Origin of the sequence: Arthrobacter sp. UNCCL28 (genome assembly GCF_900102805.1) — a bacterium.
GTDB lineage: Bacteria > Actinomycetota > Actinomycetes > Actinomycetales > Micrococcaceae > Arthrobacter > Arthrobacter nicotinovorans_A.
The window spans coordinates 334,361-447,670 of sequence record NZ_FMWE01000001.1 but is presented as its reverse complement, the minus strand read 5'-3'; the positions used below and the strand labels follow the sequence as shown (position 1 = coordinate 447,670).

The 113,310-nt window shown below is 63.4% G+C and carries 106 protein-coding genes and 4 tRNA genes (2 of these 110 only partly in view); 48 read left to right on the top strand and 62 right to left on the bottom strand.

Features of this window, described 5'->3' with window-relative positions:
* The 9 genes from rplL to BLQ01_RS01960 form a co-directional block, all read right to left on the bottom strand.
* Positions 1 to 190, bottom strand: the 5' portion of a protein-coding gene (gene rplL, locus BLQ01_RS02000) for a 50S ribosomal protein L7/L12 (protein WP_011775604.1). 188 nt of this gene lie to the left of the window's left edge; the window shows 190 of its 378 coding nt (coding positions 1-190); it begins with the start codon at positions 188 to 190; its stop codon lies beyond the left edge, outside the window.
* A gap of 76 nt (positions 191 to 266) precedes the next feature.
* Positions 267 to 869: a 50S ribosomal protein L10 gene (gene rplJ / locus BLQ01_RS01995; RefSeq protein ID WP_026539800.1), complete on the bottom strand. Its 603-nt coding sequence runs from the start codon at positions 867 to 869 to the stop codon at positions 267 to 269.
* 301 nt (positions 870 to 1,170) lie between these two features.
* Positions 1,171 to 2,340 carry a GNAT family N-acetyltransferase gene (locus BLQ01_RS01990; RefSeq protein ID WP_091549910.1) on the bottom strand — a complete coding sequence of 390 codons (1,170 nt, stop codon included), beginning with the start codon at positions 2,338 to 2,340 and terminating at the stop codon, positions 1,171 to 1,173.
* Complete coding sequence (locus tag BLQ01_RS01985) at positions 2,319 to 3,425, bottom strand: GNAT family N-acetyltransferase (RefSeq protein ID WP_091549908.1); 1,107 nt, start codon at positions 3,423 to 3,425, stop codon at positions 2,319 to 2,321. The genes BLQ01_RS01990 and BLQ01_RS01985 overlap by 22 nt, the downstream gene beginning before the upstream one ends.
* A gap of 121 nt (positions 3,426 to 3,546) precedes the next feature.
* Positions 3,547 to 4,254 (bottom strand): 50S ribosomal protein L1, encoded by a 708-nt coding sequence (rplA, locus tag BLQ01_RS01980; protein ID WP_026539797.1) that lies wholly within the window; start codon positions 4,252 to 4,254, stop codon positions 3,547 to 3,549.
* A gap of 132 nt (positions 4,255 to 4,386) precedes the next feature.
* A complete protein-coding gene (gene rplK / locus BLQ01_RS01975; protein ID WP_011775609.1) occupies positions 4,387 to 4,818 on the bottom strand; it encodes a 50S ribosomal protein L11 in 432 nt (143 codons plus the stop codon).
* 130 nt (positions 4,819 to 4,948) lie between these two features.
* Positions 4,949 to 5,803: a transcription termination/antitermination protein NusG gene (gene nusG / locus BLQ01_RS01970; protein WP_026539796.1), complete on the bottom strand. Its 855-nt coding sequence runs from the start codon at positions 5,801 to 5,803 to the stop codon at positions 4,949 to 4,951.
* Positions 5,804 to 5,917: 114 nt separating this feature from the next.
* The gene (gene secE, locus BLQ01_RS01965; protein WP_024817604.1) at positions 5,918 to 6,199 is read right to left on the bottom strand and encodes a preprotein translocase subunit SecE; all 282 of its coding nucleotides are present in this window, start codon (positions 6,197 to 6,199) and stop codon (positions 5,918 to 5,920) included.
* A gap of 80 nt (positions 6,200 to 6,279) precedes the next feature.
* A tRNA-Trp gene (locus BLQ01_RS01960) sits at positions 6,280 to 6,352 on the bottom strand.
* 252 nt (positions 6,353 to 6,604) lie between these two features.
* Between BLQ01_RS01960 and BLQ01_RS01955 the strand changes: the two genes are divergently transcribed.
* A complete protein-coding gene (locus tag BLQ01_RS01955) occupies positions 6,605 to 7,834 on the top strand; it encodes a pyridoxal phosphate-dependent aminotransferase (protein ID WP_026539795.1) in 1,230 nt (409 codons plus the stop codon).
* Between the two features lie 303 nt (positions 7,835 to 8,137).
* Here the strand turns inward: BLQ01_RS01955 and BLQ01_RS01950 are convergent, their stop codons facing one another.
* Both BLQ01_RS01950 and BLQ01_RS01945 read right to left on the bottom strand, forming a co-directional pair.
* Positions 8,138 to 8,812 carry a LuxR C-terminal-related transcriptional regulator gene (locus BLQ01_RS01950; protein ID WP_026539794.1) on the bottom strand — a complete coding sequence of 225 codons (675 nt, stop codon included), beginning with the start codon at positions 8,810 to 8,812 and terminating at the stop codon, positions 8,138 to 8,140.
* Positions 8,809 to 10,569, bottom strand: coding sequence for an ATP-binding protein (locus tag BLQ01_RS01945; RefSeq protein WP_091549906.1), 1,761 nt, complete (start codon positions 10,567 to 10,569; stop codon positions 8,809 to 8,811). Before BLQ01_RS01945 ends, BLQ01_RS01950 begins: the two co-directional genes overlap by 4 nt.
* Positions 10,570 to 10,694: 125 nt before the next feature.
* On the opposite strand from BLQ01_RS01945, the gene BLQ01_RS01940 reads away from it, so the two are divergent.
* The 5 genes from BLQ01_RS01940 (at position 10,695) to BLQ01_RS01920 (ending at position 14,952) form a co-directional block, all read left to right on the top strand.
* Complete coding sequence (locus BLQ01_RS01940) at positions 10,695 to 12,284, top strand: PspC domain-containing protein (RefSeq protein ID WP_175493319.1); 1,590 nt, start codon at positions 10,695 to 10,697, stop codon at positions 12,282 to 12,284.
* 154 nt (positions 12,285 to 12,438) lie between these two features.
* Positions 12,439 to 12,672, top strand: a complete 234-nt coding sequence (locus BLQ01_RS22580; protein ID WP_254779214.1) for a hypothetical protein — start codon at positions 12,439 to 12,441, stop codon at positions 12,670 to 12,672.
* Between the two features lie 45 nt (positions 12,673 to 12,717).
* Positions 12,718 to 12,966, top strand: coding sequence for a PspC domain-containing protein (locus tag BLQ01_RS01930; RefSeq protein WP_026539791.1), 249 nt, complete (start codon positions 12,718 to 12,720; stop codon positions 12,964 to 12,966).
* Between the two features lie 193 nt (positions 12,967 to 13,159).
* On the top strand, positions 13,160 to 14,185 hold the full coding sequence (locus tag BLQ01_RS01925; RefSeq protein ID WP_026539790.1) for a 6-phosphofructokinase: 1,026 nt from the start codon (positions 13,160 to 13,162) through the stop codon (positions 14,183 to 14,185).
* A 17-nt stretch (positions 14,186 to 14,202) separates the two neighbouring features.
* The gene (locus tag BLQ01_RS01920; protein ID WP_026539789.1) at positions 14,203 to 14,952 is read left to right on the top strand and encodes a GNAT family N-acetyltransferase; all 750 of its coding nucleotides are present in this window, start codon (positions 14,203 to 14,205) and stop codon (positions 14,950 to 14,952) included.
* A 71-nt stretch (positions 14,953 to 15,023) separates the two neighbouring features.
* Here the strand turns inward: BLQ01_RS01920 and BLQ01_RS01915 are convergent, their stop codons facing one another.
* The 7 genes from BLQ01_RS01915 to BLQ01_RS01885 form a co-directional block, all read right to left on the bottom strand.
* Positions 15,024 to 16,544, bottom strand: a complete 1,521-nt coding sequence (locus tag BLQ01_RS01915; RefSeq protein ID WP_091549903.1) for a DHA2 family efflux MFS transporter permease subunit — start codon at positions 16,542 to 16,544, stop codon at positions 15,024 to 15,026.
* Positions 16,528 to 17,157, bottom strand: a complete 630-nt coding sequence (locus BLQ01_RS01910; RefSeq protein WP_026546307.1) for a PadR family transcriptional regulator — start codon at positions 17,155 to 17,157, stop codon at positions 16,528 to 16,530. Before BLQ01_RS01910 ends, BLQ01_RS01915 begins: the two co-directional genes overlap by 17 nt.
* Before the next feature lie 122 nt (positions 17,158 to 17,279).
* Complete coding sequence (locus BLQ01_RS01905; RefSeq protein WP_091549902.1) at positions 17,280 to 17,705, bottom strand: ankyrin repeat domain-containing protein; 426 nt, start codon at positions 17,703 to 17,705, stop codon at positions 17,280 to 17,282.
* Positions 17,702 to 18,787, bottom strand: coding sequence for a CAF17-like 4Fe-4S cluster assembly/insertion protein YgfZ (locus BLQ01_RS01900; RefSeq protein ID WP_026546308.1), 1,086 nt, complete (start codon positions 18,785 to 18,787; stop codon positions 17,702 to 17,704). Before BLQ01_RS01900 ends, BLQ01_RS01905 begins: the two co-directional genes overlap by 4 nt.
* A 55-nt stretch (positions 18,788 to 18,842) precedes the next feature.
* On the bottom strand, positions 18,843 to 19,565 hold the full coding sequence (locus BLQ01_RS01895) for a flavodoxin family protein (RefSeq protein WP_026539785.1): 723 nt from the start codon (positions 19,563 to 19,565) through the stop codon (positions 18,843 to 18,845).
* Between the two features lie 63 nt (positions 19,566 to 19,628).
* Complete coding sequence (locus BLQ01_RS01890; protein ID WP_026539784.1) at positions 19,629 to 20,228, bottom strand: nitrobindin family protein; 600 nt, start codon at positions 20,226 to 20,228, stop codon at positions 19,629 to 19,631.
* Between the two features lie 166 nt (positions 20,229 to 20,394).
* Positions 20,395 to 21,129: a permease gene (locus tag BLQ01_RS01885; RefSeq protein WP_091549900.1), complete on the bottom strand. Its 735-nt coding sequence runs from the start codon at positions 21,127 to 21,129 to the stop codon at positions 20,395 to 20,397.
* 260 nt (positions 21,130 to 21,389) lie between these two features.
* Between BLQ01_RS01885 and BLQ01_RS01880 the strand changes: the two genes are divergently transcribed.
* The 10 genes from BLQ01_RS01880 (at position 21,390) to asd (ending at position 31,699) form a co-directional block, all read left to right on the top strand.
* On the top strand, positions 21,390 to 22,088 hold the full coding sequence (locus tag BLQ01_RS01880) for a winged helix-turn-helix transcriptional regulator (protein WP_026539782.1): 699 nt from the start codon (positions 21,390 to 21,392) through the stop codon (positions 22,086 to 22,088).
* Between the two features lie 258 nt (positions 22,089 to 22,346).
* Positions 22,347 to 23,318, top strand: coding sequence for a mycothiol synthase (gene mshD, locus BLQ01_RS01875; protein ID WP_091549898.1), 972 nt, complete (start codon positions 22,347 to 22,349; stop codon positions 23,316 to 23,318).
* A gap of 103 nt (positions 23,319 to 23,421) precedes the next feature.
* Positions 23,422 to 25,671 carry an RNA degradosome polyphosphate kinase gene (locus BLQ01_RS01870; protein ID WP_026539780.1) on the top strand — a complete coding sequence of 750 codons (2,250 nt, stop codon included), beginning with the start codon at positions 23,422 to 23,424 and terminating at the stop codon, positions 25,669 to 25,671.
* A 9-nt stretch (positions 25,672 to 25,680) separates the two neighbouring features.
* Entirely contained in the window at positions 25,681 to 26,649 is a 969-nt protein-coding gene (locus tag BLQ01_RS01865; protein ID WP_026539779.1) for an NUDIX hydrolase, read from the top strand.
* 68 nt (positions 26,650 to 26,717) lie between these two features.
* Positions 26,718 to 28,397 (top strand): hypothetical protein, encoded by a 1,680-nt coding sequence (locus tag BLQ01_RS01860; RefSeq protein ID WP_091549897.1) that lies wholly within the window; start codon positions 26,718 to 26,720, stop codon positions 28,395 to 28,397.
* Positions 28,394 to 28,786 carry a GntR family transcriptional regulator gene (locus BLQ01_RS01855; protein ID WP_026546313.1) on the top strand — a complete coding sequence of 131 codons (393 nt, stop codon included), beginning with the start codon at positions 28,394 to 28,396 and terminating at the stop codon, positions 28,784 to 28,786. Before BLQ01_RS01860 ends, BLQ01_RS01855 begins: the two co-directional genes overlap by 4 nt.
* Entirely contained in the window at positions 28,783 to 29,586 is an 804-nt protein-coding gene (locus tag BLQ01_RS01850; protein WP_091549895.1) for a thymidylate synthase, read from the top strand. Before BLQ01_RS01855 ends, BLQ01_RS01850 begins: the two co-directional genes overlap by 4 nt.
* Positions 29,583 to 30,200, top strand: a complete 618-nt coding sequence (locus tag BLQ01_RS01845) for a dihydrofolate reductase (RefSeq protein WP_026539776.1) — start codon at positions 29,583 to 29,585, stop codon at positions 30,198 to 30,200. The genes BLQ01_RS01850 and BLQ01_RS01845 overlap by 4 nt, the downstream gene beginning before the upstream one ends.
* 2 nt (positions 30,201 to 30,202) lie before the next feature.
* Positions 30,203 to 30,427, top strand: a complete 225-nt coding sequence (locus BLQ01_RS01840; protein ID WP_026539775.1) for an NF038396 family protein — start codon at positions 30,203 to 30,205, stop codon at positions 30,425 to 30,427.
* A 117-nt stretch (positions 30,428 to 30,544) separates the two neighbouring features.
* Entirely contained in the window at positions 30,545 to 31,699 is a 1,155-nt protein-coding gene (asd, locus tag BLQ01_RS01835; protein ID WP_026539774.1) for an aspartate-semialdehyde dehydrogenase, read from the top strand.
* A 100-nt stretch (positions 31,700 to 31,799) separates the two neighbouring features.
* On the opposite strand, the gene BLQ01_RS01830 is transcribed toward asd, so the two are convergent.
* Positions 31,800 to 32,930, bottom strand: a complete 1,131-nt coding sequence (locus BLQ01_RS01830; RefSeq protein WP_091549894.1) for a winged helix DNA-binding domain-containing protein — start codon at positions 32,928 to 32,930, stop codon at positions 31,800 to 31,802.
* An 85-nt stretch (positions 32,931 to 33,015) separates the two neighbouring features.
* On the opposite strand from BLQ01_RS01830, the gene BLQ01_RS01825 reads away from it, so the two are divergent.
* On the top strand, positions 33,016 to 33,495 hold the full coding sequence (locus BLQ01_RS01825) for a hypothetical protein (protein ID WP_026539772.1): 480 nt from the start codon (positions 33,016 to 33,018) through the stop codon (positions 33,493 to 33,495).
* 220 nt (positions 33,496 to 33,715) lie between these two features.
* Here the strand turns inward: BLQ01_RS01825 and BLQ01_RS01820 are convergent, their stop codons facing one another.
* The 7 genes from BLQ01_RS01820 to BLQ01_RS01790 form a co-directional block, all read right to left on the bottom strand.
* Positions 33,716 to 34,783, bottom strand: coding sequence for a UDP-N-acetylmuramate dehydrogenase (locus BLQ01_RS01820; RefSeq protein ID WP_026546318.1), 1,068 nt, complete (start codon positions 34,781 to 34,783; stop codon positions 33,716 to 33,718).
* A gap of 9 nt (positions 34,784 to 34,792) precedes the next feature.
* Entirely contained in the window at positions 34,793 to 36,163 is a 1,371-nt protein-coding gene (locus tag BLQ01_RS01815) for an MFS transporter (protein WP_091549892.1), read from the bottom strand.
* Positions 36,160 to 36,597, bottom strand: a complete 438-nt coding sequence (locus BLQ01_RS01810; protein WP_026539769.1) for a MaoC family dehydratase — start codon at positions 36,595 to 36,597, stop codon at positions 36,160 to 36,162. Before BLQ01_RS01810 ends, BLQ01_RS01815 begins: the two co-directional genes overlap by 4 nt.
* 2 nt (positions 36,598 to 36,599) lie before the next feature.
* On the bottom strand, positions 36,600 to 37,049 hold the full coding sequence (locus tag BLQ01_RS01805; protein WP_026539768.1) for an FAS1-like dehydratase domain-containing protein: 450 nt from the start codon (positions 37,047 to 37,049) through the stop codon (positions 36,600 to 36,602).
* A 74-nt stretch (positions 37,050 to 37,123) separates the two neighbouring features.
* The gene (locus BLQ01_RS01800; RefSeq protein ID WP_091549890.1) at positions 37,124 to 37,348 is read right to left on the bottom strand and encodes a DUF3188 domain-containing protein; all 225 of its coding nucleotides are present in this window, start codon (positions 37,346 to 37,348) and stop codon (positions 37,124 to 37,126) included.
* A 136-nt stretch (positions 37,349 to 37,484) separates the two neighbouring features.
* A complete protein-coding gene (locus BLQ01_RS01795) occupies positions 37,485 to 38,141 on the bottom strand; it encodes a DUF2797 domain-containing protein (protein ID WP_254779148.1) in 657 nt (218 codons plus the stop codon).
* A 257-nt stretch (positions 38,142 to 38,398) separates the two neighbouring features.
* Positions 38,399 to 39,262 carry an HpcH/HpaI aldolase/citrate lyase family protein gene (locus tag BLQ01_RS01790; protein ID WP_026546322.1) on the bottom strand — a complete coding sequence of 288 codons (864 nt, stop codon included), beginning with the start codon at positions 39,260 to 39,262 and terminating at the stop codon, positions 38,399 to 38,401.
* Between the two features lie 370 nt (positions 39,263 to 39,632).
* On the opposite strand from BLQ01_RS01790, the gene BLQ01_RS01785 reads away from it, so the two are divergent.
* The 4 genes from BLQ01_RS01785 (at position 39,633) to BLQ01_RS01770 (ending at position 43,479) form a co-directional block, all read left to right on the top strand.
* A complete protein-coding gene (locus BLQ01_RS01785; protein WP_091549887.1) occupies positions 39,633 to 40,658 on the top strand; it encodes an ABC transporter substrate-binding protein in 1,026 nt (341 codons plus the stop codon).
* A gap of 2 nt (positions 40,659 to 40,660) precedes the next feature.
* Positions 40,661 to 41,548, top strand: coding sequence for an ABC transporter ATP-binding protein (locus BLQ01_RS01780; RefSeq protein WP_091549886.1), 888 nt, complete (start codon positions 40,661 to 40,663; stop codon positions 41,546 to 41,548).
* A complete protein-coding gene (locus BLQ01_RS01775) occupies positions 41,548 to 42,459 on the top strand; it encodes an ABC transporter permease (protein WP_091549884.1) in 912 nt (303 codons plus the stop codon). The genes BLQ01_RS01780 and BLQ01_RS01775 overlap by 1 nt, the downstream gene beginning before the upstream one ends.
* An 87-nt stretch (positions 42,460 to 42,546) precedes the next feature.
* Positions 42,547 to 43,479, top strand: coding sequence for a TauD/TfdA dioxygenase family protein (locus tag BLQ01_RS01770; protein ID WP_091549881.1), 933 nt, complete (start codon positions 42,547 to 42,549; stop codon positions 43,477 to 43,479).
* Between the two features lie 96 nt (positions 43,480 to 43,575).
* Here BLQ01_RS01770 and BLQ01_RS01765 read toward each other — a convergent pair whose 3' ends face one another.
* The 5 genes from BLQ01_RS01765 to BLQ01_RS01745 form a co-directional block, all read right to left on the bottom strand.
* Positions 43,576 to 44,535, bottom strand: a complete 960-nt coding sequence (locus tag BLQ01_RS01765) for an aldo/keto reductase (protein WP_091549880.1) — start codon at positions 44,533 to 44,535, stop codon at positions 43,576 to 43,578.
* A 23-nt stretch (positions 44,536 to 44,558) separates the two neighbouring features.
* Positions 44,559 to 46,313, bottom strand: a complete 1,755-nt coding sequence (locus BLQ01_RS01760; protein ID WP_091549878.1) for a glycoside hydrolase family 13 protein — start codon at positions 46,311 to 46,313, stop codon at positions 44,559 to 44,561.
* Between the two features lie 76 nt (positions 46,314 to 46,389).
* Entirely contained in the window at positions 46,390 to 47,265 is an 876-nt protein-coding gene (locus tag BLQ01_RS01755; RefSeq protein ID WP_091549877.1) for a carbohydrate ABC transporter permease, read from the bottom strand.
* Entirely contained in the window at positions 47,265 to 48,239 is a 975-nt protein-coding gene (locus BLQ01_RS01750; protein ID WP_254779145.1) for a carbohydrate ABC transporter permease, read from the bottom strand. The genes BLQ01_RS01755 and BLQ01_RS01750 overlap by 1 nt, the downstream gene beginning before the upstream one ends.
* A gap of 23 nt (positions 48,240 to 48,262) precedes the next feature.
* Positions 48,263 to 49,540, bottom strand: a complete 1,278-nt coding sequence (locus BLQ01_RS01745) for an ABC transporter substrate-binding protein (protein ID WP_254779142.1) — start codon at positions 49,538 to 49,540, stop codon at positions 48,263 to 48,265.
* 272 nt (positions 49,541 to 49,812) lie between these two features.
* Here BLQ01_RS01745 and BLQ01_RS01740 point away from each other — a divergent pair, with 272 nt between their 5' ends.
* Positions 49,813 to 51,045: an ROK family protein gene (locus tag BLQ01_RS01740; protein WP_091549873.1), complete on the top strand. Its 1,233-nt coding sequence runs from the start codon at positions 49,813 to 49,815 to the stop codon at positions 51,043 to 51,045.
* A 52-nt stretch (positions 51,046 to 51,097) separates the two neighbouring features.
* On the opposite strand, the gene BLQ01_RS01735 is transcribed toward BLQ01_RS01740, so the two are convergent.
* From BLQ01_RS01735 to BLQ01_RS01695, 9 genes are all read right to left on the bottom strand, one after another.
* Positions 51,098 to 52,669 (bottom strand): Na+/H+ antiporter, encoded by a 1,572-nt coding sequence (locus BLQ01_RS01735; RefSeq protein WP_026539754.1) that lies wholly within the window; start codon positions 52,667 to 52,669, stop codon positions 51,098 to 51,100.
* Positions 52,670 to 52,785: 116 nt separating this feature from the next.
* A complete protein-coding gene (locus BLQ01_RS01730) occupies positions 52,786 to 53,442 on the bottom strand; it encodes an SDR family oxidoreductase (protein ID WP_091549871.1) in 657 nt (218 codons plus the stop codon).
* A gap of 65 nt (positions 53,443 to 53,507) precedes the next feature.
* Positions 53,508 to 53,581 (bottom strand) — tRNA-Met (locus BLQ01_RS01725).
* 62 nt (positions 53,582 to 53,643) lie between these two features.
* Positions 53,644 to 53,715: transfer RNA gene (locus BLQ01_RS01720), tRNA-Thr, on the bottom strand.
* Positions 53,716 to 53,877: 162 nt separating this feature from the next.
* Positions 53,878 to 54,396 carry a LysM peptidoglycan-binding domain-containing protein gene (locus BLQ01_RS01715; RefSeq protein WP_026539752.1) on the bottom strand — a complete coding sequence of 173 codons (519 nt, stop codon included), beginning with the start codon at positions 54,394 to 54,396 and terminating at the stop codon, positions 53,878 to 53,880.
* Positions 54,397 to 54,625: 229 nt separating this feature from the next.
* The gene (locus BLQ01_RS01710) at positions 54,626 to 56,845 is read right to left on the bottom strand and encodes a DEAD/DEAH box helicase (protein ID WP_026546331.1); all 2,220 of its coding nucleotides are present in this window, start codon (positions 56,843 to 56,845) and stop codon (positions 54,626 to 54,628) included.
* Positions 56,846 to 57,236: 391 nt separating this feature from the next.
* Positions 57,237 to 57,890 (bottom strand): MOSC domain-containing protein, encoded by a 654-nt coding sequence (locus BLQ01_RS01705; protein ID WP_091549868.1) that lies wholly within the window; start codon positions 57,888 to 57,890, stop codon positions 57,237 to 57,239.
* A gap of 46 nt (positions 57,891 to 57,936) precedes the next feature.
* Complete coding sequence (locus BLQ01_RS01700; protein ID WP_026546333.1) at positions 57,937 to 58,611, bottom strand: response regulator; 675 nt, start codon at positions 58,609 to 58,611, stop codon at positions 57,937 to 57,939.
* Positions 58,608 to 60,122, bottom strand: a complete 1,515-nt coding sequence (locus BLQ01_RS01695) for a sensor histidine kinase (protein WP_091549867.1) — start codon at positions 60,120 to 60,122, stop codon at positions 58,608 to 58,610. The genes BLQ01_RS01700 and BLQ01_RS01695 overlap by 4 nt, the downstream gene beginning before the upstream one ends.
* Positions 60,123 to 60,274: 152 nt before the next feature.
* Here BLQ01_RS01695 and BLQ01_RS01690 point away from each other — a divergent pair, with 152 nt between their 5' ends.
* From BLQ01_RS01690 to BLQ01_RS01680, 3 genes are read left to right on the top strand one after another with little or no spacing between them, the layout of a single operon-like run.
* Entirely contained in the window at positions 60,275 to 61,039 is a 765-nt protein-coding gene (locus BLQ01_RS01690; RefSeq protein ID WP_091549865.1) for a Tat pathway signal protein, read from the top strand.
* Positions 61,040 to 61,041: 2 nt separating this feature from the next.
* Positions 61,042 to 62,247, top strand: coding sequence for a glutathionylspermidine synthase family protein (locus tag BLQ01_RS01685; RefSeq protein WP_026539746.1), 1,206 nt, complete (start codon positions 61,042 to 61,044; stop codon positions 62,245 to 62,247).
* Positions 62,244 to 63,770 carry an APC family permease gene (locus BLQ01_RS01680; RefSeq protein WP_026539745.1) on the top strand — a complete coding sequence of 509 codons (1,527 nt, stop codon included), beginning with the start codon at positions 62,244 to 62,246 and terminating at the stop codon, positions 63,768 to 63,770. Before BLQ01_RS01685 ends, BLQ01_RS01680 begins: the two co-directional genes overlap by 4 nt.
* Before the next feature lie 241 nt (positions 63,771 to 64,011).
* Here the strand turns inward: BLQ01_RS01680 and BLQ01_RS01675 are convergent, their stop codons facing one another.
* A complete protein-coding gene (locus BLQ01_RS01675; protein WP_091549863.1) occupies positions 64,012 to 65,391 on the bottom strand; it encodes a glycosyltransferase 87 family protein in 1,380 nt (459 codons plus the stop codon).
* A gap of 132 nt (positions 65,392 to 65,523) precedes the next feature.
* Here BLQ01_RS01675 and BLQ01_RS01670 point away from each other — a divergent pair, with 132 nt between their 5' ends.
* Positions 65,524 to 66,699, top strand: a complete 1,176-nt coding sequence (locus BLQ01_RS01670; protein WP_091549861.1) for an acyl-CoA dehydrogenase family protein — start codon at positions 65,524 to 65,526, stop codon at positions 66,697 to 66,699.
* A gap of 30 nt (positions 66,700 to 66,729) precedes the next feature.
* On the opposite strand, the gene BLQ01_RS01665 is transcribed toward BLQ01_RS01670, so the two are convergent.
* A complete protein-coding gene (locus tag BLQ01_RS01665; RefSeq protein WP_091549860.1) occupies positions 66,730 to 67,341 on the bottom strand; it encodes a TetR/AcrR family transcriptional regulator in 612 nt (203 codons plus the stop codon).
* 149 nt (positions 67,342 to 67,490) lie between these two features.
* Between BLQ01_RS01665 and BLQ01_RS01660 the strand changes: the two genes are divergently transcribed.
* From BLQ01_RS01660 to BLQ01_RS01645, 4 genes are read left to right on the top strand one after another with little or no spacing between them, the layout of a single operon-like run.
* Positions 67,491 to 68,825, top strand: a complete 1,335-nt coding sequence (locus BLQ01_RS01660; protein WP_091549858.1) for an ABC transporter substrate-binding protein — start codon at positions 67,491 to 67,493, stop codon at positions 68,823 to 68,825.
* A complete protein-coding gene (locus BLQ01_RS01655; protein ID WP_091549856.1) occupies positions 68,822 to 69,790 on the top strand; it encodes a carbohydrate ABC transporter permease in 969 nt (322 codons plus the stop codon). Before BLQ01_RS01660 ends, BLQ01_RS01655 begins: the two co-directional genes overlap by 4 nt.
* Positions 69,787 to 70,701, top strand: a complete 915-nt coding sequence (locus BLQ01_RS01650; protein ID WP_026539736.1) for a carbohydrate ABC transporter permease — start codon at positions 69,787 to 69,789, stop codon at positions 70,699 to 70,701. Before BLQ01_RS01655 ends, BLQ01_RS01650 begins: the two co-directional genes overlap by 4 nt.
* Positions 70,701 to 73,787 carry a glycoside hydrolase family 2 TIM barrel-domain containing protein gene (locus tag BLQ01_RS01645; protein WP_175493318.1) on the top strand — a complete coding sequence of 1,029 codons (3,087 nt, stop codon included), beginning with the start codon at positions 70,701 to 70,703 and terminating at the stop codon, positions 73,785 to 73,787. Before BLQ01_RS01650 ends, BLQ01_RS01645 begins: the two co-directional genes overlap by 1 nt.
* A 133-nt stretch (positions 73,788 to 73,920) precedes the next feature.
* Here the strand turns inward: BLQ01_RS01645 and BLQ01_RS01640 are convergent, their stop codons facing one another.
* Both BLQ01_RS01640 and BLQ01_RS01635 read right to left on the bottom strand, forming a co-directional pair.
* Positions 73,921 to 75,348 carry an MFS transporter gene (locus BLQ01_RS01640; RefSeq protein ID WP_091549854.1) on the bottom strand — a complete coding sequence of 476 codons (1,428 nt, stop codon included), beginning with the start codon at positions 75,346 to 75,348 and terminating at the stop codon, positions 73,921 to 73,923.
* Positions 75,345 to 75,878: a winged helix-turn-helix transcriptional regulator gene (locus BLQ01_RS01635; RefSeq protein WP_091549853.1), complete on the bottom strand. Its 534-nt coding sequence runs from the start codon at positions 75,876 to 75,878 to the stop codon at positions 75,345 to 75,347. Before BLQ01_RS01635 ends, BLQ01_RS01640 begins: the two co-directional genes overlap by 4 nt.
* 185 nt (positions 75,879 to 76,063) lie before the next feature.
* On the opposite strand from BLQ01_RS01635, the gene BLQ01_RS01630 reads away from it, so the two are divergent.
* Positions 76,064 to 78,181: a phosphocholine-specific phospholipase C gene (locus BLQ01_RS01630; RefSeq protein WP_254779139.1), complete on the top strand. Its 2,118-nt coding sequence runs from the start codon at positions 76,064 to 76,066 to the stop codon at positions 78,179 to 78,181.
* A gap of 88 nt (positions 78,182 to 78,269) precedes the next feature.
* On the opposite strand, the gene BLQ01_RS01625 is transcribed toward BLQ01_RS01630, so the two are convergent.
* From BLQ01_RS01625 to BLQ01_RS01610, 4 genes are all read right to left on the bottom strand, one after another.
* The gene (locus BLQ01_RS01625) at positions 78,270 to 79,532 is read right to left on the bottom strand and encodes a glycosyltransferase 87 family protein (RefSeq protein WP_091549849.1); all 1,263 of its coding nucleotides are present in this window, start codon (positions 79,530 to 79,532) and stop codon (positions 78,270 to 78,272) included.
* Positions 79,533 to 79,536: 4 nt separating this feature from the next.
* Positions 79,537 to 80,706 (bottom strand): cystathionine gamma-synthase, encoded by a 1,170-nt coding sequence (locus BLQ01_RS01620; RefSeq protein WP_091549848.1) that lies wholly within the window; start codon positions 80,704 to 80,706, stop codon positions 79,537 to 79,539.
* Positions 80,707 to 80,781: 75 nt separating this feature from the next.
* Positions 80,782 to 82,167, bottom strand: coding sequence for a cystathionine beta-synthase (locus tag BLQ01_RS01615; protein WP_026539729.1), 1,386 nt, complete (start codon positions 82,165 to 82,167; stop codon positions 80,782 to 80,784).
* A 51-nt stretch (positions 82,168 to 82,218) separates the two neighbouring features.
* Positions 82,219 to 82,611 carry a VOC family protein gene (locus BLQ01_RS01610; protein WP_091549846.1) on the bottom strand — a complete coding sequence of 131 codons (393 nt, stop codon included), beginning with the start codon at positions 82,609 to 82,611 and terminating at the stop codon, positions 82,219 to 82,221.
* Positions 82,612 to 82,752: 141 nt separating this feature from the next.
* Here BLQ01_RS01610 and BLQ01_RS01605 point away from each other — a divergent pair, with 141 nt between their 5' ends.
* Positions 82,753 to 83,724, top strand: coding sequence for a DNA-3-methyladenine glycosylase family protein (locus BLQ01_RS01605; protein ID WP_091549844.1), 972 nt, complete (start codon positions 82,753 to 82,755; stop codon positions 83,722 to 83,724).
* Positions 83,725 to 83,733: 9 nt separating this feature from the next.
* On the opposite strand, the gene BLQ01_RS01600 is transcribed toward BLQ01_RS01605, so the two are convergent.
* On the bottom strand, positions 83,734 to 85,410 hold the full coding sequence (locus tag BLQ01_RS01600; protein WP_026539726.1) for an AMP-binding protein: 1,677 nt from the start codon (positions 85,408 to 85,410) through the stop codon (positions 83,734 to 83,736).
* Between the two features lie 83 nt (positions 85,411 to 85,493).
* On the opposite strand from BLQ01_RS01600, the gene BLQ01_RS01595 reads away from it, so the two are divergent.
* Entirely contained in the window at positions 85,494 to 85,772 is a 279-nt protein-coding gene (locus BLQ01_RS01595) for a putative quinol monooxygenase (protein WP_026539725.1), read from the top strand.
* A 104-nt stretch (positions 85,773 to 85,876) separates the two neighbouring features.
* On the opposite strand, the gene BLQ01_RS01590 is transcribed toward BLQ01_RS01595, so the two are convergent.
* Both BLQ01_RS01590 and BLQ01_RS01585 read right to left on the bottom strand, forming a co-directional pair.
* Positions 85,877 to 86,254 (bottom strand): thioredoxin family protein, encoded by a 378-nt coding sequence (locus tag BLQ01_RS01590; RefSeq protein WP_026539724.1) that lies wholly within the window; start codon positions 86,252 to 86,254, stop codon positions 85,877 to 85,879.
* 82 nt (positions 86,255 to 86,336) lie between these two features.
* A complete protein-coding gene (locus BLQ01_RS01585) occupies positions 86,337 to 88,175 on the bottom strand; it encodes an SGNH/GDSL hydrolase family protein (RefSeq protein ID WP_175493317.1) in 1,839 nt (612 codons plus the stop codon).
* Between the two features lie 135 nt (positions 88,176 to 88,310).
* Here BLQ01_RS01585 and BLQ01_RS01580 point away from each other — a divergent pair, with 135 nt between their 5' ends.
* Genes BLQ01_RS01580 through BLQ01_RS01570 form a run of 3 tightly spaced genes read left to right on the top strand, consistent with a single transcriptional unit; the run spans position 88,311 to position 90,854 of the window.
* On the top strand, positions 88,311 to 88,988 hold the full coding sequence (locus BLQ01_RS01580; protein WP_091549841.1) for a TetR/AcrR family transcriptional regulator: 678 nt from the start codon (positions 88,311 to 88,313) through the stop codon (positions 88,986 to 88,988).
* On the top strand, positions 88,985 to 90,061 hold the full coding sequence (locus tag BLQ01_RS01575) for an ABC transporter ATP-binding protein (RefSeq protein WP_254779136.1): 1,077 nt from the start codon (positions 88,985 to 88,987) through the stop codon (positions 90,059 to 90,061). Before BLQ01_RS01580 ends, BLQ01_RS01575 begins: the two co-directional genes overlap by 4 nt.
* Positions 90,054 to 90,854, top strand: a complete 801-nt coding sequence (locus tag BLQ01_RS01570) for an ABC transporter permease subunit (protein WP_026546350.1) — start codon at positions 90,054 to 90,056, stop codon at positions 90,852 to 90,854. The genes BLQ01_RS01575 and BLQ01_RS01570 overlap by 8 nt, the downstream gene beginning before the upstream one ends.
* Here BLQ01_RS01570 and BLQ01_RS01565 read toward each other — a convergent pair.
* Complete coding sequence (locus BLQ01_RS01565; RefSeq protein ID WP_091549839.1) at positions 90,851 to 91,396, bottom strand: acyl-CoA thioesterase; 546 nt, start codon at positions 91,394 to 91,396, stop codon at positions 90,851 to 90,853. The two genes, BLQ01_RS01570 and BLQ01_RS01565, sit on opposite strands and share 4 nt — an antisense overlap.
* 176 nt (positions 91,397 to 91,572) lie before the next feature.
* Here BLQ01_RS01565 and BLQ01_RS01560 point away from each other — a divergent pair, with 176 nt between their 5' ends.
* Both BLQ01_RS01560 and BLQ01_RS01555 read left to right on the top strand, forming a co-directional pair.
* Positions 91,573 to 91,794 carry a hypothetical protein gene (locus tag BLQ01_RS01560; RefSeq protein ID WP_091549838.1) on the top strand — a complete coding sequence of 74 codons (222 nt, stop codon included), beginning with the start codon at positions 91,573 to 91,575 and terminating at the stop codon, positions 91,792 to 91,794.
* A 136-nt stretch (positions 91,795 to 91,930) separates the two neighbouring features.
* Positions 91,931 to 92,704: a potassium channel family protein gene (locus BLQ01_RS01555; RefSeq protein WP_091549836.1), complete on the top strand. Its 774-nt coding sequence runs from the start codon at positions 91,931 to 91,933 to the stop codon at positions 92,702 to 92,704.
* A gap of 232 nt (positions 92,705 to 92,936) precedes the next feature.
* Here BLQ01_RS01555 and BLQ01_RS01550 read toward each other — a convergent pair.
* Together BLQ01_RS01550 and BLQ01_RS01545 are read right to left on the bottom strand one after the other, a co-directional pair.
* Positions 92,937 to 93,018 (bottom strand) — tRNA-Tyr (locus BLQ01_RS01550).
* Between the two features lie 128 nt (positions 93,019 to 93,146).
* Positions 93,147 to 93,413 carry a hypothetical protein gene (locus BLQ01_RS01545; RefSeq protein ID WP_026539718.1) on the bottom strand — a complete coding sequence of 89 codons (267 nt, stop codon included), beginning with the start codon at positions 93,411 to 93,413 and terminating at the stop codon, positions 93,147 to 93,149.
* Positions 93,414 to 93,595: 182 nt separating this feature from the next.
* Between BLQ01_RS01545 and BLQ01_RS01540 the strand changes: the two genes are divergently transcribed.
* The 4 genes from BLQ01_RS01540 to efeB all read left to right on the top strand — a co-directional run bounded on the left by BLQ01_RS01540 (position 93,596) and on the right by efeB (position 97,850).
* Positions 93,596 to 94,087 (top strand): YajQ family cyclic di-GMP-binding protein, encoded by a 492-nt coding sequence (locus tag BLQ01_RS01540; RefSeq protein ID WP_017200185.1) that lies wholly within the window; start codon positions 93,596 to 93,598, stop codon positions 94,085 to 94,087.
* Between the two features lie 196 nt (positions 94,088 to 94,283).
* Complete coding sequence (gene efeU / locus BLQ01_RS01535) at positions 94,284 to 95,138, top strand: iron uptake transporter permease EfeU (protein ID WP_026546354.1); 855 nt, start codon at positions 94,284 to 94,286, stop codon at positions 95,136 to 95,138.
* Positions 95,139 to 95,250: 112 nt separating this feature from the next.
* Positions 95,251 to 96,423 (top strand): iron uptake system protein EfeO, encoded by a 1,173-nt coding sequence (gene efeO, locus BLQ01_RS01530; RefSeq protein ID WP_091549835.1) that lies wholly within the window; start codon positions 95,251 to 95,253, stop codon positions 96,421 to 96,423.
* Entirely contained in the window at positions 96,420 to 97,850 is a 1,431-nt protein-coding gene (gene efeB / locus BLQ01_RS01525) for an iron uptake transporter deferrochelatase/peroxidase subunit (protein ID WP_091549833.1), read from the top strand. The genes efeO and efeB overlap by 4 nt, the downstream gene beginning before the upstream one ends.
* Before the next feature lie 5 nt (positions 97,851 to 97,855).
* On the opposite strand, the gene htpX is transcribed toward efeB, so the two are convergent.
* Entirely contained in the window at positions 97,856 to 98,725 is an 870-nt protein-coding gene (gene htpX / locus BLQ01_RS01520) for a zinc metalloprotease HtpX (RefSeq protein ID WP_026539714.1), read from the bottom strand.
* 120 nt (positions 98,726 to 98,845) lie between these two features.
* Positions 98,846 to 100,117 (bottom strand): MFS transporter, encoded by a 1,272-nt coding sequence (locus BLQ01_RS01515; RefSeq protein ID WP_091549832.1) that lies wholly within the window; start codon positions 100,115 to 100,117, stop codon positions 98,846 to 98,848.
* Positions 100,118 to 100,209: 92 nt separating this feature from the next.
* Between BLQ01_RS01515 and BLQ01_RS01510 the strand changes: the two genes are divergently transcribed.
* The 4 genes from BLQ01_RS01510 (at position 100,210) to BLQ01_RS01495 (ending at position 103,782) form a co-directional block, all read left to right on the top strand.
* On the top strand, positions 100,210 to 101,013 hold the full coding sequence (locus tag BLQ01_RS01510) for a hypothetical protein (RefSeq protein ID WP_091549830.1): 804 nt from the start codon (positions 100,210 to 100,212) through the stop codon (positions 101,011 to 101,013).
* Between the two features lie 30 nt (positions 101,014 to 101,043).
* Complete coding sequence (locus tag BLQ01_RS01505; protein WP_026539711.1) at positions 101,044 to 101,520, top strand: Fur family transcriptional regulator; 477 nt, start codon at positions 101,044 to 101,046, stop codon at positions 101,518 to 101,520.
* Positions 101,521 to 101,534: 14 nt separating this feature from the next.
* Entirely contained in the window at positions 101,535 to 103,016 is a 1,482-nt protein-coding gene (locus tag BLQ01_RS01500; protein WP_026539710.1) for a catalase, read from the top strand.
* Positions 103,017 to 103,146: 130 nt separating this feature from the next.
* Positions 103,147 to 103,782, top strand: a complete 636-nt coding sequence (locus BLQ01_RS01495; protein WP_026539709.1) for a DUF2461 domain-containing protein — start codon at positions 103,147 to 103,149, stop codon at positions 103,780 to 103,782.
* A gap of 85 nt (positions 103,783 to 103,867) precedes the next feature.
* Here BLQ01_RS01495 and BLQ01_RS01490 read toward each other — a convergent pair whose 3' ends face one another.
* The 6 genes from BLQ01_RS01490 to BLQ01_RS01465 all read right to left on the bottom strand — a co-directional run bounded on the left by BLQ01_RS01490 (position 103,868) and on the right by BLQ01_RS01465 (position 111,675).
* Positions 103,868 to 105,421: an amino acid permease gene (locus tag BLQ01_RS01490; RefSeq protein ID WP_026546360.1), complete on the bottom strand. Its 1,554-nt coding sequence runs from the start codon at positions 105,419 to 105,421 to the stop codon at positions 103,868 to 103,870.
* A gap of 158 nt (positions 105,422 to 105,579) precedes the next feature.
* Positions 105,580 to 105,996: a DUF779 domain-containing protein gene (locus tag BLQ01_RS01485; protein WP_026539707.1), complete on the bottom strand. Its 417-nt coding sequence runs from the start codon at positions 105,994 to 105,996 to the stop codon at positions 105,580 to 105,582.
* The gene (adhP, locus tag BLQ01_RS01480) at positions 105,996 to 107,018 is read right to left on the bottom strand and encodes an alcohol dehydrogenase AdhP (RefSeq protein WP_026546362.1); all 1,023 of its coding nucleotides are present in this window, start codon (positions 107,016 to 107,018) and stop codon (positions 105,996 to 105,998) included. The genes BLQ01_RS01485 and adhP overlap by 1 nt, the downstream gene beginning before the upstream one ends.
* Positions 107,019 to 107,113: 95 nt before the next feature.
* Positions 107,114 to 108,637, bottom strand: coding sequence for an acetaldehyde dehydrogenase ExaC (locus tag BLQ01_RS01475; RefSeq protein WP_091549829.1), 1,524 nt, complete (start codon positions 108,635 to 108,637; stop codon positions 107,114 to 107,116).
* A gap of 96 nt (positions 108,638 to 108,733) precedes the next feature.
* Positions 108,734 to 110,077 carry a GAF domain-containing protein gene (locus tag BLQ01_RS01470; RefSeq protein WP_026546364.1) on the bottom strand — a complete coding sequence of 448 codons (1,344 nt, stop codon included), beginning with the start codon at positions 110,075 to 110,077 and terminating at the stop codon, positions 108,734 to 108,736.
* A gap of 149 nt (positions 110,078 to 110,226) precedes the next feature.
* Positions 110,227 to 111,675, bottom strand: coding sequence for an FAD-dependent oxidoreductase (locus BLQ01_RS01465; protein WP_026546365.1), 1,449 nt, complete (start codon positions 111,673 to 111,675; stop codon positions 110,227 to 110,229).
* Between the two features lie 118 nt (positions 111,676 to 111,793).
* Here BLQ01_RS01465 and rarD point away from each other — a divergent pair, with 118 nt between their 5' ends.
* Positions 111,794 to 112,864, top strand: coding sequence for an EamA family transporter RarD (gene rarD, locus BLQ01_RS01460; RefSeq protein WP_091549827.1), 1,071 nt, complete (start codon positions 111,794 to 111,796; stop codon positions 112,862 to 112,864).
* A 307-nt stretch (positions 112,865 to 113,171) separates the two neighbouring features.
* Positions 113,172 to 113,310: the start of a polysaccharide lyase 8 family protein gene (locus BLQ01_RS01455; protein WP_254779133.1), read on the top strand. Its footprint extends 2,273 nt past the window's final position; 139 of the gene's 2,412 nt are visible here — the first part of the coding sequence; its start codon is at positions 113,172 to 113,174; the stop codon falls past the right edge of the window.

Below are 113,310 nucleotides of genomic sequence, written 5' to 3'. Positions count from 1 at the left end.
CGAGAACGACGTCGAATTCGGTCTTCTCTTCAGCAGCTTCAGCAGCTCCGCCAGCGGCGGGGCCGGCAACTGCAACAGCAGCAGCCGTAACTTCGAAGGTCTCTTCGAAGAGCTTGACGAACTCGGAGAGCTCGATGATGGTCAGTTCCTTGAAAGCTTCAATGAGCTCTTCGTTGCTGAGCTTCGCCATGGTGGCGTCCTTCCATTAGTTGGTACAGGCGCGGACCAGGCCGCTCCGTGCACCGGAGTTTGATTGGGGGGAGAACTTAGTTCTCTTCGGTTGCAGCTTCAGCGGCTTCGGCCGGAGCCGCAACCTCTTCAGCAGCAGCCTCAACAGCAGCCTCTTCAGCCGGAGCTTCTTCAGCGGCCGGTGCAGATGCGCCGCCCTCTTCTTCAAGCTTGAGGCGCAGGGCGTCGATGATGCGTGCAGCAGCGGATGCGGGAGCCTTGAGGACACCAGCAACGCGGGCAAGCTGCAGTTCGCGGGACTCGAGGGCTGCCAGTGCGGCAACTCCTGCTGCGTCCAATGCCTTGCCTTCGAAGACGCCGGTCTTGATAACCAGCTGCTTGTTGGCCTTGGCAAAGTCCGTCAGGCTCTTGGCAGCAGCAACAGCGTCACCCTTGATGAAGGCGATTGCAGTAGGGCCGGCGAGCTGATCGTTGAATGCATCAACACCAGCTTCCTTGGCTGCAATTGCACTCAGGGTGTTCTTGACGACCGAGAACTTGGTGTCCTGGCCGAGCGCAACACGCAGTTCCTTGAGCTGTGCAACAGTGAGCCCGCGGTATTCGGTCAGGACAGCCGCGTTCGATTCCTTGAAATCGTTGGTGATCTCCGCAACAGCGGAAACCTTGCTAGGCGTTGTCATAACCCTCCTTCCGGGGAATAAAGCCGGTCTTCCGGGTCCCCGCTCACGAGAGCTAAAACTAAAAACGCCCCGCGCAGATGCACGGGGCTTGGCTCAACACAGACTGAATCCGTGGAGACTTGCTTCGTTCACCTGCGCCGGCCGCCCTATGTTCAGGGTCCTTCGTCAAGGAATTCACTGTGATCCCTCGGGCGCAACTGCAGAATTGAGCTGTGCTCGAAAGAGTGGATTCCCATCAACCGACGGTCTTTGGTACTTCAAGGTTACGGGAGAGTGTTCCCCAAACCAAATCGGGGGCGGACTAGTCCGACGACGTCGTGTCCTTGCCCCGTCCGGGAAGTTCCTTTTGCCAGAGTCCGGTGACGCCCGCCGTCGTAAATCCCAACTGCTTGTTCACCGTAAGGAGGTAACGGTTCTCCGGTGCGTTCCAGGTGTAGATCACCCGGGCGTCCGGGAACTGCTCGCTGAGCCTCTCCATGTTGGCCACTTTGATCAGCAGGCCCAGCTTGTTGCCCCGGTGTTCCTGGAGGACCAAGGTGTCGTCCTGGAACACCACGTCCTGGCGATGGGCCAGCACGCTGATGGTTGTCAGGCCAACCAGCCTTCCGGTCTCGACATGTTCGACGGCGGTGACCACCGTGCGCCGGCCCTGCGCCAGGGCTGCGTCTTCAGTTTCGCGAAGGACGGCGGGGTCGAACACCATGCCGCTTGCCTCCACTTCAGGAGCTTCTTCGTCCCCCTCGTCGCGAACCACCTCACCGGCCGCATTCTCCAACTCGGCGACGGCCTCAAGCCACGGTTCCGGGCAGCGGTCCGTCCAGTGGTGCAGCGCATAACGGCCACCGTTGGCTTCCTCGGCCTCCAACTGCAAGTCAGCAACCAGTTTGGAGTCCAGCGGCAGTATGCAGGAGCTGAACTGCTCAATGTGCTGCAGCGTATAGCCGGCACGTTTGGCGAAATCCACTTCCCGGCTGCTGACCGGCACAAAGCCTGCACCGCTTCCAGGGATCAACTGGTCTTCGGGAACCTCAGTCAGGGATGTTGCAGGATGGTTGGTGTCCACCAGGATCATGGTCCTGCCCTCCGCCCGGGCCAACTCCTCCGCAGCCTCGAGCAATTGGCGCCCGACGCCCTGGCTTTGATGCTCAGGCAGGATGTCAAGGGTGAACTCGGCCAGGTCCATGTTGTCCGTCAGGGGCAAGGCGATGTCCACGGTGCCCACAATCGTTCCGTTTACCTTGGCCACCAGGATGATCTGGCGCTCATAAGGATCGGAGAACTCCAGGAGTTTCTCCAGCGGGGTATAGGCGAGATCGTCACTCCCCCAGGTCTCCATCCGTACCCGCCGGCCCACTTCCACGGCGTCCAGGAAATCAGCGGCATCAGGGCTGTCCAGGGTGTCAGGCACCCACAGCTGCTCGACATGAACGGTCTTTGCCTCGTCTACAGTCATCCCAACCGTTTCTGCCATTCGCCTTCCAAGCCGGAGGGCTTGAATCCCAGGGCGATATTAATGGCCAGCATATGCCGGTTTTCATTGGCGTTCCATGTCATCACCGACGTGGCGTCCGGCCAAAGCTGCATTGCACGGCGAAGGTTGGCGATCTTGACGAGCATCCCCAAGCGGTGCCCACGGTGTCCAGGGGCAACCAACGTGTCTTCCTGAAAGACCACCGCCGGCATCGCAACACGGTGCGTGAGGACGGAATAGGCAGCCAATTCACCCGTGGCATCATGGCGCGCAACCGCAACCACCCAATCAAGTCCGCTGGCACTCCACGTGGACTCCTCCTGGCGGACCCGTACCGCATCCCACTCTTCGCCTTCCCAGCCCAACCCGGCGATGGGCACTTCCGTACTCATCAGGCTCTTGAGGCGTGCGAAGACCTTCACCAGATCCTCGGGGCATCGGTCCTGCCAGGTAACGACGCTATAGCCCGCAGCTCTTGGCATCGCTTCAGCTTCCAGCGCGCCCAGGACTGTTTCCGCTACGGGAAGGCCCATCGTGCTGTTCGTTTCGACTTGCTCCAGCGCATATCCGTGATGAAGGGCAAAACGCGTGGAGGGGTTGTCCGATGGGACACCACCCGTTCCGGATTTCGCCTCCACCAACTCTGCGCCCGCCAGCACCGGCCCGATCGGTTCCCCGCAATAGCCGTCAAAAGAGATGCGGTCGTGGTCCTTCGCCAACTGTTCGAGGACATTGAGTATCCCGGACCCAAACCCGTGCCGCCGGAAAGGTGCGGCGACAAGGACGTCCACGCCCGCCGTCGTCGTGTTCTCGCTCAGTGGCAGCGTCAGCGTGCCGCTGCCCACCACAGCATCACCGAGAAACGCCAGAAACACCTGCCGTTCCTCGTATTCACTCCCGCGCCAGAAGACGGCTGCCTCCGTGAGGGTGGCACAGCGGTCAGCGTTGCCCCAGAGCTCCATGTGATGCTCCACGTTCAGTCGATGGAACGCCTGGAATTCCGGAGATTCTTCGCCGGGTTTGTTGGGCACGCGGATGCGTTCGACGGACAGCCCGCTATTTTCGGAAGAGTTCGACGACGACACGCACCACAGCCTACGGCCCACCTTGGGCTGCGAACAGGGCGGGCGGCAACATCCGGGCAAGAAAAAGGACCGCCCGGCTAAGCCGGACGGTCCTTTTTCTCAGAGCCAATGCTCCCGAAGCTTACGCGTCGGTGAGGACCTTGGTGACGTTCGGGTCAACGGTGATGCCCGGACCGAACGTGGTGGCAACGGTAGCCTTCTGGATGTAGCGGCCCTTGGAAGCGGACGGCTTCAAACGAAGAACCTCTTCCAGTGCTGCTGCGTAGTTCTCGGCCAGCTTGTTGGCGTCGAAAGATACCTTGCCGATGATGAAGTGCAGGTTCGAGTGCTTGTCGACGCGGAAGTCGATCTTGCCACCCTTGATGTCGTTGACAGCCTTGGTGACATCCGGGGTAACCGTGCCGGTCTTCGGGTTCGGCATGAGGTTACGCGGGCCGAGGACCTTACCGAGGCGGCCAACCTTGCCCATGAGGTCAGGGGTTGCCACTGCGGCATCGAAGTCGGTCCAGCCGGCTGCGATCTTTTCGATCAGGTCATCGGAACCAACGAAGTCGGCGCCGGCAGCGATTGCTGCTTCAGCCTTGTCACCGGTTGCGAAAACGAGGACGCGGGCGGTCTTACCGGTGCCGTGCGGCAGGTTGACGGTGCCACGGACCATCTGGTCGGCCTTACGCGGGTCAACGCCCAGGCGGAAAGCGACCTCAACGGTTGCGTCGAACTTGGAAGGGTTGGTGTCCTTCGCGAGGTTGATGGCTTCGATCGGGGCGTAGACCTTGTCTGCCTCGATCTTGGCTACGGCTGCCTCATATGCTTTGCTGCGCTTTGCCATGCTGCTGTTTCTCCTTGTGCAGTTGTGGTCTGCGGACCGCGCTGGGCCCTGCCACAGTCGTGGATCCGGCAAGGATCCTGCGACATTTCAAATGTTTCAGATGCCGGTTGCCCGGCGGGTAAGAAGCTGGAATCAGCCTTCTACGGTGATGCCCATGGAGCGGGCGGTGCCGGCGATGATCAGGGCAGCAGCCTTGATGTCGTTGGCGTTGAGGTCTTCCATCTTGGTGGAAGCAATTTCCTCGACCTGTGCCTGGGTCAGCTTGGCAACCTTGACGGTGTGCGGGGTAGCTGAACCCTTGGCGACGCCTGCAGCCTTCTTGATGAGCTCTGCAGCCGGCGGGGTCTTGGTGATGAAGGTGAAGGAACGGTCTTCGTAGACCGTGATTTCCACCGGGATAACGTTTCCGCGCTGGGATTCCGTTGCAGCGTTGTACGCCTTGCAGAATTCCATGATGTTGACACCGTGCTGGCCAAGCGCAGGACCGATCGGCGGGGCCGGGTTAGCGGCACCTGCCTGGATCTGCAGCTTGATGAGGCCGGTGACCTTCTTCTTGGGAGCCAATGTAGGGTCCTTCTCTCAATAGCTTCCTGGGGCACAGGAGCGCGTCCCAGGTTTTTGGCCGCCATGGCGAGGCGGCCGGCCGCTCCCGAACTGCTAAGCAGGCAGTACCGGAGCGAAATTTTGGAATCAGCTAGATCTTGGTGACCTGGTTGAATGCGAGCGTCACCGGGGTTTCACGCTCGAAGATCGAGACCAGGACCACCAGGGTCTGGGACTCGGGCTTGATCTCGGAGATCGTCGCCGGAAGGGTCTCGAACGGGCCCTCCTTGACGATGACCGACTCGCCGACCTCGAAGTCGACGGCCACGGGAGCCTGGTTCTGCTTGTTGACCGGCTTGCCCTGCTCTGCCTGCTCTTCTTCGAAGACCGGGGCGAGCATGGAGAAGACCTCGTCAAGGCGCAGCGGAACGGGGTTGTGGGCGTTGCCCACGAAGCCGGTAACACCAGGGGTGTGGCGAACGGCGCCCCAGGAGGCGTCCGTCAGGTCCATGCGGACCAGGACGTAACCGGGGATGCGAACGCGGTTGATCACCTTGCGCTGCGCATTCTTGATCTCGACAACCTCTTCCATGGGGACCTGGATTTCGAAGATGTAATCTTCCATGTCCAGGGTCTGGATGCGGGTCTCGAGGTTGGCCTTTACGCGGTTCTCGTAACCTGCGTAGGAGTGGATGACGTACCAGTCACCTTCCTGGCGGCGCAGCTTGGCCTTGAATTCTTCAGCCGGGTCAGCGGGCGCTGCAGCAGCAGCGGCTGCGAGGTCGTCGCCGTCGGACTCTTCCGAAGCGTCGTCATCATCTGCGACATCGCCGGACGCATCATCGGACTCGTCGTCCACGTCGGCTTCGAAGTCCTCTTCGGAATCGTCGGCGTCGGCAGATTCGGGCGCAGCAGAATCAACCTCGGACTCTTCCACAGCCTCAGCTGCGGCGTCGTCGGCTGCTTCCAGCTCAGTCTCGTTTACCTCGAGCTCCTGCTCAGACACTTGGTCTCCTGCTTCCTCATTGCCTAACATGCCTATTTAAATGGCTCAATTCCGCAAACCCCGCGCAATTCCTGAATAACCAAGGAATTCCACACAGTTTGCGGACAGATCCGCTTAGCGGTCCGTAGCGCCTGACCCACCAAAGACCCAGCTGACTCCCGTGCCGAAGGCCAGGTCCAGAAGGGTGACGATGAGCATCATGATGGCCACGAACACCAGCACCACGAGCGTGTAATTGATCAGTTCCTTGCGGGTGGGGGCAACGACCTTCTTCAGTTCGCCAATGACCTGGCGGACGAAGAGAGCAATACGGGCGAAGAAGCCGCGATCGGCTTTCTTGGCGGGACGGCCCTTAGAGCTGCTGGCAGCTGTTTCGGTCACCTGATCCTCACTCACCTTGCAAAGTCGTTGACCCGACTCTGATCAGAGCCATGGTTGCTGCGCGTGCCCCGGCGTTTCCGCCGGGACAGCTTGCGCAGGGCAGACAGGACTCGAACCTGCAACCTGCGGTTTTGGAGACCGCTGCGCTACCAATTGCGCCACTACCCTATGGATCGAATCCATGTTTCAGGCCGCACTTCAGCCTGTGGTGCTTTTCAACACCGGTGAACCAGTCTACGCAAGAATTTCGCGATAGTCGAACCGGCTCAATTCCGGTCCTCCCAGCCCCAAAAACCTGTGACCAGCATTATCAGTCACAAAGTCCGGCAGGCACCCGGGAGGTCCGCAGAACAGCATAAGGTAGTTTACGTCGAATCCCATCATCCAGCCCACGAGCTGCCTGCGAAGAACGGTACATAGATGTCTGCCGGAACAACTACCGCCCGCATTTCACAGCGAATCTCCGCCATCGCCGAGTCCGCCACCCTTGCCGTTGACGCCAAGGCAAAGGCACTGAAGGCCGCGGGCCGTCCCGTGATCGGCTTCGGTGCCGGGGAACCCGATTTCCCCACCCCGGATTACATCGTCCAGGCCGCCATTGAAGCTGCCGGCCAGCCGAAGTACCACCGCTACTCCCCCGCCGGCGGCCTCCCCGAGCTGAAGAAAGCCATCGCGGAGAAGACCCTGCGGGACTCCGGCTACAAGGTTGACCCTTCCCAGGTGCTGGTGACCAACGGTGGCAAGCAAGCCGTCTACAACACCTTCGCCACCTTGGTGGATCCGGGAGACGAGGTCATCATTCCCACCCCGTTCTGGACCACCTACCCCGAAGCCATCCGCCTGGCCGGCGGTGTGCCCGTTGAGGTTTTCGCCGGACCGGAACAGGGATACCTGGTGACCGTCGAACAGCTTGAAGCTGCTGTAACCGACCGCACCAAGATCCTGCTGTTCGTTTCCCCGTCCAACCCCACCGGCGCCGTGTACAGCCCGGAGCAGGTTGCGGAGATCGGTAAATGGGCCGCTTCCAAGGGTCTTTGGGTTGTCACGGACGAGATCTACGAGCACTTGACCTACGACGGCGTTGAGTTCACCTCCATCGCCACCGCAGCCCCGGAACTGGGCGACAAAGTCGTGATCCTCAACGGTGTGGCCAAGACCTATGCCATGACCGGTTGGCGCGTGGGCTGGATGATTGGCCCGGCTGATGTCATCAAGGCAGCCACCAACCTGCAGTCGCACGCCACCTCCAACGTCTCGAACATCATGCAGGTCGCCGCCGCCGCTGCCCTCACGGGGCCGCTGACCGCCGTCGATGAAATGAAGGTTGCGTTCGACCGCCGCCGCAAAGCGATCGTTGCCGGCCTGAACGCCATTGAAGGCGTTGAATGCCCGACGCCGACCGGCGCCTTCTACGTCTACGCGGACGTCCGCGGACTCTTGGGTAAGGAATTCGAGACCTCCAACGGTCCCGTCCGGCCGCAGACCTCGGCTGAACTTGCCACGCTCATCCTTGACGAAGTCGAAGTTGCCATTGTTCCGGGCGAAGCCTTCGGGCCCTCGGGCTATGTCCGGCTGTCCTACGCCCTCGGCGATGAGGACCTCGCCGAAGGTGTCCGTCGTATTCAGGAATTCCTGGGCAAGGCCAAGTAGGCAGTAGGCCAGTAGCCAACGCAAACGCTCTTCCACCGTGAATGGTGGAAGAGCGTTTGCTTTTAAGGCGGGGGACGTGAGCGAGGGTCCCGGGAAACCACGGGGGACGTGAGAGAGGATCCCCGAAAACCCCGGGGGACATGAGAGAGGATCCCCGGAAACCCCGAGGGGAAGTGAGCGAGGGTCCCGAGAAACCCCAGGGGACGTGAGCGAGGATCCCCAAAAACCCCGGGAGACGTGAGTGAGCGTTGGCGTTGGAGTACACCGCGGGGGATGTGAACGAGCGTTGGAGGAGGCGTCCGGTTAGAGGAGGCGGCGTTCGGCGGCCCACTTGGTGAGCTCGTGCCGGCTTGAGAGCTGGAGCTTCCTCAGGACGGCCGACACGTGCGTCTCAACGGTCTTGATGGAAATAAACAGTTCCTTGGCCACTTCCTTGTAGCTGTAGCCGCGGGCGATGAGCCGCATGACTTCGAGTTCGCGTGCCGAGAGTTTATCCAGTTCGTCGTCCGCGATATCTGCCGGAGCGGTGCCGAACGCGTCCAGCACGAAGCCTGCCAGGCGGGGTGAGAACACGGCGTCACCGTCGGCCACACGGATGACGGCGTCGGATATCTCCTTGCCGGAAATGGTCTTGGTGACGTAGCCGCGGGCGCCTGCACGGATCACGGAGACTACGTCCTCCGCGGCATCGGAGACACTGAGCGCCAGGAAGCTGGTGTTTCCCAGCAAAGCAGCCGATCCCGCAATGACCTCGCGTCCACCACCGCCCAGTCCGCCGGGAAGGTGGACGTCCAGGAGGACCACCTCGGGACGGGTTGCAGCAATCACCTCAATGGCCTGCTCCACCGTTCCGGCCTCTCCCACGACGTCCATGCGGGCATCGAGATCGGCTTTCAGCCCCGACCGGAAAATGGTGTGGTCATCCACGATCACCACCCGTACGCTGCGTCCTGGACCACTCTGGGGGTTGGTGCTCATGCTTTCGCTTCTCCATTCCGGGCTTCACTGTTCCGGGTTTCACTGTTCCGGGTTTCACTGTTCCGCTGGTCGCCCGCCTCGCCATTGGCGGATGGAAGGGCCAGGCGGACCTCGGTGCCGTCGCTGCTGCTGTTGATGGTGGCGGTGCCGCCGTGCCGCTTCATCCGGCCAATGATGGATTCCTTGACACCCAGCCGGTCGTCCGGAACAGCATCGAGGTCGAAGCCGGGGCCGCGGTCCTTGACGAAGATCTCCGTAGTGCCCGCCGTGCTCTCCACATACACCGATACTGTCCCACCACCGTGCCGCGCCGCGTTGAGCATCGCTTCGCGGGCTGCCTGGACCATGGCCTCGTGCCGTTCGGTCATGGTGGTGTCACCTACCGCCACGACCTCCACCGCGTGGCCTTGGGAGTCTTCGACTTCCGCTGCAACGGCTTTGATGCGGTCGGCCAGAAGGCCGGATTCCTTGGCGGGATCACTGAACAGCCAGGACCGGAGTTCACGTTCCTGCGCCCTGGCAAGCCGCACCACATCCTGTTCGGATCCTGCCCTGCGCTGAATCAGGGCCAGTGTCTGCAGCACGGAATCGTGCAGGTGGGCTGCGATCTCGGCGCGCTCTGTCTCACGGATGCGGCCGGCCCGTTCTGTTTCCAGGTCCTTCCAAAACTTCAGTCCCCAAGGAAGCAGCACCAAGGCCACGCCGCCGAGGACTGCTACCGACGCAAGCAATGCAAGCCACGTCTGCTCCCACGAGCCCGAGCCCGACACCATGACCAGGACACCGGCCACCACCAGCGCCAAGCCGGCCGCCAGCCGGACCCAGCCGCCGGCCTGATCGGCCTTCGTCTTGTCCACCAGGCCGGCCCGGCGGGTTTCATCCAGCTGCATCCATGCGATGGCCGCGCCGCCCAGGATAGCTGCTGCTGGTATCAGGGTCCCCAATGGAACCTCGACGCCGAACTGGCGTGCGATCAGGATGGCGGCCACCAGGAGCAGGGCTGCGCCCAACAGGATTTCCTTGCCGTACGGGACGCGCCGCGTGGAAAACCATGACGACCAAGTGCCCTCGCCGCTTCTGCCGGCCCAGTCCCAGGCGGCCGAAGGACTGCCGAATCCTGCGCGCTCATCAGCCGAAACCGGGCCACCCCCCGGAACGGAACCGACGCCGGATCCCAGGCCGCCGGATACCGAACCACTGGAGCCCAGGCCGCCGGGTACCGAATTGCCGGCTTCTTCAGTGAATGGCCCGTGGCCCGTGGCGGAACCACCCAAGCCAGGATTCCCGGCGCCCACCTGTGGAAACGGCCCACGGACCGGAACAGGCCCGCCGACAGGACCACCGACAGGAACAGGGCCACCGACAGGACCGGAGACCGGAGGTGCTCCGGACGCCGACGGTGAGTGTCCGGCGTCGTACGCGTTCGAAGGCTGGGTGCTTACCGCGCCCGGCGGGAACGCAACTGCCTTACCAGCTGCATTCAGGGTTCCACCGGCGGGCGGCAGGCTCACGGCAGGAGCAATGGGCGACGCCGGGCGGCGGGCATTGCGCTTGGCGTTCTCGTCCGCGGTAGGAACCATGGTCCACAGCCACGCATAAAAGGCCACGCCTGCGCCGCCGGCGAAACACGCCAGGATCATGCCAAGCCGCACAAACTTGACCGGCCAGCCCAAATGATCGGCGAGGCCACTGCAGACGCCGGCAATCATGCGGTCGCTGCTGCGGACCAGCACGGGGCGTTGTACAGCGGTTCTCATGTACCAATCCAAACACGGATCAGGGTGACCCGGACCGGAAACCAGCGTTGTTCGGGGGCCACTCAGGGATCATTCAGGGTATCCCCCAGTAGAGGGAAGGACGGGCCGGACGGCAGGATCGAAGTATGAACGCGAACAGCATGAATCCAGAGGAACCCGGAACACCAGGCACCCCCGGCTCACAGCATGAGCCCGCCGCCGGCACTTCCGCGGGCACAGGTCCCGCAACCGGCAGCTACCCGCCGGCCGGCGCCGCCCCGGCAACGTCCCAGGAGAACTTCTTCGACTGGATCCGCAACCAGGGCATCCGCCGCGGACCGGACCGTTGGATTGGCGGCGTCGCAAGCGGTGTTGCCCACCGTTTCGGCATCGACCCCCTGATTGTCAGGGGCATCTTCATCGTTTTGGCGGTCTTCGCCGGCGTGGGCGTGCTGCTTTACGGCATCGCCTGGGCGCTGCTGCCTGAACCTGACGGGCGCATCCATGTCCAGGAAGCCGCCGCGGGCCGCTGGTCCGGGGGCATGACAGGCGCGTTGATCACTACGATCATCGGGCTTCCAAGCCTGGGCCGCGGATTCTGGGGCTGGGGATGGGATGGACTGCCCGGTCTCTTCTGGACGCTGTTCTGGATGGGCGGCATCTTTTACCTCATCTACTTCCTGGTCCAACGCAACAAGACGGCCAAGGGCAGCCCGACACCACCGATGAGCCAGCAGCAATACCCTGCGGCACCTGGCAGCACCGCCTACGGAAGCACCGCCTACGGAAGCACCGCCGGATCACAGGCCGCCTATGGGCCGGCGGGCACCTACGGTTCCTCTACGGCCTATGGAGCCCCGGCCGCAGCCAACACCGGCGTCCCTGTCTACGGCCCCGGCCAACCCGGGACCAAACACCACGGACATGGTGCCGGCGCCGTGCCGTCGACGGGCCTGTACACTCCGGCCGGCCCCGGCCCCTACACCCCCTCAGCTGCATACGCCCCGGCAGGGCCGCGCAGCCAGCCCAATGCCTCCGGCCCCCGCCCGCCGCAAGGCCCCAGCGGCCCGCAGGATTGGCAGCCCAAGCCTGCCGCCCCCAAGCGCAAGGGCCCCGGGGCTGCGATCGTGGCAGTTTCCGCCGGTGCTGCGTTGCTGGCAGGCGGTACGTTGAAAGCCCTCGACGCCGGCAACGTCATTGACTTGGGCAACTCCGCCAACGCCGTGGTGTGGGCCACCGGCGCCGCAGTCCTCGGCCTGGGCATCCTGGTTGCAGGGCTCCGGGGCAGGACTTCGGGTTTCCTTGGATTCCTCGCAGTCGTTGCCCTGATCATCGGCGGAATCTTCAACGTGGTACCCCGGGACGGGGACCGCTTCACCTTCCACGACGTGAACTGGGCGCCCACCAGTCTGGACCAGGCCCGGCTGGGCATCAATGTCACCGGCGCCCAAGGGGTGTTGGACCTGAGCAATATCACCTTGAATCCCCCGCTTGTCACTGAAGTCCAGATCCCCGTGGACGCAACGGCCAGCAACGTCACAGTGATCATTCCCGACGACGTTCCCGTTGAAGTCAGGGCAGACATGACGTTCGGCAACCTCAACGAACGCGGCTCGGACCGCGGCGGCCGGTTCCAGGACGAGCGGACGCTCTACAACACAGGAAAGCCCGGCGCCAACCTCGTGGTGGAAATCGACGGCACGTTCAGCAACGTGACCATCCAGGAAGGAAACTGACATGAGCACCAACGAATCCGGCAAAGGCGACGACACCCAGCCCACAGCACCCCTGCCGAGGGAGACGACCCCCACGGAGTCCCTGCCGAAGGAAACCCGTCCCACACCGGCCTTGCCCAAACCGCGACTCCAGGAAATCCCGCTCACGCCACCGTTGGAGCGAAGCTTCCAGGTGGAGCCTGCAGAGGACGACGAGCCCCGGCAGGCCCGGATCGGCACCGTGGTGTGGGGGCTGATCGTGATAGCGCTCGCTGCCCTGATCGTCATCTCAACGCTTGGCTGGGTGACACTGAACGGCACGTACGTGCTGATCGGCCTGATGATCGGTGCAGGAGCGGCCCTGGTGGTCGGAGGACTCCTCTCGGCCCGCAAGGGTTCAAAAAAGTGACCACTACGAAGTGACAAAGCAACCACAACAGGGAAGTCTGTAGCCATGGACAAGTTCTTCAGCATCGTCAGGGGCTTCGGCCTGAAGCGTGGACCGCAGCGCTGGCTGGGCGGCATCTGCGGAGGAATCGCTGCCAAACTCAGGGTGGACGTGGCATATGTGCGGGTAGCATTCCTGCTTTTCTGCCTGCTGCCCGGCCCTGCCTTCGTGGTCTACATCCTGGGCTGGCTGCTCCTGCCGGACCAGAACAACAAGATCGCCCTGGAATCGTTCATCAGCCAACGTTCCCGGTAGCTGCCGGTCACAAAGCCTGTGAAGCGCCCCGTCTCCCGGCGGGGCGCTTCCTTCGTTTTCGGCGATGTTTCCAATACCGCACCGGCGGGTTCAAAAGTAACCGTTTGTGTCCCACCCCACATGCCCGTCTACAATCATGGGGAGCTCAGCGTGGCGCTCTGCACGTATTCCTCCAAGCCATGAGTGAGCAAACATGAAAATTGGCATTCTTACCAGCGGTGGCGACTGCCCCGGCCTCAACGCAGTAATCCGGGGTGCAGTCCTGAAGGGCATCGCCATCCACGGCCAGGAATTTGTGGGTTTCCGGGACGGCTGGCGCGGTGTTGTGGAAGGTGATGTCATTGACATCCCCCGCACCATGGTCCGCGGCATTGCCAAGCAGGGCGGCACCATTCTGGGCACGTCCCGCACCAACCCGTTCGAAAACGGCGGCGGACCGGACGTCATCAAAGCCCACATGGAACGCCTGGGCATCGACGCCATCATCGCCATCGGCGGCGAGGGCACCCTGGCAGCGGCGAAACGCCTGACCGACGCCGGCCTGAAGATTGTCGGCGTCCCCAAGACCGTGGACAACGACCTCGATGCCACCGACTACACCTTCGGCTTCGACACCGCAGTTCAGATCGCCACCGAGGCCATCGATCGCCTCCGCACCACGGGCGAATCGCACCACCGTTGCATGATCGCCGAAGTCATGGGACGCCACGTTGGCTGGATCGCCCTCCACTCGGGCATGGCTTCCGGTGCGCACGCCATCCTGATCCCGGAGCAGAAGGTCAGCATCGAGGAAATCACCGAATGGGTCCAGGAAGCCCACGACCGTGGCCGTGCGCCCCTGGTGGTGGTTGCCGAGGGCTTCGTACCCGAGCACATGGAGTCCCCGCACTCCGAACGCGGCCTGGACACCTTTGGGCGGCCGCGGCTTGGTGGCATCGCTGACCAGCTGGCCCCCGAGATCGAGGCCCGCACCGGCATTGAAACCCGGGCAACGATCCTCGGCCACATCCAGCGCGGCGGTGTCCCCACCGCCTACGACCGTGTGCTGGCAACCCGCCTCGGCATGGCAGCGATTGACTCCGTAGTGGACGGACGCTGGGGCACCATGGTGGCCCTCAAGGGCACGGACATTTCCCACGTGGGCTTCGAGGAAGCCCTGGGCAAGCTCAAGACCGTGCCCCAGCACCGCTACGACGAAGCGTCAGTGCTTTTCGGCTAGTCGGCTAGGCTGAATCCATGACTCTTGAGCCCACGTCCGCTGCCATCATCCAGCTGGCGTGGGCTCGCCATTTGGGGCTCGACGACGACGCTTTCGCCACCGCCGCGGACAGGCTTGCCGCCTCATCGACGGACGCAGGCGACCCCGCACAGCGGATCACCCGCGTGGACGAATCCGCCAGTGCCGTGGTGTTCCTCAGGCTCTTCGGGGTTTCAGCACTGGTGGGGCCGCAATGGGCCCTGGACGCCGCCGTCGGACTTCCCGATACCGAACTGGCACAACACGTCACGCTGCTGACCCTGACGCGGTCGCACGGAGGGCACGGGTTGGGATCGACTGCCCTGTTCTTCGCCGACGATTTGCCGTTGCAGCAACCCTCCGAGGACCTCACCGTCTCCCAGGGAAACCCGGAAGCGATCAGCCTCGAGTCGCTGTGTCCTCCGGATGACGTCAATGAAGTGGGACTCCAGGGCCTGGAACACCGGTTCACCATCATGCACCCCGACGAGGCTCCCCCCACCCCCGTGGCTTGCGGGGCCTACACCGAATGGGAAGGCATCCTGGCCAACATGGGTGTGTTGGTGGCACCCCCTTGGCGTCGGCGGGGCCTGGGAACACTGGCTGCATCCATCGCTGCCCACGAAGCGCTCGCCGCAGGGCTGACCCTGCAATGGAAGGCAGATGTCAGCAACACCGGAGCACTCGCTATGGCCCGCAGCCTTGGCTTTGCCACTGGCGGGCTCCACGCGAGCGTCCTTCTCGGCTGACTCCCACCAGGTTCCAAGACAACTGACGCCCCTAAGGAGGCTCCTTAGGGGCGTCAGGTATACCAAAACCCCTAAGAGTTCAGGTCAGCCTTGGCGGTTGTGGCCGCTGGTTCGGACTCGCCGCCCCAGCCCTGCACGGTCTTCGGTTTGCCAAAGAACAGTGCAACCACGGCGCCGAGCAGCACCGCACAGGCGGGCAGCAGGATGGACTGGCTCATCGCCGTCGAGAATCCTGCATGAAGGGCTTCCGGCAATGCCCCACCCATGGACGCCTCGCCCACCGGTGCGCCGGCAGGCGCTGCGGGCAGTTCTGCGGAGAGCCTCGACTGGATCAACGCAGCAATGGCCGCCGAGCCAAGGACTGCACCGATTTGGCGGGTGGTGTTGAAAACACCGGAACCTGCACCGGCCTGCCGGGGCTCCAGGTTGCGGGTGGTGGCATTGGACACCGGTCCCCAAATGAAGGCGTTGGCAACACCCTGCAGGGCACTGGGCAGCAGGAACATCCAGATGGGGGTGTCCGGTCCCAGCAGTGAAGCGGTCCAGAACAAGGCGCCGGCCAGGCACACCAGGCCGAAGGATGCGAAGTAGCGCGGATTTGCACGGTCTATAAGCTTGCCAACGAACGGCGCCAAGGCACCGGAAATGACTGCCATGGGAATCATGAGGAGCGCCGACTGCGTTGGTGTCAGGCCGCGCACCGTCTGATAGTAGAAGATGGTGGGCAACGGGAACGCGGTCACCGTGAATCCGACCGCCATGATGGTGGTGTTGCCCAGTGAGAAGTTCCGGTCCTTGAACAGGCCGAGCGGCAGCAGCGGTTCCCCGCCGCGGCGTTCCAGCCACCACTGCCAGAGAACGAAGAGCACCAGCACCACAAGTCCTGTGATGATCAAGCCCCACACAGTGACGAAGCCGGTGACTGTTCCCCACTTGTAGGTTTGGCCCTCCTGGATACCGAAGACCAGCAGGAACATGCCCACGGCGGACAGGACTACGCCGAGGACATCGAACGAGTGCGTGTGGGTGGTCAGCTTCGGCACGAAACGCGTCACGAGGATGAAGGCCACGATCCCGATGGGGACGTTGACGAAGAAGATCCACTCCCAGCCAAGGCTGTCCACCAGCACGCCGCCGAGGATGGGGCCAACCAGCACGGCCATGCCGGCTGTAGCTCCCCACAGCCCCATGGCGGCACCACGACGGTCCGGGGGGAAGATGCGCGTAATGACGGCCATTGTCTGCGGAGTCATCATTGCCGCGCCCAGGCCTTGGACAGCCCGTGCCGCGATCAGCATGCCGACATCACCGGAGAGGCCGCACCACAACGATGCCAGCGTGAAGACTACAAGGCCGATCAGGTACAGGTTCTTGGGACCAAACCGGTCCCCCAGCCTGCCGGTAATGAGAAGGGGTACTGCGTACGCCAGCAAGTAGGCGCTGGTGACCCAAATGACCGCGTTGATGTCCGTGTTGAGGCCCTCCATGATCCGCGGATTCGCGACCGACACAATGGTGGTGTCGATAAGGATCATGAAGAAGCCCACAACGAGTGACCACAGCGCGGGCCATGGCTTAGCTACGTTTTCCAAGGGATTCCTTTGGCTTGTTTGAAAGTTCCGGTGGAGCGGCAAGGGACTCGTCCCAGGGCAGGTGCCCGTTGCCCAACTCCTCGAGGAGGCCGCGGATCCACGCGATCTCCGTTTTGCGCATTGCCTGCTGGTAGCTGATATCTATCCAATACTTGCGATCCAGTCCCTTGGCCGTGACGACGGCCTCCGCACGGAGCAGGAAGTCAAGGTCCGCGGCCAGGGCCACCACCCGTTCCTCCAGGAGTTCCATCACATCGGCGGCAGGCAAATGGTGCGCCTCCGCAATGGCGTGCGGGAACAGCGGGTACTCGTTGACAGGGGTGGAAAGCATGGCCCTGAGCCGGTCATCGAGCGCGTCTTTCCCGGCATCGGTGATCCGGTACAAGGTCCGCTCGGGCCGGTTTCCTTCACGTTCGGTTCCCGTGGCTTCCACGAGGCCGTTGTCTTCGAGCCGGCCCACTGCGTGGTACAGCGTTCCGGGGCGAACCTTGACCAGCCGGTCTTCATGGCGGGCCATCAGCAGTTGGTACATCTCATACGGATGCATGGGTTCCTCGGCCAGAAGGGCCAGGGATGCGACACCCAGGGGCGTCAGATCGGAAATCCTGGGCATGGTGGGCCCCTTTCCGTCGCGTATATTCCACCACAACTATTCCACATGGAATATATGGGCACAAGTAAGCCCGGCCGCCAAGCGACCGGGCCTGCTTCCTGGCTGGCGTCAGGGAGGAACCGTCAGCCCAGAAGGGCCAGGATCTCGGCCCTGGCGAACATCGCCGCAGCCTCGCGCGCGGAGGGGGTTCCGGCGTCGGGGTCCCCTCCTGCGTCCAGCAACACCCGGGCAACATCCGTGTAACCCTTGAAGACCGCTCCGGCAAGGGGCGTCTGGCCGCGGTCATTGGCTGCATTGGCGTCGGCGCCGTGGTGGAGGATCACCTGCACGGCTTCGGCGTGCCCATGGTAGGCGGCCAACATCAGCAGGGAATCACCCGCGGCGTTGGTCAGCGTGGCCGGTGCCCCGGCAGCCAAGTACCCGCGGAGCAATTCGGTATTGCCTTCGCGGGCGGCATCGAATAGGGCGTGGGCTAGTGCCAACGTTTCGTCGTCGGCCACTGCCGGGTTGGTGGGCTCGGAACCTGGGGTCGGGTTCAAGTGGCTCATCGGTGGGGTCCCTTCAGGAATCCGGTCTGGCGCCCGACAACCTGGCCGGCGTCGGGGGCGACGATCACTTCCTGGGCAGCGACATACGGCTCTTCGCCATCCATCACCGTCAGGGTTTCCTCCGCTGAAACGGACCGCTTCACCACGGCCAAGGCCACGGGTCCCATTTCGAAGTGCTGCGCCACAGAAGTCAGAGTACCCACCTTCCGTTCGCCGGCAAATACGACGCTGCCCACTGCAGGAAGGGTGTGCTGTGAACCGTCCAGCTGCAGGAAAACAAGCCGACGCGGCGGGTGCCCCAGGTTGTGCACCCGCGCAACGGTCTCCTGGCCCTTGTAGCAACCCTTGTTCAGGTGGACGGAGGTCCGCAGCAGATCCAGTTCATGGGGAATGGTTTTCTCGTCGGTCTCTGCACCCAGGCGGGGACGCCAGGCAGCGATCCGCAGCGCATCAGCCGCCAAGGCACCTGCCAGGGGAAGGCCCTCGACGGCGCTCTCCAGTTCCGCGGCCGGGACAAGGTATTCGAACCAGGGACGCTCAAGTCCCGGGTGCGACTCCTCCGGAACGATGCTGTACGCATAACCACCCGGGCTGACACGCGGCCACGGGTCCTCCCACACCAGGCGCTGGGAGAACTGCTCCACCGGCTTGGTGGAACCCACCACTGCCCACTGCTCCGAGACGTCTTCGATCTCGACGCGGAGCATGAACTTCATCTTGTTGAGCCACTCAGCCAAGGGCGCCGCTTCCGCGGTTTCCACGATCAGCCAGGTGGTCCCGCCGTCGTCAATGACCCGGGCGTCAAACTCGATGCGGCCCTGGACACTGAGCAGCAGCAGTTCGCTGGCGACACCGGGCTGAAGGTTGGTGAGCTGCTGCGAGGACAGCGTGTTAAGCCAGCTCAGCCTGTCGGGTCCGGACACGGTCACCACACCGCGGTGCGAGAGGTCGACGACGGCGGTTCCGGCCGCCAGTGCGCGCTGCTCACGCAGCGGCTCCCCGTAGTGGGCAGCGACGCCGGCATCCAGGCCGGTGTCCTCGACGGCGCCAGGGCGCGACAAGAGAGGGCTCGAGTAAGTCATATGTAGTAGAAGTCCTTGCAGTTCAGCGGTATTCCGGGTGCGGCAATATTTCCGGTCAGCGGTATTCCGGATTTTCGAAGTCGAACCGGGTACCGGCTTTCCATTCCGCGGGCAGGTTGCCGTAGGCAGGAATACCCCCGGCATCCTTGAGGATTTTGGCCATGTGGAGCAGGTTCCACGTCATGAATGTGGTGTTCCTGTTGGTAAAGTCACTCTCCGGGCCACCTGATCCCTCATCCAGGTAGCTGGGACCCGGCCCCACAGGCCCGATCCACCCGGCGTCGGCCTGGGGTGGGATGGTGAAGCCGATGTGCTGCAGGCTGTACAACACGTTCATGGAACAGTGCTTGATGCCGTCCTCGTTGCCCGTGATGAGGCAGCCGCCCACCTTCGGGTAGAACGCCCATTGGCCGTTGCTGTTCAGCTCGCCGGAATGGGCATAAAGCCTCTCGATGAGCTTCTTGGTTTGGGAGGAGTTGTCCCCCAACCAGATAGGCCCGGCCACCACCACGATGTCGGCGTCCCGGACCTCAGGGTAGATCTCCGGCCACTCGTCCGTTTTCCAACCGTGCTCGCGCATATCCGGATAGACACCACTGGCGATGTCATGGTCCACGGTGCGGAAAAGCTTGGTGGTGACACCTTGCTTCTCCATGATGTCCCGGCTGATCCTGATGAGCCCATCAGTGTTACTGGTTTGCGGCGAAGGTTTCAGGGTGCCGTTGAAGAAGACAGCTTTGAGGCCGCCATATCCCTCAGGCCTGACGTGGTTGTTCACTGTCTGCTCCTTCTGCCGTGCGACTGCTGGAACTTAAGGTGATGCTCCTGGGGTCAGGAAGTGTCAGGAAACCTTGTTCAGGAACGCCGAGGCATGCGCTTCGAGAGCTTTGCCGCTTGCGGCAACATCCCAACGCCACAAAAGGTTCCCGTCAACCAGGCCGAAGATCCGGGTAGCTGCCGTGTACTCCTTGGAGTGGCTTCCCCGCATCACCATGTCGGTGCTGAGCTGTATTTGGGGCCCCTTGATCTGGCCGTAGTAGAGCTCGGTAATTCCACCGGGATGCGAAATCGACACCGAGATATCGAAGCCACCGTCTTTGTTGCGGCGTTCTTCGACTTCGTCGGCTGTCTTGAGCACCGGAACGATGTCCGCCGGGATCAGTCCGGGACCGCCGTCGCCCTCTTCGAGCTTCCGCTCCAGGGCCCAGAAGCCCGTTTCAACGGTCAACGGCCGCAGCTTCTCACCGGCATCGTCACTGAGCCAGGTCTCGGCCCGGTACTGCAAGTACGGGAGCCCGTTATGGGTGAAGGAGACGTGCTGGACGAAATGCTCGGAATCCTCGTCGCCGCTGCCGAGCCGGCCGCGGCCTTCCCACTCACCAATGAGCCAGGAAAGGGGGACGAGTTCGGGCGTCAGGTCGGTAGGGATCTCAATAGGCACAACGACTACCTCTGTTGGAGAGCAGGATCAGAGAATTTACTTCTGGCCCTTGAAAAGGCGGTATACGACAAAGCCCGCAAACCATGCCATGGCAACGCTGGCCAGGCCGAGGAGAACGAGGAAGAAGATTTCAAATGCGAGTACAGACATGATGCCATCCTAACCGTTAGTAGATGAGTAGTTTGTCTATGAAGTACACCAAGGCCCCCACAGCCCAGACAGGCGCAACACCCATTCCCACTGCCGCCCGGATGTTCAGGCGTCCGCGCCGAAGGGTGGTCATCCGGCGGAAGCATACAAGGACGGAGCCAACCACTACGCCCACCAACGCCGCAGGAAGTACTGCGATATCAGAGAATACAAGACCTGCCAGGGGACCCATGAGTCCGGCCATGACCACACCCAGCGGAGCCACGATGCGGTCGGGCCACCGGATGATTCCCACCAACAGGGCGACCGCTGCGCTCAGGCCGGCCACCACCACCATTTCCTTGACTCCGTTGAACCGTGCCCCGGCAATCCACCCTGCACCAAGGCAGTTCAAGAGCACACCGGCACAGCATCCCAGGGTTGATTCCAGCCGCTGCGCTTGCCCCGTGCCACGGACGAGCTGGACCACGAAGACCGCCATCACCCCCAAGGCGATGAAGGCCGGCGTTCCTTCCAGGAATCCCGGAGCCGGCAGGTAGGCGGCAGCCACGGCAGATCCCGCACCTGCCAATCCAATCACCGACGCCAAGGTTTTCTTTGCGGGAACGCCAAGGAAATGCGGCCAGCCGATACCCACGGCCGCCGATGCGGCAACGCCGACACCCACCATGGCCTCCCGGGAAACGAAGGTGCTGGCCACGATGGCGGTAAGCGCCACGAGTCCGAATACCCCGATGCTCCAAGACTTCACTGTGTGCCGACCTCAATCCGATGCGCCTTACGACCTCTCGACAATCCTGCCTTAAGCCGGCCCAATATGTCGTAATTCCGGTGCACGCCCGTCACGAATCCATGTGTCGCAGGGCACTGATGGGTATACTCAGACTTCAACGGCGCACTGTATTGGCCTTGATCCCGTTACAACGGGCAGAGGCTGCCAATGCGCTGTGACCGGCCGGGAATTACCGGTTTCGACGCCCGATGATGCGCGTACAGCCCATTGGAGGAACTATGTCGCACATCCTGCTCCTGACGAACAGCACCGGCTCATCGGTGGACATTTTGCCTGCCTTGGAGTTGCTGAACCACCGCGTACACATCCTCCCGGCAGAACCCACCGCCCTGCTTGAAACCGATCCCACGGACATCGTTTTCCTGGACGCCCGCAAGGATCTGGTCGGCGCCCGATCGCTGACCCAACTGCTCAAGGCAACCGGCCTCAGCGCTCCCCTCATGCTCATCCTCACCGAAGGCGGCATGGCTGCCGTCTCCAACGCCTGGGCAGTGGATGACATCGTGCTCGATTCCGCCGGCCCCGCCGAGGTTGAAGCGCGTATCCGCCTTGCCATGGCACGGGCGGTACCCGGTGAAGAGGAAACCCAAACGGAGATCCGTGCGGCCGGCGTCGTTATTGACGAAGCGAGCTATACCGCCCGCGTCAGCGGCCAGCCCCTGAACCTGACCTTCAAGGAATTCGAACTCCTGAAGTACCTGGCACAGCACCCGGGCCGCGTGTTCACGCGCCAGCAGCTGTTGACCGAAGTCTGGGGCTATGACTACTACGGCGGCACCCGGACCGTGGACGTCCATATCCGGAGGCTTCGCGCCAAGCTGGGTGTGGATCATGAGAACCTCATCAGCACGGTCCGCAACGTGGGCTACCGGCTCACGCTGGTGCGACTGCCCGATGACGAGCTGTCCGAAGCCTGAGCGCTTGGCTCCCGGAAGCCACGGGAAACCGCAGCATCATACGAAAGAGGCCGGAATCCCTGCGGATTCCGGCCTCTTCCGTTTCAAAGTGGAGGACATACGGGTCGAACGTATCGAGGCCACCCCACTGGTGGATCCCCCCTGCACTGACTGGTTGACCTCATAAGAAGCCGCAAAGCCGAGCGAGATAACGAGACTACCGCCGTTCCCCCCGGACTTCAAATCACAGGGCTTGCCTTGGACGTATAGCCTTGCATCATGAGTCACGCGCACCCGGAAAACTGGCCCGTCCTGATCATCGCCGGCGCCTTGGACCCCCATCTCCTCAAGGACGTCAAGACCCTCGCCGCAGCCGCAGAGGAGTCAGATGGCAACCCGCCCTTCTCAGAGCAGACCCTGGTCATGCTGCGCGGCGCAGATTCCGGGGACCACTCCGTCTTGACCCTGGCACTGTACGCCCCCGACGAGGACTCCGATCCTGCCACCGGCGACGATCTGGCGGGTGTCGCCGTCGTCGTTGAAGCGCCTGACTCCAGCGGTGTCCTGGAACTGGCTGTCCACCCGAGCTACCGCAACCAGGGCGTGGCGGGAAGGCTGCTGGGCGGGTTGCAGGGCAAGCGGAGCCTGGAGGGACTCAGCGCGTGGTCCCACGGGAACCACGAGGCCGCTGCCGAACTCGCTACCCGATTCGGCTACCAGGCCGTGCGGGAGCTGTGGAAGATGCGGCTCATGTCCTCCGCTTCGGTACTGCCCGACGCCGGCCTCCCGGAGGGCGTGTCGCTGCGCCCCTTCGTGCCGGGCCAGGACGAGCAGGCATGGCTGGCAGCGAACCGTGCCGCGTTCGCCCACCACCCCGAGCAGGGTTCGATGACTTTGGCGGACCTCGAAGCCCGGAAGGCCGAAGATTGGTTCGATCCCGAAGGGTTCCTGTTGGCCGTCAATGCCGGCGGCGAGCTCCTGGGCTTCCACTGGACCAAGGTCCATCCCCGGCAGGGACCGCACCCGGCCATCGGCGAAGTGTACGTAGTGGGAGTTACTCCCGAAGCCCAAGGACTGGGACTGGGCAAGGCCCTGACGGTGGCCGGAATCAAGCATCTCCAGGACAAAGGCCTGCACGCCGTCATGCTGTACGTGGACGCCGACAACCAGGCTGCGGTAGCCCTATATCAGAAACTCGGCTTCGTCCGCTGGGATACCGATGTGATGTATGGACCTTTAACCAAAAATTAACCAGGGGTGATTGCCGGACGGAAAGCCGGTGACATCTATGATTCGGGCAGCCCAATTGCTTGTAATGTGGGAGGAAACCCCGTCCTGAGCTTAGGAGAACCCCATGCAGCCGGACCCCGTCGGCACCGCCGGATCCACCTCGAAGGGGGCAACCCTGCCCCCGCGCTTCGGATCCTCGGAAGTGCCGGCCTCGCGGGCCACCCAGGACCGCATCGACATTCCGGAATTCGCGCCGAGCCTTGAGCCCGAAGGCGACATCACCCCGGACCGCTTCCTGGACCGCGAGCTCAGCTGGCTGGCGTTCAACTCCCGCGTGCTTGAACTCGCCGAGGACCCGGACCTGTTCCTGCTGGAACGCGTCAACTTCCTCTCGATCTTTGCCTCAAACCTGGATGAGTTCTTCATGGTCCGGGTGGCAGGCCTCAAGCGCCGTATCGCCACCGGGCTGGCCGTGCCCTCCCCCGCGGGGCTGAGCCCCATCGAGGTACTGGAGCAGATCGGCGAGGAAGCCCACAAGCTGCAGGAACGCCACGCGCGGGTCTTTGCCGAGCAGATCCGTCCGGCACTGGCTTATGAGCACATCCATCTCATGCACTGGCACGAACTTGATGAAGATGCGCGCCACCGGATCAGCATCATGTTCCAGGAGAAGGTCTTCCCCATCCTGACCCCCCTGGCTGTGGACCCGGCACACCCCTTCCCGTACATCTCAGGACTCTCCCTGAACCTTGCAGTGATCGTGAGCAACCCGATCAGCGACAAGGAACTCTTTGCCCGCGTGAAGGTGCCGGACCAGCTCCCGCGCCTGATTTCGGTGGACGGACCCCGGGCCGGTGCCATCCCCGGCCGGGTAGCCCGCTTCATCGCCCTGGAAGAAGTCATCGCCGTCCACCTGGACAAACTCTTCCCAGGCATGGAGGTCCTGGAGCACCACACCTTCCGCGTCACCCGCAACGAGGACCTGGAAGTCGAAGAGGACGACGCCGAGAACCTCCTCCAGGCCCTGGAGAAGGAACTGCTGCGCCGCCGCTTCGGCCCCCCGGTCCGCCTGGAAGTCACCACGGACATCAACCCGAACATCAAGGCGCTGCTGATCCGGGAACTGGGAGTGGAGGAGTCGGAGGTCTACTCCGTGCCGGCACCCCTTGACCTGCGTGGATTGTCGGCGATCAGCAACATCGACCGGGCAGATCTCCACTACCCCAAGCACGTTCCGCACACTTCGCGGTACCTGAACGAATCCGAGACGTCCAAGGCAGCCAACGTCTTTGCGGCCATGCGTCGTCGGGACATCCTGCTCCACCACCCGTACGATTCCTTCTCCACCTCGGTTCAGGCTTTCCTGGAGCAGGCAGCGGCGGATCCCAAGGTGCAGGCGATCAAGCAAACCCTGTACCGGACCTCCGGCGACTCCCCGATTGTGGACGCACTGATCGATGCCGCAGAGGCGGGCAAGCAGGTGCTGGCCCTGGTGGAAATCAAAGCCCGATTCGATGAGCAGGCCAATATTTCCTGGGCACGCAAGCTGGAGCAGGCCGGCGTCCACGTGGTGTACGGCATTGTGGGTTTGAAGACCCACTGCAAGCTGTCGCTGGTGGTCCGCCAGGAAGTGGATGGCTTGCGCCGCTACTGCCACATCGGCACCGGTAACTACCACCCGCGCACAGCCCGGTATTACGAGGACCTTGGCCTGCTGACTGCCAACGAGCAAGTGGGCGAGGACCTTTCCAAGCTGTTCAACCAGCTTTCCGGCTACGCGCCGAAGTCCACCTTCAAGAGGCTGCTCGTTGCTCCGCGTTCGGTCCGTGCGGGCTTGGTGGAGCGGATTGAAACCGAAATCCGCAATGCGCGCGCCGGCGTCCCTGGCCTGGTGCAGATCAAGGTCAATTCCATGGTGGACGAAGCCATCATCGACGCCCTGTACCGCGCTTCGCAGGCCGGCGTGAGAGTTGATGTGGTGGTGCGCGGCATCTGCTCGCTGCGCCCCGGCGTGCCTGGCCTGAGTGAGAACATCACAGTCCGCTCCATCCTGGGGCGTTTCCTTGAGCACTCCCGCGTGTTCGCCTTCGGCAACGGCGGCGATCCCGTGGTGTACATCGGCTCGGCGGACATGATGCACCGCAACCTGGACCGTCGCGTGGAGGCCTTGGTGCAGTTGGCCAGCAAGGAAGATACCGCAACAGTCATGGACCTCATGAGCCGTTACGTGGATGACAATACTGCCAGCTGGCACTTGGACAACCAGGGCCATTGGACGCGGCATCACCAGGATGGGGACGGCAACCCGTTGCTGGACATGCAGTCTTGGCTCCTGGAATCCCGCTCGCGGCAGCGCGCATCGGCACGGCGGTAGAGGAAGCACTTGAACAGCGATACCCCCGTGGCGGATCAGACTGACCACCCCGGCGAGCCGGTGGCTGTTGTCGCAGCCGGCGCTATTCCGTGGCGGCTCAACAAGGGTGCCCTTGAGGTACTCCTCATCCACCGGCCGCGGTATGACGATTGGTCCTGGCCGAAAGGAAAGCTCGACGCCGGCGAAACGGTTCCTGAGTGCGCTGCCCGTGAAGTGTGGGAAGAGATAGGTCTCCAGGCACCGCTGGGCATCCCCCTTCCCGCAATCCATTACCACGTCTCTGCCGGTTTGAAGATTGTCCGGTATTGGGCTGTCCGGGTCAACGGAGCCCAGCTCAGGCCGGACGGCAAGGAAGTGGACAGCGTCATGTGGTGCAGTCCCGACAGGGCGGCCTCGTTCCTGAGCAACCCAACGGATGTGGAGCCGCTCGAGTACCTGGAGAAGGCGCACGTCCGGGGCGAACTGGACACATGGCCGCTGGTGCTGATCCGTCACGCCAAGGCAAAACCGCGGTCTTCCTGGACCAAAGCCGAGGGCGACCGTCCGTTGGCAGCGACGGGCCAGCGGCAGGCAGTTGCCGTTCAACGTCTCCTGGGCGTGTGGAAACCGCAGCGCGTGGTCACCAGCCCCTGGGCGCGCTGCGTTGCCACCATCGCCCCCTATGCCAAGGCCAGTGGGGCAAAGGTCAAACTGGTGGAAGCCTTGACCGAACACAGCCACCAGCGCTCCCCCAAGAAGACGGCGGCAGCGGTGGAGGCCCTGTTCGACAAACAGGTTCCGATCGCCGTCTGCACACACCGCCCTGCGCTTCCCACTGCCCTGAAACAGCTGGGACAACATATGTCGCAGGGCCTGAAAGCCCTGCTACCGGCATCGGACCCGTACCTGACGCCGGGCGAAGTGATCGTCTGTCAGGTAGCGCGTGGTTCCGGGCGGAAGATTGTTTCCGTGGAGCAGGTCAAGCCCTTCGACGACTGACACCACACGGGCCGGGAGTTGACCCCCGGTCTTTTGTATCAAATACTTAGTACATAGATACAAAAGACTTGGGGGTCTTTTCCGTGTACATCAACCTGCCGCCTTTGCTGTTCCTTGGGCCTGCAGTCGGCGCCGTGATCGTTTACCTGTTTCTGCGTATGCAGGTGTGGTCCAAGCCCGATGCCCAATCCGTTGCCTCGCACGGTTTATGGGTGGGCATCATTGGGTGGATGGCCAGCTCACTGCAGGGTGCCATGAACGCCGGGATCATGCGCGCAAATCCCATGGGATCCAGCGCCCCCGCAACTGCGGACCAGATCGCCACGGCCCTGGGCTGGCCGATCGCTGCCTGCCTCACGGTTCATGCCTTGGGGCAGTTGAGCTACCCGGCACCGAAAGCTCCGCGCAGATACGCTGAACTCACCGTCCGCAGGATCCGCGACTTCCTTCCCCGAAAGCTTGCGTGGACCACCTCAGCAATCTTCGCAGTCGCAGCGTTGGTCATCGTGTGGATCGGGACCCTCCCGGGCCACGCGCCGGTACTCCCGACACCCCCGGGCCAGGCGCCGCCTCAGGGCGGTGCGTATCCGGACAACGGGTACATGGGTCAAGGCCAGGACGGCCGCATACCCGGACTAGAGCTGGCGGCCTGGCTCGGCGGGGCCTTGCTGGTCCTGGCATTGGGAACCGTCCTGGTACTTTTCCTGATCGCCCGCCGCCGCCAGTTGGAAACCCTCGACGGCGACGACAACCGGACACTCCGGATCATCGCCACCAACCGGCTGCTTCGAACAGTGGCCACCATCGCGGCCGGCCTGGCTGCCATCGCCGGCAACTTCGCGGCCCAGCCCGCACCCGGAGCACTTTGGCAATCGTCGTGGTTCAACATCCTGGGCCTGGTCAACATGGTGGTGCTCCTCATGATGTGGGGTTGGCGGGTCCCGGAACTGCCGTCGCTGCACCAAGCGGCCAAGACCACCAGCGCCGCCACCCTCCGCGCCGATCCCCGCACCCACCCCGCTGCCCGGTTGGGCATTTCCGTCGGAGCAACCCTGGGGGTGGTGGGCGGCATCGCCCTGGCGACCGGCTACGCACTCATCCTGTTTCCTCCGCTACCACCCGCCGCGTGGTCCTTTCCCGCCCTGACGGCCATAGTGGCCTTACTGCTCCTTGCAACCATTGCTGCGGGCGAGTTCCTGACCGCCAGGAACTACGGCACGCCCGAGGCTCCACGCCACTGGCCGCGGCAACCCGTCTCCAGGGGCCTGCTGTCCTTTGCCATAGCCAGCGCCTTGGTACTGGCTCTGGCAGTTGCCTTCGCCGTTGCCGGGGAAGTGAAACCGTTCGGTCCCAAGGCCTGGCCCGCCGTCGCCCTTCTCTCCGCAGTGGTTGCCCTGGCCGGCGCCGGTGCCATCCTGGCTGTGCGGCGTCGTCGTGGTGTCCCCGAGGCAGGCGGTAATGCAGGACTGGACTCCGCGCTCCGTGCCATCAGCATCTACAGGATCGTACGGACACTGGCCGCGTATGCCCTGGCGCAGGCCGGCGTACTGCTGGCCAGTACTGGAATCGCCTGGTATGACGTGTTCCCGGCCGGGCCCAGCCCGGATCCGATCGGCCCCAGCCCCGCGGTCGGCATTGGCCTGGTCCTGATCATCCTCGGGGCCCTGGTCGCCGTGATACCGGTGCGGCGGCTCTTCCGGACCATTCCACGGGGTCACGCGGCCAAACAGGGAGAACACGCACAATGACGGCCGGGATCACGGTGGACCTCTCCGATCCCGTTCCGCCGTACGAACAGATCCGCCGCCAACTCAGTTCCCTCATAGCAGTGGGCATCCTTGAACCGGGGAGCCGCTTGCCCACGGTGCGCAGCCTGGCCGCTGACCTCGGCATCGCAGCGGGAACCGTGGCGCGCGCCTATAAGGAGCTGGAGCAGGGCGGATTGATTGAATCACGACGCCGGAACGGGACTGTCGTCCTCGGCCCGCCTCCCGCGCCCCACGGGACTGTCCGTTCGGACGCTGCGGTGATGGCCGCCGTCGACGGCTTGATCCGGACGGCCCGGGGTGCGGGCATTGGTGACGACACTCTCATAGATCTGGTTCGAGGCAGGCTGACCAGTAAGCTGGACTCGTGAGCATCCCCACCCCTTATGAAGACCTCCTGCGCGATGTCATGGCCAACGGCACGCACAAGTCGGACCGCACCGGAACCGGAACCCGCAGCGTCTTCGGCCGCCAGTTGAGGTTCGATCTTGCCGGGAGCTTCCCGCTGATCACCACCAAGAGGGTCCATTTCAAGTCCGTGGCGGTAGAGCTCCTGTGGTTCCTGCGCGGCGACTCGAACGTGAAGTGGATGCAGGACCAGGGCGTCTCCATCTGGGACGAATGGGCGGACGCCGACGGCGAGCTCGGCCCGGTATACGGCGTCCAATGGCGCAGCTGGCCAACCCCCGACGGCGGGCACATCGACCAGATCTCCGAGCTCATGGCCAACCTGGCCGCCAACCCGGATTCGCGCCGGCACATCGTGTCCGCATGGAACGTCTCCGAACTCAAGGACATGGCGTTGCCGCCGTGCCACGCGTTCTTCCAGTTCTACGTGGCAGACGGGAAACTGTCCTGCCAGCTGTACCAACGCTCCGCCGACACGTTCCTGGGTGTTCCCTTCAACATTGCCTCCTACGCACTCCTGACCCGGATGGTGGCGCAACAACTGGACCTGGAGCCGGGCGAATTCGTCTGGACCGGCGGAGACGTCCACGTCTACGACAACCACGTGGACCAGGTTGCCGAGCAGCTCGGCCGTGAGCCTTACGAGTACCCGCAACTGAGGATCCTCCGGAAGCCGGACTCCATCTTCGACTACACCCTGGACGACTTCGAGGTTGTGGACTACCGCCACCACCCCACCATCAAGGCCCCGATCGCCGTATGAGCACGACTTCCCCCGGGACTCCCTCCCAGCTTCCCGGCGTCATCTTCACCCAGGAGACCGCCGCGCGCATGACGGGCATCGGCATGGTGTGGGCGCAGACAAAGTCCGGCGTGATCGGCAAGGACGGCTCCATGCCGTGGCACCTCCCCGAGGACCTCAAGCACTTCAGCCAACTCACCACCGGCCACCCCGTCATCATGGGCCGCAAGACGTGGCTGTCCTTCCCGGAAAAGTACCGTCCCCTCCCGGGCCGGACCAATATTGTGGTGACCCGCAACGCAGACTGGGCGTCCACGCCCGAGGCCCAGGGCGCCGTCGTGGTTTCATCACTGGACGCGGCCCTTTTGGAGTCGCAGTTCGCGCCCGGTGGCCAAAAAGTCTGGATCATCGGCGGCGGCGAAATCTTTGGACAATCCATGGAGATCGCAAACCTGGCCGTCATCACCATCATCGACGCCGATCCGGAGGGCGACACCTTCGCTCCCGAACTCGGCGATGATTGGACCTTCGACGCCGTAGCCCCGTCCGAGGGCTGGCTTACCGCCAAGAACGGCACCAACTACCGGTTCACCACGTGGCGCCGGAACGCAACCCAGGAAAGCCAAGAGAGCTGAGCATGCTGAAGAAACCCGAAACCCTGTTTGTGCTGGGCTATATGCTGCTGCCGCTCTTCGCCCTGATCTCCGCCATTGTGGGACTGACCATGATCCTGGGCGGCAACAAGATTGCCGGAATCATCGTGCTGATCGTGGTCACGCAGGTATTTACGTTCAGTGCCTTCTTCGCCGTGCGCAAGCGCAAGGCCCTTTTGCTTGAAGAGCACGACGCCGGCGCCCTCTAAGAAGCGCTGAAACCGCGGTTGGCTGCTGCGCGGCACTTGGGCGCCCGTGGTGCCCGCCCGTTGTGTGCGTGACGTAATCAACAGCGGCGGTTTGCTCCGAAAGTCTAGACTTGTTCAATGACTACAGCAGCTAATCCGTCCGTTGGACTGGTCGGTTGGCGTGGCATGGTCGGCTCCGTCCTGATGCAGCGCATGCAGGAAGAGAACGACTTCGCCAACATCAACCCGGTATTTTTCTCCACCTCGAACGCGGGAGGTGCGGCCCCGTCCTTCCTGGACTCTGCCGCCGGCGACCCCGGCAAGCTCGAGGACGCGTTCGATATTGAGACCCTGGCCAAGCTGCCGATCATTGTCACCGCCCAGGGCGGCGACTACACCAAGCAGGTCCACAGCGAACTTCGCAGCCGTGGCTGGGACGGCCTCTGGATCGACGCCGCTTCCACCCTGCGCATGAACGATGACTCGATCATCGTCCTGGACCCCATCAACCGCGATGTCATCGACGCCGGCCTGTCCGGGGGCGTGAAGGACTTCATCGGCGGCAACTGCACGGTTTCCTGCATGCTGATGGGCCTCGGTGGCCTGTTCAAGAACAACCTGGTGGAGTGGGGAACCTCCATGACGTACCAGGCTGCCTCCGGTGGCGGAGCCCGTCACATGCGTGAACTCCTGAACCAGTTCGGCACCCTCAACAACGAGGTCAGCAGCGAACTGCAGGATCCGGCGTCGGCGATCCTTGAAATCGACCACAAGGTCCTCGCTGCACAGCGCACCGGCGTTGACGCCACCCAGTTCGGCGTGCCGCTGGCCGGCTCACTGATCCCTTGGATCGATGCCGACCTCGGCAACGGCCAGTCCAAGGAAGAGTGGAAAGCCGGCGTCGAAACCAACAAGATCCTCGGCACCGGCAACGGAACGGCCGGCAAGGACCACATCGCGATGGACGGACTCTGCGTCCGGATCGGCGCCATGCGTTCGCACTCCCAGGCCCTGACGCTCAAGCTGCGCGAAGACCTGTCCGTGACCGAAATCGAGAACCTCCTGGCCAAGGACAACGAGTGGGCCAAGGTTGTTCCCAACACCAAGGAAGCCTCCATGGCGGACCTGACCCCCGTGGCAGCCTCCGGAACCCTGGACATCCCCGTGGGCCGTATCCGCAAGCTCGAAATGGGCCCGGAGTACATCAGCGCCTTCACAGTTGGCGACCAGCTCCTGTGGGGTGCAGCCGAGCCGCTGCGCCGCATGCTCAACATCGCCACGGGCAAGCTCTAGGCTGCTCCAACCCGCTGCTGACCCGCTGTTCCGTTGCTTCACGGCCTCGGAACAGCGGGTTTTCGCGTTGTCGGTGTATTTATGGCCCCCGGTTGCCTGTTCAGCCGGCCATGAATTTCACGTACGCCCTGCCCTGGGCTTGGAAGGAGCGCTCAGCGGCAGCCCCCAATTGCCCGGCGAACGGCTCGGGTGCGACGCCCACTGACTTGCCGCTCATGGTCCTGACCCAAGTTCCCACCACTTCTCCGCCGGATACGATGATGCGTTTGAAAACGCCGTTCCTGCCAGGCACCACCTGCCCGGCATGCTCGGGAGCCAGCACTAGGCTCCGGTCCTGGTAGCCGAGCAGGTACTCATCGAAGCCAGGAAGTGCCAGCAGCGAGCGCGACCCTGGGACGCCGTCGTCGAGCATCGCAGCAGTCTCCGGCGACACCCAATAACTGCTGCCGCCAAACGGCACCTCAACCAGCCGGCCATGCAGGGTCTTCAGGGCCGCCCGCGCCTCAAGAAGCGGGACCTGGCTCCACCACGAGAAGTCCTTGATGGTCGCCGGTCCGTGGCTCCTGACGTAGCGGAACAACAGTTCTGCTATGCCTTCCTCGCGGCCAAGCTCCCTGGACTCGGGGATCCAGTCCTCAAACGGCACAAACAGCTGCTGCAAGCCTGCCTTCCCGCTGGTCGCAGCCATGGGCCCCTGAACCAGCCACGCACGCTGGCACAGACTCCCCAGCAAGTGGATCCCCCGCTGCGCTTTGGTGGCCTGGCCTGCTTCCTCAAAGGCCTGGAACAACTGCTCACGGCTCGCTCCGGGCGCACCCCCGGCCTTCAGGGACTCCGCTGTCTTGAAGGCGATGTCCCGGCAATGGCTGATGTCGTCCGGCGTGATGCCCAGTTCACGATGCCTGCCGGCCACCACGGACATGAGCCGGTCACTGGTGATGCCCAGGATCCAGCGGAGATCCTCAGGGGCCAGGAGGTGAAGGGTACCCCGCATGGGCCAGGAACGGACCACGCTCCCGGCGTCGAGTGCGGCCCGGACATCCGAGGCATGGGTGCCGGGAACCCGCTGCCCGACAGCCCACAGCGCATGGCCCAGGTCCTGGGCCTGCATGGCGGTCATCCAACGAACGGCGTCGGCAACCGAGGGGAAGCCACCACCCAGCAGGCCTTGGCTGACGAGCCGCAAACGGCCCATCACACGGGGACTGGGACTTTTGAGGGCTGCAGGCATGCTTCATCCTAAAAGGGCAGGCACGCACAGGGAACCTTGCCGCGCCTCCCAGCCCCTACCCAGCAGCGGATCCTAGGATGGATTCATGCTTTTCGGAGATCTTGCCCCGTTTGTGCGGCCGATGAGCCGGTGGTTGGCTACCGCCGGCTGGTTCTGCACGCTCGCGGGGCTTGGTGCGGGTCTGGTGGTCGCGGTGGGAACGGGCGTCAGCCTTTCCCCCTCGATGCAGGCCATCCAGACAGTCAGCCTCGTAGCAACCGCGGCAGCTGCCCTGCTCATCGGCACCGCAGCGATCTGCCAACCCGTCTCCGACCGCGACGACGACGCCCCCGAGCCATGGTTCTACCCAACCGCCGCCGCCCAGGTCCGCAGCTTCCTGCTGGGAGCCATTGTCATGCTCCTGGGCTTGGTAGGTTTCGCAGCCGCCGGCCTGTTCATGCCCAGTGGACCATCGCCGCAAAGTATCGCGTTCAGCCAGATCTTCTTGCTGGGCTCCGTCAGTTGCGGCCTCACGTTCCTGTTGCTCAACAAGATCCTGCCGATTGCCGAGCGGCGGACGCGCTAGGGTCGCCGGCGTCGCGCACTTGGCCGCGGGGCGGCGTGCGCCGAGGGGCGGGGTGCGCCGAGGGGCGGGATCTCAACCGAAAGATCCCCTTATTCCCCCGAGATCCAACCCCTCGCGGGCGGCTCACCTGGGGTCCGCTTCGCCTCCTGCGGCGAGGGGCGGGATCTCAACCGAAAAATCGCCTTATTCCCCCGAGATCCAACCCCTCGCGGGCGGCGCTTTAGAGGGAGAGGCCGATCAGCAATGGTTCCGGGTGGAGTTCAATACCAAAACGCCCGACGACGCCGGACCTCACCTCCCGCGCGATGGCCACCATGTCCGCGGCCGAAGCTGTCCCCCTGTTGGTGATGGCGAGGGTGTGCTTGGTGGACAGGGACGCCCGGCCGCCCGAAACGCTCGCTTCCTCCAGGCCAAAGCCCTTGCCGAACCCTGCCTGGTCGATCAGCCACGCGGCGGAGAGCTTCACCTGTCCGTCGTCACCGGCAGGGTACCTGGGTGCGTTCTCCGGCAGTTCAGCGGCGCGTTCTGCCGGCACGATCGGGTTGGTGAAGAACGAGCCGGTGGAATAGGTGTCGCGATCTGCTGCATCCAGGACCATGCCCTTGGACGCGCGGAGCCGAAGGACTTCCCTGCGGACATCGTTGGAGTAGGCACGCTTGCCCGGCTCCACGCCCAGAACCCGGGCCAACTCGGCGTAGCGGATGGGGGCGCTCATCCGGCCCAGCGGCAACTGGAACTCCACGGTCAGCACCACGTAGCGCGGTGATCCTTCAACCGTGGTCTGCTTCAGGATGGAGTCGCGGTATCCGAACTTGAGTTCGGAGCTGGTGAACGTCTGGACTGCGTTGCGTTCGCGGTCCCAGGTGCGGACAGCAGCGATGGTCTGTGAAACGTCAGCACCGTAGGCACCCACATTCTGCACGGGGGTTGCGCCAGTTGATCCCGGAATACCGGACAATGCCTCCAGTCCGGACCAGGCATGCAGCACGGAATGTTCAACCAGGGCGTCCCAGTTGTGTCCGGCCTGCACAACCACCGACACGCCACCGCAACTGTCTTCGGAATTCACTGTGAACCCCTCCGAGGCGATCTTCAGCACCGTACCGGGGTAACCGTCGTCGGAGATCAACAAATTGGAGCCGCCACCGATGATGAGGAGTCTTTCACCTGCAGCGTCGGCCGACCGGACGGCGTCGATAATTTCAGCCTCAGTGCGGGCTTCAATAAAGGTGCCCGCGGGGCCACCAACGGCAGCAGTGGTCAATTCAGAAAGCAGCGTTTGGGTCACCAATCAAGCCTAACGGGCTTCCTTGGGCTCCGCGGACTTTGCCGCCTGTTGACCGGCCAGGGGCGCCAGGAAGAAACTGACCACCAGCAACACCAACGGGGCCAGCAGTGAATGCAGGATGCCGAAATGTTCAGCCAACAGTCCCAGCAGCGGAGGGCCGCACAAGAAGGCGCCGTAACCAATGGTGGAGACCACTGAGACCCGGGCAGCGGCGTGGACGGGGTCATCTGCCGCAGCGGACATCCCCACGGGGAACCCCAGCGAGGCTCCAAGCCCCCAGATGGCCAAGGCAACGAACGCGAGCCAGGGAACGGGCGAGAAGACAAAAAGCGCCAAACCCACGACGGCGGTCGCCGAGCACCAGCGCATCACCACTACCCGGCCAAAACGGTCAAGGATCACTGTGCCCGTGAAACGGCCGATGGTCATGAACGTGACGAACAGTCCATAACCTACAGCACCTGCGGCATCGGTCTGACCGTAGCCGTCAGCCAGTGCCAGCGCCACCCAATCCCCGGCAGCTCCTTCGGCCAAGGCCAAACCAAGGACCAGGACGCCGATCAGGAGCGTCCGGCGGTCACGCCAGGCAAGGGCCACCAGCCTCTTGCTGTCCAGTGGAACCGGGGCTTTGCGGTCTTCCCGCCCAGTGTCCGGGTTCCGGGAGGTGTCATCCGGATTCCGGGAAATGATAGGCAGCGGTCCCGTTGACGGATCCTGGAAAGTGTCGGTTTCTTCAGGGCGGAACGTCTGCGTTGCTGCAGCGGTCTTTTCTGCGCGGAACCAGAAAGTTGCCGCCACCACCGACGTCGTCACTACCAGGCCCGAGATCAGGAAATGCCAGAACACCGGCATGTGGATAGCCGCGGCCCAGGCACCGAAACCGGCAGCGGCGACGGTTCCCAAGCTGAAGGCACCATGCAGGTGGGGCATGATGTGGCGCTGCAGCTCGCGCTCAAGCGAAGCACCTTCCACATTGGATGCGGTGTTCCAACTGGCCGTCCCCAAACCAAGGATTACCAAGCCTGCTGCCACCACCAAGGGGTTTGCCGCAATGGAGGTGCCGACACCCACGGTGACAAGGCCCGCACCCACCATGCAGCTGCCAATCCTCGTGGTCAGCTTGGGGCCAAGCCGCAGCACGATGAGGCCGGAGGCGGAGATGGAGATGAACGAGGCCACCGTCATGCACATGAGCAAGAGGCCAATGCCACCCGGCGTCAGGTTCAATCCATCACGAATGGCGGGCAGGCGGGAGACCCACGTGGCAAAGGCGATGCCGCTGGCCGCGTAGGAGGCAAGAACAGCGGCGCGCCACCGCGACATTTCAGTCGATGTGGCGCGCGGTTTACTGCGGTGTTGCGAGGTGTTCTGTTGGTTCAAGAGACCTTCACAACCGCCTGTGACTTCATGAGGACCTTCAGTCCCGCCGCCACCACGGTGAGGTCGATACGCGCGGTGCGGGCATCGGCGTCGAGCGCTCCCACAACACCGGTGACGTCGATGACAGCGCCGGCGTCATCGGTTCCGGTCGTGTCGGTTACGAGGACGGGCTTGGTGAAGCGGGTCTGGTAATCGACGACGGCGGCGGGGTCGCCTGCCCAGTCGCTCACCAGCTGCACGGCCGCACCCATGGTGAACATACCGTGCGCGATGACGCCCGGCAGCTCCACCGAGGTGGCGAAGGCTTCGTTCCAGTGGATGGGGTTGAAGTCACCGGAGGCTCCTGCGTACTTGACCAGGTCCTGGCGGGTGACGTCAATGCTGCGGCTGCCGATTTCCTGGCCGACCGTCAGTTCTTCGAATGTGGGGCTCATGGTTACTGTCCCTCTCCGCGGACCAGGATGGATGAGGTGGTAGTGGCGACCTTCTCGCCGTCCACCGTTGAAATCTCCGAGCGCGTGGTAATCATCGCTCCCCCGCCCATGGCCCGGACGCCATCGACATGGAGTTCGGCCACCAGCTGGTCGCCGGCAACAATGGCCCGGTGGTGCGTGAAGCGCTGGTCAGCATGAACCACGCGGGAGAAATCGATCCCCGATTCCGGGTCCTCCACCAGTTGGGCGTCAGCACGCTGGGCGACGATGATGGCGAATGTTGGCGGGGCTACGAGGTCGCTGTGCCCCAATGCCCTGGCTGCCTCGACATCGAAGTGCGCGGGATTGCCGGCTTTGACAGCCTTGGCGAACTCGCGGATTTTTTCACGACCGACGTCGTATACCTCTGCGGCAGGGTAGCTTCGGCCCTGCAGGTCCGGATTGATACTCATGTTCCAACCCTATCGGGCCAAGGGAGCTTGGGCGCAGATCGTGGATACGGGGAACGTGAAGTTCGACGAACGGGTTATTTCTTGTAGCTCTTGCGGATCTTCTGGCCCCGGATGACCAGTCCTGTGACGTGAAGGAGCAGGCCCGCACCGATCACGGGCAATGAGGCCAACGCCAGCCCTTGGTTGCCGGAGGTGTTCCCGACAATGGAGAGGATGAGCCCGACCGCGATCAGCCCCATGGCGCTGAAAACCAGCACTTTGTAAGACGTAGAGGCCGTAGCCCAAAATTGTTCCAGCACCGTCCAAGTCTACCGGTGGGTTGCCGAGGGGTTGGCTCTCAAGGGAAAGAGGGGCCCATACAGCCGAGAGCTCGCCCCTCGGCGGACAGAGAAGTCGCCCCTCGGCGGACAGAAAAGTCGCCCCTCGGCGGGGGAACTAGAACAGGGAGTCCTGCAGCGCCGGGATTTCGGTGAGGTATGGGCCAAACTCAATTTTCCGGCCCTTCAACGCGCCAAGATCCGCAACGAAGCTGCCTCCCACCTCGTTCCCTGAAACGTCAGGAAGACCGGCCAGGGCGATCGCACCGGACAACGCTTGGACCCGCAGTCCGTGCCCGCCGGCGTCGAACGTTGCCGGGTAGGGGTGGCGGCCCGCACCCGCGGTACAGAGCGGCCCTGCCAGCCCAGGCCGTTTCCACTCTTCCTCCACAACGGAGTAGCCGGTCATCGTGAGGCCTGCCAGGAGCTCGCGAACACGGCCGGCGTGCCGGCGGTTCAACGCCAAAAGCTCGACAGCGGCACGCGGCTCCACCAGTCCGGCCACTTTGGCGGCCGACCGGACCTGCTGAACGAGGCCGAGCTCGTGAGTAACCATGTCCTCGAGAATGCGGACAACGCGGCCGTCCCCGGTGTGGGCCACATAGGAAGCATGCACGGCACCCTGCTCGGCAAGCCTGTTCCATTTACGCGGGGCCGAGGCTGTCCCCACCTTGGTGGCACCGTTGGCGAAGGTGGCCACGTAGAGCCAGTGCGGCTGCATCAAATAGGCGCGAAGGCCAGCAGGAACGGGGTTGCCACGGTGGAAATCGTGCATCAGCCGGGAGTCGTCCCGGGCAAAACAGGCCCCGCATTGTTTCCCACGTTCTGCTGGGGAACTAGCGCGGCAAGGAACGTGCGTGCGATCCCCCGGCCCGTGGACCTTGGTGTGGCCCAGGCACCACAGACCCGGAAAAACGCGCAGGCCCAGGGCTGAGCCCCGGGCCAACGCAACATCAGTGAACTCCCCCGCGGGCGCGAACAAACGCAATGCCGGCGACGGGGAGTCCCATGCGACTCCATGAACCAGCATGGTTACAGGGAGGGCTGGACTCCGAATGCCACTGCCAGCTTCATGATCTTCTCGGCACGGCCCAAACGCGGGAGGTCGGAGCCGTCGCGGATGACTCGGCCGTTGGCTTCGAAGTCGTTCATGAAGTCCGTGGCCCAGGCGACGTCCGACGGTGTGGGGCTGATGACCTCGTTGATCACGGTGGTCTGGTCAATGGCCAGGCACAGTTTGCCGGTCATGCCCATGGTCACAGTGATACCGGTTTGCTCACGCAGGATCGGGTGGTTAGTGCCCACCGTGGGGCCGTCAATGGGGCCCGGCAGGTTGCCCACGCGGCTGGCGACAACCAGTTTGGCGCGCGGGTAGGCCATGGCTTCGGGGGTTGCTGCCATGCCGGTGTCGCGACGGAAATCGCCGGAGCCGAAAGCGAGGCGGAACGCACCCTGGGCTCGGGCAATGTGGTTGGCTTCCTCGATGCCGAGGGCGGATTCAACCAAGGCGACCACGGGAGTCTTTCCGTCCATGCGGTGGTAGGACTCAGTGACCTGGTCTGCGGATTCAGTCTTGGCCAGCATCACGCCGAGCAAGCCCGGGGTGCCGCGCAGTCCGGCGAGGTCGTCGGCCCAGAAGGGGCTGGTGGCATCGTTGATGCGGACCCAGGCCTGACCACCGGCAGTCAGCCAGTTGACCACGTTTTCGCGTGCAGCGTCCTTCTGGGAAGGGTCAACAGCGTCTTCGATGTCAAGGATGATGGCGTCTGCCCGTGAACCCGCGGATTCGTCAAAAAGTTCCGTTTTCATGGCGTTCACCAGGAGCCATGAACGGGCAATGTCGGCGGGAATATTGCGGGTAGGCCGAACTGATTCGGCGGCGATGCTAGACGTCATGTATCTACCGTATCCGCCCGGCGGCTCACAGAGCGAAGAAATCAGCCCGGTTGTGAGGATCAATACGAACTAAACCCCATATGACTGTGGAGTCCCGCAGTATGAACGCACGACGGCGGTACGCGCCAGTCATGCACAGCTCACTTGTCGCTGTTGTTCACAGGGCTCAACGCAGCGTCTTTGTGTCCCCGGGTTGCCAGGGAAGGCCCAGGATTTCGTCCTGTTTCGGGCTGTTTCGCAGCGTTTCCGGCCGTTACCCGGACACTTCCCACCCGCCGTCGAAATGGGCTTTCATCGTTCCCAAGCCGTTGCAGACGTTCCCCAGCAAACCGGCCCGCCCAACACCTGCAATCCATCGAAAGTAGCTCCCATGAAACTGCACCTGCCCCTGCTGAGCGTCGCGGCCGCCGTCGTACTAGCGCTGACGGTCAGCGGCTGCGGCGGCGCTGCCGAAGCCGGACAAGCCAACCAGGCCGGAAACGAAGTGAAGGAACTCCGCTACCAAGGCTCGGCCAACAACGTGACATTCCCCGAACTTGCCGCAGACCTCGGATACCTGGGCGACCTCAAACTGAACTGGGTTGGCAACACCACCAGCGGACCGCAGGACATCCAGTCGGCGGCGACCAACCAGACTGATTTCGGCGGCGCGTTCTCCGGAGCGGTGGTCAAGCTCATCGAAGCCGGTGCACCCGTCAAAGCCGTCACCAACTACTACGGCTCGGACGAAAAAACGTTCAGCGGGTACTACGTGAAGGCCGACAGCACCATCAAAGAGCCCCGCGACCTGATCGGGAAGAAGATCGCCGTCAACACCCTGGGCGCGCACCACGAGGCCGTCATCAACACCTGGCTGACCAAGAACGGGCTCAGCTCCGAGGAGATCAAGCAGGTCCAACTGGTCCCGCTGGCCCCGAACGACACCGAAGAAGCCATCCGGCGCGGACAGGTGGACGCCGGAACCCTCGGCGGTGTGCTGCAGGACCGGGCCATCGAAGCCGGCGGACTGCGGTCCCTCTTCAGCGATGTTGAGCTGTTCGGCACCTTCGCCGGCGGACAGATCGTGTTCCGGAACGACTTCATCGCCAAGAACCCGAACACCACCCGCACGTTCACCACCGGCGTTGCCAAAGCGATCAAGTGGGCTGCTGAAACCCCTCGCGACGAGGTAGTTGCCCGCTTTACCAAGATCATCGAAAGCCGCGGACGGAATGAGAGCACCGCGAACCTTAAGTTCTGGAAAAGCCCGGGAGTCCCGGACTCGGGCGTGATCAAGGACGAGGACTTCACCCGTTGGGAGGCCTGGCTGAACGCGTCGGGAATCGTGAAGGACAAACTCACGCCATCGAAGTACTACACCAACGAGTTCAACGATCTCGCAGCAAAGAAGGGATAGCCATGACCGCGAAAATCAGCCTCCGGAACGTCACCAAGGAATTCACGGTCCGGGCCACGAAAACCACGAGTGCCACCCGCCTCACCGCCATCGACTCCCTGAGCCTGGATGTCCGCGAGGGTGAATTCCTCACCCTGGTAGGACCCAGCGGTTCGGGCAAGACCACCCTGCTGGACCTGCTGGCCGGTCTTTCAACACCGACCTCCGGCGAGGTGCTGGTGGATGGCAAACCTGTCACAGGACCGGGCAAGGACCGTGCGGTCGTTTTCCAGCAGTACGCGTTGTTTCCCTGGCGGACGGCATCGGCCAACGTCTCCATTGGCCTGGAAGGCGCAGGGCCGGACGGCAAGAAACTGAACCGCCGTGAACGGGCCGCGAAAGCCAGCGAATACCTGGCACTGGTAGGCCTGGCCGGTTTCGAGGACCGCTACCCGCACGAACTCTCCGGCGGGATGAAGCAACGCGTAGCCATCGCCCGGAGCCTGGCCTATGAGCCGGACGTCCTGCTGATGGACGAACCCTTCGCCGCCCTGGACGCCCAGACCCGCGAGCAACTGCAGGACGAACTCCTCAGGATCTGGAAAACCACGGGCAAGACCATCGTCTTCATCACCCACGGGATCGATGAGGCCGTCTACCTCGGCGAGCGCGTCGCTGTCCTGAGCGCCAGGCCAGGCCGGCTCAAGGAAATCGTGGACATCAGCATCCCGGACCGTGACGACGAGGAGGACATCCGTTCCAACCCCTCCTTCGTCAAACACCGCCACCAGGTCTGGACCCTTTTGCACGACGAAGTCCGCCGTGCCCAGGACGCCGGCCACCGAAAAATCCTGCCTGACGGCAGTGCACCCGACGAGCCCGTAACCACCACGGAAAGGAGCGCGGCCTGATGACCACCACGCTCATTCAAAAAGAAGCCCCGCCCAAGGCGGGTTCCCCGGCCGACCCAACGGCCGCCGTCGAACCTTCACCCAAGGATGGAGCCGAACGCACGACGCCGGCGCCCGGCAAAGTGCGACGCCTGGCCGCTACGGCCGGTTCAGCCGCCTGGAAATCCGCAGCCGTCCTGGCGTTCCTGGCACTGTGGGAGCTTGGACCGACCTACTTGGCGAGTCCTTCCACCCGGGTGTTCCTGCCGCCGTTGCACGAGGTGCTGCTGGCATGGGGCAAGCTCTTCGAAGCCGGCACCATCCAGGGGCACATCGCGGCCAGCCTCACCCGTTCGGTGGCCGGCTTCGGCGCGGCCCTGGTGGCGGGTGTCTCCCTGGGACTGCTCATTGCCTGGTACGGGCGGCTGAACTCGGTCCTGAACCCCTTGCTGGAACTGTTCCGCAACACAGCTGCACTTGCACTGCTGCCGGTCTTCACGCTGTTGCTGGGAATCGGCGAGGAATCGAAGATCAGCATCGTGGCGTACGCCGCGTTCTTCCCGGTGCTGCTGAACACCATCGCCGGCGTGAAGACCGTGGATCCGCTCCTGATCAGGGCAGCCCGTTCCTTGGGACTGAACAGCTTCAGGCTTTTCCAGAAGGTCATCCTGCCCTCTGCGGTTCCCACGATCTTTACCGGTATCCGGATGGCCGGCACCGCCTCCATCCTGGTGTTGATCGCCGCGGAAATGGTGGGAGCCAAGGCAGGGCTGGGTTATCTGATCGTCAACGCCCAGAGCAGCTTCCTCATCCCGGACATGTACGCCGGCATCCTTACGGTGTCCTTGCTGGGCCTCGGCGTGAACTTCCTGCTGGTGGCCCTTGAACGCCATTTCTCCCGCTGGCGCACTGCTGTTGGTGCTGCCTCCTGAAACCCACCCGCATCCCGGAAGCAACCGGCTTCCTGGAACCAACCCGCGGCATCTGCCGCAACCGTCACAACAAGTAAGGAATGAACCATGACTGTTATTACCGAAACCAAACTCGGGTTCGCCAAGCTGGGCTCCCGCATCGGCGCCGAAATCCGTGGCCTGGATATCAGCGGAGACCTCAGTGAGGACACCGTCGCGCAGATCAGGGCCGCGCTCAACGAGCACAAGGCACTGGTGTTCCGGGAGGCCAACATCTTCAGTGACGAGGCCCAGGTGAAGTTCGCCTCGCACTTCGGGCCACTGACCAAAGCGCACCCCACGGTGGCCTCGGTGGAGGGCGAGGAAAATGTCCTGCCGGTTGACAGTGAGAACGGCTCGGCCAACAACTGGCACACGGACGTCACCTTCGTGGTGAACCCGCCGCAGGCTTCAACTCTGCGCAGCATCGATCTCCCTGCCTATGGCGGCGAGACGCTGATTGCTTCCTCGGCCGGCGCTTACCAGGACCTCCCGGAGGAGTTGCGGAGCTTCGCGGACAACCTGTGGGCCATCCACACCAACGACTACGACTACTCCGTCCCGAAGAACCTGGAGCACTCCAACGCCGAAGAACGCCGCAAGGAGTTCACCCGTCTGAAGTTCGAAACCGCCCACCCCGTGGTGCGGGTCCACCCCCTGACCGGCGAGCGCGGATTGTTCATTGGGGGCTTCGCGCAGCGGCTCCGGATTGTGGGCTTGTCCAATACGGAATCAAAAGACATCATCCGCCTGCTGCAGGCGTACGTGACGCGTCCGGAGAACGTGGTCCGGGTGAACTGGGAGCCCAACCAGGTTGTCCTGTTCGATAACCGCATCACCCAGCACTACGCCCCGGACAACTACGACGGCCAGCCGCGCAAGCTCAACCGCGTGACCATTGCCGGTGACATCCCGGTGGGTATCGATGGCAAGCCCAGCCAGGCGTTGCAGGGTGATTCGAGCACCTACTCCGTGGTGGCTCCGACCAGCAGCGCCTCGTAGCCATGTGTTGCTGTCCCCACCCAACTGAGTCGCAGTGAGCGCGTTTTGAGAGGTCATAACGCGCACAACTGCGACTCAGTTGGGTTAAAACCGGGGTTAGGGGATGTTGCTCCCCCGGGCTGCCACCCACAATCCGTACCACTGGGCACGGGTCATGGTGGCGGCAACTGAGGCGGCATCGGCGCATGCCTTGATGCGCCCGGGATTGGTAGTGCCGATTACCGGCGAGATCCCGGCGGGGTGCTTCATCAGCCAGCCCAGCAGCACTGACTCCGGCGTGGTGTTCTTCTCCCCCGCCAATTTTTCAAGCATCTCCGTGGCCCCCGACTCCGCAGGCGACAACTCGGCAGCCGGTGCACCCGTGTATCGCCCCTGGGCCAGGGAACCGTACGCCTGAAGTTCGATTCCTTGAGCCATGCAGTGTTCCAGGGTTCCGTGCGGGAAGCTGAACCCCAGCCCGTCCGCGTGGTTGACCAGCACAGCGCTCTCCAGCCAATCCCGGCGGAGCAGGCTCATTTCCAGCTGGTTCGCCACGATCGGGGTCTCCAACTGGTCCTGCAGGAACGCGATTTGCGCACCGGACATGTTGGACACGCCCAGCTGCCGCACCTTGCCTTCGGCCATTAACTGCCCGACGGCGTCCGCCACCTCACGGGGGTCCATCAAGGGATCGGGCCGGTGCAGCAGCAGCACGTCCACGTAATCTGTCTGGAGTCGTTTGAGGCTCCCGTTGACCCGTTCCAGAATGGCTTCCCGGCTGAGGTCATAATGCGTCTGGAGTCCGCGCTCCCCCAGCCTGATTCCGCATTTGGTCTGCAGCTGGATCTTTTCCCGCAGACCTTGCGAACGGGCGAGGACTTCACCAAAGACGGCCTCGGACTTTCCGCTGCGATAGATATCCGCATGGTCGAAAAGTCCAACACCAATCCCCTGGGCAGCTTCAACCACCGCAGCGGCCTGATCGATCTCCGCGGCGCCGTAGGATGTGCCGTCCCAGGGGCCGCCGAGTCCCATGCAGCCGTATATGAGGCGTCCCCGCCCGTTCGCATTCGTCATGGTTTCAGTATTGTCCTCAGCGCTTAGTCGCTGCTGACAATCCACGCGGTGGTATCTGAAGGCAGCTTGCCATCCTCCAGGGGTTCACTGGTTACCACTACGTCACCGTCAGGCAGTTCAACCGGTTCAGTGCCGAAGTTGGTGACGGCGTGCCAGCCACCCGGGCGGCTGAAGTGCAGGACGTCCGGGTTGCCGGTTTCCACCCACTGAAGTTCCTCCGCTGTCTGGAGCTTGCTGCGCAGGTGCAGTGCCTTCTTATAGAGCTCCAGCGTGGAACCTTCCACGCCTTCCTGCGTGGATACTGCGTAATCCTTGAACCACTCCGGCTGGGGAAGATGCGCTTTGCCTGCACCGAAGCCGAAGGACGGGCCTTCTACGGTCCAGGGCAGCGGCACACGGCAACCATCGCGCCCGATCTCCACTCCCGGGTTGCGGAAGAAGGACGGGTCCTGGCGTTCTGAGTCCGGAATCTCCGCGACTTCACGCAGGCCGAGCTCTTCACCCTGGTAGAGGTAGGCAGAACCGGGGAGGGCAAGCAGCAACAGCGTCGCGGCGCGTGCACGACGCAAGCCAAGTTCGACGTCGAGCTCTTCGGCCGGTGCGCCGGCCAACAACCAGCCCTTGCCGTCCTGGCCCTTGGGCTCGCCGCCGGTGATGTCCTGGGCAGCATTGGTTCCCTGGGCAACGGAACCACCCTTGGGCAGGCCGTAGCGGGTGGCGTGGCGGACGACGTCGTGGTTGGAAAAGACCCAGGTGGACGATGCCCCTGATTCCTTGGCCGCCACCAGGTTGTCGGTGATGATCTTCCGGAAGGCGGCAGCGTCGTAGTCGGACTGCAGGAGGTCGAAGTTGAACGCCTGCCCCAGCCCTTCGGGGCTTGCATAGCGGGCACGGCGGGACTCATGTACCCAAGCCTCGGCGACGGCGGTGCGGGGCGGGTTGTACTCGTTGAAGAGTTTGCGCCACTCGGCATAGACCTCGTGCACTTCATCGCGATCCCAGAACGGGTGGGAACCGTCGGTGAAACCATCCGTGCCATGGGCTTTGGCTTCCAGGTCCGCCTTCATGGGCAACGGCTCGGAAAGGTCCTTGGCCATGCCATGGGCTACGTCGATCCGGAAACCGTCAACGCCGCGGTCGGACCAGAATCGCAGGGTCTTCAGGAAGTCCTCACGAACCTCCGGGTTTTCCCAGTTGAAGTCCGGCTGCTCCTTGGCAAAGATGTGCATGTACCACTGTCCGGGCGTGCCGTCGGGCTCGGTGATCCGGTCCCAGATGGGTCCACCGAAGACGGAGTCCCAGTCCGAGGGCGGCAGCTCACCGTTCTCTCCCCTTCCATCGCGGAAGATGTAACGTTCACGGGCGGCCGATCCCTTGGGGGATGCCAGCGCTTCCTTGAACCACTCATGGCGGTCCGAGGAGTGGTTGGGGACGATGTCCGCCACGATCTTGATACCCGCCGCATGCAGGGCCTCGACCATTTCGTCGAAGTCCTCAAGGGTTCCCAGCTTCGGATCCACGTTGCGGTAGTCATCGACGTCGTAGCCGCCGTCGGCGAGCGCCGAGGGGTAGAACGGGCTCAGCCATACGGCGTCGATGCCAAGTTCCTTGAGGTAGGGAACCTTGGCAGTGATGCCCTTGATGTCTCCGAGTCCGTCTCCGTTGGCGTCGTGGAAGCTGCGGGGATAGATCTGGTAGACCGCGGCCTGGCGCCACCAATGGGGGTCGGTCATGCGGTCTGCTTCGGTACGGTGTGCCTGAGTGGCCGAGGTGCTCACGAAACTCCTTTGATTTAGTATCTAAATTTATATCCCGGACCAGTATGAAACGGCCGGACGTTGCAGGTCAACAGGCCTAACCCTTCACAGCACCCTGGGTCACGCCTGCCATGACCCACCGCTGCGTGAACAGGTAGGCAATGATCGCCGGGGCCATCGCCATCAGGTAGGAGGCGAAGGACACGTGGTAATTGTTGCTGAACTGCGTTTGGAAAAGGTTCTGCCGCACGGGAAGCGTTTGCAGGGACGGATCGGAGATGATCAGCGAGGGCATCATGAAGTCGTTCCATGCATAGAGGAATGCGAAGATCCCCACCGTGGCACTCATCGGCGCAAGCAGCGGGAAGATCAGCTTCCAGAACGTCTGCCAGGTGGTGGCACCGTCGATCCTGGCACTTTCCTCCAGTTCCATCGGGATGGACCTCAGGAACGCGGTGAAGAGCAGCACGCTGAAGCTCAGCTGGAACATGGTGGCCAGCAGGATCACTCCCAACGGATTGTCCAGCCCCAGGCGGCCCGTGAGTTGAATCTGGGGCAGTGCCACCACCGGGAACGGAATAAACATCGCCCCCAGCAAATAGAAGAACGAGTACCGGAACAGGCGGCGTTCCCAGTTCCGTACGATCGCGTAGGAGGCAAAGGCCGCCAGGATGATAGTGGCCAGCACCGTCCCCGCAGTCACAAGCAAGGACACGCCGGCACCCACAGGGAAGTTGGTCAGTGTCCAGGCCTGCACAAAGCCATCGAAGCTGATGGGGGCCGGGAACGAGAAAGCGTTGCCATCCACAGCCTGGCCCTGCGTCTTGAACGCCATGGAGACCGTGACGTAGAGGGGCAGAAGCACAGTCACCGCGCACAGGACCAGCACGGTGGTGGCCGGCCAGTTCACCCGCTCCATCGCAGAGCCGGATTTGCTTGAGGCTGGTTTAGTGGTCATCGATTCGTTGGTCATTACAGTGCATTCCGTCCACGGGTCAGCGAAAGCTGTACGAGAGAGATCACGATGGCCACCACGAAGAAGATCGTGGCGTTGGCCATCTGGTAGGCGTAGTCACCGCCGTTGAAGCCCGAGATGACAGTCATCGCGATGCTTCTGGTTGAGGTTCCCGGGCCTCCGTTTGTCAGCCCGACGATGATGTCGTAGGCGTTGAGGAAGCCCTTGAACCCCAGAATGATATTGATGACCACGTAACCGGCCACCAACGGAAGAGTGATCTTCACCAATTGCTGGAATTTGCTCGCGCCATCAATTTCAGCGGCCTCGTAGACATCTCCAGGCACTGCCACAAGGCCCGCAATATAGATGAGCAGCGCGCCAGGCACAGCCTGCCAGGCCGTCACCAGCACAACTGCTACCCATGCAAAGTCCGGATTGGCCAGCAGGCTGCTTTCCAGCCAGGGGATCCCGGCCGCGGCACCGAGCGAGGGCAGCGAGTTGGAGAACAGGAAATTGAAGACGTAGGCGATGATGATGCCCGAGACCACCATGGGGATCACGAAGACCGTCCGCAACGCCGTCTTCATCCGGATTCGCGCAGTGAGACCCACAGCCAGAAGAAAGGCCACCAGATTGACGGCAATGACCGTAACGATCGAGAAGCCGAAGGTGAAGAGGTAGCTCTGCAGGATGGCGGGATCACTGAAGATCGCGATGTAGTTGGTCAGGCCTACGAAGTCCCAATCGCCAATGCCGATCGAGTTGGTGAAGCTGAAGAAGATTCCGATGATGCCCGGAACGGTGATGGCCAAAGTGAACAGGATCAGGCTGGGCAGCAGGAAGATGTAGAAGATGGGCTCGACCCGGCGCTTGCTGCCTCCCCGCCGGGGATTTGGGTGTGAGTGACCGTGCTTCCGGCTGCCGCGCTGCAGGCCCGCCTGGCGCGGGCCGCCCTTCCCGGGCGTCGTGGAGGTGGTGATGATGGACATGATGTTGACTCCCTGGTCCGGCACTACTGGCGGAACGCCAGGCGCGCCCAATCTGCGTCGAGTGTGCTGAGGGTGGATGCCGGATTTGCGCCGAATACGAGTGCTTGGGTGTAGTTCATGATCGGGATGGTGCGGGGCACCAACACCGACGGTCCCTGGTACACCTGGGCCGCGTCGTAGTACTGCACCATCCCCTCAATCCGGGGATCGGGGACTACGGCGGAGTCCTTGGTAGGGGTGAAACCCAACTGGGATTTGTTGTAGGCCTCGATGATTTCCGGCCGGTACAGGTACTCCAGGAAGTCCCGCGCCGCTTCCTTGTGTTTGGACGCCTCGGGTATCCAGGCCGCCAGGTCCACGTTCACGCGGACGCGCAGGTCCCGCGGGTCTTCTGTCATCGGCAGGGGAAAGGTTCCAAGCTCCAGGTCAGGGGCCGTTTTGGCGATCTCGCTGAAGGCCCAGGGACCCTGCAGGTACATGGCGGCTTTGCCTTGGGAGAAAGCCAGGTTCCCGTCACCGTAGGCCCGGCTGGCAGCATCCTTGTTGACGTAGTTCTTCGCAAGGGTCAACATCTTCTCAACGGGCTGCCCAAAGTCCTTTTGGAACGAGACAGAAGACCCGGGGCCCACATCCGCGCCTTCGTCAGCGAGTTTGTCGAAGAAGTCCAAGGTGTCCATCTGGCCGCCCGCGGAGTAGTCGAACCATCCCTGTGCGATGGTCCAATCGTCCTTCCATGTGGCATAGAACGGCGTTACTCCCGCAGCTTTCAACTTCTCGCATGCCGCGATCAGTTCGCTCCAGGTGGTGGGCACCTTGATGTTGTTGGCTGCGAAGATCTCCTTGTTGTAGATCACCGAGGAGGCCATCACGGAGTACGGCAGGGCACTGGTCCGATCCTGGTAGGAACCGTACTGTTCCATCAGGGGTTTGAGGTCACCGCGGATGCGGGAGGCGGCATCCGTCCCGGACAAGTCACTCAACGCACCACGTTGAACAAAGCGGGACGTCTCCATGTTGTAGTTGGCAAGGGCGATATCCGGTGGATTGCCGCGAACGAAACTTGCGGAAACGACGTCGACGCCGGACGTGTCCAGTACCACTTTCGTCCCGCCTTGGGAGGCGTTGTAGTCGGCAACCAGTTTGGTCATGAAACCAATTGCTTCCCGCTTGCTGAACGTGAAACGGATTGTTTCCCTGCCCGATTCCTGTTCGTGGGACGAGGCCCCGGAACAGCCGGAGAGTAGACCGGCGATGAGTGCCAGCCCCGTTCCCATCACCGCGAAGTGTTTCCTGCGTGTCATCTTCACCGACACCGTAGCCCTTTCGTCTTGCGGACCTCAGTGGCCGCTATGACATCGCGCGGCACTCCTGAACAGCACCGCGGGAAGTTTAGATAGGACGTAAATTTATGACCTATCGCTAACCATGGTGAGTGATGGGCGCCACAGGGTCAAGCTTCTGCCGATATTTGACGTCATTTGCCGAGATGCCCGGTCTCTCTAAATTTATGCACTAAATTTAGAGAGACCGCCCTATCAGACAGATCGAGCGGCTGGGAAAGTGGGAGCGCCGAATGCAGACCGGGACGGCACCGTCAACACAACTGGTACGCAGAGTGAACGCCAGCGCAATGCTCAAGGCAATGCGGGGAGCCGGAGTCCTTACCGGCACGGAACTGATGGACAGCACCGGGCTCTCGCGCGCCACGGTCATCTCAATCTGCGACGAACTGGTCCGCCTGGGATGGCTTCAGGAGCTCGAAAACCAGCGGGGCGCCGGCGACTACGTCAAGGGCAGGCCGGCCCGGCGCTTCATCTTCGACGACAGCGCAGCCAGTGTCCTGGGGATCGACATTGGCGCGCACAAGATCACCGCGATTGTGGCCGACATGGCAGGGACCCCGCTCTCCCAGGTCACAATGCCTTTCCGCACCTACAACGTCCCAGCCAAGGAACGCGCCGACGTACTGGACAGGATCGCCGCTGATGCCTTGGAGAAAGCAGGGGTCTCCGCCGACACCGTTCTTGCCGTTTCCGCGGGAGTGGCCGCCCCTGTCAGCCGCGAGGGAGAGGTGCTCACGGTCCAGGAATTCTGGAAATCCTTCGACGTCCGCAGGATCGTCTCCGAGCGGCATGGCTGGCATGTGCTCCTGGAAAATGACGCCAACCTCGCTGCCCTCGCAGAACGCTGGCTGGGCACAGCCCAAGGAGTGGACAACCTCGTGGTCATGCTCGCCGGGGACCGATTGGGAGCCGGAATCCTCGAATCCGGCCGGCTGCTCCATGGCCAGCTCGGTGGCTTTGGAGAACTTGGCTACCTGGACAACGTTGACGGCGTGGGCGACACCTACGGGATAGCCCACTATGCAGTCCTCTGGGGCCAGGAAGCCATGGGCTCAGCCTCAACCTCCAAGTTGCGGGAACTCTGTGGCAATGATCCTGAAGCGCTGACAGCAGAGATGGTGTTCAATGCCGCAGCCGACGGTGACACCGCCGCCCTGGACACCCTCGAACGCCTAACGCATCGCATGGCCCGGGCAGTCGGCTCGATCAGCACCTTGGTCAACCCCGAACTGGTGGTGATCGCAGGCGCCGTCGCGGCCTCCGCCCATGCCCTGATCCCCGGCATGGAAAGGCAATTGCCGGACTTCACCTTCACTCCCCCGCGCCTTGCCACCTCCACCCTGGGCGAGGGCATCGTCTCGCTGGGAGCGGTACGTCACGCCCTGGACTACGTGGAAGACCACGCTTTGGACCTCTACCCCGCTTCATTGCCCCGGCACGCGGCAGCGGCGAGTCCGGTGTAGGCCCGCCCCCGGTACAAGCCTGCTCCCGGTATAGACCCGCCCCGGCCCAGGCCTACTCCGGCATAGACATCGTCCGCAGGTCCAGTTGCCTGAGCACGCGGTCTGCCACTTCCGGATCAGTACCCAGCTCGTTCCGGGCAGCCACCACTTCCTGGCGGGCAGCATCCAACGCGATGGTCTGCACCGCGATGGAGAGCTCCCGTCCGCGCTTCCGCTTCTCGGCAACCGACTCGTTCTGCAGCGTGCCGTCCAGGAGCTCGGCATGGAGCCGGCGCATCTTCTCCTTGACCAGCGCCACCTTCTCTGCCGGGAGTTCTTTCATCAGGTCGTGGTCCTTCAGCGCCGCCACGGCCGCGGACTGGGCCCGTTTGGCCAGGACCTTTGCAGCATCCTGCTCGTGTGAACCGTCTTCGGTAGCTTTCAGTACCCGCATGAGCCACGGAAGGGTCAGGCCCGGGAGCACCAGCGTGGCCAGCAGGACGGCGCAGGCAATGACCAGGATCTCGTGCCGCGCGGGGAATTCGCTGCCGTCAGGCAATGTCAGGGGCAAAGCCAACGCCAAGGCGAGGGTAGCCAGGCCGCGCATGCCGCACCAGGTCAGGATCAGCACTTCCTTGGGGGACGTTGGCTGCAGGAGGTTCCTGCGCCTTCGGGCCGTCAAGGCAAGCAGGCCAAGCCAGAGGAAGCGGACCACGAATACCAGGATGCAGATGATCACAGCCATGCCGATCATCCCGAAGATCGCCGTCCCCTCGTCCCGGATGACGTGGCGGATCTCGAGCCCCACCAAGCCGAAGGCCAGCCCGGTGGCCAGCAGTTCCACGACGTCCCAGAACGCTGTCCTGGTGACGCGCTCGGCGGCGTCCTGCGGACGCGCATGGCGCTGGAGTTCCAGGGCAGTCACGACGACGGCCACCACACCTGAAGCGTGCAGCTCTTCGGCCAGGATGTAGGCCGCGAACGGCACCACCAAGGTGACGGCGCTGCGGGCCACCATGGACGTCACCAGCTTGGTGATGACCTTGGTCAGCCAACCCATCGCGATGCCGATCAGGACGGCCAAAGCGGCTCCGATGACAAACTGCGGGATGACCTCGGGGCCCACTTCCTTCCCGGATACAGTGGCTGCCACGGCGGCCTGGAAGATGACGATGGCCGCGGCGTCGTTGAAGAGCCCCTCACTTTGGAGGACGGTGGTGAGACGGCGCGGCATGTGCACGCGGCCTGCCACTGACTCGACGGCCACGGGGTCTGGAGGTGCCACCATGGCGCCCAGGGCAATCGCCGCCGGGATACCGATGCCCGGAATCATGAGCCAGGCGGCACCGGCGACTACAGCGGTGGACACCACCACGAGGGCTACGGCCAGCAGCAGCAGCGTCCGCCACCTGACCCGGAACACAGCCCAGGAACTCTTCTGGGCAGTGGCAAACAAGAGCGGCGGAAGGAAGATCGGCAGGATCAGCTCAGGCGAGATTTCAAACTCGGGAAAGCCCGGGATGAAGGTGAGCGCAACAGCCAGCAGGAGCATCAGGACCGGATACGGCAGCCTGAGCCGATCCCCCAGGCCCACTGCCACCACCGTCGCAAGCAGCAACCCGACAATGAGCGCCAACTGATCCATATTCCTGCTTCCCCAGACGTTGTAAGGCCCTCCCCCGGGCGAAGCCGAAAAAGTTCCCTACAAACATATCCCGCCAGTGCAATCAGTCCACGCGGGGTGGCGCCTCCAGTGCCGGGTCAGCCTTCGGTGAGGGCATCCACAACGTCGTTGGTTCCATCCTTGAACGCGATGGTCCGGTGGATGGTGCCGGGTAGTTCCAGGACTGCCGCGGCCACCAAAGCAACGTTGGCCCGGGAGGTCTGAGTGCCGTTGCCGGGGTTCTCCGGGTCAGTCTGGATCAGGCCTGTGGCGGGCTCGTCGGTGAGGGTTCCCGGGCCCAGGACGGTCCATTCGAGGTCGGTGGCGCGCAGGTAGTCATCCGCGGCCGCTTTGGCCTCCGCGTAGGCAAAGAACGGGTTGTCCGCGGGGACTCCGTGGTCCTTTGCGGCGCCGATGTAGGACACCATCACGTACCGCTGGACCCCGGCCGTGGCTGCCGCGTCCATCGAGCGGATGGCCGCGTCCCGATCCACGGCGTACGTCCTGTCCGGATTGCCCCCGCCGGCTCCTGCGGACCAGACCACGGCGTCCTGGCCCTCGAACGCCTGGGCGAGTTCCGCCGTCGTCGAGTTTTCCACGTCCAGCACCTGGGCGTTGGCGCCGGTTTCGGTGACATCGGCCACATGGTCGGGATTTCGGATGAACGACGTGACTTCGTGACCTTCGCCACTGAGGATGCGGGACAGATGAAGGGCCACTTTCCCGTGGCCACCAATAATTGCGATTCGGCTCATGGACCCATTCTGTCCCACGTAACGAAAAAAGACCCCGCAGGCGAAAGCTGCGGGGTCTTGCTCTGTAGCGGTGGGGAGGCTCGATCTCCCGACCTCACGATTATGAGTCGTGCGCTCTAACCAACTGAGCTACACCGCCACGAATGAGAAAAACCTGTGCCAAGCCGGTCAAAAACCGCCTTGACACAGGCCCTCATTCAGAGCCCCCCACCGGAATCGATCCGGTGACCTCGTTCTTACCAAGAACGCGCTCTACCACTGAGCTAGGGGGGCAACGAGTAAATACTCTACCGGACGTTTTCAGAAGCTACAAATCGGCGAAAGAACGCGGAAAATCAGCGCCGACACAATTTGCGAAGACGAGGTTTTGTTGATCTATTTTTCGCGCCTTTGGTAGTGTCGCTGCACCTGCCACCGGCTCTTTGATTGGTCCAGTCAGGGCAGTCGCAACACCTGCCCCGGGTAGATCCGGTCCGGGTTGGGAACGGTGTCGGCGTTGGTGGCAATCAGCGCTCCGAGATCCACCCCGAACTGCGCCGCGATCCCGCTCATGGTGTCTCCCTGCTCCACAACCACCTCCGTGACGCGTGGAGCCACCGGCCCCTGCTGTCCGGCCCCTGCTGCGGCTTCTGCGGCTGCTTCCTGCGCCTGCGGCTGGACTTCCGGGGCCTCGGGCTCCAAGCCCTCCTGACGCGCCTCCTGGGCTGCTGCGGCATTCGCTGCCGCCTGTTGTTCAGCAGCTTGGGCTGCGGCAGCCTCCGCAGCCTCCCGGTCCGCGGTTGAAACCTCGACGGCGGCAGCATCCTCGGCGGCCTGGTTCACGGCCGTTTGGGCTGCTGCATCCTCACCTGCCGTTTCGGGGGCAACGGGCGCAGCGTGCTCCCTGTGATCCTTTTCACCTGGCTGCTTTCCGCCGAATCCCAGGTTCTTCTTCACGTTGTCCAGCAATCCCATGGAGCATCCTCCTGCGTTCTGCGTATGTTCAGCCGTGACTCGATCGTACGGCGGAGCACCGTCCCATGGAACCCGGAAACAGGGCTTAAACGCGTCAGGGGGCCGGCTCGAAAGCCGGCCCCCTGATGGGAACTACTGGGTGATGATCACCAAGAAAGTGTTTACCACTTGGAAGTGTTTACCACTTGGAGGTGTTTACCACTTGGAAGTGTTTACCACTTGCAGGTGTTTACCACTTGCCCTTGCGGTTGAAATCGCGGTGTCCGCCTTCGCCGCCACTGCGGGGCTTGCGGGCGCCGTCACCGTGACCGCCGAAGCGGGAGCCGCTGGCCTGGCCGCGGTCGCGGTCGCCGAAGCTGCCTGCCGTGCGCTCAGAGCGGTCGCTGTACGAGCGGCCACCACGGTCAGCGGAGGTACGCTCGCCGCCTTCGGACTTGCGGAAGTCCTTCTTGAAGCCGCCGTTGCCCTTGAAGTTGCCGCCGCCACGGTTCTCGCGGTCGCCATAGCCGCCACGTCCACCGCCGCCGCCACCTTGGTAGCTGCCACGGTCGCCGCTGGGCTTGCGTCCGTTGTCCAGTTCGAGGTGGATCAACTCGCCACCGATGCGGGTGCGGGACAGTGCACGCAACTGCTCGGGGCTGAGGTCTGCCGGAAGCTCCACCAGGGAGTGGTCCGAGCGGATGTCGATCCCGCCGATCTGTGCGGAGGAAATGCCGCCTTCGTTGGCAATGGCGCCCACGATGGAACCCGGCATGACGCGCTGGCGGCGTCCGACGGCGATCCTGTAGGTGGCATTGCCCTCGGTGAGTGCGCGGGTCGGGCCACGGGAGCCAAAGCCGTCCTTGGAGCGCTCACGCTTCTGGTACTCGGGAGCTGCAGGCAGTTCCTTGACCAGCAAGGGCTGTCCACCCTGCGCCATGACGGCCAGGGCAGCAGCGATCTCAGCTGCCGGAACGTTGTGCTCTTCCTCGTAGGAGGAGATGAGGTCGCGGAACGCTGCTACATCCTCGGACGCGAGGGTCTCGGTGATGCGCTCGGCGAACTTGCCCAGGCGCAGCGTGTTCACGGTCTCGGCGGTGGGCAGGTGCATCTGCTCCACCGGCTGGCGGGTTGCCTTCTCGATGGAACGCAGCAGGTACTTCTCGCGCGGCGTCATGAAGAGGATGGCGTCACCGGAACGGCCTGCACGGCCGGTGCGGCCGATGCGGTGCACGTAGGACTCGGTGTCGTGCGGGATGTCGTAGTTGATGACGTGGCTGATGCGCTCAACGTCAAGGCCACGGGCAGCGACGTCGGTGGCCACGAGGATGTCGATGCGGCCTTCCTTCAGCGCGTCAACAGTGCGCTCGCGCTGCTGCTGCGGGATGTCGCCGTTGATGGCGGCAGCCTGGAAACCGCGGGACTTCAGCTTGTCGGCGAGGTCCTCGGTAGCCATCTTGGTGCGCACGAAGGCGATGACGCCGTCGAACTCTTCAACCTCGAGGATGCGGGTCAGTGCGTCCAGCTTGTGCGGGCCCATGACCTGGAGGTAACGCTGCTTGGTGTTGGCACCCGTGGTGGTCTTGGACTTCACGGAGATTTCAGCAGGGTTGTTCAGGTACTGCTTGGACATGCGGCGGATCTGGCCCGGCATGGTGGCAGAGAACAGGGCAACCTGGCGGCTCTCCGGGGTCTGCTGGAAGATCTGCTCAACGTCATCGGCAAAGCCCATGCGCAGCATCTCGTCGGCTTCATCCAGCACCAGGTACTGGAGTTCGGAGAGGTCCAGGGAACCCTTGGCGATGTGGTCGATCACACGGCCCGGGGTACCGACAACAACCTGTGCACCGCGGCGCAGGCCGGCCAGCTGCGGGCCGTAAGCCGAGCCACCGTAGACGGGGAGGACGGTGAAGTCGTCAATGTGCTTGGCGTAGGAGGTGAAAGCCTCGGCAACCTGGAGGGCGAGTTCACGCGTCGGGGCCAGGACCAGTGCCTGGGTCTTGCGTGAGGGGCCGTTGAGGTCATGGAGTTCGGCCAGGCGGGACAGGGCAGGAACAGCGAATGCTGCGGTCTTGCCGGTACCGGTCTGGGCGAGGCCGACGACGTCGCGGCCTTCCAGGAGCAGCGGAATGGTGGCTGCCTGGATGGGTGACGGCTTCTCGTAGCCGACATCCTGCAGGGCGGCCAGGACGCGGCCATCAATGCCAAGATCGACGAAGCGGACGCCTTCTTCTTCCTCGTCTTCTGCCTTGGGGGCAGCAGGCTCGGTTGCTTCTGCCTTGGCGGCAGGAGCTTCAGTGAAGGCAGGAGCTTCGGTGAAGGTGGGGGCTGCAGACTCAGGTGCAGCGTTCTCGACGGGGGCAGCGGCAGCAGCCGGTGCTTCAGCTTCGGCGGTAGTCTCTGCTGCAACAGCGGACTCTGCGGACTCAGTGGTCTGGGCGTCGAAGTTTTCGTTGAGATTTTCGGTCATAGGGGGAAATTCCTCATCCATAGGGCAGTCGGCGCGGCCCGGTTGGGCTTGGCCGCATTACTCGTCGCGAAAACAGGCAAAGTGCCCTGCTTTCGCAAGAAGTCCGGCGCTATCGCAATCCCATGGCAGGACTTCCCGCTGCATCTCTTGGCTGCTATCCCAGCAGTCTGTACAGCGTTTTCTTTAGCCGGCTCTCCCTATGAAAATGCCCGCACACAATTGCGGGCCCCAACACTTACCAGTCCTGCCTCAAGAATTGGGCAGGAGAAAGGGATTTCCGGAGTGGGGGATGTTTCAAGTGTAGGGCACAGGTACCTGTCACCGCGACTCCAGAGTCCGCGAATTCCTGGTGAGCTTGTTCACACACCCCGGCGGGGGCATCCATGCGGCCCTAGAGTCCGTTCCTCCGGAGTACTTTTTCAAAGACCGGGTGGTAGTCCTCCTGCAAACGGATTTCCCCGTCAGCCTCGGCGTCCAACAGGATCTGCACCAGTTCAGGATCAGGTTCGCTGAACCATTGGCCAACGGTGATGCCGTGCTTGGGAACGAACGTACGGTGGATATGGTCCCCGGCAGAAATGGTTCCGGTCCTGATCACCCTCAGGTACGTGCCGACCCGGCCCGCCTGCGTGAACCGCTTCACCCACTGCGGCTCGTCCAGTACCCGTTGGAAGGTAGCGCAGGGCACGCGCGGGGACGTGACCTCAACCTCCACGTCCAGGCCGATCTTCCACCGTTCACCGATCACGGCGCCGGTGGCCTCGATGCCGGACACCCGCAGGTTCTCGCCAAAGAGGCCTGCCGGTACTTCCCGCTGCAGTTCGGCTGCCCAGAAGTCCGCATCCGCCTGGGAGTAGGCGTACAGTGCCTGGTCTTCGCCGCCGTGGTCCACCCGGTTGGCTTGGACGTCACCGTGCAGCCCCAGCTTGTGGACCTTGACCGGCCCTTCCACCGGACGCTTGTCCATGGCCGTGACTCCCACGTTGCCGGTATCAGGGAGCAGCTGGTGGACACGGCAGATGGCCAGGAGGGAAGCAGCGTTCATGGCAACAGTCTACGGACGGTCCCAAGCCAAAGTGCGGGTTTTCGGTTCAGGGATCAAAGCGGTAGCCCATGCCGGCTTCGGTGTGCAGATGGCGTGGCTCTGCAGGATCGCGCTCCAGCTTCCGGCGCAGCTGGGCAATGTAGACCCGCAGGTATTGGGTTTCCTTGGCATAGGCCTGCCCCCAAACCTGCGTGAGGATTTGCTGCTGGCTTACCAGCTTCCCCTTGTTGCGGACCAGGAGCTCCAGGATGTTCCATTCCGTGGGCGTCAACCGGACTTCCGCGCCGTCCTTCACGATTTTCCTGCCGGCCAAATCCACCATGAAATCGGCGGTGGCCAGAGTTGGTTCTTCCTGGCCCGTGACCACACGGCGTGAGGCCACCCGGAGCCTGGCCAGCAGCTCATCCAAACCGAAGGGCTTGGTCACGTAGTCGTCCGCACCGGCGTCGAGCGCTTCGACCTTGTCCTCGGAGGCGTGCCTGGCAGAAAGCACAATGATGGGCATGCTGCTCCACCCGCGGATGCGGCGGATGATCTCCACGCCGTCCATATCCGGCAGCCCAAGGTCCAGCACCACGATCTCCACGGGTTGCTTGGCGACAGCCTGCAGGGCCTCGGCGCCGCTCCCCACGGACAACGCCTGGTAGCCATGGGCCTGGAGGGTGATCTGCATGGCGCGGGCAATCCGGGCCTCGTCCTCAACGATCAGCACCAGCGTCATTGCGGGCCACCGGTCCACAGCGGAAGCGTGACCACCATGGTCAACCCGCCACCCGGCGTCGGCTCGGCATCGAGCCTGCCGCCCATGGCCTCACAGAACCCCTTGGCCACGGCCAGTCCCAAGCCGATCCCGCCGCCGCTGGTTTGCCCTGGTCCCCCGGAGTCGCCGAAGCGTTGGAACGGCTGGAACATGGTGAGGACGTTTTCGCGGCCCACTCCCCTGCCATGGTCAACGATCCGCAGTTCACCGGCCGGCCTGTCCCCCACGGTAATTCCGGCGCCGGTTCTAGCCGTCAGGACTACATCCGAGTCCGGCGCGTACTTTACGGCGTTCTCCACAATGTTGGCCACCACGCGCTCCAGCATGCCCGCATCTGCCTGGACCGGGGGAAGATTGGGCGGAAGTTCATTGCGGAGATGCCGTGCTGGAACTCCGCGCAGCGCCTGCGGCAGTACCTCGGCCCAGACGATGCCGCCCAGCAGCGGATTCACCGCATCAGCGGTGATCCGGGACATGTCCAGGAGATTGTCCACCAGGTGGTCAAGGCGGTCCGCATAGTCCTCGATGGTCTCCAACAGCTCCCGCTCAACGTCCGGAGGAAAATCCACGTCCTCCTGCCGCAGGCTGCTGACGGCGAGCTTGATGCCGGCCAGGGGTGTCCGCAGGTCATGGGACACCGCCCGCAGGATCGATGTCCGCATCTTGTTGCCCTCGGACAGCCGGACGTTGTCCCGGCGGCTCTTCACCAACTGCTGCCGCTCCCGGACAGCCACCACCAAGGCACCGAACGCTGCCAGCAGCCGCTGGCGTTGCGGGGACAACGCTCCCCCGCGCAGCAGCAGCGTGTACTGGGGATCAACGACGGCGGCATGATCGGCCGCGGCATGGGTCACCGGCGGATTCGGGCCGGCGCTGGCCAGGACCTGCGAGACCGGAGATGCACCCGGAAGGGAGGGCGTCCCCGCTGCTGCAGTGCCCAACAGCGTCACCGCTTCCATCCCGAGGTTGGCCCTGACCTTCTCCAGGAACGTTTCCAGGCTTCCGTCCGAACTCAGGATCCGCAGGGCCAACCCGCTCAAGGCAGTGGCTTCGGCTTCCGAACGCGCCGCTTCCTGCGCGCGCCTGGTAGCCAGGCCCACGGCAAGGGCAACGCCACAGGCCACCGCAAGGAAGACCACTAATGTGAACAACGTCGTGGGATCGGCAATGGACAATGAGCCCACCGGATCGGCAGAGAAATAGTTGAGCAGGAAGCTGCCCAGGACGGCGGCCACCACGGCCGGCCACAACCCGCCGATCGCGGCAACAGCCACCGCCACGGCAAGTTGGAGCAGCATGATCATGGAAAAGTTGCGGAAGCCAAAGACCGTCACCAGGATTTCGACGGCGGGCGGCAGCAGCAATCCCAGCACCAGGCCGGCGATGACCCGGTTCCGGCCAATGCCGTGCACCGGCGGGAGCCGAAGCAACACGCCGTCGTCGCCGTTGCTCTCCGCAGTTGGTGCCGCCATGGCTCCATCCTTACACGCTTGCCACAATGGGGAGTTGTCCCCAATTACGGCTGTCAGCCGTGCCTGCGCCGCTTCCAAGGACTAGGCTTGCTCTGAGCATTCTGGTCCGGCGTGGCGCCGGGCACATCAACGGTCTATCCAGGGGGATATATATGGGCCCGAAAGACAGCCCTGACGCATCCGGCAATAATGGCGGCAGCAGGGACAACAACCCGGACTTTGGAGCGGGCAACAACCCGCCCAAGCCCCCACCCTGGCAGGTGCCCAAACCCGACCTCCACCCGGAGCTGTTCACCCCCGTCCAGGACGGCGGACAAGAGGGAAACCAGCAACCCAGCCAAGCGGGCAATCAGCAGGGCAACCAGCAGGGAAACCAGCCGCCAACCCGCCAGGGCAAGGCCGCGAAGAACAAGAAGGTGCCTGCGGGAGCCCCCTCCGGCGCAGCACCCCGGCCGGGCCAGCCACTGCCCGTGGTGGATCCCTTCGCCCGGGAACGCGAACGCGGCGAGGCCGAGGCTGCCAAGAAGAAGAAGCGCTCGCAGCGCCGTACCGTAGTGGTCGGCCTGGGCGTGACAGCGCTGCTGGCCGGAACCATCACCGCGATCGTTGCCAGCAACGAGCAGGAAGCTGACTACGCGCAGGTTTGTTTCAATGAGGAAACCGGCGAGCGCGTTGACGACAACCAGTGTGACAACAGCAGCTCGGCAGGCCGAAGCTCCGGTGTCTACGCCTGGTACTTCTACTCCCGGGGCGCCAGCGTGCCTGCTGTGGGGCAGAACCGCACCGCCTACCCCAGTTACACCAAGAACGTCCCCACAGGAGCCAAGTCCTCCACGGGCTACAGCACCAAGGGCGGCACGGTCAGCCGCGGCGGCTTTGGCAGCAGTTCCAAAAGCGGCGGAAGCTCGGGAGGCTAGGCGTGCGTCGACTGCCCTCCGCGCCCAGGCCGGACTGGAAGCAAAAGATCGAAGAACAGGGCCTGGTATTTTCCACTACCACCATGCCCAATGGCCGGAAGATCGAATACTGGAACGAATCGGCATACTACGAATTCACCGTGGACGAGGTGGAGACCCTCGAGAAAACCGCGGAAGACATGCACATCATGTGCCTGGAAGCTGCCAAGTACCTGGCAACCGGAGCCATGGGCGATCTCGGCATCGGGCAGCAGGCACTGGAGCTGGCCGGTGAGTCCCTCCTGGCTGCCGACGTGGATGTCTACGGTCGTTTCGACTTCATCTACGACGGCAAAGGCGGTCCGGCCAAAATGCTGGAATACAACGCCGATACCCCTACCGGGCTGATCGAGGCCTCCGTGGCCCAGTGGTTCTGGCTCCAGGACGTCTTCCCGGAAAAAGACCAGTGGAACGGTATCCACGAGGCCTTGATCCGGCAATGGAAGAAACTGCAGTTCCGCACCGGCATGAGCACCCTCCATGTTGCGCACTCGGAGGCTGAGGAATCCGGCGAGGACTGGATGACGGCTGCCTATATGCGCGACGTGGCAAGCCAGGGTGGCTGGACCACCATCGGCATCAACATGTCCGACATCGGCTGGGACCCCAACCTGAACCGGTTTGTGGACCTGGATAACTTCATGATCAGCACCATGTTCAAGCTGTACCCATGGGAACTGATGATGAAGGAGCCATTCGGGCAGCGCCTCCTGCAGCGCGCCCACAATCCGCGCTGGGTGGAGCCGGCTTGGAAGATGCTGCTGTCCAACAAGGCGCTGCTGGCTGCCCTGTGGCATCTCTACCCTGACCACGAGAACCTGCTGCCCGCCTACCTTGGCGATCCCGGTCCCCTCAAGGAATGGGTGGCCAAGCCGCTGCACGGACGCGAGGGCGACAACATCCGCATCCACGCCCCGGGCATTGAGATCCAGCAGCCCGGCGGTTACGGACGTGAAGGCTGGTGCTTCCAGCAGTACCACTCCCTGCCTGACTTTGATGGCAACCATCCCGTCCTTGGTCTCTGGGTGGTGGATGGCGAGTCCGTCGGTTGCGGCATCCGCGAATCGGATGGCCCCATTACGGATTACTTCTGCCGCTTTGTCCCCAATACCATTGACGCCCCGGCGCCCATCGCGCCCACTGCTACTTCCTACGGAGCTGCACTATGAGCACTGAAACCTCGACGCCGGGTGGCGGCCCAGCGGGCGGCGACCGTACCGCCGTCGTACCTTCCAAAGGCCTCCACGCCGGGATCCTTGATCTTGGAGACTCCGTCATGCTGGGGCTGGCCTCCACGGCGCCGGTCTATTCCCTGGCGGCTACCCTGGGCCTTATTGTTGCCGTCAACGGCAACTACACCCCGTTGATCCTGATCCTCGGTTTCATCCCGGTCCTGTTCATCGCCTACGCCTTCCGCGAGCTCAACAGTGCCATGCCGGACTGCGGCACCACGTTTTTCTGGGCCCGCAAAGCGTTCGGCCCCTGGGCCGGCTGGCTGGGCGGCTGGGGCGTGGCCCTTGCCGGAATCGTGGTTCTGGCCAACCTGGCGCAAATTGCCGGCAAGTACCTGTGGCTGCTGATCGGTGACGGTTCCCTGGCCGATAACACCTGGCTGGTTACGGCCACCGGGGTGTTGTTCATCGTGTTCATGACGTACGTGAACCATCGCGGCATCCGGCTGGGCGAACACGTCCAGCGCACCCTGACCTACATCCAGTACATTTCGCTGGGCATCTTCGCGGTGGCCATCGTCTTCAGGATCGCCGGTGGCGCCCCTGAAGGACAGGCCTTCGACTTCGAATGGTTCAACCCGGCCGGCGCATTTGCCGATCCCGGCGCCGTAGTCCACGGGGTCCTGCTGGCCCTGTTCATCTATTGGGGCTGGGATACCTGCCTGGCGCTCAATGAAGAGACGGAAAACCCTGCCAAGACGCCCGGCCGTGGCGCTGTTATCTCAGCATCGGTGCTCGTGGCGATCTACGTTTCCGTGGCCCTGCTGGTGATGATGTACGCCACGATCGGTACCGACGGCATTGGCCTGGGCAACGAGGCCAACCAGGACGACGTCTTCCTGGCCATGAAGGACGTCGTGCTGGGCCCGTGGGGCTGGCTGATTGTTGTGGCTGTGCTGGCGTCGGTCCTGTCCTCCACCCAAACCACCATTTTGCCCACCGCGCGCGGAACGTTGTCCATGGGAGTGCACGGTGCGCTGCCGGCCCGTTTTGGCAAAGTCCACGAGCGTTTCATGACCCCGGGCTTCTCCACTCAGGTCATGGGAGCGGTGGCCGTGGTGTACTACGTGGCCATGAGCTTCCTCAGCGAAAACCTGCTGTCCGATTCCATCAGCGCCATCAGCTTGTTCATCGCGTTCTACTACGCCCTGACCGGGTTCTCCTGCGTGTGGTTCTTCCGCTCCACGCTCCGGGACTCTGCCCGCAACCTCTGGTTCCGTGGCATCCTGCCGTTCCTGGGCGCGCTGTCCTTGACCGCGGCGTTCTTCATCTCGGCCGTGCAGATGTGGGACCCCGCTTACGGGGATACGCAGATCTTCGGCATCGGTGGAGCGTTCGTCAGCGGCGTACTGCTGCTGGCTTTGGGCGTGGTGCTGGCCGTTGTCTGCCGCTTCGCTCCGTCCACCCGCGGCTACTTCACCGGCGAGCGTCCCGAGGTTGCGGTGGTCCGCGGCGAGTAGCCGTTGCTCCACGGGCTGCCCCTGCCCGGACATATGGATGGCCCGGACATCATGGATGGCCCGGGCAGCCCGGAGGGCCTGGACATCCTGGACAGCCCGGGCCGCTTTAGACAAGAAGGGCCGGAAACCCGAGCCGCGTGGTTTCCGGCCCTTTCTGCACTCCTCTGCACTCCCTGCCGTGCGATTGCTTCCGGTCCGAAAAGAAAGCAGGCTCAGTGCTCGTTCCCGAAGGCGGGCAGGCTCAGCGTTGCCGAGAGGCCCACTGACGCAGCCGGGTAGGCACATCCGGGACATCCTCGATCCTGACGGCGTGGCGCCGCAGCACCACGAACCAGCACACCAGGATGGCCACGGCACAGAAAACACCGGCACTCGAGGCCATGATCCACAGACCCGGCGTCTGGACATTCAGGTCGGGGGAACCCAAGACGGTGCCGATGGTTTTGGGTGAGAAGAAGAACACCAGTGTTGATACGGCCAGCACGGCACCCATCACTGCGCGTTGGGCCTTGTAGCGGGCGGGCGTCTCCTTGATGGTCCAGGCGAACGCCGGCAGGACAACGGCCATCCAAACCCAGTGGTGGGACCAAGAGACCGGGCTGATGAGCAGCATGGCAAGTGCCGTCGTCGAAATGGCGATAACGCGGGCGCCCTGGGCGCTGGCCGTCCTGACCAGCACCGTCGCCAGGATCACCGTGGCCAGGCTCAATGCCATCCAGGGAAGGTTGACGGCGTCGTGCGGGACACCGAAATGCAGGAGGGCGCCTTTGATCGAAAGGTTGTCCACGTAGCCGGCGCCGCCAATCCTGGAAGTGTCGGGAAGGATTTCCAGCCAGAACTGCAGGGATTCAGCGGGCCTCAGCAGCCAGCCGAGCAACACCGTGCCGGCGAAACCCACAGCCATGTTCGCCAACCCGCGCCAGTCCTTGCGCATGAGGAAGTAGAGGCCGAAAACCAAGGGCGTCAGCTTGATGCCCGCGGCGACCCCCACCAGGAAGCCTGTACCCCGGAACCCCCACCCAGTGGAAAGCCTCTTTGGCAGCCGTTTGGACAACCCGCCCAGGAGGTCGATCACCATCATGCCCATAAGGATGATGTTGATCTGTCCGAACGCCAGGGTTTCGCGCCAGGGTCCCAGGAGCAGGACCGCGAGGAACAGGGCGGCGGCAATCCAGCAGCTCTTGGTCGAGGACAGGGCGCTGCGCAGATCGGGTTTGGAAGACCAGTACCGGACGATCGTGACCGCCACCCAGGCAGCCAGAGCCACACCGGCGACGTTGAACACCAGCAGAGCCGACGCTTGTGGCAACCGTGCCAGCAAACCGAAGACCAGTGCGGCGAACGGCGGATACGTGAACGGCAGTTGCGGGCCCCCTGCCGAGGCGACGGTTGGACCGTAAAGGTCCGAAGGAGAGGTTCCTGACTGGTTGAGGATGCTTCCACCGAACCAGTAGACGCTGAAGTCCAGGCCTTGCTTGGCCCAGTCCGCGAGCATCAACCAGACCGGGACAGCCACTGCAATAAGGGGCAGCAGGCGAAGGGCAACAGAGGACCGCGAAGCCCCGGTGCGCGGTGGTGCGGCTTCCGCCTTGGACCTTAAATCGACGTCAGGCAGTGCCATGCAAAATCCCCCAAGTTAACCAAAGCGCAACGGGGGAAGTGTGCTGCCCCCGCCTCCATACTACTGAAGGGGCTCCATGTGCCGGTGGCTTGCCATGACCCACTGCACCGGCCTGCACCCTAGGATGCTGGAATGAGCGATTCAACGACGAACACCTCCGACGTCCTGGCCCTGGACTCACTGCTGACCGAGGACGAGCTGGCTCTTCGTGAAAAAGTCCGTGATTTCACCGCGCAGCGCATCCGTCCGAACATCGCGCGCTGGTACGAGGACGCCCATTTTCCCCGCGAAATCGCCCCGGAGTTGGGCGAGCTCGGCGTCCTGGGCATGCATCTGGAGGGTTACGGCTGCCCGGGCAGGACCGCCGTCGACTATGGCCTGGCCGCCATGGAACTGGAGGCCGGGGATTCGGGGATCCGTACGTTCGTCTCGGTGCAGGGTTCCCTCGCCATGACGGCCATTCATCGGTGGGGCTCCGAGGAACAGAAGGAGCAGTGGCTGCCGCGGATGGCCGCCGGCGAACTGATCGGGTGCTTCGCGCTGACCGAACCCAGCGCGGGCTCCGACCCGTCGTCCATGACCACCTTCGCCCGTGAAACGACTGATGGCTGGGTCTTGGATGGTGCCAAGCGTTGGATCGGGCTCGCCTCGATCGCGGATGTCATGGTGGTCTGGGCGAACACTGGCGAGGGCATTCGGGGCTTCCTTGTGCCCGCCGGAACAGCCGGGGTCGCAGCGACGCCGATCGAACCCAAACTCTCCATGCGGGCTTCGGTTCAATGCGACGTAACGTTCGACGGCGTCGAGCTGGGTCCGGAGGCCATCCTCCCGGGTGCCGCTGGACTTCGCGGACCGTTCACCTGCCTGAACGAGGCCCGTTACGGGATTGCCTGGGGTGCGATGGGGGCTGCCCGCGACTCGTACGAAGCCGCGTTGGAATACGCCGGAACCCGGCTTCAGTTCGGCCGACCGCTGGCTGGCTACCAGCTCACCCAGGAGAAACTGGTGAACATGCTCGTGGAGATCCAGAAGGGCACCATGCTTGCGCTGCACCTGGGCCGCCTGAAGGACGCCGGCCACCTCCAACCCCAGCAGATTTCCCTGGGCAAGTTGAACAACGTCCGCGAGGCCATCAAGATCGCCCGGGAAGCCCGCACTATTCTTGGCGGCAACGGTGTCACGCTCGATTACTCTCCCCTGCGGCACGCCAACAACCTGGAATCCGTGCGGACCTATGAGGGCACGGATGAAGTGCACACCTTGATCCTGGGCCAGCACATCACCGGCATCGGGGCCTTCCGCGGCTGACCCACCGAAGTAAGTGGCAGTTGGGTTCGGTCAGGGTTCGGGAAGGACCACCAGGTTGAAGTAGCCGCGCAAGCCCTTCGCCACGTCTACCTCGTCAGGGGCCAGCAACCACTGGGTCTGGAGCCCGTCCCAGAGTGCGACCAGGGACATGGCAGCTTCATCAGGATCAACTCCGGGACGGAGCCTGCCCTCGGCGGCGAGTTCGGCAAAGCGGAGCGCGTAACTCTTGCGCAGGCGGTCGAACCGTTCGGTGAAGTACACCCGCCCGGGGTGGGAATCGGTGACGGACTCCGCGCAGAGGACGATGTAGAGCTCCACCACGCCCGGAATGTTTTCGTTGAAGAGCGCCGTTCGGATGACCGAGTCAACCAGGCCCTCTTCCATGTCGTCGGGGAAAGCGTCGCCGGTGATTTCATCGCGGCGCTCAAGGACTGCCATCAGCAGATCGCGTTTTGACGGGAAATAGTGCAGCAGGCTGGTTTGGCTCAGACCCACCTTGTCAGCGACATCCTGCAACGATCCGCCACGATACCCGTGGGCAGAAAACACCTCGTGGGCAGCGTCCAGGATGGTGCGGCGCCGTTCTTCGGATTTTGCGTAGGGGCCCCGCCGCGCTGCGCGGCCCACGTCCTTTGTGGTCATGGCTAGCCAGTGTACATGCGTGTTACGGGTCAAAAATGAAATTCGAGTAACTACTCGAATTTTCTGTTACCGTGGTCACACTTGCCGCGGCGGGACCCTCGGATCCAGGCCTGCGTCATCGTCAACCTGACACGAAGAGGTGAAGGCTCATGACCCCATTCACGCGAAGACAACTCCTGGGCGCAGGCCTGGGCACAGCAGCCATGGGCCTGCTGGCCGGATGCGCAACTCCTGGAACGCAGTCCGTCAACGCCGCGCCCACCATCCCCGCAGCAGGAGAGCCCGTCCGGCTCACCTACTGGGCCTGGCTCAAGGATTTCCAAAAGGTCGCCGACGTCTGGAACGCTGCGCATTCGAACATCCAGGTGGATGTGGTGTGGATCCCCGGCGGCAACTCCGGCGGATACCAGAAGCTTTACTCTGCCCTGGCAGCAGGGGGCGGGCCTGATCTTGCGCAAATTGAGTTCCGGTCCATCCCCGAGTTCATGCTGGTCAATGGCCTGGTGGATATCTCCCGCTACGGCGCCAACGAACACGCCCACCTCTACGACCCCACCTTGTGGAAGCAGGTCAGCTACACCGGAGGCGTCTATGGCATCCCCCAGGACGCCGGCCCCATGGGCATGTTCTACCAGCCGGCCATCCTGGACAAGGTAGGCGGCAGCAACCCGAAAACCTGGGACGAGTGGGCCGCGTTGGCCGCTGAACTTCGTTCCGTGGACAGCTACCTGGACTGCTTTCCCATCAGTGACGCCTCCCCGTTTGCTTCCTTCGCCGGACAGGCCGGCGCGCAGTGGCTGCGCCCGGAGGAGGACGGGTGGGTCATCAACATGACCGATGAGGCGACGCTCAACACGGCGCGCTTCTTCGATAAAGCGATCGACGCCGACCTCGTCACTACCGCGTACGGCGCCTTCTCACCGGGCTGGTTCGCGGCCGCGGCCAAGGGTGGCATTGCCTCTACCATCACCGGCAGCTGGGGCGATGCCCTGGTCCAGGGAGTCAGTGGTTCCGAAGGAAAGTGGCGGGCCGCCCCGATGCCCACGTGGGGCGATACGGGCTTCGGCTCAAGTTACCTCGGCGGTTCCACGGCGGCGGTCCTGGCCAACAGCAAGCACCCCAAGGAAGCACTTGAGTTCGCGGTGTGGCTGACCACGTCCAAGGAAGGCATCGACGCCCAGATCAAGAACAGCGGCATTGGTTGGTCCCCCAACCCCGACTTCATCGGTACCGATCGCCAACAGCCCTCGGCGTTCTTCGGTGGCCAACGCTACAACGAGGAAGTATTCGTCCCCGCCACCAAGCAGCAGAACCCGGACTGGTCCTGGTGGCCGGTCACCCAGCAATCCTTCAACATCCTGAGCGACGGTTTCCGCAAGAAGGCGTTTGGGACGTCCTTGGTGGATTCCGTTGCCGCTTCCGAGCAGCAGATCATCAGCGTTTTCAAGAACAAGGGCCTCACCATCCGGAAGGAAACGGCATGACGACCACCCGCACCTCACCTAACGTGCAGCGTCCCGCCACCGCAAACCGCTCAGGCAAACAAATCAAACAGGCCGGCAAGCGGAACGGCGCCGCCGCCCGGGCTCCCTGGGTGCTGCTGGCACCATTCCTGGCCCTCTTCGTCCTCACGTTCCTGCTGCCCATCGTGGTGGCCATCATGTCCAGTTTCACCAAAGTGACCCGTAGCGGGCTCTTCGGCGAAGCAGGCGTGAGCAGTGAGTTTGCCGGTTTCAGCAACTACGCCCAGGCCCTGGCTGACGGCAGCTTTGTTGCCTCAATTGGCAGGATGCTCCTGTTCGGCGTGGTGCAGGTGCCGGTCATGATCGTCCTGTGCACCGCGTTGGCCCTTATGCTCGAGTCGGCCTCGGCAAAATGGCCCGGATTCTTCCGTGCCGCCTACTTCCTGCCCTACGGCGTCCCCGGTGTCATCGCGACCATCCTGTGGTCCTTCCTGTATGTCCCCGGCCTCAGCCCCCTGTTCGATGCCGCCAAAGTGGTGGGCCTGACTCCCGATTTCCTCGGTGCGAACAGCGTGCTGTGGTCCATCGCCAACATCGTCACGTGGAGCTACACGGGCTACAACATGCTGATCATCGTGGCGCAGCTGAAGGCCATTCCGGTGGAACTCTATGAGGCAGCCAAGGTGGACGGTGCTTCCACCTGGCGCGTGGCGCGCAGCATCCAGCTGCCCCTCATTCGTCCCGCGCTCATGCTCACCACAGTGTTCTCCATCATCGGAACCCTGCAGCTCTTCGCGGAGGCACAGGTACTCAAGACTGTGGCTCCGGCCATCGACAGCCAGTACACGCCTAACCTCAGTGCCTACACCACGGCCTTTGCCTACAACGACTACAACGTCGCCGCAGCCCAGTCGGTCATCATCGCCGTGGCCGCCTTTGCCCTGTCCTTCGCCTTCCTCGCACTGACGAACAGGAAGTCCTCATGACCGCCACCGCCACGAAGCCCACCTCCACCGCCGTCCGCAGCAAACCTTCCGCCGGCCCGGACCGCTCAGCCGGACGACGCCGGTCATCGACCATCATTGTCACTTCACTTCTGGTGGTGGTGGCCTTGTACTTCCTCATTCCCGTGTACTGGGTCTTCGTGGCCTCCACGAAGTCCACGGCCGATCTCTTCTCCACCAACGGTTTCTGGTTCGCCCCGACGTTCTCCCTGTGGGAGAACATAGGCCGCGTGGTCAGCTACGACAACGGCATCTTTGGCCGCTGGTTCCTGAACTCCGCGATCTACGCGGGCGTCGGAGCACTCCTGGCCACCTATTTTGCTGCCGCTGGTGGCTACGCGCTGGCCAAGTACCAGTTCCGGGGACGGAACCTGGTGTTCGGCACCATCCTGGGCGGCGTGCTGGTGCCCGGCACGGCCACTGCCTTGCCGCTCTTCCTGCTGTTCAGCCAGATGGGCCTGGCCAACACCTACTGGAGTGTCCTGCTGCCCTCGCTGGTCTCCCCCTTCGGCCTGTTCCTGTGCAGGATCTATGCCCAGGCCACCGTGGATACTTCGTTGATCGAGGCGGCCCGGATCGACGGCGCCGGAGAACTCCGGATTTTCCACACCATCGGGCTCAAGGTACTGACCCCCGCCTTGGTCACCGTGTTCCTGTTCCAGTTGGTGGGCATTTGGAACAACTACTTCCTTCCCCTGGTCATGTTGTCCGACTCTGAGCTCTACCCCATCACGCTCGGACTGAACAACTGGCTGAGTCAGGTTGACCGTTTGCCTGAATTCTATGAACTGACCACCGGCGGAGTGCTGCTCTCCATCATTCCCCTCAGCATCGCCATGATCGTCCTGCAGCGCTTCTGGCGCGGTGGGCTGACAGAAGGAGCCGTCAAGTAATGATCCCGTCACCCGAGGTCCACTACATCACCGATACCGGTCCGGGTACCGGGAACAGGGTCCCGGCCCGCTCCTGGCTGCACACTGACGCCCCCACCCTGTCCCTCAACGGCCAGTGGCGGTTCCGGCTTCTCCCCGGGGCTCCCGGCACAGCAGGCGGCCGCGGCGTCCTTCCCCCGGGCGAGACCATCGAAGGAGTCGGCAAGGAAACCCTGGACGACTCCGGCTGGGACCGGATCCCTGTTCCCGCGCACTGGGTACTGGAGGGCGAGGGTGCTTACGGACGCCCGATCTACACAAACGTGCAGTTCCCCTTCCCCACCAATGCCCCGCACGTCCCGGATGAGAACCCGACAGGTGACTACCGCCGCTCGTTCGAAGTGCCGGAAGGCTGGAACAACGCCCACAAGACGGTGCTGCGTTTTGACGGCGTCGAATCCCGTTACAAGGTGTGGCTCAATGGCATCGAAGTCGGTGTAGGCACCGGCAGCAGGCTGGCCCAGGAATTCGATGTGACCGGGGCCCTTCGCACCGGGCATAACGTGATTGCGGTCCGCGTCCACCAATGGTCGGCATCGAGCTACGTTGAGGACCAGGACCAGTGGTGGATGCCCGGTATCTTCCGCGACGTCACACTCCAGGTCCGCCCCAACAATGGCATCGACGACGTCTGGCTCCGGACCTCCTACACCGCGGGTGCCGGGGTCATCGACCCGGAGATCACTGCGGACGATGTCAGCTACCCGGTCCGGCTGTCCGTTCCGGAACTGGACGTCGACGTCGTCTGGAACTCCCCGGCCGACGTCGCCCCGGTGGCGATCACCGCCGTCGAACCTTGGTCCGCCGAGGTTCCGCGCCTCTATAACGCAACCGTGCAAAGCGAGGGTGAGACCATCTCGCTTCGGCTCGGCTTCCGCACAGTGGAGATCAAGGGTGACCGGTTCCTGGTGAATGGACGGCGTGTGGTGTTCCACGGGGTGAACCGCCATGAAACCCATCCCGACCGCGGCCGCGTGTTTGACGAAGACTTTGCCCGTGCCGACCTCGCCCTGATGAAGCAGTTCAATGTCAATGCGATCCGCACCAGCCACTACCCACCGCACCCGCGCTTGCTGGACATCGCCGACGAGATGGGATTCTGGGTGATCCTCGAATGCGACCTGGAGACGCACGGCTTTGAACGGCATGGCTGGGTGGGCAATCCCAGCGACGATCCGGCGTGGCGTGAGGCGTATGTGGACCGGATGGAACGCACGGTGGAGCGGGACAAGAACCACCCCTCAATCATCATGTGGTCCTTGGGCAACGAGTCCGGGACCGGCGCCAACCTGGCAGCGATGTCCGCGTGGGCCCATGCCCGGGACACCGGCAGGCCCGTCCACTACGAAGGTGACTACACCGGTGCGTACACGGACGTTTACTCGCGGATGTACTCTTCGGTTCCTGAAACTGAGGCGATCGGCCGCGATGACTCCCGATCACTCCTGCTCGGGTGTTCCGCGGCGGAGTCCGCCCGGCAGCGTACCAAACCGTTCATCCTGTGCGAGTACGTCCATGCCATGGGAAACGGTCCGGGCGCGATCGACCAGTACGAGGACCTGGTGGACCGCTTCCCGCGGCTTCATGGCGGGTTCGTATGGGAATGGCGTGATCACGGCATCCGCACCACCACGGCCGATGGCACTGAATTCTTCGCCTACGGCGGGGACTTCGGCGAGGTTGTCCACGACGGCAACTTCGTCATGGACGGCATGGTCCTCTCCGATTCGACGCCCAGCCCTGGGCTCTTCGAGTACAAGCAGATCGTCGCTCCCCTGCGGTTGGGCTTCTCCACGGAAGCGTCCGACGCCGGTACCCGCCGTTTCGTCTCCGTCGCCAACCTGCGGCATACGGCAGATGCATCGGACGTGGTCCTGCGTTGGCGCACTGAGCTGGATGGTGTCCGGCTTGATTCCGGCGAACTGGACGTCCTCACACAGGAAGGCGGCCAGCTTGCTGCGGGAAGCACTGCACGGATTGAGCTCCCGGATTTCGCTGCCGTGGAAGCGGGTGAGTACTGGCTGACTGTGGAGGCTGTCCTCCGCAAGGACACAGGCTGGGCTGAGGCCGGGCACGTCGTGTCGGCGGCGCAGCTGGAGATGACCGAAGCCCCTGCAGCATTGAGGGTTCCGCGTCCCGGGACATCCGCGGCGCGTGCGGACGTAGACGTGGAAGGGACCGTTTCCTTGGGCCCGGCCGTCTTCGAGGCGGGCCGGCTGGCCTCCCTCGCAGGGCTGCCCGTCTCCGGACCACGGCTGGAACTGTGGCGTGCCCCTACGGACAACGACGCCGGCGCCGGCCGCGGGAGCTACGACCACGCCGATCCGTGGCTCAACAACGGAAACGGCACTGCTGCCCCATCCATGGAAACGGTCTGGCGTGCTGCCGGCCTGGACCGGCTCACGGCAAGGGTGGAGAAGGTTTCAGCCGACGGATCCGAGGTGGTGGTCCAGACCCGCTACGCCGCCGCCGATGCTTCCCAATGGGTCACGGTCGAGGAAAACTGGCAGCTCTCCGGCGGGGAACTGTTCCTGCGCGTGGACATCGTCCCCAGCACTGGCTGGGACATCATTTGGCCTCGCGTCGGGCTCCGGTTTGAACTTCCTGCATCCGTTGACGGGGCATCCTGGTTCGGCGCGGGACCTCGGGAATCGTACCCCGACAGCATGCATGCCACGCTGGTGGGACGGTACTCGGCGGGCATTGACGAGCTCACGGTGCCGTACGCCAAACCGCAGGAATCGGGACACCGCAGTGCTGTCCGGTCGGTTGACCTGCAGCAGGCAGGTTCCCCGTGGCTGAAACTCGACGCCGTCCCGGACTCCCGCGGCCGCTTGCCCGGTTTTACGCTCACCAGGCACACTGCGCAGGAAGTCTCAGCGGCGGGTCACCCGCACGAGTTGCCGGCAAGCCACCACAGCTACCTCTACCTTGATGCTGCCCAGCACGGCCTTGGGTCCAGGGCTTGCGGGCCGGATGTGTGGCCGGACTACGCGTTGCGTCCGGAAGCGCGGACCTTGACGTTCCGTATCGCTGAGGCGGGCTGAAACCCCCCGTTGTGAGGCCCGCTCTGCATGGTTTATCGAGCGAATAGCGCGCAGAGCGGGCCTCACAACTGCATTCGGGCACCGGGCAGGTCAGGCAACCGCGGCGGGTCAGGCAACCGAGGATCCAGGCAGGTCAGGCAACCGCGGCGGGTTCCTTCTTCACCGCGTCCTTCCGGATGGTGGCACTGATAACCGCGGCCACGGTGCACATGGCAGCTGCTCCCATCCAGGCGTAGTTGTAGTGCCCGGTGGCATCCCTGATGAAGCCGGCCATCAAGGCGGCCACGGCTGCACCGAGTTGGTGGGCGGCGAACACCCAACCAAAAACAACCGAGCCGTCCGCGCCGAACACCGAGCGGCAGATCGCAGCGGTGGGAGGCACAGTGGCCACCCAATCGAGCCCATAAACCACCACGAAGATGATCATGCTCGGCTCAACAGAGGAGCCCAGGAGCAGCGGCAACACCAGCAGCCCGATCCCGCGGAACTGGTAGTACACCGCCAGCAGGATCTTGGGATTGAAGCGATCGGTCAGCCACCCTGAGGCGATGGTCCCCACGATGTCGAAAATCCCGACGACGGCCAACAAACCGGCAGCAGTGGTCTCGGGCATGCCGTGATCGTGCGCCGAAGGGATGAAGTGCGTGCCGATCAGTCCGTTGGTGGTTGCTCCGCAGATAGCGAACCCGGCAGCCAGAGCCCAGAAAGTGCGCACCTTGCTGGCCCGCTTCAGGACTTGCAGGGCCCGGACGGCGGCATTGGCGGAGTCCTTCGGCGGGACAAGTGCAGGCGACTCGGCAATAGCGGCCGGCGTGCCAGCCAGCACCGGGGCGGGCGTTCCGGCCGGCGCCGGGGTGGATCCGGCGTCATTGTCTCCGCCCCCGGCTTTGCTCAAGCCGGGTTCCTCCGCCCCGTACGGCAGGACCCCGACGTCGGCGGGTGAGTTACGCAGCCACCGCAGCACCAGCGGGACCACGGCGAGCGCACCGGCGGCGATGAGCAGCGAGGCTCCCCGCCAGCCCGGGTTCTGGGCCAGCGCAGCGATGAAGGGCAGGAACACCAGCTGCCCGGCGGCACTGCCTGCGGTCAGGATACCGATCACCAGTCCCCTGCTCTTGGCGAACCACGTGTTGGCGATGGTGGCCGCGAACACCAGTGCCATGGAGCCTGTGCCGAGGCCGATCAGCAACCCCCAGGTGAGCAGGATCTGCCAGGACTGGTTCACGAACACCGTGAGCGCAGAGCCCAGACCGATGAGGCACAGCGCCAACGAGGTGACCCGGCGGATGCCGAAGCGCTCCATCAGCGCTGCAGCGAAAGGTGCCGTCAGCCCGAAGAGGACCAGGTTGATGCTGACCGCCAGCGACAACACCGTGGTGGACCAGCCGAATTCCTCCTGCAGCGGGACCATCAGCACGCCCGGCGCTGCACGGAAACCCGCAGCTCCCACCAAAGCGAGGAATGCCACTGCGGCCACGAACCAGGCCGGGTGGAGCCGGCGGCGCTTGCTGGTGGATGCCTTCTTTTCCGGCGGTGCCCCGGTGACGTCGGGAGCTGTCATGCGGGGATCTCCGTTTCAGGGGAATCGCTCGTGTGGTTTTCTTGTGGTGCCACGGCCAGTGGCAAGGGATGGTTGCTGCGCTTGAAGCTGTGCCAGCTGGTGTTGGCTGCAGTCAGGTGGATACCACAGTGGGTGCACGTGTCAGCTGACGTTGTTGCCTCCCCGCAGTCGGTGTGGATGACCTTCATGTGCGGCCCATCATGGGGTGCGTCCAGATTCTTCCCGGCCCAGATGATAATGGCGTTCAGGACGGGCAGGGCGTCCTCGCCCTTGGGCGTGAGGACATATTCCTGCCGGGTGCGGGTGCCGTCGTGATAAGGGCGCTGGGCCAGCAGGCCTGACTCGACAAGCCAGCCGAGCCTCTTGCTCAGGACGTTGTCTGCAACCTCCAGCTGTTGCTTGATGGCCTCGTACCGGCCGTTGCCCAAGAAGATCTCACGCAGGACCAGGCTTCCCCAGGGGTCGCCAAGGACATCGAGGCCACGGGCCAGGCTGCACGGGCGTGCTGACCAGTCAGAACGAAGAGGCATGAGCCCAAAGTAGCTGACTTCTCTCAAGAAAGCCAAGGCATCCAGCGCCCCTCCCGAATGTGACGTACGCGACACACCCCGCCGGTTTGCTCCGCTTTCACCTCGGGTTCACCAGCGCTGATTAGGCTGGCCCGGTCACCTCTGACCACGAAAGGCACCCCTGAATGTCCTCGAACAACCCTGAAATGGTTAATCGTTCAACCGATGCGTCCGGACTCTCCCGCCGCGGCTTCCTCGGCACCGCAGCTGCCGCGACGGCGCTCGCAGCCACCGGTTCCCTCCTGCCGCCATCGGTCCAAGCTGCCATGGCCAAACCAACCCCGCCGGGGAGCCTCCAGTCCATCAAGCACGTCATCATCCTGATGCAGGAGAACCGCTCCTTTGATCACTACTTCGGCTCGTTGCGTGGCGTGCGCGGCTATGGGGACCAAGCCGTCACCCGGCTGCGCAGCGGCAAGTCCATGTTCGAACAGCCACGTGCCACCGGCGGGGACGTGCTGCCCTTTTCCCTGCGGAAGGCCGCCGAACTCGCCGGCAGGCCCGGTACGGACATCCAGTACCTGGGCGATCTGGACCACTCCTTCAACGGAACCACGACGGCGTGGAACAACGGCTGGTGCGATCAGTGGGTTCCAGCCAAGAGCGCTTCCACCATGACGTTCTACGAACGCCAGGACATTCCACTGCAATACGAGCTCGCCGACACCTTCACCATCTGCGATGCCTACCACTGCTCCGTCAACGGCTCCACCAACCCCAACCGCAACTTCCTCTGGAGCGGCACCACGGGCACTGAGCCAGGCAGCTCCAAACGAGCCGTCACCAATGCGGCCTACGGCTACGACCACGGTGGCTATGACTGGACCACCTACCCCGAACGCCTTGAGCAGCAAGGGGTCGGGTGGAAGATCTACCAGGATTGGGACAATTTCACGGACAACGCGGTCGAGTACTTCCAGACCTTCAAGGCAATCGGCCGAAAGATGCTTGCCCAGGTGGACGGAAACCTTCGCACCACCGAGGAGTTCTATGACCGGCTCCAGGACAAAACACCCGCCGAGCAGGACCGGCTCCTCGCGCAATTGGAGAAGGGCCGCGCCGCCCTCACGGATGCCGAGCGCGCACTGTTCGACAAAGCCATGTGGCGTGGCCGTCCCAACACCCTTCTGGAACGCCTCGGCGCGGACATTTCCGGTGGAACCTTGCCTCAGGTCAGCTGGCTGGTGCCCTCGGCAGCCGATTCCGAGCACCCGGGTGCTTCCACTCCTGTGGGCAGCGCAAACTTTGTGTACCGCCTGCTGGACATCGTGGCCAGCAACCCGGACACCTGGGACAGCACGGCAATTTTCCTGAACTTCGACGAAAACGACGGCTACTTTGACCACGTCCCGCCGCCCGTCCAGCCGCGACCGGCGTCGGGCGAGTCCACGGACTGGACCACCGCCCGGCCCATCGGATTGGGACCCCGCGTACCCATGACCGTGGTTTCGCCGTGGACCGTTGGCGGTTACGTCAGTTCTGAAATCTTCGACCACACCTCGGTGCTCCGCTTCCTGGAACGCTGGACCGGCGTTGCGGAACCGAATATCTCGCGCTGGCGCCGCGAGGTCTGCGGTGACCTGACCGGCGTTTTCAACTTCACGTCCCCGGGCACTCCTCCAGTTCTTGAGCACCCAGCGGGAGTGCCTGCCAAGATCAGCCGCTGGCGCCCGAATCCCCCTTCCGAGCAGGTAGCCCCCGTCCAGGAAACGGGCAGCCGCCCGGCCCGCCCGCTCCCCTACCGGCCCCGGATTTCGGCCACCGTCCAGACCGGAGGCCTGGCCCTGGCCCTGACCAACCAGGGAACCCGCTCCACCCACTTCACGGTGTACGGCTACGCCGGCGAGGTCACAGAACCCCGGCACGTGGACGTGCTTGGAAGCCAGAAGGTGGAACTCCCCGTCACCGCCGGCGCGTTCGACGTCGTCGTCACCGGCCCCAACCGGTACCAGTACGAACTGAAAGGCACGACGGCGGGCGCCGCGTCCGGCGTCGACGTCACCGTGACCGGTCGCCGCGGCAGGAAAGCCGTGGAACTGGAGCTGGGCAACAACGGGACGGTACCGGTGACCGTGAAGGTGGAATCCCTTCAGTACGCCGAGGACCACCAAACCGTGAAGCTCAAGCCCGGACAATCCAGGAAGATTGGCTGGGACACCGTGGAGGGTTGGTACGACCTCCAGCTCACCTCGGCCGATGACGCCTCGTTCAGGAGGCGCCTGACCGGGCGTGAGGAAGACGGCCGGGACGGCATCTCAGGCTAGGGGCTCCAACCGCTCCGGCCCTTGTTCGCCGCGCAAACTGCGCATTTTGCCCCCGGGTGGGGCGGGCGGACAGGGGCCGGATGCAGGGCTAGGCTACGGACTTTCGCGTCCGCGAGGGATGATATGCCACAGCCCAATAGACCAGCATGGCAATTCCGCACACCACACCCAGGCTGGAAATCATGAGCTGCCATTGAGTCTGCGGGTCCTTGCCCCACTCGGCAGCGCCCGCCCATACGGCAAGATTCTTGGGCGTCATGAAGAAAGCCACCGTGGAGCACGCCACGATCACCCATCCGGCGGTGCGCATCCGGCCCGATCGTGACGGTACCCGGTGCATGGCGAAAGCCATGCTGGGCAGGGCGACAGCAACCCAGACCCAGTGGTGGGACCAGGAGACAGGGCTGATCAGGAGCATCAAAATGGCGGTTGCCGATACTGCAATGAAGTTCTCCTCAGCGTCCACCGCCCACTTGATGATGAGGCCGGCAAGGACCACCAGCCCGAGGGACAGGACCATCCACACCACGTTGGTGAGGGAAGAGTCCGGCATTCCAAAGTGCAGCAGGAGTCCCTTGACCGAAAGGTTGTCAACGTACGCCGGTCCGCCAATACGGCCGGTGTCGGGCAGGATCTTGGTCCAGAAGTCCACGGAGGCCTGGGGCAGCACAGCCCAGGCGAGGGCGATGGAGCCAAAGAAACCCGCAGCCATCCACCCCAGCGCCTTGAAGTCGCGGCGCACCAGGAAATACAGGCCAAAGGCCAAAGGAGTCAGCTTCACCCCTGCCGCCAGGCCAATCAACAAGCCTGCGGGCCACCGGATTTCACCTGCGCGGACCTTGCCGTGGAGGGCGAAATCAGCCAGGATCACGCCCATCAGGATGATATTGATCTGCCCGAAGACAAAAGTATCCCGCCAAGGTCCCAACAGCAGGATGGCACCTGCCCCCACCAAAGCCGTGGTCCGGAAGCGGTAGTCGGCAAACGCCTCACGCCAGGTCTTCAAGCCGAAATAGTGCCGCGCCAGCCAGGCGGCAACCACGGCGGCGCCCACCAAGGCAGCAAGGATGAACACCATGCTGCCCCCAAAGAAGCCCATTGCCGCCAACACCGTAAAGAGCAACGCTGCGAACGGCGGATAGGTGAACGGCAGCCCCTCCCGGAACGCGTAAAGGTCGCCGCCTTCCAGGACCTTGCCACCGCCGTAAAAGTAGACCTCGAAGTCATTCAGCGCAGGCTCGTAGTCCGTATAGAGGAACCACACAGCCACGGCGAGGGTCAGGGCACCGGCCACAGTGAGGATCCAGCCCCGCTGCGTGGTGGAAGCCACCGTTTGTGAAGGAGAAGCCACAGTGTCAGCCGTTGCTGATCTTGGCAAAGGCCTGTTCAAGGTCAGCGATCAGGTCCTCGGCTTCCTCGATCCCGCAGGACAGGCGCAGGAGATTGACGGGTACGGCCAACTCGGTGCCCTTCACCGAGGCGTGGGTCATCTCCGACGGGTAGTTCATCAGGGACTCGATGCCGCCCAGGGACTCGGCCAGCGTGAATACCGAGGTTGATTCGGCCACCGTGCGTGCCGCTGCCTCGCCGCCCTTGAACTGCACGGAGACCATGCCGCCGAACTTCTTCATCTGCTTGGCAGCGAGCTCGTGGCCGGGGTGGTCAGGCAGTCCCGGGTAGAGCACTGCTTCCACCTCGGGGCGCTGCAGCAGCCACTCGGCCACTGCCTGGCCGTTATCGCTGTGGCGGTCCATGCGAACGCCCAAAGTCTTCAGCCCACGGGTGGTGAGAAACGCATCCATGGGACCCGAGACCGCGCCCACGGCGAACTGGATAAAACCGATCTTCTCCGCGAGCCCGGCGTCCTTGACCACAACGGCACCGCCCACCACGTCGGAGTGGCCGCCGATGTACTTGGTGGTGGAGTGGACCACCACGTCAGCACCCAAGGCGAGCGGGGTCTGCAGGTAGGGAGACGCGAAGGTGTTGTCGACGACCAGGAGGGCACCGGCGTCGTGCGCTACAGCGGCGAGGGCCTCAATGTCGGTGATCTTCATCATCGGGTTGGACGGCGTCTCCACCCAGACGATCCGGGTGTTGTTCGCGGCGACGGCTGCCGCCACGGCGTCGAGGTCCGACATGTCCACGGGGGTGTTGCCGATACCCCAGTCGCCCAGGACCCGGTTGATCAGGCGGTAGGTGCCACCGTAGGCGTCGTTACCCAGGACGATGTGGTCACCGGGGCGGGCGACTGCACGGATCAATGAGTCCTCGGCGGCCAAGCCGGAGCCGAAGGAAAAAGCTGCGGTACCACCTTCGAGGGCGGCCAGCTGCTCCTGGAGTGCGTCGCGGGTGGGGTTGCCGCCGCGGCCGTACTCGTAACCGGAACGCAAATTGCCGATCCCGTCCTGGGCATAAGTGGAACTGAAGTGCAGCGGAGGCACCACAGCACCGGTCCTGGGCTCGAAGGCCTGTCCGGCGTGGACGGCGCGCGTGTTGAACCCGGCGTTGTTGGTGGCAGACATGGAAGCTCCTCGTGGTTCGTGGGACGGATGGTTCACGGCGCCGGCTGGGACCGGACGCCTTGGCGTGGGTTGCGCCTAGTTGCTCAGGTAGGCCAGGAGGTCATGGCGGGTCAGGATGCCCACCGGGGCACCCGCGAACGTCACCATGACGGTATCGACGTCGGACAGCAGCTCGCGCGCGGCCGAAATGGTTTCCAGGGAGCCGATCACCGGAAGGCGCGCGCCCATGTGTTCGGAGATCTTGTCCATCAGCTTCGCTTCGCCGCGGAACAGTTTGCTGGTGAGGCTGCGTTCATCCACGGCCCCCAGGACCTCACCCATGACCACCGGCGGTTCCTGTGACAGGACCGGGATGTGGGAGACACCGAACTCGTTCATGATGTTGATGACGTCACGGACGGACTCGTTGGGGTGGATGTGGACGAGGTCGGGCATTTCGCCCGTCTTGGACTTGAGGACCTCCCCCACCGAGGACTCTTCCCCGCCGGAGAGGAAGCCGTAGGAGCGCATCCACTGGTCGTTGAAGATCTTGGCCAGGTAGCCGCGGCCGGAATCCGGCAGGATCACCACTACAACAGCGGACTCGTCCAGGTCCTTGGCGGCCTGCAGTGCTGCTACGACGGCCATGCCGGAGGAACCGCCAACCAACAGGCCCTCTTCCCGGGCAAGGCGGCGGGTCATGGAGAACGAGTCGGCATCGGAAACTGCGATCACATCATCGGCAACGGAGGGATCGTAGTTGGCGGGCCACATGTCCTCGCCCACGCCCTCCACAAAGTAGGGCCGGCCGGTGCCGCCGGAGTAGACCGAACCTTCCGGATCCGCGCCGATGATCCTGACCGGGCCGCCGTCGGACTCCGCACGGTCAGCGGAGACTTCCTTGAGGTAGCGGCCAGTGCCGGTGATGGTGCCGCCGGTTCCGGCGCCGATGACCACGTGCGTGACCCGGCCGTCAGTGTCCTGCCAGATTTCCGGGCCCGTGGACTCGTAGTGGCTGCCGGGGGCGGCAGGGTTGGAGAATTGGTCAGGTTTGAAAGCCCCGGGGATTTCGCTGACCAGGCGGTCTGAAACGCCGTAGTAGCTTTGCGGGCTGTCCGGAGCCACTGCCGTGGGCGTCACCACGACCTCGGCGCCGTACGCCTGCAGGACGGCGCGTTTGTCCTCGCCCACCTTGTCAGGCACCACGAAAATGCACTTGTAGCCTTTTTGCTGGGCTACCAGCGCCAAGCCCACTCCAGTGTTTCCCGACGTCGGCTCAACTATGGTTCCGCCCGGCTGGAGCCGGCCGTCCTTTTCCGCATCCTCGATCATCTTCACGGCGATCCGGTCCTTGATGGATCCGCCGGGATTGACGTACTCGAGCTTCACCAGGACGGTGGCTTTGATGCCCTCCGTAACGTGGTTGAGTTTGATGAGGGGCGTATTGCCGATGAGGTCCAACACGGACTGGGCGTACTTCATAAGTACAAAGTTACCGCCTGCCCGGTGCCCGGCTTGCTTTCGCCCCGTTGGCTAGGTGCCTGCGGACGTGTCGGTCTGCCACACACCCAGGACATTGCCCTCAGTGTCCTTGAAGTAGGCATACCAGCCCATGGTGGGCACCGCGCCCTTGGCTTGGACCACGGTGCCGCCGGCTGATTCCACGTGTGCCAGCGCTGCATCGATGTCCTCAACGTCGATGGTCAGGATCGGGGTCTTAAGCGCGTCCGTCCGGGGAAAGAGTGCCCCGTTGATGGCCCCCGGCTCCGTTGGCGTACCTGTTTGTTCATCGGAGGGCGCCGTAATGGCGATCGTGTAGTCCATCCCCTGCATCGGGCTCAGGTTCCAGCCGAAGGCACTTTGGTAGAAGGTGTTTGCCCGGTCTGTGTTGTCGGTAGGAATCTCGAAGTGCACTATAGCGGCCATGGTTCGCGCTCCTTGTACCTGGTTTTTCATGGCGTATGGCGCGGCCCACCCACGCCACACCAGGGAGTCTAGACCCGGGCGGATGCCTGCCGTAAGGGGTCCGGACAGCAGATTGTCAGCCGGACGTGGGACCATAAAAACATGACCATCGCAGACGCCCCGCCCGTTGTTGCGGCCGCGGCGGACGCGGCCGTCAGGTGGCATCCGGGCGGCGCCTTCCGCTTGGACCAGACCATGTTTCCGCTCATGCGGGGCAACGGGGACCCGTCCTTCGCCGCGCAGTCCAACGGCTTCTGGATGGCGTTCACCGCGGATTCCGGGCCGGTCTCGCTGAGGTTGTCGGCAGGCGGATTGGGTGACGAATGCTTCGTGGACGCCCAAGCGTGGGGCCCTGGGGCCGGCGACGCCATTGCGGGGGTGCCCAGGCTTTTGGGCGCCCACGACGATTGGTCTCCGTTTGATGAGCCCGCTTTCCACGCCACGCTCCCCCGCCTGGTCACAGAAGCACGACGCCGGAACCTGGCTTTGCGGCTGCCCTCCACCGGGCGCATGGTTGACTCCCTGGTGCCCACCATTTTGGAGCAAAAGGTCACCACGCTGGAGGCACGTCGTGGATACCGCTACCTGATGCACCGGTACGGAACCCCTGCCCCCGGCAAGGTTCCCGCGGGGTTGCTGGTGCCTCCCACTGCCCGGCAGTGGCTGGCAGTTCCGTCATGGGAGTGGCACAAGGCCGGGGTTGGGCCACAGCGTTCGGCCACGGTGATGCGGGCGCTGCAGTCCGCCGTCGCACTTGAACGGCTGGCAGGCCTTGATCCGGCGCAGGCGAGCGCCGGGATGCAGACGATTCCGGGGATCGGCATCTGGACGGCGTCCGAGGTAGTCCAGCGGACACATGGCTGCCCGGATTCGATTTCCGTGGGTGATTACCACTTGGCCTCCTACGTGGGCTACGCACTGACGGGTCGGAAGACCGACGACGCGGGCATGTTGGAACTCCTGGAGCCCTGGCGGGGACAGAGGCAGAGGCTGGTCCGCATGCTGTACCTCAGTGGGTTCCGCAAACCCACCTTCGGGCCACGGATGACGGTTCAGGATCACCGGCGCCACTAAGAGCGTTGCTTAGAGGTGCAGGCGGGATACCGCTTCCTGACGCATGTCCACCTTCCGGACCTTGCCGGAGACTGTCATGGGAAAGCTCTCACGCACGTCCACGTAGCGGGGGATCTTGTAATGGGCCAGTTTCCCCCGGCAGTACGCGGCCAGGTCCTCGGGCGTGAGCGGGGCGGCCCCGGGTTTGAGGATGATGCATGCCATGAGTTCCTCGCCATACTTTGCGTCAGGCACCCCAATCACCTGCACATCCTGGATATCCGGGTGCAGATACAGGAATTCCTCGATCTCCCGCGGGTAGATGTTCTCCCCGCCGCGGATCACCATGTCCTTGATGCGCCCCTCGATCACCAGGTAGCCGTCCGTGTCCATGCGGGCGAGGTCACCGGTGTGCATCCATCCTTCCGCGTCAATGGCTTCGGAAGTTTTCTCCGGCTGTCCCCAATAACCGCTCATGACCGCATAGCCGCGGGTGCACAGCTCCCCAATGACGCCCCGTTCCACTGTTTCCCCGGTCCCCGGATCCACGATCCTGCTCTCCAGATGCGGCATGGTCCGTCCCACCGTGGTGGTCCGCTGCTCCAGGGTGTCCCCCGGCCGGGTCATGGTGGACACGGGCGAAGTCTCGGTCATTCCGTAGCAGATGGCCACGTCCACCATGTGCATCTCATCGATCACCCGGCGCATCACCTCGATGGGGCACAGGGAACCTGCCATCACGCCGGTGCGCAGCGTGGAGAGGTCGTAGGAAGCAAAATCGGGCAGGGCCAGTTCTGCGATGAACATGGTGGGCACGCCGTAGAGGGACGTTCCGCCGAAATCCTGCACTGCTTCCAACGCTGCCGAGGCAGTGAATCCGCGGCTGGGAATGATGGTGGCCGCCCCGAAACTGAGCGCATTGAGGTTTCCGATGACCATGCCGAAGCAGTGGTAGAACGGTACCGGGATCACCACGCGGTCATGTTCGGTGTACTTCAGGAGCCGGCCGATCGAGTGCCCGTTGTTGAGGATGTTGTGGTGGGTCAGCGTCGCACCCTTGGGAAACCCCGTGGTGCCCGAGGTGTATTGCAGGTTGATGGCCTCGTGCGGGTCAAGTTCGGCCATCCGGTCCTGGACAGCGGAAGGCCCGACGCCGTCGGCCCGGGTGAGGAGTTCTGCGTACCTCATCTCGTGGCTGGCTTCGGGTTCGCCCGCTGCCAACTCCAGTTCAGGGTCCCCCGGGAGGAAGACGATCTCCCGGAGTTCCGGACAGACCGCCGCAGCGTCCCTGGCCATGCCCACGTAGTCGCTGTGCTTATCTGAAGGAGCAACCACCAGCATCCGCATGCCGTTCTGCCGCACCACGAATTCCAGCTCGTGGCTCCTGTACGCCGGATTGACGTTGACCAGGATCGCCCCGACCTTGGCTGTCGCGTATTGCAGGATGGTCCACTCGGCGCAGTTCGGGCTCCAGATCCCGATCCGGTCCCCTTTGGCCACGCCGGTGGCGAGCAGTGCCCGGGCGAGGCGGTTGACGTCGTCGTTCAGTTTTTCGTAGCTCCACCGGCGGGCGTCACCACCAGGCGTCGCTGCGGCTTCAATGAGGGCGTCCCGCAAAGGAAATTGTGCGGCGATGCGCTCAAAGTGGGCGCCGATGGTCTCTTCGAGCAACGGGACGTCAGTGTCTCCGGCAGTGTAGGACAACATGACGGAACGCTACCAAGGGACGGGCCGCAACAGAACCGTAACCACCTCCAGCGGGGCCGTGTCCTGCCGGTAGGGTTGGATCCATGAGTGCACCCATTGACCTGCAGGCCACGTTCATCCCCAACGAAGGCGAGTTCTTCCGCGTGAAGCTCGCTTTGGAAATCGCGATCGACGAGGTCGTGAACGAGCCCGGCTGCATCCGTTACGAGCTCACCGAAGCTACCGAGGACAAGCTCGTCCTCACGGAGCGCTGGGAATCCGAGGAGCTTCTCGAGAAGCACTCCAAGGGAATCGCCGTCCAGGACCTGAACGAGTCCCTCAGTGCTTTGCTGGCTGAGCCCGTCAAGCTCGAACGGCTCTAGTCGCCGCAAAACTGCGAGAACGCCTTAAAGCATCGAGGTCGCCGGAATTTTCCGGCGACCTCGATGCATTTCCGGCGAATTCGGTGTCGAACCGCCGTTGGGTCTTAGTTTTCCTGGGCCTCGGCACGCGACTTGGCAACGTGGGCGTGGACCTCTTCCATGTCCAGTCCCTTCACCGCTTCAATGACCTGCTCAAGCTGCTGGCCGTTGAGGGCACCGGGCTGGGAGAAGACCAGGACCTTTTCGCGGAAAGCCATGAGTGTGGGGATGGACGTGATCCCGGCTTCTGCGGCCAGTTGCTGCTCGGCCTCGGTGTCGACCTTCGCAAAAACGACGTCGGCGTGCTTGTCCGAAGCTGCCCCGTAGGTGGGGGCAAACTGGCGGCACGGGCCGCACCAGGCAGCCCAGAAATCCACCAGGACAATGTCATTGTCCTCGATGGTCGATGCGAACTGTTCTCCAGTGATGTCAACTGTAGCCATGGTTCCACGGTACGCGACCCTGCCCGCTATGTCCCATGCAGGGGTGACCTGTTCGCTTCCCGCGTTACCGGGAATAAAGCAACTACTTACCCAGCACGTACTTCAGCGCGGATGCGTAGAGCGGAGCCACTTTATTGTGGCCGGTCTGGTTCATGTGGTTGCCGTCGAGGTAGTCTCCGGCTGCCCCGGCGATGGTTGCCGTACCGGCCAGGGAAATCCGCGGCCACCCGCGAAGTGCGGCCTCCCGGGTCACGAGTCCGTCCACCCACCGGCGTTGGGCATGGCTGGCGTCATACCGTGACAAGACTCCATTGATCAGGATGGTGCTGCGCGGATACTTGCGCCGGAGTTCGTCCCACAGCCGATTTGCCTGGGACAGGATGGCTGCATCCGTGGCGCCGATCCGGGCGTCGTTGCCGCCCAGCGTCACCACTACCAGCCCGGGATTTCCCTGCGGCAGGAGGATCCGGTCCTGCGCCAGCGCATCAGTGGCAGAACCACCCCCGACGGCGGGACTGCCGGATACGTAGCCGATCCCACCGATGCTTCTGACTACTTGGCGCGGATACCCGGCCATGCGGGCACCTTGCTCGCCCCAGGAGTCCAGGTCCAGTTGCGAGTCGCCCAGGAAAACCACCGTGGACGCGTCCACGGCTTCGGCCGAGTAGAGCTCCTGGGTGGCGTCGTTCCAGATGGTTTCCAGTTTCTGGAAGGCCACATGGGTTCCCCTGCTGTCCGTCCAGGTGTCGCGGACAGGCCAGCCGAACTCACCAGGGTTGGCGGACCACACCGTGTACGTGGGGTGTCCTACGATCCGGGCACCCGTTGCCGGCCCCCACACCAGCCAGCCATTGGCGAACTGCTGCACGAGTCCACCGGCATGGGGAAGCTTGTCCGTGAGCGGCAGCCCAAGTTGCCCGGCCGCTCCGCCCAGTGCGTTGTAGCGGTTGTGGACATCGCCATGGGTTGTGGAGTGTGCTCCGGTAGCAGCGGACCAATAAACCGTCCCGCCCTGGAAGATTTGGTAAACAAAGCTGTTTTGCCGCACTTCCTCACCCACGGGATATCCGAGCGCTCCGTTTTGGCCCCCTGTGGAGGACCAGTAGCTTCGGATTGCGCCGGTGACTGCTTTCGCCCCGGTAGCAGGTGACCAGAGAATGGTGCCGCGCTGGTACTGCTGGGATGAGCCGCCGTTCTTCAGGCCCAGTGCCTCGTCCGTGGCGGGGTAACCCAGCTCGCCCTCTTCCATCCCGGACTGACGCCAACGTTCGCGAATCGCGCCCATGGACGGATGCGCCCCTGTGGCCGGCGACCACACCACAAAGCCCCGTTCGAATGCCTGCCAGGCACCGCCATCGCGCAGTCCAGTGCTTTCCGCGGTTACCGGGTACCCAAGGTACCCGGTCTCGAAGCCGGCACGGCCCCAGGCCAGATGGATGGATCCGCTGGTCCGCTGGGCGCCGGTGCCCGGAGAGTAAATAATGGCGCCGCGTTCATAGCTTTGCTTGGACCCTCCGTTGCGCAGCCCACTGGTGGTATCGGTCTTGGGGTAGCCGTGTAAGCCTGAGGGACCGCCCGCGGCCCACCATGAGGTGCGGACCGGTCCGTTGACTACCACCCGGGCGCCGGTGCGCGGGGACCAGGCAATGTCCCCTCCCGCGAACCGTTGCACGCAGCCGCTGGTGCTCCCGCTGCCTGAACATTCCTCGGCACTGGTGGGGCGGAGCAGTACGCTTCGTGCCCAGGCGCTGGTGTTGTAGAGGTTGCCGATTGCGCCGGTGACAGGCGGTGTGGAGGCCTGCGCGGGAACCGGGGCACCGAGCGAGCCGGGAACCAGCAATGCCAAGGCAACCGCGCCCAGTAACCACCGACGTACCGGCCCCGCTGCCGTCTTGCTCAAGCCCACTGCATCAACCCCCACCTGCTGCCCCATCCAACCGCTGAGGCAAGTATCTTCGACGCCGGCACTCTCCACACCGGCGACCCAGCCAATGGTGTCACATCGTTATGACAGGAACCCTTGATCCGGACTGAACAGGTGTTTAGTGTTTTAAACATGCGTTCAAGCGCAGAGGATTTCACCACCCGGGCCCGCATCCGCGACGCCGCCATCGGACTTTTCGGCCGCGATGGTTTCACCCGCGCCACAGTCCGCGCCGTGGCCCAGGCAGCGGGGGTCAGCCCTGGCCTGGTCATCCACCACTTCGGCAGCAAGGAAGCCCTTCGTGCCGCCTGCGACCAGCACGTCCTCGCCCAAACAGCCAGCCAGGGCCGCGACAAGTCCGACCCCGCATCGACGCGCCAGCTGATCCAGGACTACCTGGGCAACCCGGAGCAGTACGCCCATGAGATCGCCTACATCCGCCAATCGCTAAGCGACGAATCCGACGCCGGAGATGCCTTCTTCGACGCCGTGGTGAGGCAAACCCACGACATCATCAATGCCGGCATCGAGGCAGGAACCATCCGCCGGTTCGACGACGTCCGGTCCACCGCCGTCGTAATTGCCTCCAACAGCCTGTCCATCCTCATGTTGGGCAGGCACCTCTCAAGGTCGCTCGGGGCCGCCACACCCGAACCCCACGGGATCGGACCGGATCTGCTGCGGCAACTGACCCTGCCCGCCCTGGAGATCTACACCCACGGCTTCTACACGGATTCGCGGTTCCTTGATGGGGCCCGCGAGGCGCTGCAGCAAGGAACCACCAACCAAGGAAGGGAGCATGCCCCGTGACCCAGGCAATCGTCGTCGAGGGTTTGCGCAAAAAGTTCGGTCACCGCGAGGTCCTGCATGGACTCGATTTCGCGGTGGAAGCCGGAACGGTGTTCGGCGTCATCGGACCCAACGGGGCCGGCAAGACCACCACCATGCGGTGCCTGCTGGACATCATCCGCCCCAGCGAGGGGTCCATCTCGGTACTCGGACAAAATCCGCGCCGAGCAGGCACTTCCCTACGCCGCAGGATCGGGTACCTCCCGGGCGAGCTGCACCTGGAGAACCGCACCACCGGCCGCCGCACGCTGGATCACTTTGCCGCCATCAGCGGGCCCGTGGACCCCCGCCACGTCAACGATCTCGCGGACCGCCTGAACCTTGACCTGGACCGCCAAACCCGGAAGCTCTCCAAAGGCAACAAGCAGAAGCTGGGGTTGCTGCAGGCCTTCATGCACAAGCCCGAACTCCTGGTGCTGGATGAGCCCACCAGCGGCCTGGACCCTTTGGTGCAGCAGGTTTTCCATGCCATGGTCCGCGAGGCAGTGGCCGCCGGGGCAACGGTCTTCCTCAGCTCGCACGTCCTGAGCGAGGTCCAACAAGCAGCCGACGCCGTTGCCATCCTCCGGGACGGAGAAATCGTCACCGTGTCCACGGTGGAGGCGCTGCGGATGGCTGCCGTCCGGCAACTGCGCTTCAACAGCACAGGAACAAACGCGAACGACGTCGGAGCGCTGCTGGCCCGGGTGCCGGGCGTCACCAACGCAGAGGTGCGGGAGCTCCCAGCCGACGGCCACGCTGCCGGGACGGTGGTGGCCACGGCGAGGCTTTCCGGTCACGTCCAGCCCCTCATCCAGGAGTTGGCCCGGCTGAACCTGACGGACCTGGTCCTTGAGGAACCCGACCTTGAAGAGGCCGTCCTGACCCTGTACACGGGAAGCGCCGACAAAGGGACCGCTGATTCGTCGGCCACGGGGCCTGCGGGTTCCACGGGTTCGTCCGGTCCGGCCGTTTCCACGGGTTCTCCCGGTCCGGCCGTTTCGGCGGACCATGCAGGCTCTCCCGTCCGGCCCGAAGGAGCACACCGTGCCTAGGATCCTGCCCCTTTTCACCAAAGCCCTGACCGACTCCTGGCGTTCGACGCTGGCTTGGGCACTGGGCCTGACAGCGGCGTGCATGTTGTACCTGCCGCTATACCCCTCGATCGGCGGCAGCGCGCAAATGCAGGACCTGATCAACGCGCTTCCAGCCGAGATGACCAAAGCCTTGAACTACGATCAGATCGCCTCAGGTCCCGGCTATACGCAAGCCACCATGTTCGGCCTGATCGGCTTCCTGCTGATGTCCATGGCCTCCGTTGGCTGGGGCGCAGCGGCAGTAGGCGGCGACGAAGAATCCGGGCTGCTGGAACTGACACTCGCCCACAGCGTCACGCGCGTGCAGGTAGTCCTGGAACGCGCACTCGCCATCGTGGTCCGGATCGCGGTTCTTTCGGTCCTTGTCTTCCTGTTGGTGCTGGGACTGAACGGCCCCTCCCAACTGGGCATCGACGTCGGACATCTCGCCGGAGCAGTCCTGCTGTTTGCCGCACTTGCCCTGCTCAGCGGAACCGCCGCGCTGTGTGCAGGAGCACTGACCGGCCGGAAGATTTATGCGGTGGCTGCGGGCGCCGCCGTCGCCGTCCTCGGCTATGTGTTCAACGCCGTGGGGCGGCAAAGTCCTGACGTGGAGTGGTTGCTGAATCTCTCGCCGTATCACTGGGCCTACGGCAATTCTCCCGTGGCCAACGGCGCCGACTGGGGTGCAGTTTCAGGGCTCTTCGGCATTTCGGCAGCCCTTATTGTGTGCGGAGCACTGGCCCTGCGGCACCGGGATGTGGGTGTTTAGCTCCAGAGGTGCGGGGCAGGCCGACGCGCTCCCGGGAGCGCATTGTTCTCGCGCCATTCATGAATCCATTCGGGCAATTCAAGGTCCGCCGGGGGCGCACCGAATTCGGCGATAATCTCTTCCTGGGTGACCGGCTTGCCCTTGGCCACCAGCCGTGTGGCAATGTGTGCCCGCGCAAAGATCTCGCCGTCCACCACCATCCGCTGTTCAAAGTAGATGGCCTTGGTATCCAAGCCGATGATGCGCGTTTCAATGGTGTAGCGCTGCCAGAGTTTGAGGGACTTCCGGAAAGCGATGGTCTCGCCGGCAGCCACCGGACTCCATCCCCTCTTGCGCATCTTGGCCCAGACCCCGCTGCGGACCATGAGGTCGAAACGCCCGAGGTCCATCAGCGAAAAGTACATGCCGTTGTTGACGTGCATGGCAATGTCGATGTCCGTGGGCAGCACTTTCAGGGGCAAAGAGGACTCTTCCCAGACTCCCAGGGGAGAGCGCTTGGCCGAGGTAAAGAGCAGCATGAGGGTGCGAAGAAGCAGATGCATGCCCCAATGTTACCCGCGGGTAACTTGAGGTGAAAGGCCATGACCGCATTGTGGACGGTCAATAGTGCTTGCCCTGCTGTATGTCCAACGTTTGCACTAACGTTTACCACCGGTTCATCAAAGAGGTGCAGAATATCTGAAACTCATCCTATGAATGACCATACAAGGGGGACCCTTTGAGCACGCTGCAAACCACCAGGCCACACGGCGAAGTCTGGCCCGAACTTTCACGCCATCAGAGCGTCTACCTTCGGGATGCCCGCGGCAACCGCATCGAGGGAACCATCGACGGTATGACAGAGGACCGCAGCACCCTGTGGATCCAGCTCAAGGGCGGCCTCGGCAGGCAGCTGATCCACCACCTCGACGGATACTGGCTGGAAACCCCGGCCGCCTGAGCGGTCGTCTGCTGTTGCCTGCGGTTCCCCGCAGATCCGGTTCGCAGCCCCATCCTCAGCCACTTCACGCCCCTTGCAGCTCCCCCTCCCGGGTCCGGTCCGGGGTAGCTGAGCCCGTGGTGGCTAGTATTCCCCTATGACACAAGCGCGATACCGGGACCTGGTGGAATGGCCCCTCATGGCCACGGCCCTGATTTTCCTCACCGCCTATGCCTGGCAGGTCATCGGCAGGGTGGACGGCCCTGCAGCGATGCCGTTCGAGATTGTCCTCTGGATCACCTGGGGCATCTTCGCGCTGGACTACTTCGTCAACCTCTGGCTTGCCGAGGACAGGATGCGCTGGTTCCTCTGGAACCTGCACGAACTCCTGATCGTGGTACTCCCCTTTTTCCGTCCACTGCGGCTGCTGCGTCTGGTCACGTTACTCTCCGTACTCCAGCGCACCGTGGGCGAAACCCTTCGAGGACGGGTTGCCACCTACGTTGCAGGAGCAGCGGCGATGCTCATCCTCATCGGCGCTCTGGCCGTGCTGGATGTCGAACAGAACGATCCCGAAGCCAAGATCCTCAATTTCGGTGACGCCGCCTGGTGGGCCGTTACTACCATCACCACTGTCGGCTACGGGGACCTGTACCCCGTGACCCCCATCGGCAGGATGGTTGCCGCTGCCCTGATGATGAGTGGCATCGCGGTACTGGGTATTGTCACAGCTTCCATCGCTTCATGGCTGGTTCAGCGGATCGAGGAGAATGCCGAGGACGTGGCAGCGGCGGCCGAGGTGAAAGCCGCAGCAGCCGAGGAACCTGTTCGCGCGGAAATGGCCGACCTTGTGTCCGAGATTGCGGCCCTGCGGATGGAGATCGCCGAACTCCGGGAAGCCAACGAATTCAGGCGTGAGCACGGGGTTTAGGTTGGTTTCCCCCTGGACCGCGTACCGTCATCACTTGGTTTGAGCACCCAGGTGCCGTGACACGCCCTGGATCATGGCGGGTGGCGGGGCCGGCCCGATCAAAGTGGGTGGTGGCGGTACGCGTGCCGGCGCCAGTGGCCCTCGCCGGGATCTGTTGGAGGTCAGCCGGCCGAAGGGTTTGACGGGCACAAAAAAATCCCCGGAACCAGTGGTTCCGGGGATTTTCTCTGGGTGGCAGATGAGGGATTCGAACCCCCGTAGGCGTTGCCAGCTGATTTACAGTCAGCCCCCTTTGGCCGCTCGGGTAATCTGCCGAACTTCAAAAGAAGATCACTTCCGGACACCGTTTCTTTTAGATCCGGTAACCGAAGGCAGAGACAACCTTACAGAACTTTCTGCGAAGAATCTAATCGGGGACAGACACCCGGTATTTCGCGGTATTTCAGGCTTCCCCGAGGATCCGGCCGGCGAGTTTCGCTTCGAACTTCTCGGCTTGCTCGGCAGTGATCTGGTTGAGTTGAACAGCCCGCAGCAGGTCCGCGTGCACCCCGTCCATGCGTGCACTGGCATCGGGCACGGGGCTCAGTACGATCGACGCAGCAACAGCCGCTGCGGCAACAGCACTCGCGGCGGCAACAGCGGCCGTACCGATGGAGCCCGCTGCGGCAGATGCGGACTTACTGATGGACTGGACGGCCTTGCTGCTCATGCTGATCCTCCGACGACGCGTTCTTCCAACAGGTACAACTCTCAACCCGGCACCTCGGTTCCAACCCTGCATGCGCTGTGAGCGAACTGTGAAAGTCCTCCACCGTCGCAAGTGGCGGCTTCCGTACTAGGCTGGATGCCAGACCAACCCGCCCTCACAGGGCCCCCAACCTAAGGAGAGTCATGGCAGGCGAATCCACATTCGACGTCGTCAGCAAGGTAGACAAGCAAGAGGTCGCCAACGCGCTGAACCAGTCCCAGAAGGAAATCGCGCAGCGATACGACTTCAAGGGTGTCGGTGCAGAGATCGACTTCAGCGGCGAAAAGATCCTCATGAAGGCCAACTCCGAGGACCGCGTCCTTGCTGTCCTGGATGTCTTCCAGTCGAAGCTGATCAAGCGTGGCATCTCCCTGAAGTCACTGGACCAGGGCGAGCCTTTCCCCTCCGGCAAGGAATTCCGCCTTGAGTGCACCATCAAGGAGGGCATCGCCCAGGACATCGCGAAGAAGATCAACAAGATCATCCGCGATGAAGCCCCCAAGTCCGTCAAGTCCCAGATCCAGGGCGACGAACTCCGCGTCACCTCCAAGTCACGGGATGACCTCCAGGAAACCATGAACATCCTGAAGAAGTTCGAAGAAGCCGACCTTCAGTTCGTGAACTTCCGCAGCTAAGCGGCGTCATCCGCAAAGCCGGGATACGGGCCCTTGTCAGGGCCGGCATCCCGGCTATTTGCTGCCCTAAACTACACCGACTGTCGTAATGAGCCAGCGCATTAGGACACGATTAGTTTGCGTAATAGCCAAGCCACAGTATCCTTTTTCCTTAGGCGAGCCTAAGTACGGCTCCCCTTAGCGAAAGAAAATCTCCATGACCGCCAATTACCTGATCGGCCTGCGCGAAGGCCTCGAGGCATCACTGATAGTGGTCCTCCTGATGGCCTACCTCATCAAGACCGGCAGGCGGCACCTGATCCCCCGGGTATGGATGGGCGTCGGCCTTGCCGTCGCCATTTCGCTGGGGTTCGGTGCGCTGCTGACCTTCGGCCCCCGCGGTCTCACCTTCGAGGCCCAGGAAGCGATCGGTGGCGGTCTTTCCATCGTGGCTGTCGCGCTGGTCACCTGGATGGTCTTTTGGATGGCCCGCACGGCACGCAGCCTCGGCGGCGAACTCCGGTCCCAAGTGGATAAGGCAGCCGACGGCGCCGCCTGGGGACTTGTGATTGTTGCGGCACTGGCCGTAGGCCGGGAAGGCCTGGAAACAGCGCTCTTCATCTGGGCTGCAGCCCAGGCCACCGGTGAAACCAGCATGCCCCTGCTGGGCGCGCTGCTTGGCCTGATCACGGCCGCTGGTTTGGGCTACCTCCTGCATCGAGGCGTTTTGAAGGTAAACCTGGGCCGCTTCTTCACATGGACGGGCGTGGGCTTGATCATCATTGCCGGCGGCGTCCTGGCCTACGGCATCCACGATCTCCAGGAGGCGGGAATCCTGCCCGGCCTGAACAACCTGGCCTTCGACGTTTCCGCAGCCATACCGCCGTCGTCCTGGTATGGCACCTTGCTCAAGGGCACACTGAACTTCTCCCCCGCCACCACGTGGCTGGAAGCGGCGGCCTGGGTGCTTTACGTCGTCCCGGTGCTCTTCCTCTATGTCCGGGCAAACCGAACGCCCCGGCCCAAGGTCGCCGGCATCACCGCGGCCCCGGCCGTCGCCGCACAGCCGTAACGGCGCAACCGCCGTCGCCGTCCCCGCAGCCTAAACAGCACAGCAGCCGCAACGGCACCCAGCTTTCCTGGCAACTTCCCCCACGCGCTACGTTCAACTAAAGGACCCACCCATGCTCGGATCACCCAGACTTCGCCGGACTCTTGCCGTGATCGGCGCGGCCGCTGCAGTGCCGCTGGCCCTTTCAGGCTGCACCGACAACACCAAGACGGCAGCAGCCGCGGATGGCCCCATCCAGGTCAGCAGCACGGCCAACGAGTGCAAGGTCTCCAGCGGGACCGCCCCCAGCGGAAACCTCACCTTTGCCGTGAAGAACGAGGGCACCGAAGTCACCGAGTTCTACCTGCTGGCCGAGGACGGCCTGCGGATCCTGGGCGAAGTGGAGAACATCGGCCCCGGCATCACCCGCAACCTGGTGGTCACCGCTCCGGCCGGCAAGTACAACACCGCGTGCAAGCCCGGGATGCAGGGCGAAGGCATCCGCGCGTCCTTCGAGGTCACCGAATCCGGCAGCAAGCCCAGCGTCGATGCTGACTTCCAGAAGCTCCTGGACAACGGGACCCAGCAGTACGCCGCGTACGTCAAGGACCAGTCAGAGCAGCTGATCGTGGGCACCAAGGCCTTCGCTGAGGCCTTCGCTGCCGGCGACGCGGCCAAAGCCCGGGACCTCTACGCCTCCACCCGCATGCACTGGGAGCGGATCGAACCCGTAGCTGAGTCCTTTGGAGACCTGGACCCCAAGCTGGACGCCCGCGAGGCAGACCTTGAGCCGGGCCAGGAATGGACCGGCTGGCACCGCGCAGAGAAGGACCTCTTCCCGCCCGCGGAGTACACGGCCATGACCCCGGCTGAGCGCACGGCCATTTCCACTCAGCTGGTCACCGACACCGAGGATCTCGTGACCCGCACCCGCACGGTTGAACTGACCGCAGACAAGCTGGGCAACGGCGCCAAGGAACTCCTGGATGAAGTTGCCACCGGCAAGGTCACCGGCGAAGAGGAGATCTGGTCCCACACCGATCTCTGGGACTTCCAGGCCAACGTTGACGGCGCCCGCATCGCCTTCGAGAACCTGAAGCCGGCGCTGGAGCAGAAAGACGCTGAACTGGCCAAGTCCCTGGACGAGAAATTCACGGCCTTGCAAACCGAGCTCAAGAAGCACGCCAAGGGCGAGGGCTTCGTGTACTACAACGAGCTGAGCCAGGAACAGGTGCAGCAGCTTGCGGCCTTGGTCGATTCGCTGGGTGAGCCCCTCTCCAAGCTCACCGCAGCCGTGGTGCTATGAGTGGCTGCCCCTTCGGGCACACCGAAGAGCGTCCCGATAATGAACGCCCTGGTGAGGCCACCGGCGTCGAGCGTTCCGGCGCGCCTGCCGCCGTCGTCACCGCTGAAGGAGCGTCCGACGGCGGCAAACCGGCCGACGCTGCTGCGGGCAGTTCCCGTATGTCGCGCCGAGGCCTCCTTTCCCTGGCGGGTGTAGGCGGTGCCGGGGCTGTAGCTGGACTGGCCGCCGGGTTCCTCGGGCATGACGTTGTGACGGCAGGACCGGCCGTTGCGGAAACCAATGCCGGGGAGGCCGTGGTTCCGTTCTTCGGCGATCACCAGGCAGGCATCACCACCCCCGCCCAGGACCGCCTGCACATGGCTGCCTTTGATGTCACCACGGAGGACCGCAAGGAGCTCATCAAGCTCCTCAAGGACTGGACGGCCGCGGCCGAGGCCATGTCCACCGGCAGCCCCACGGGTAAGACAGGTGCCGTGGACGGTCCGTACGATGCTCCACCGGAGGACACCGGCGAGGCGTTGGACCTGGCTGCAGCCAAGCTGACGCTGACGTTCGGCTTCGGTGCGGGACTGTTCGAGAAGGACGGGAAGGCGCGGTTCGGATTGGACGGCCGCCGCCCGGAGGCCTTGATTGATCTCCCGCATTTCCCCGGCGACGATCTCCAGCCGGGCCGGACAGGCGGCGACATCGTCATCCAGGCCTGCGCGGACGATCCCCAAGTTGCCGTCCACGCCATCCGCAACCTTGCCAGGATCGGCTTCGGCAAGGTGCGGGTCCGTTGGTCGCAGCTGGGATTTGGACGCACATCCTCCACCTCACGGGCACAGGTGACGCCCCGGAACCTGTTCGGTTTCAAGGATGGGACCAACAACCTCAAGGTCGAAGACAACGCACTTCTTGACGAGCACGTCTGGGTGGGCGCCGGCCCCGCAGGCGAGCAATGGATGACCGGTGGCAGCTACCTGGTGGCCCGCAGGATCCAGATGCATATCGAAATCTGGGACCGGACTTCACTGCGGGAGCAGGAAGGCCTGATCGGCCGGACCAAAGGCGCAGGAGCACCGCTTTCCGGCGGGGACGAGTTCACCGCTCCCGACTTCGGCCTCAAGGGACGCGGCGACGAGCCCCTGATCCCCATGGACTCGCATATGCGCCTGGCCCACCCGGACCAGAACGCAGGGGTCAGGATGCTGCGGCGCGGCTACAACTTCACGGACGGTTCGGACGGTCTGGGCCACTTGGACGCCGGATTGTTCTTCATCGCGTTCGTCAAGGACCCCCGGACCCACTATGTCCCCATGCAGCTGGCCCTGGCCAAGGGCGACACCCTGTCCGTGGAGTACCTGAAGCACACTGGCTCGGGACTCTTCGCGGTGCCTCCTGGCGTGCAGCAGGGCGGCTTCATTGGCGAAGGGCTGTTCGCGTAGGCCTCTTACAAGAGCGGGCGGCCGGCCATCCGCTCCAGCCTGCTGATCCGTTCCTTCATGGGCGGGTGCGTGGAGAACATGCGCCGCATGCCACCGCCACGGAACGGGTTGGCGATCATCAAATGCGAGGCGTTGACGAGTTTTTGGTCTTGCGGAAGCGGTAGCTGGGTGACGCCGGATTCAATCTTGCGCAGGGCTGAGGCGAGTGCCAGCGGATCGCCGGTGAGCTCGGCGCCGTCCTCATCGGCGTCGAACTCGCGTGTGCGGGAGATGGCCATCTGGATCAGCGACGCCGCGAACGGTGCCAGCAGTGCCATGGCGATGGTGGCCAGGGGGTTGGCGTTGCGCCTGTCGCCGCTTCCAAAGATCAGCAGCATTTGGCCCACGGACGTAATGACTCCGGCTACCGCGGCAGCCACCGACGAGGTCAGGATGTCGCGGTTGTAAACGTGCATCAGTTCATGGCCGAGAACTCCCCTGAGCTCCCGGGCATCGAGCAGGTGCAGGATCCCTTCGGTGCAGCACACGGCGGCGTTTTTGGGATTGCGGCCGGTGGCAAAGGCGTTGGGGGTCATGGTGGGCGAAAGGTAGATCCGCGGCATGGGCTTGTTGGCCCGTACGGAAAGCTCCCGGACGATCTGATACAGCTGCGGAGCCTGGGCCTCTGAGACCGGGTAGGCGGCCATGGAGCGGATGGCGATCTTGTCGCTGTTCCAGTAACCGTAGGCGGTGGTGCCCACACCAATCAACGCCATGATCCAGATCGGCGCAGTGCTGCGCGTCCCTGCTGCGATGATGGCGCCCAAACCCAACAACACCGCCCACAGCACACCGAAGAGTGCCGCGGTCTTGAGTCCATTGTTGTGTTTATGCACGGTTGCTCTTGCCTCTTTCGTCGGCTCTTGCAGGGTCTTGCGGGGCTCTTGCACGGATTAACGCCGACGCCGGTCGTCGTGTTCCGCTCCCAGCCTACGGTGGCGGGGTGGCCGGCAGAACTATGGCACCGGGTGCCTTGCATCGTAGGCAACGAACCCGGGTTGAATCCGCGAAGCCAGCCACGCCAGGACAATGCAGAGGATTCCGCCGATGAGCAGGACACCACCCTCGCTGAGGAACTGGGTGACGCCGCCGGCCAGCATATCCCCCACCCGGGGTCCTCCTGCCACCACCACGATGAACACACCCTGGAGCCGCCCCCGCATGTGGTCCGGTGTAGCGGACTGCAGGATGGTGGTGCGGAAGACTGCGCTGATGGAGTCGGAAATACCGGCGAGGGCACAGCAGAAGGCCGCCGGTACCAGCCACGGCGTCACGCCGTCGCGGCCTGCATCCCCGGCCAGCAGGACCACCAGTCCAAAACCTGCAATGGAGGCGCCCCAACCTACGACGGACCACACCACCGCACTGCCCTGTTTCCGCACCCGTCCCAGTGGTCCGGAGAACAGCCCGGCAAGAAAAGCCCCGACGGCCGTGGACGCGAGGAGCACGCCAACTGTGGTTTCGCCTCCGCCGATCATGACCGCCCCGATGGCCGGCATCAAAGCCCGGGGTTGTGCGCAGATCATGGCGATGAGGTCGATGATGAAGGTCATGCGTACGTTGGGGCGGGTGCCCAGGAAGCGGAAGCCCTCCACCACGGACCGCAACCCCGGCCGCACGGCATCCTTCGACGGCGGCAAGGGCGGGAGCCTGAACAGACCCCAGAGGGCGAAAGTGAAGCTGATGACATCGATCGTGTAGGTCCAGCCGAACCCGATGGTGGCCACCAGAATACCGGCCAGGAGTGGTCCGGCGGTCATGGACAGGCCGAACGTCAACATGCTCAGTGCATTGGCTGCGGGAAGAAGGTCCTTACGGACCAGCAGCGGAATGATGGCGCTGCGGGCGGGGCCATTGATGCCCTGGGCTCCACTTTGGATGGCCACCAAAGCGTAGAGGACCCAGATATTGCCGATCTCCAGCCATGCCTGCAGGGCCAACCCGGCGGTGGTTGCCCATAGGACCAGGGAGGCGATGATGGCTACTTTGCGACGGTCATAGGCATCGGAAACAGAACCGCCATAGAGCCCTGCAATCACCAGCGGGACCAGCGCGAAGATCCCCAGAAGGCCCACATAGAAGCTCTCCTGGGTCAGCCGGTACACCTCCAGGCTGACCGCCACCAAAGTCAGCTGGGTTCCGATGGCCGCCACCGATGCCCCGAGCCACAGCCGCCGGAACGCCGGGCTTTCCTTGAGCGGGGTGATGTCTGCCAGTAGTTTCGCCACCGTCCTACCTTAACGAGCAACGGGACCGCCCAACGCTTTCCTCCCACCTGCGGTGCTCCGCTTGGTAGGCTCACCCGGGGGAAGGAGTTGACATGCTCACGTCGAGACAATTGCTGTACCGTTCGGCCTTTTGGGAGATTGCCAGGCCTCGCCACCCCCTCACCGCCGGGCATGTGCTGATCAGGCTCTCCGACCCGTCAACCGAATTTGCCCATCCCTCAGCCGCCGACTGGCTTTTCTGCCACCGCTTGGTCCGCGCCGCCTTGGCCGACGTCCTGGGTGCCACACGATGCGCCATCATGTTTGCCCACCAGTGGCATCCTTTGGGTTCAGCAATCGGGGAGCCGGTGGCGGAATCATCGACGCCCACCTTCCACCTGTTTGGCCGGTGGGACGGAGAAACCACGACGCCGGGACACCAGTTGTCGCTTCCGGCCCACCGCCGGACCGGCGAAGCGGACCACGACATGGAGGCTACCGACGCGGCCTTGCGCGAGGCCTTGCGGCTGGCCCGGCCCGAAACTGCGGTGGGCCCAGGCGCAGAGGCGGGTGCCGCCGTCGGGCCCGTTGCTCACGCCGGGTCCGTTGCTGATGCTGGGCCCCTTGACGGGCTGGTACGGGCCGTGGATGCAGGACCACGCCACACTGTGCTGGAACCTGTCAGGGCGGTGCATGCGATCAGCGAGGTCATGACGGCCGAGTTGTTGGCCATCGGTGCCGCCCTGGCCGCACTTCCCCGGTCCGGGGGTGCCATCGGGTTCAGTTGTGTGGCGTTGGAAGGCGGGAATTCCGGGAGCCCGTTGAGGATCCATGCGCTGGGAAGATCTGCTGCCGAAGTGGAGAATCCCTTGGAAGATTTCATGAGTTCACCGGAAGTTAGCCTTGCCTTATTGTGAACTCCTCAAAATAAGTGTTTCAATGAATGCATGACAGATCACACCGCCGAGCAAGCAGAATGGGCAGCAGCCCTGCATGCCCACGGCCGGCGTGTGACCAAACAGCGGCTGGCAGTGCTCGCCGCAGTCCAGCACCATCCGCATTCTCCGGCAGAAGGCATTCTTGCCGCTGCCCGCAAAGAGCTTCCTGAACTGACGGCGCAGTCCGTTTACGTAGTGCTCAGCGACCTTACGGACCTGGAGATGCTGCGCCGCTTCGAACCTCCGCACTCCCCGGCGCTCTATGAAACCCGGGTGGGCGATAACCACCATCACGCCGTGTGCATCAGCTGCGGCAAGGTGGAGGACGTGGATTGCGCCGTGGGACACGCACCGTGCCTCACCCCGCACTGGGATGAGAATTCCAAGCCCATGACCATACAGATCGCCGATGTCCTGTACCAGGGCATCTGCCAGGACTGCCAGTCCAAACAACAGCTTCCCGTAACTTCCGTAACTGAGAAATAAGAAAAAGGAGAACAATGACTGCCATTTCAACAACCCAGTCAGGTGCCCCCGTAACCTCCGACGCGCACTCGAAGTCCGTCGGCGCTGACGGTGCCATCATCCTCACCGACCACTACCTGGTGGAAAAGCTCGCACAGTTCAACCGCGAGCGGGTCCCGGAGCGTGTAGTGCACGCCAAGGGTGGCGGCGCATTCGGTACGTTCAAGACCACTTCGGACGTTTCGGCCTACACCAAGGCAGCCTTCCTGCAGCCGGGCGTTGAGACGGACATGCTGATCCGTTTCTCCTCCGTTGCAGGCGAGAACGGTTCTCCCGATACCTGGCGCGACCCCCGCGGTTTCGCCGTGAAGTTCTACACCTCCGAGGGCAACTACGACCTCGTTGGCAACAACACCCCCGTCTTCTTCATCCGCGACGGCATCAAGTTCCCGGACTTCATCCACTCCCAGAAGCGACTCCCGGGCAGCCACCTGCGTGACGCTGACATGCAGTGGGATTTCTGGACCCTCTCCCCCGAGTCTGCCCACCAGGTCACCTGGCTCATGGGCGACCGTGGCCTCCCGGCTTCCTGGCGTGAAATGCAGGGCTACGGCTCGCACACGTACCAGTGGATCAACGCCGCCGGCGAGCGTTTCTGGGTCAAGTACCACTTCAAGTCCAACCAGGGCGTCAAGACCATCACCGGCGACCAGGCTGAGCAGCTTGCCGGCTCGGACGCCGACTTCTACATCCGCGACCTCCAGGAGAACATTGCCGACGGCAACTTCCCCTCCTGGGAACTGCACGTCCAGGTCATGCCTTACGAGGACGCCAAGACGTACCGCTTCAACCCGTTCGACCTCACCAAGGTGTGGCCGCACTCTGACTACCCGCTGATCCACGTGGGCACCATGGAGCTGAACAAGAACCCGGAGAACTACTTCGCGCAGATCGAGCAGGCCACCTTCGCGCCGTCGAACTTCGTACCGGGCATTGCCGCTTCCCCGGACAAGATGCTGCAGGCCCGCATCTTCTCCTACGCCGATGCACACCGTTACCGCGTGGGCACCAACCACGCCCAGATCCCGGTGAACCAGCCCAAGAACCAGGTCAACAACTACAGCCAGGATGGCCAGGGCCGTTTCCTGTTCAACTCCCCCTCCACCCCGGTCTACGCACCGAACTCTGTAGGTGGCCCGGCTGCTGTTGAGCCCACTTCACCGGCCGGTGGCTGGGAGAACGACGGCGAGCTCACCCTCTCCGCCCACACCCTGCACGCTGAGGACGACGACTTCGGCCAGGCCGGTACCCTGTACCGCGAGGTCTACGATGACGCCGCCAAGGCCCGCCTCCTGGACACCATCACCGGTGCCGTTGGCGGCGTGAAGAACGCCGACATCAAGGAACGCGCCATCCAGTACTGGACCAACGTTGACTCCGAGCTCGGCGCCAAGCTCCGCGCCAACCTCGGTGCAGGCCAGACCGAGTCCGACGCCGAAGCAGCCAACAAGCTCTAAGCGTCTTTTGCTCCACTGCTTTGCCCGATCACCCCGCTGCGGATCCCCGCGGCGGGGTGATCTTTTTGTTTTTCCACATAGCTGCCTTGGACTATGGCTGGGCCGGTAGTGGCGTCCCTAGGATCCTTCTATGAGCACATTCGAAGGAATCCCTACTGCCGCATTCCGCTTTTACGCCGAGCTTGAAGAGAACAACAACCGTGAGTGGTGGCTGGAGCATAAAACAACGTACGACGCCGAAGTGAAAGGGCCGCTGACTGCCCTCCTTGCGGAGTTGGAGCCGCAGTTCGGCCCGGCTAAGATCTTTCGCCCCAACCGTGATGTGCGGTTCTCCCAGGACAAGTCACCGTACAAGACTGCCCAAGGGGCCTTCGCTGCAGGCCAGGAAGGCGTCGGCTATTACCTTCAAATCAGTGCCGACGGATTGTTGATCGGTGGCGGCTACCACTCCCACACCCCGGCCCAACTGGCGCGGTTCCGGGCCGCAGTGGATGCTCCTGACAGCGGACTGGAACTGCAGGAGATCATCGATGCGGTGGCAGCAGCCGGCTTCGCCATCGAGGGCGAGAAACTCAAGACAGTTCCGCGGGGTTTCGACAAGGACCATCCACGCGGGGAACTGCTCAAGCACAAGTCCCTGTCAGCGGGCGTTGAGGTGGGTGAACCTGGCTGGTTGGCCACTCCCGCAGCCAAGGACGAGATCGCTGCCCGATGGGAAGTGCTGAGGCCACTGGTTGATTGGGTGAGCGAGCATGCGGCGCCGTAACGCCAAAGCGCCCGGAAACCCATGGTTTCCGGGCGCTTTGTGAAGCTGCGCAATCGCAGCTGTCTGACAAGCTGCGGGGATTGGACTAGACCTTGGTGTAGCTGTCCTCGTCCTCGTCACCCTTGCGCTCGGGGCTTGCGGGAGCCCCGCTCACCGAGGCCTTGGCGGCGGCAAACTTCTCGTTGAGCCGCGAGTGACGCTGGCCGTAGGCGAAGTAGATGACCATACCGATGACCAGCCAGATCGCGAAGAAGATCCAGGTTTCCACGGCAAGGTTGGTCATGAGGTAGAAGCAGAGGACTGCCGATACCCACGGCAGGACCTTGCCGAACGGGACCCGGAAGGCGGGCTTGAGGTCCGGGCGTTTCTTGCGCAGCACGAGGATGCCCAGGCTGACCATCACGAATGCGGACAGTGTTCCAATGTTGATCATTTCCTCGAGCAGGTCCACCTTGGTGACGCCTGCCACGAGGGCCACGGCTGCACCACAGATGATCTGCAAGCGGGCCGGTGTGGAGCGCTTTTCGCTGGTCTTGGACAGTGAACGCGGCAGGAGACCGTCGCGGCTCATGGCCAGGACCACACGGGACAGGCCCATGAGCAGCACCATGATCACCGTAGTCAGGCCCACCAGGGAACCGAACGCGATGATCTTGGCAGCATCCGTGTTGCCCACGGCTTCGAAGGCTGTGGTCAGGGTGGGGTTCTTTACCTCGGCCAGCTGCGTGTAGGAAACCATGCCCGTCAACGCGAGGGAGACCAGGATGTACAGCAGCGTAACCACCGCAAGGCCACCGAAGATACCGCGCGGCAGGGTCTTCTGCGGGTTTTTGACCTCTTCTGCTGAGGTTGCCACCACGTCGAAGCCGATGAAGGCGAAGAACACCAAGGCTGCGCCGGCGAAGACGCCGAGGGTGCCGTACTGGGCCGGAGCAGCGCCGGTCAGGAAGCCGAAGAAGGACTGCTTCATGACGTCGGCAGCACCGGCGTCGGTAGGCTGCGAAGCCGGAACGAAGGGGGTGTAGTTGGAGAATTTCACATAACTGAAGCCAACAACGATCACGAACAGCACTACGGCGATCTTGATCAACGTAAAGACGTTGCCAACGCGTGCGGACAACTTTGTCCCCAGCACCAGCAAAACGGTGAAGATCGCAACAATGAGGAAGGCGCCCCAGTAGAGGTCAATCCCGGCTACCTGGATCGAGGGCGGCATATCCACGCCCATCAGCCCAAACACCGTACTGAGGTAGATGCCCCAGTACTTGGCGATCACCGCTGCTGCGGTAAAGAGCTCAAGGATGAGGTTCCAGCCAATGATCCACGCAAGGACTTCGCCCATGGTGGCGTACGTGAAAACGTAGGCGGAACCGGCCACGGGGATCGCGGTGGCGAACTCGGCGTAGCACATGATGGCCAAAGCGCAGGTGACAGCGGCGATGGCGAAAGAAATGGTGACGGCGGGGCCGGCAAAGTTTGCAGCGGCCTTGGCGCCAACCGAGAAGATCCCGGCGCCGACAGCAACGGCGACGCCCATGATCATGAGGTCCCAGGTGCTCAGGCTGCGCTTGAGCTTACGACCGGGTTCGTCGGCATCGGCGATCGACTGCTCGATCGACTTGGTCCTGAAAATGTTCATAAAAATGCCACATTCTGGATGGGAGTGGTATAGGACTCATCAAGAATAGTGTCCGACCAATGGACGACCATATTTATCCCAGATAGTGAGACGAACCCACGGAGCCCGTGACTGCTGGGGCTGATGTGACGGGGACGCGTTGCCCCCGTCACACCGGCTCAAAGGCTGGGAACGTCCCAGTCCATGAGGGTGGAACGGATCAGGAACCGTTTACCCTCGGGTGATTCAACGGAGAATCCGCTGCCACGGCCAGTGACAACATCCACGGTGAGATGTGTGTGGGACCAGTAGTTGAATTGCTCCTTGGACATCCAGAACTCGAGCGGCCGCGGCTCTTCTCCGGTTCCGATGTCGAAGCGGCCCAGGAGGACATCGGCATCGCCGGTCAGGAACTCCCCCGCCGGGTAGCACATGGGGGCCGAGCCGTCGCAACAGCCACCGGACTGGTGGAACATAAGCGGTCCGTGTTGTTCCCAGAGTTTGCCCAGCAATTCCACGGACACCGCGGTGAGCGCCACCCGGGAGAAAGTCTCCCCGGGCAGCGTCACCGCGGCTTCCAAGCTGATGTTGTGCATCAGAACTTCAGCACCACACGGCCGTCGATCTTGGCATGCTTCATCTCATCGAAGATCGCGTTGACCTCGGAGAGTTCCCTGGTTGAGACCGTTGGCTTGATCTTTCCCTGGGCATAGAAGTCCAGCGCTTCCTCGAGGTCCTGCCGGGTTCCCACGATTGAGCCACGGACAGTGAGTCCCTTGAGGACGATTTCGAAGATCGGCGCCGGGAAGTCTCCCGGCGGGAGACCGTTGAACACAATCGTTCCGCCGCGACGTGCCATCCCGATAGCTTGGCCGAAAGCCGAAGGGTGGACTGCGGTCACCAGGACACCGTGGCAACCGCCCGTTTCACGCTGGATGACCTCCGCCGGGTCCTCATGCAGGGCGTTGACCGTCAGTTCGGCGCCGTGCTCGCGGGCCAGTGCCAGCTTGTCATCGGCAATATCCACCGCAGCGACGCGGAAGCCCATTGCCACGGCATACTGCACCGCAATGTGCCCCAATCCGCCAATACCGGAGATGGTGACCCACTGGCCCGGCCTGGCTTCTGTCATCTTCAGGCCCTTGTAGACCGTGACGCCGGCACACAGGACCGGCGCCACCTCCACCGGATCCGAACCTTCCGGGATGCGCGCCGCGAAGCGGGTATCCACCAACATGTACTCGCCGAACGAGCCATCCACGCTGTAGCCGCCGTTTTGCTGCGACTCACACAGGGTTTCCCACCCTGTCCGGCAATACTGGCAGTCCCCGCAGGCAGACCAAAGCCAGGCATTGCCCACGATGTCGCCAACGGCAACGTCGGTGACACCCTCCCCCAGCGCCACCACTTCGCCCACTCCTTCATGGCCCGGGATGAACGGCGGCGTTGGCTTGACGGGCCAGTCCCCTTCGGCGGCATGGAGGTCTGTATGACATACCCCGGAGGTGATGAGGCGAACCAGCGCTTGGCCGGGACCCGGCGTCGGGCGTTCCACTTCCTTGACCGTCAGGTCGGTTCCGAATTCGGTAACTACTGCTGCTTGCATGGTGCTGGTCATTGACGATCTCCTTTGATCGGGACGAATGATGGGACTTTTTGTACAGCTGATGCCCCTAAAACCACTCCAGAAGGGCATCTGCTGCACAAAAACTCTTAGAAGAAGCCGAGCTTGTTCTCGTTGTAGCTGACCAGGAGGTTCTTGGTCTGCTGGTAGTGGTCCAGCATCATGGCGTGGTTCTCACGGCCAATACCTGAGGACTTGTAGCCACCGAAGGCGGCACCTGCCGGGTAGGCGTGGTAGTTGTTGACCCACACGCGGCCGGCCTGGATTTCACGGCCGGCACGGTAGGCGACGTTTCCGTTGCGCGACCACACTCCGGCACCAAGGCCGTAGAGGGTGTCATTGGCGATGCCGATGGCGTCGTTGTAGTCGCTGAACTTGGTGACGGACACTACCGGGCCGAAGATCTCCTCCTGGAAGATGCGCATCCGGTTGTGGCCTTCGAAAATGGTGGGCTGGACGTAGTAGCCGCCGGCGAGATCGCCGGACAACTCGGCCCGGGCACCGCCGGTGAGAAGCTTGGCGCCCTCCTGCTTTCCGATGTCGATGTAGGAAAGGATCTTCTCCAGCTGGTCATTGGATGCCTGGGCGCCAACCTGGGTATCCGTATCGAGGGGGTTGCCCTGGATGATGCTGTTGGTCCGGGCCACAACGTCGGTCATGAAGGAGTCGTAGATGCCTTCCTGGACCAGTGCGCGGGACGGGCAGGTGCAGACTTCGCCCTGGTTGAAGGCAAAGAGCGTGAAGCCCTCCTGGGCCTTGTCATAGAAAGCGTCATTCTGGTCCGCGACGTCGTCGAAGAAGATGTTGGGGCTCTTGCCGCCCAGTTCCAGAGTGACCGGAATGAGGTTATTGGACGCGTACTGGCTGATGAGGCGGCCGGTGGTGGTTTCACCCGTAAAAGCGATCTTGCGGATGCGGGAACTGGAAGCCAGCGGCTTGCCCGCCTCTACACCGAAGCCATTGACGACGTTCACTACACCAGCGGGAAGGAGATCACCGATGAGCTCCATGAGGACCAGGATTGACGTGGGCGTCTGCTCGGCCGGCTTAAGAACTACGGCGTTGCCTGCCGCGAGCGCCGGTGCCAGCTTCCAGACGGCCATGAGAATCGGGAAGTTCCACGGGATGATCTGGCCCACCACGCCCAGCGGCTCCTTGAAGTGGTAGGCGGTGGTGTCCTCATCCAACTGGGAGAGGTGGCCTTCCTGAGCCCGGACTGCGGAAGCGAAATAGCGGAAGTGGTCCGCTGCCAGCGGGATGTCGGCATTGAGGGTTTCGCGGACGGGCTTGCCGTTGTCCCAGGTTTCGGCCACGGCGAGGAGTTCCACGTTCTCGTCAATGCGGTCGGCAATCTTGTTCAGGATGGCCGCGCGCTCGGTGGCGGAGGTCTTGCCCCAGGAAGGCGCAACCTTGTGGGCGGCATCCAGCGCCAGCTCGATGTCCTCGGACGTGCCCCGGGCAACTTCGCAGAAAGCCTTGCCCGTCACCGGAGTGATGTTCTCAAAGTAGGCGCCCTTGACCGGGGCAACCCACTCGCCGCCAATCCAGTTCTCGTACCGGTCCTTGAAAGTGACCTTCGAACCCTCGGCACCCGGCTGTGCGTAAACAGTCATTGCTAGCTCCTTTGCTGCGAATCACGGTGGCTGTCGCCATTGATCCGAGCCTAAGAGCGGGGAGGTTGCAGCTACGTTGCAACCATGTGAGTCAGCTCACGCTTTCATTTCCCTGTCGATGCGTTCAAGATCAGCGACGACGGCGGCCCGCTTGGGCGAGCGCGGCGGCAGCAACTTCAACACGGCCAGGCGGAGGTCGACGTCGTACTTCGCTTCCGGCAGCTCCGCGTACTTGAGGAGCGAATCCACGCTGCCGTCACTGAGCAGCGCCTCGCGCAGCAAGTGCGAGACCCTCTCACGCAACTGCACGACGCCGGGCGCCTCCGAACGTGGCAAAAGCCCACCCTTGTAGATTTCCAAGGCAATGCGGTGCGCACCGCGCTGAAGGCAACTGAGGACCTGCCCGGAGTCGGGCAGCAGATCGACCGGCAAACGGTAAGGCCGCGACTCGGGGACCGCCCCGGGGCTGAGTTCCTGGATGACTTTCCGGAGGCGGACCATCTCAGCCCTCAGTGTGACCGCCGAGCCGTCGCCCGGATACAACTGGGCGCAGAGGTCATCCGCGCTAAGTCCGGCGGGATGATTGCTCAGGATGGCCAGGATCTCGCTGTGCCTGGCGGACAAGGACACTGTCCTGCCGTCGATGCTGAGCAGGGCCTGGTCTCGGCCCAACAACTGCAGGCTGTTCCGGTACAGCGTGTGGCTGGAAGCGGCAGCCGCGCTCCGGCGTCGGGGTTTGTCCTTGACTGCGGCCGCCAGCGTCAAACGTTCAATGCGCAACTGGGCCTGGGCTGCCGCAACGGTCGCCTCCACCAGGGAAAGGGTGTGCGCCGCCACCGCCGTTTCAGTGCCGGTGATGTCCACAACGCCCAGGACCGCCCCGGAATCGGGATCATGGAAGGGAACAGCAGTGCAGCTCCAAGGATGGACAGAGCGCTTGAAATGTTCCGCCCCCGAGATCTGGATGCTGCGGTCAAGGGCCAGCGCGGTCCCGGGAGCGCTGGTGCCTACGGACGCTTCAGACCAGTCAGCGCCCGCCACGAACATCATGCTTTCAGCGCGGCGCTGCATCACAGGATCGCCATCCACCCACAAGAGCCGTCCTACGTCGTCCCCCACTGCCACCAACAGGCCACTGTCATGGCTGGGCTGAACCAGGAGCTTCTTGATCACGGGCATGATGGTGGCCAAAGGGTGCTGCCGGCGGTACTCCTCCAGCTCATCGCGGTCCATGGCGAGCGGAGCTTCAGCGACGTCCGGGTTGGCCTGCAGGCTCGCGGACCTCTGCCAGGATTCACGGACCAGGCGCCGCAATCCGGCGATGTCTTCGGGCACTCCGAGACGCAAGGAATCCAAGCGCTCATGGCCTGAGAGGGCACGCTTCTGCAGCAACTCCGCGGCCTCGCTGCCTGGAACCGGCGGATGGACTGGATTCCTCATCGAACTCCCTGGTAGTCCGCTATGACAGTGCTCTGCACATGTGGTGGGCGGGACAGTATCGAGAAGTCTAGTTCGGGGAAGGGAGTTTTTGTACAGATGAAGCCCCTAAAGCAGCCGAATAAGGGCATCAGCTGTACAAAAACGCCTTGTCAGCCGCGGGAGATCCGGATCATTTCCTCGCGCGGAACAACCTTGATGCGCTCACGGACCACACCGTCTCCTTCTCCAGCGGATCCTTCGGCGGAAGTCCAGGCTGCGCCGAGGGCAGCCTCATGGGCATCGAGCCTGTTCCAGCCTTCCCAGGTGGTGTACTCGATCCCCCGTTCTTCCAGGAGATCAATGATGGCCTGCGGATCCGGGTTCTCCGCCGGGGGCAGGTTGAGCCGGTCTTCGAGGAGGAATCCGATGGTCTCCAATGCATCGCCCTTGGTATGGCCGATCAGCCCCACCGGTCCGCGCTTGATCCAGCCCGTGGCGTAGATTCCCGGCACGGGCTCGCCGTCGGCACCCAGGACGCGACCGCCGTCGTTCGGTATGACGCCGCGGCGGGCGTCGTACTCAAGCTCCTCCAACGGCGAACCGTGATAGCCGATGGCCCGGTACACCGACTGGACCGGATACTCGATGAACTCCCCCGTGCCCTTGACGTTGCCCGTTCCGTCCAGTTGCATGCGCTCGAACTTAATCCCCGAGACCTTGCCCGGAGTCTCCGGCGAATCCAGGATCTCCACTGGACTGTGCAGGAAGTGCAGGTGCAGGCGACGGGAGGAGGGCTGCTCGGACTCGGCGTGCTCCTCCACCAGCCAGTTCGTCATGGTGTTGACCATGGTCTTGATCTGGTTGTTCGTCCTGATGGCCTCGTCCGAGGCTTCGTCGAACTCGAAATCTTCCGGGTAAAGGACGATGTCCACGTCCTTGCAGTGGGACAGTTCGCGCAGTTCCAACGGCGTGAACTTCACCTGCGCCGGACCGCGGCGGCCGAAGACGTGAACGTCTGTCACCGGCGACTTCTTAAGTCCTGCGTAGACGTTGTCCGGGATCTCCGTGACCAGCAATTCCTCCGGGTGCTTGACCAGCATTCGGGCCACGTCCAAAGCGACGTTGCCGTTGCCGATCACCGCGATTTCCTTGGCATCGAGCGGCCAGTCGCGGGGAACATCCGGGTGTCCGTCATACCAGGAGACGAAGTCCGCGCCACCAAAGGATCCTTCAAGTTCAACACCGGGGATATTCAGGTCGGCGTCCTTGATGGCACCGGTAGAGAAGATCACGGCGTCATAGAAAGCCCGGAAGTCATGCAGGGTGAGGTCCCTGCCGTAGGTCACGTTGCCCAGGAAGCGGATATCGCCGCGGTCCAAAACCTTGTGCAGCGCATTGACGATCCCCTTGATCCGCGGGTGGTCCGGAGCCACACCGTAGCGGATCAGTCCGTACGGTGCGGGATAGGCCTCGAAGAGATCAATGCTGACCTCCACATGTCCGTCCTTAACCTCGTTGGATTTGGTCAGGATGTCCGCGGCGTACACGCCTGCTGGTCCTGCACCAACGATCGCCACGCGCAGCGGACGATTGGGGGTTGTTGCGGCTGAGTTGGACACCGTTAGCCCTTCCGAAGCAGTGAGCCACGCCCGTTGGTGGGGCGCGCAGATTCCAATTCTAGATGTCGACCCTACGCCCGGACGCTTATATGGCAGGAGTCACGGAAATTCACCAAGATTGCGGAATATTGCGGGCACACGTGGTGTTGGCGACAATGTGTCGACTCCGGATCAGATAACTGCCAGCTCTTCCTCTTCAAACCAGCCAACGACGACGACTGCCGGGGGCGGCGGCAAACCCGCCCGCGGTGCCGGCAAGCCCGTGCGGAGCGAGTCGACAGCGGGAATCCTCTTCGGAATCGGTGCCTACGGCCTGTGGGGGCTCCTCCCCCTCTACTTCTATGTCCTGATGCCGGCCAGCGCCGTGGAAATCGTTGCAAACCGGGTTGTCTGGTCCTTGATCTTCTGTGCACTACTCATCACGATTACCCGGGCTTGGCGGGTGTTCGGCGCAGCCGTGAAGGACCGTTCAGTTTTCGGGCCCTTGGCCTTGGCAGCCGGCCTTATTGCCATCAACTGGCTCACCTACACTTTCGGGGTCACCACCGGCCATGCCGTTGAGACTTCACTGGGCTACTTCATTAATCCCCTGGTTTCTGTCCTCCTGGGCGTTTTTGTCCTGAAGGAAAAGCTGCGCCCCTTGCAGTGGGCAGCGGTGGGCATCGGCTTCGTCGCCGTGGGGGTCCTGACGTTCTCTTACGGTCAGCTTCCTTGGATTGCCCTGATCCTGGCTTTCAGTTTCGGTTTGTACGGTTTCGTGAAGAAGCGTGTTGGCCCCAAGGTTGACGCCCTCACGAGCCTGAGCGTTGAGACCGTTGTACTGGCTCCGTTCGCCGCGATCACCATGGTGGTGCTGGGCGCCACTGGAGTTGCCACGCTGACCACCCAGGGTGCGGGGCACCTCTGGCTGCTGGTGGCTTCGGGCGTCATCACGGCCGTGCCTTTGCTCTTCTTTGGAGCTTCAGCCCGGCGTCTGCCGATGACCACCATAGGCCTGCTGCAGTATTTCGCGCCGGTTCTTCAGTTCGTGGTCGCCCTGACCGTGTTCAACGAGACCATGACCACTGCCCGCTGGATCGGCTTCTGCGTGGTGTGGTTGGCCTTGGTGCTGCTCACCATCGACATGCTGCGGACTACACGGAAGAACTCCGTGCTGAAGAAGAAGGCCCGGCTGGCTGCTGCCGGGTAGTAATGCAACGCGGGGTCACTTATGGCCCCTTCGACGGCGATTAAGGGGCCACAAGTGACCCCGCGTTGTTTTAGTCCAATACGTGTTGTGCAGTTCTGTTCATTTCTGTTGAGAGGGCAGGGAACCGGACATAAGGTTGCGGAAACTTTTCCCAACCACGTCCACCCATCCCGCCCTGGCCACCCGACGCCCCCGCCACCATTGCAGCTCGCCCGGTTCGCGCCGCTCGCGCTGGGAGCGCAGGGTGGGCGGGGAACCCGCGGCAACAGTTTTGAACGGAGCAGTTTTGAACTTCAATGGACCAGCAGTGAGTCGCAGGACCCTCTTCCGCACCGCCGCGGCCGCCGCCGTCGCGGGTGCGCTGCTTTCCCAGGCCGTGCCATCATTTGCCGCTTCCGGACTGCAGGAATTGATTGATCGACGGCGGATGGTGCTGACCGGGGGCC

What these genes read in the sequence shown, in the direction of transcription:
- BLQ01_RS01705 (WP_091549868.1), bottom strand. Translation starts at nt 57,890, where the DNA reads ATGAACGCTGCTTCCCTCCTGGCCATCTGCCGTGTCCACCAGCTGCTC.
- rplJ (WP_026539800.1), bottom strand. Translation starts at nt 869, where the DNA reads ATGACAACGCCTAGCAAGGTTTCCGCTGTTGCGGAGATCACCAACGAT.
- BLQ01_RS01675 (WP_091549863.1), bottom strand. Translation starts at nt 65,391, where the DNA reads ATGGCACTGCCTGACGTCGATTTAAGGTCCAAGGCGGAAGCCGCACCA.
- BLQ01_RS01855 (WP_026546313.1), top strand. Translation starts at nt 28,394, where the DNA reads ATGACGGCCGGGATCACGGTGGACCTCTCCGATCCCGTTCCGCCGTAC.
- BLQ01_RS01500 (WP_026539710.1), top strand. Translation starts at nt 101,535, where the DNA reads ATGACTGCCATTTCAACAACCCAGTCAGGTGCCCCCGTAACCTCCGAC.
- BLQ01_RS01755 (WP_091549877.1), bottom strand. Translation starts at nt 47,265, where the DNA reads ATGACCAACGAATCGATGACCACTAAACCAGCCTCAAGCAAATCCGGC.
- BLQ01_RS01670 (WP_091549861.1), top strand. Translation starts at nt 65,524, where the DNA reads ATGAGCGATTCAACGACGAACACCTCCGACGTCCTGGCCCTGGACTCA.
- BLQ01_RS01645 (WP_175493318.1), top strand. Translation starts at nt 70,701, where the DNA reads ATGATCCCGTCACCCGAGGTCCACTACATCACCGATACCGGTCCGGGT.
- BLQ01_RS01660 (WP_091549858.1), top strand. Translation starts at nt 67,491, where the DNA reads ATGACCCCATTCACGCGAAGACAACTCCTGGGCGCAGGCCTGGGCACA.
- efeU (WP_026546354.1), top strand. Translation starts at nt 94,284, where the DNA reads ATGACCGCCAATTACCTGATCGGCCTGCGCGAAGGCCTCGAGGCATCA.
- BLQ01_RS01945 (WP_091549906.1), bottom strand. Translation starts at nt 10,569, where the DNA reads ATGAGAACCGCTGTACAACGCCCCGTGCTGGTCCGCAGCAGCGACCGC.
- BLQ01_RS01925 (WP_026539790.1), top strand. Translation starts at nt 13,160, where the DNA reads ATGAAAATTGGCATTCTTACCAGCGGTGGCGACTGCCCCGGCCTCAAC.
- BLQ01_RS01955 (WP_026539795.1), top strand. Translation starts at nt 6,605, where the DNA reads ATGTCTGCCGGAACAACTACCGCCCGCATTTCACAGCGAATCTCCGCC.
- BLQ01_RS01740 (WP_091549873.1), top strand. Translation starts at nt 49,813, where the DNA reads ATGCAGACCGGGACGGCACCGTCAACACAACTGGTACGCAGAGTGAAC.
- BLQ01_RS01905 (WP_091549902.1), bottom strand. Translation starts at nt 17,705, where the DNA reads ATGAGCCACTTGAACCCGACCCCAGGTTCCGAGCCCACCAACCCGGCA.
- efeO (WP_091549835.1), top strand. Translation starts at nt 95,251, where the DNA reads ATGCTCGGATCACCCAGACTTCGCCGGACTCTTGCCGTGATCGGCGCG.
- BLQ01_RS01700 (WP_026546333.1), bottom strand. Translation starts at nt 58,611, where the DNA reads ATGACGCTGGTGCTGATCGTTGAGGACGAGGCCCGGATTGCCCGCGCC.
- BLQ01_RS01680 (WP_026539745.1), top strand. Translation starts at nt 62,244, where the DNA reads ATGAGCACTGAAACCTCGACGCCGGGTGGCGGCCCAGCGGGCGGCGAC.
- BLQ01_RS01540 (WP_017200185.1), top strand. Translation starts at nt 93,596, where the DNA reads ATGGCAGGCGAATCCACATTCGACGTCGTCAGCAAGGTAGACAAGCAA.
- BLQ01_RS01830 (WP_091549894.1), bottom strand. Translation starts at nt 32,930, where the DNA reads ATGCCTGCAGCCCTCAAAAGTCCCAGTCCCCGTGTGATGGGCCGTTTG.
- BLQ01_RS01495 (WP_026539709.1), top strand. Translation starts at nt 103,147, where the DNA reads ATGAGCACATTCGAAGGAATCCCTACTGCCGCATTCCGCTTTTACGCC.
- BLQ01_RS01485 (WP_026539707.1), bottom strand. Translation starts at nt 105,996, where the DNA reads ATGCACAACATCAGCTTGGAAGCCGCGGTGACGCTGCCCGGGGAGACT.
- BLQ01_RS01810 (WP_026539769.1), bottom strand. Translation starts at nt 36,597, where the DNA reads ATGAGCCCCACATTCGAAGAACTGACGGTCGGCCAGGAAATCGGCAGC.
- BLQ01_RS01745 (WP_254779142.1), bottom strand. Translation starts at nt 49,540, where the DNA reads ATGACACGCAGGAAACACTTCGCGGTGATGGGAACGGGGCTGGCACTC.
- BLQ01_RS01695 (WP_091549867.1), bottom strand. Translation starts at nt 60,122, where the DNA reads ATGGCGGCACCAACTGCGGAGAGCAACGGCGACGACGGCGTGTTGCTT.
- rplA (WP_026539797.1), bottom strand. Translation starts at nt 4,254, where the DNA reads ATGGCAAAGCGCAGCAAAGCATATGAGGCAGCCGTAGCCAAGATCGAG.
- BLQ01_RS01555 (WP_091549836.1), top strand. Translation starts at nt 91,931, where the DNA reads ATGACACAAGCGCGATACCGGGACCTGGTGGAATGGCCCCTCATGGCC.
- BLQ01_RS01580 (WP_091549841.1), top strand. Translation starts at nt 88,311, where the DNA reads ATGCGTTCAAGCGCAGAGGATTTCACCACCCGGGCCCGCATCCGCGAC.
- BLQ01_RS01655 (WP_091549856.1), top strand. Translation starts at nt 68,822, where the DNA reads ATGACGACCACCCGCACCTCACCTAACGTGCAGCGTCCCGCCACCGCA.
- BLQ01_RS01825 (WP_026539772.1), top strand. Translation starts at nt 33,016, where the DNA reads ATGCTTTTCGGAGATCTTGCCCCGTTTGTGCGGCCGATGAGCCGGTGG.
- BLQ01_RS01630 (WP_254779139.1), top strand. Translation starts at nt 76,064, where the DNA reads ATGGTTAATCGTTCAACCGATGCGTCCGGACTCTCCCGCCGCGGCTTC.
- BLQ01_RS01795 (WP_254779148.1), bottom strand. Translation starts at nt 38,141, where the DNA reads ATGCACGATTTCCACCGTGGCAACCCCGTTCCTGCTGGCCTTCGCGCC.
- BLQ01_RS01930 (WP_026539791.1), top strand. Translation starts at nt 12,718, where the DNA reads ATGGACAAGTTCTTCAGCATCGTCAGGGGCTTCGGCCTGAAGCGTGGA.
- BLQ01_RS01640 (WP_091549854.1), bottom strand. Translation starts at nt 75,348, where the DNA reads ATGACAGCTCCCGACGTCACCGGGGCACCGCCGGAAAAGAAGGCATCC.
- BLQ01_RS01775 (WP_091549884.1), top strand. Translation starts at nt 41,548, where the DNA reads ATGACCACCACGCTCATTCAAAAAGAAGCCCCGCCCAAGGCGGGTTCC.
- BLQ01_RS01920 (WP_026539789.1), top strand. Translation starts at nt 14,203, where the DNA reads ATGACTCTTGAGCCCACGTCCGCTGCCATCATCCAGCTGGCGTGGGCT.
- BLQ01_RS01610 (WP_091549846.1), bottom strand. Translation starts at nt 82,611, where the DNA reads ATGGCCGCTATAGTGCACTTCGAGATTCCTACCGACAACACAGACCGG.
- BLQ01_RS01900 (WP_026546308.1), bottom strand. Translation starts at nt 18,787, where the DNA reads ATGACTTACTCGAGCCCTCTCTTGTCGCGCCCTGGCGCCGTCGAGGAC.
- BLQ01_RS01475 (WP_091549829.1), bottom strand. Translation starts at nt 108,637, where the DNA reads ATGACTGTTTACGCACAGCCGGGTGCCGAGGGTTCGAAGGTCACTTTC.
- BLQ01_RS01595 (WP_026539725.1), top strand. Translation starts at nt 85,494, where the DNA reads ATGAGTGCACCCATTGACCTGCAGGCCACGTTCATCCCCAACGAAGGC.
- BLQ01_RS01510 (WP_091549830.1), top strand. Translation starts at nt 100,210, where the DNA reads ATGCTCACGTCGAGACAATTGCTGTACCGTTCGGCCTTTTGGGAGATT.
- BLQ01_RS01840 (WP_026539775.1), top strand. Translation starts at nt 30,203, where the DNA reads ATGCTGAAGAAACCCGAAACCCTGTTTGTGCTGGGCTATATGCTGCTG.
- BLQ01_RS01770 (WP_091549881.1), top strand. Translation starts at nt 42,547, where the DNA reads ATGACTGTTATTACCGAAACCAAACTCGGGTTCGCCAAGCTGGGCTCC.
- BLQ01_RS01715 (WP_026539752.1), bottom strand. Translation starts at nt 54,396, where the DNA reads ATGGGATTGCTGGACAACGTGAAGAAGAACCTGGGATTCGGCGGAAAG.
- BLQ01_RS01950 (WP_026539794.1), bottom strand. Translation starts at nt 8,812, where the DNA reads ATGAGCACCAACCCCCAGAGTGGTCCAGGACGCAGCGTACGGGTGGTG.
- mshD (WP_091549898.1), top strand. Translation starts at nt 22,347, where the DNA reads ATGAGTCACGCGCACCCGGAAAACTGGCCCGTCCTGATCATCGCCGGC.
- BLQ01_RS01600 (WP_026539726.1), bottom strand. Translation starts at nt 85,410, where the DNA reads ATGTTGTCCTACACTGCCGGAGACACTGACGTCCCGTTGCTCGAAGAG.
- BLQ01_RS01490 (WP_026546360.1), bottom strand. Translation starts at nt 105,421, where the DNA reads ATGAACATTTTCAGGACCAAGTCGATCGAGCAGTCGATCGCCGATGCC.
- BLQ01_RS01845 (WP_026539776.1), top strand. Translation starts at nt 29,583, where the DNA reads ATGAGCACGACTTCCCCCGGGACTCCCTCCCAGCTTCCCGGCGTCATC.
- BLQ01_RS01735 (WP_026539754.1), bottom strand. Translation starts at nt 52,669, where the DNA reads ATGGATCAGTTGGCGCTCATTGTCGGGTTGCTGCTTGCGACGGTGGTG.
- BLQ01_RS01785 (WP_091549887.1), top strand. Translation starts at nt 39,633, where the DNA reads ATGAAACTGCACCTGCCCCTGCTGAGCGTCGCGGCCGCCGTCGTACTA.
- adhP (WP_026546362.1), bottom strand. Translation starts at nt 107,018, where the DNA reads ATGACCAGCACCATGCAAGCAGCAGTAGTTACCGAATTCGGAACCGAC.
- BLQ01_RS01650 (WP_026539736.1), top strand. Translation starts at nt 69,787, where the DNA reads ATGACCGCCACCGCCACGAAGCCCACCTCCACCGCCGTCCGCAGCAAA.
- BLQ01_RS01545 (WP_026539718.1), bottom strand. Translation starts at nt 93,413, where the DNA reads ATGAGCAGCAAGGCCGTCCAGTCCATCAGTAAGTCCGCATCTGCCGCA.
- BLQ01_RS01690 (WP_091549865.1), top strand. Translation starts at nt 60,275, where the DNA reads ATGGGCCCGAAAGACAGCCCTGACGCATCCGGCAATAATGGCGGCAGC.
- BLQ01_RS01565 (WP_091549839.1), bottom strand. Translation starts at nt 91,396, where the DNA reads ATGCATCTGCTTCTTCGCACCCTCATGCTGCTCTTTACCTCGGCCAAG.
- BLQ01_RS01615 (WP_026539729.1), bottom strand. Translation starts at nt 82,167, where the DNA reads ATGAAGTACGCCCAGTCCGTGTTGGACCTCATCGGCAATACGCCCCTC.
- BLQ01_RS01665 (WP_091549860.1), bottom strand. Translation starts at nt 67,341, where the DNA reads ATGACCACAAAGGACGTGGGCCGCGCAGCGCGGCGGGGCCCCTACGCA.
- asd (WP_026539774.1), top strand. Translation starts at nt 30,545, where the DNA reads ATGACTACAGCAGCTAATCCGTCCGTTGGACTGGTCGGTTGGCGTGGC.
- BLQ01_RS01940 (WP_175493319.1), top strand. Translation starts at nt 10,695, where the DNA reads ATGAACGCGAACAGCATGAATCCAGAGGAACCCGGAACACCAGGCACC.
- efeB (WP_091549833.1), top strand. Translation starts at nt 96,420, where the DNA reads ATGAGTGGCTGCCCCTTCGGGCACACCGAAGAGCGTCCCGATAATGAA.
- BLQ01_RS01910 (WP_026546307.1), bottom strand. Translation starts at nt 17,157, where the DNA reads ATGCCCAGGATTTCCGATCTGACGCCCCTGGGTGTCGCATCCCTGGCC.
- BLQ01_RS01805 (WP_026539768.1), bottom strand. Translation starts at nt 37,049, where the DNA reads ATGAGTATCAATCCGGACCTGCAGGGCCGAAGCTACCCTGCCGCAGAG.
- BLQ01_RS01730 (WP_091549871.1), bottom strand. Translation starts at nt 53,442, where the DNA reads ATGAGCCGAATCGCAATTATTGGTGGCCACGGGAAAGTGGCCCTTCAT.
- BLQ01_RS01605 (WP_091549844.1), top strand. Translation starts at nt 82,753, where the DNA reads ATGACCATCGCAGACGCCCCGCCCGTTGTTGCGGCCGCGGCGGACGCG.
- BLQ01_RS01870 (WP_026539780.1), top strand. Translation starts at nt 23,422, where the DNA reads ATGCAGCCGGACCCCGTCGGCACCGCCGGATCCACCTCGAAGGGGGCA.
- BLQ01_RS01880 (WP_026539782.1), top strand. Translation starts at nt 21,390, where the DNA reads ATGTCGCACATCCTGCTCCTGACGAACAGCACCGGCTCATCGGTGGAC.
- BLQ01_RS01620 (WP_091549848.1), bottom strand. Translation starts at nt 80,706, where the DNA reads ATGTCTGCCACCAACAACGCCGGGTTCAACACGCGCGCCGTCCACGCC.
- BLQ01_RS01590 (WP_026539724.1), bottom strand. Translation starts at nt 86,254, where the DNA reads ATGGCTACAGTTGACATCACTGGAGAACAGTTCGCATCGACCATCGAG.
- BLQ01_RS01635 (WP_091549853.1), bottom strand. Translation starts at nt 75,878, where the DNA reads ATGCCTCTTCGTTCTGACTGGTCAGCACGCCCGTGCAGCCTGGCCCGT.
- BLQ01_RS01990 (WP_091549910.1), bottom strand. Translation starts at nt 2,340, where the DNA reads ATGGCAGAAACGGTTGGGATGACTGTAGACGAGGCAAAGACCGTTCAT.
- BLQ01_RS01790 (WP_026546322.1), bottom strand. Translation starts at nt 39,262, where the DNA reads ATGACGTCTAGCATCGCCGCCGAATCAGTTCGGCCTACCCGCAATATT.
- BLQ01_RS01505 (WP_026539711.1), top strand. Translation starts at nt 101,044, where the DNA reads ATGACAGATCACACCGCCGAGCAAGCAGAATGGGCAGCAGCCCTGCAT.
- BLQ01_RS01765 (WP_091549880.1), bottom strand. Translation starts at nt 44,535, where the DNA reads ATGACGAATGCGAACGGGCGGGGACGCCTCATATACGGCTGCATGGGA.
- BLQ01_RS01710 (WP_026546331.1), bottom strand. Translation starts at nt 56,845, where the DNA reads ATGACCGAAAATCTCAACGAAAACTTCGACGCCCAGACCACTGAGTCC.
- BLQ01_RS01470 (WP_026546364.1), bottom strand. Translation starts at nt 110,077, where the DNA reads ATGAGGAATCCAGTCCATCCGCCGGTTCCAGGCAGCGAGGCCGCGGAG.
- BLQ01_RS01750 (WP_254779145.1), bottom strand. Translation starts at nt 48,239, where the DNA reads ATGTCCATCATCACCACCTCCACGACGCCCGGGAAGGGCGGCCCGCGC.
- BLQ01_RS01780 (WP_091549886.1), top strand. Translation starts at nt 40,661, where the DNA reads ATGACCGCGAAAATCAGCCTCCGGAACGTCACCAAGGAATTCACGGTC.